Source organism: Caballeronia sp. AZ10_KS36, from assembly GCF_023631105.1.
In the GTDB taxonomy this organism is placed as follows: domain Bacteria; phylum Pseudomonadota; class Gammaproteobacteria; order Burkholderiales; family Burkholderiaceae; genus Caballeronia.
Window position 1 is genome coordinate 1 of sequence record NZ_JALQDQ010000003.1, and the last position, 115343, is coordinate 115343.

General features: G+C 64.5%; 93 protein-coding genes, 1 tRNA gene and 1 pseudogene (1 of these 95 running past the window's edge). 59 read left to right on the top strand and 36 right to left on the bottom strand.

From position 1 onward, the window contains the following. Nucleotides 1-331: 331 nt before the first annotated feature. Nucleotides 332-991 carry a VTT domain-containing protein gene (locus tag NCR35_RS03600; protein ID WP_206467606.1) on the top strand — a complete coding sequence of 220 codons (660 nt, stop codon included), beginning with the start codon at nt 332-334 and terminating at the stop codon, nt 989-991. A gap of 76 nt (nt 992-1067) precedes the next feature. Here NCR35_RS03600 and NCR35_RS03605 read toward each other — a convergent pair whose 3' ends face one another. Then, a complete protein-coding gene (locus tag NCR35_RS03605; protein WP_250533230.1) occupies nt 1068-1319 on the bottom strand; it encodes a GlsB/YeaQ/YmgE family stress response membrane protein in 252 nt (83 codons plus the stop codon). Nucleotides 1320-1862: 543 nt separating this feature from the next. On the opposite strand from NCR35_RS03605, the gene NCR35_RS03610 reads away from it, so the two are divergent. Genes NCR35_RS03610 through NCR35_RS03620 form a run of 3 tightly spaced genes read left to right on the top strand, consistent with a single transcriptional unit; the run spans nt 1863 to nt 3721 of the window. Next, nucleotides 1863-2732 (top strand): peptidoglycan DD-metalloendopeptidase family protein, encoded by an 870-nt coding sequence (locus NCR35_RS03610; RefSeq protein ID WP_250533127.1) that lies wholly within the window; start codon nt 1863-1865, stop codon nt 2730-2732. Nucleotides 2733-2746: 14 nt separating this feature from the next. After that, a complete protein-coding gene (gene bamE, locus NCR35_RS03615; protein WP_175939542.1) occupies nt 2747-3298 on the top strand; it encodes an outer membrane protein assembly factor BamE domain-containing protein in 552 nt (183 codons plus the stop codon). Between the two features lie 36 nt (nt 3299-3334). Then, entirely contained in the window at nt 3335-3721 is a 387-nt protein-coding gene (locus NCR35_RS03620) for a hypothetical protein (RefSeq protein ID WP_250533128.1), read from the top strand. Between the two features lie 364 nt (nt 3722-4085). On the opposite strand, the gene NCR35_RS03625 is transcribed toward NCR35_RS03620, so the two are convergent. The 4 genes from NCR35_RS03625 to NCR35_RS03640 form a co-directional block, all read right to left on the bottom strand. Continuing rightward, nucleotides 4086-4162 (bottom strand) — tRNA-Met (locus NCR35_RS03625). A gap of 96 nt (nt 4163-4258) precedes the next feature. After that, entirely contained in the window at nt 4259-5917 is a 1659-nt protein-coding gene (locus NCR35_RS03630; protein WP_250533129.1) for an MFS transporter, read from the bottom strand. Nucleotides 5918-6144: 227 nt separating this feature from the next. After that, on the bottom strand, nt 6145-7728 hold the full coding sequence (locus NCR35_RS03635; protein ID WP_250533130.1) for a sensor histidine kinase: 1584 nt from the start codon (nt 7726-7728) through the stop codon (nt 6145-6147). Nucleotides 7729-7740: 12 nt separating this feature from the next. Then, nucleotides 7741-8451 (bottom strand): response regulator transcription factor, encoded by a 711-nt coding sequence (locus tag NCR35_RS03640; protein ID WP_206467612.1) that lies wholly within the window; start codon nt 8449-8451, stop codon nt 7741-7743. A 263-nt stretch (nt 8452-8714) separates the two neighbouring features. On the opposite strand from NCR35_RS03640, the gene recA reads away from it, so the two are divergent. From recA to NCR35_RS03680, 8 genes are all read left to right on the top strand, one after another. Further along, nucleotides 8715-9785 carry a recombinase RecA gene (gene recA / locus NCR35_RS03645; RefSeq protein WP_175939548.1) on the top strand — a complete coding sequence of 357 codons (1071 nt, stop codon included), beginning with the start codon at nt 8715-8717 and terminating at the stop codon, nt 9783-9785. Between the two features lie 19 nt (nt 9786-9804). Next, entirely contained in the window at nt 9805-10989 is a 1185-nt protein-coding gene (gene recX, locus NCR35_RS03650; RefSeq protein WP_250533131.1) for a recombination regulator RecX, read from the top strand. A 121-nt stretch (nt 10990-11110) separates the two neighbouring features. After that, the gene (locus NCR35_RS03655; protein WP_250533132.1) at nt 11111-11737 is read left to right on the top strand and encodes a DUF2889 domain-containing protein; all 627 of its coding nucleotides are present in this window, start codon (nt 11111-11113) and stop codon (nt 11735-11737) included. Nucleotides 11738-11869: 132 nt separating this feature from the next. After that, nucleotides 11870-13036: an ADP-forming succinate--CoA ligase subunit beta gene (sucC, locus tag NCR35_RS03660; protein WP_244847966.1), complete on the top strand. Its 1167-nt coding sequence runs from the start codon at nt 11870-11872 to the stop codon at nt 13034-13036. Between the two features lie 99 nt (nt 13037-13135). After that, a complete protein-coding gene (gene sucD, locus NCR35_RS03665; RefSeq protein ID WP_159835338.1) occupies nt 13136-14017 on the top strand; it encodes a succinate--CoA ligase subunit alpha in 882 nt (293 codons plus the stop codon). A gap of 123 nt (nt 14018-14140) precedes the next feature. Further along, a complete protein-coding gene (locus NCR35_RS03670; protein WP_250533133.1) occupies nt 14141-14839 on the top strand; it encodes a TerC family protein in 699 nt (232 codons plus the stop codon). A gap of 121 nt (nt 14840-14960) precedes the next feature. Then, complete coding sequence (locus NCR35_RS03675) at nt 14961-15554, top strand: pilin (protein ID WP_284502859.1); 594 nt, start codon at nt 14961-14963, stop codon at nt 15552-15554. Between the two features lie 137 nt (nt 15555-15691). Then, nucleotides 15692-17524 (top strand): PglL family O-oligosaccharyltransferase, encoded by a 1833-nt coding sequence (locus NCR35_RS03680; RefSeq protein WP_250533134.1) that lies wholly within the window; start codon nt 15692-15694, stop codon nt 17522-17524. Nucleotides 17525-17543: 19 nt separating this feature from the next. Here NCR35_RS03680 and moaC read toward each other — a convergent pair whose 3' ends face one another. Then, on the bottom strand, nt 17544-18035 hold the full coding sequence (gene moaC / locus NCR35_RS03685; protein ID WP_244847969.1) for a cyclic pyranopterin monophosphate synthase MoaC: 492 nt from the start codon (nt 18033-18035) through the stop codon (nt 17544-17546). Nucleotides 18036-18062: 27 nt separating this feature from the next. After that, nucleotides 18063-18824, bottom strand: a complete 762-nt coding sequence (locus NCR35_RS03690; RefSeq protein ID WP_250533135.1) for a hypothetical protein — start codon at nt 18822-18824, stop codon at nt 18063-18065. 169 nt (nt 18825-18993) lie between these two features. Between NCR35_RS03690 and NCR35_RS03695 the strand changes: the two genes are divergently transcribed. Continuing rightward, a complete protein-coding gene (locus tag NCR35_RS03695) occupies nt 18994-21108 on the top strand; it encodes a M48 family metalloprotease (RefSeq protein ID WP_502801642.1) in 2115 nt (704 codons plus the stop codon). A gap of 4 nt (nt 21109-21112) precedes the next feature. Here the strand turns inward: NCR35_RS03695 and NCR35_RS03700 are convergent, their stop codons facing one another. The 6 genes from NCR35_RS03700 to NCR35_RS03725 form a co-directional block, all read right to left on the bottom strand. Continuing rightward, nucleotides 21113-21694 carry a DUF2946 family protein gene (locus NCR35_RS03700; RefSeq protein WP_250533137.1) on the bottom strand — a complete coding sequence of 194 codons (582 nt, stop codon included), beginning with the start codon at nt 21692-21694 and terminating at the stop codon, nt 21113-21115. 3 nt (nt 21695-21697) lie between these two features. Beyond that, on the bottom strand, nt 21698-22789 hold the full coding sequence (locus NCR35_RS03705) for a hydrolase (protein WP_250533138.1): 1092 nt from the start codon (nt 22787-22789) through the stop codon (nt 21698-21700). Between the two features lie 49 nt (nt 22790-22838). Then, nucleotides 22839-23282, bottom strand: a complete 444-nt coding sequence (locus NCR35_RS03710; protein WP_175939561.1) for a nuclear transport factor 2 family protein — start codon at nt 23280-23282, stop codon at nt 22839-22841. 183 nt (nt 23283-23465) lie between these two features. Then, entirely contained in the window at nt 23466-24539 is a 1074-nt protein-coding gene (gene waaF / locus NCR35_RS03715) for a lipopolysaccharide heptosyltransferase II (RefSeq protein WP_244847973.1), read from the bottom strand. Between the two features lie 179 nt (nt 24540-24718). Beyond that, the gene (locus NCR35_RS03720; protein ID WP_244847974.1) at nt 24719-24913 is read right to left on the bottom strand and encodes a zinc-finger domain-containing protein; all 195 of its coding nucleotides are present in this window, start codon (nt 24911-24913) and stop codon (nt 24719-24721) included. Nucleotides 24914-24980: 67 nt separating this feature from the next. After that, the gene (locus tag NCR35_RS03725; protein ID WP_250533139.1) at nt 24981-25901 is read right to left on the bottom strand and encodes a branched-chain amino acid transaminase; all 921 of its coding nucleotides are present in this window, start codon (nt 25899-25901) and stop codon (nt 24981-24983) included. 337 nt (nt 25902-26238) lie between these two features. Between NCR35_RS03725 and NCR35_RS03730 the strand changes: the two genes are divergently transcribed. From NCR35_RS03730 to NCR35_RS03780, 11 genes are all read left to right on the top strand, one after another. Beyond that, nucleotides 26239-27033 (top strand): AzlC family ABC transporter permease, encoded by a 795-nt coding sequence (locus NCR35_RS03730; RefSeq protein WP_250533140.1) that lies wholly within the window; start codon nt 26239-26241, stop codon nt 27031-27033. Further along, the gene (locus NCR35_RS03735) at nt 27030-27353 is read left to right on the top strand and encodes an AzlD domain-containing protein (protein WP_244847977.1); all 324 of its coding nucleotides are present in this window, start codon (nt 27030-27032) and stop codon (nt 27351-27353) included. The genes NCR35_RS03730 and NCR35_RS03735 overlap by 4 nt, the downstream gene beginning before the upstream one ends. Nucleotides 27354-27734: 381 nt before the next feature. Continuing rightward, entirely contained in the window at nt 27735-28925 is a 1191-nt protein-coding gene (locus NCR35_RS03740; RefSeq protein ID WP_250533141.1) for a phosphoglycerate kinase, read from the top strand. Nucleotides 28926-29270: 345 nt separating this feature from the next. After that, complete coding sequence (pyk, locus tag NCR35_RS03745; protein ID WP_244848861.1) at nt 29271-30707, top strand: pyruvate kinase; 1437 nt, start codon at nt 29271-29273, stop codon at nt 30705-30707. 150 nt (nt 30708-30857) lie between these two features. After that, complete coding sequence (gene fba / locus NCR35_RS03750; RefSeq protein ID WP_250533142.1) at nt 30858-31922, top strand: class II fructose-bisphosphate aldolase; 1065 nt, start codon at nt 30858-30860, stop codon at nt 31920-31922. A 147-nt stretch (nt 31923-32069) separates the two neighbouring features. Beyond that, nucleotides 32070-32960, top strand: coding sequence for a phosphoribosylaminoimidazolesuccinocarboxamide synthase (locus NCR35_RS03755; protein ID WP_250533143.1), 891 nt, complete (start codon nt 32070-32072; stop codon nt 32958-32960). 61 nt (nt 32961-33021) lie between these two features. Further along, nucleotides 33022-33543 carry a 5-(carboxyamino)imidazole ribonucleotide mutase gene (gene purE, locus NCR35_RS03760; protein WP_244847981.1) on the top strand — a complete coding sequence of 174 codons (522 nt, stop codon included), beginning with the start codon at nt 33022-33024 and terminating at the stop codon, nt 33541-33543. Between the two features lie 76 nt (nt 33544-33619). Beyond that, nucleotides 33620-34816 carry a 5-(carboxyamino)imidazole ribonucleotide synthase gene (locus NCR35_RS03765; RefSeq protein ID WP_250533144.1) on the top strand — a complete coding sequence of 399 codons (1197 nt, stop codon included), beginning with the start codon at nt 33620-33622 and terminating at the stop codon, nt 34814-34816. A 20-nt stretch (nt 34817-34836) separates the two neighbouring features. Then, complete coding sequence (locus tag NCR35_RS03770; RefSeq protein ID WP_250533145.1) at nt 34837-35868, top strand: L-threonylcarbamoyladenylate synthase; 1032 nt, start codon at nt 34837-34839, stop codon at nt 35866-35868. 327 nt (nt 35869-36195) lie between these two features. Then, complete coding sequence (locus NCR35_RS03775; protein WP_250533146.1) at nt 36196-37005, top strand: hypothetical protein; 810 nt, start codon at nt 36196-36198, stop codon at nt 37003-37005. Between the two features lie 115 nt (nt 37006-37120). After that, entirely contained in the window at nt 37121-38842 is a 1722-nt protein-coding gene (locus tag NCR35_RS03780) for a YadA family autotransporter adhesin (RefSeq protein ID WP_250533147.1), read from the top strand. A gap of 228 nt (nt 38843-39070) precedes the next feature. On the opposite strand, the gene NCR35_RS03785 is transcribed toward NCR35_RS03780, so the two are convergent. Together NCR35_RS03785 and dacB are read right to left on the bottom strand one after the other, a co-directional pair. Next, nucleotides 39071-40177: an SGNH/GDSL hydrolase family protein gene (locus NCR35_RS03785; RefSeq protein WP_250533148.1), complete on the bottom strand. Its 1107-nt coding sequence runs from the start codon at nt 40175-40177 to the stop codon at nt 39071-39073. 307 nt (nt 40178-40484) lie between these two features. Next, on the bottom strand, nt 40485-42089 hold the full coding sequence (gene dacB, locus NCR35_RS03790; protein WP_250533149.1) for a D-alanyl-D-alanine carboxypeptidase/D-alanyl-D-alanine endopeptidase: 1605 nt from the start codon (nt 42087-42089) through the stop codon (nt 40485-40487). Between the two features lie 202 nt (nt 42090-42291). On the opposite strand from dacB, the gene NCR35_RS03795 reads away from it, so the two are divergent. From NCR35_RS03795 to NCR35_RS03830, 8 genes are all read left to right on the top strand, one after another. Next, entirely contained in the window at nt 42292-42954 is a 663-nt protein-coding gene (locus NCR35_RS03795; protein WP_040051669.1) for a response regulator, read from the top strand. Further along, nucleotides 42954-44255: an ATP-binding protein gene (locus tag NCR35_RS03800; RefSeq protein WP_250533150.1), complete on the top strand. Its 1302-nt coding sequence runs from the start codon at nt 42954-42956 to the stop codon at nt 44253-44255. The genes NCR35_RS03795 and NCR35_RS03800 overlap by 1 nt, the downstream gene beginning before the upstream one ends. A 357-nt stretch (nt 44256-44612) precedes the next feature. Further along, nucleotides 44613-46850, top strand: a complete 2238-nt coding sequence (locus NCR35_RS03805) for a YadA family autotransporter adhesin (RefSeq protein WP_250533151.1) — start codon at nt 44613-44615, stop codon at nt 46848-46850. Nucleotides 46851-47027: 177 nt separating this feature from the next. After that, nucleotides 47028-48530, top strand: a complete 1503-nt coding sequence (locus tag NCR35_RS03810; RefSeq protein WP_250533152.1) for a DegQ family serine endoprotease — start codon at nt 47028-47030, stop codon at nt 48528-48530. A gap of 129 nt (nt 48531-48659) precedes the next feature. Next, nucleotides 48660-49160 (top strand): carboxypeptidase regulatory-like domain-containing protein, encoded by a 501-nt coding sequence (locus NCR35_RS03815; RefSeq protein ID WP_250533153.1) that lies wholly within the window; start codon nt 48660-48662, stop codon nt 49158-49160. Nucleotides 49161-49309: 149 nt separating this feature from the next. Then, the gene (locus tag NCR35_RS03820; RefSeq protein ID WP_244847991.1) at nt 49310-49684 is read left to right on the top strand and encodes a DUF427 domain-containing protein; all 375 of its coding nucleotides are present in this window, start codon (nt 49310-49312) and stop codon (nt 49682-49684) included. 75 nt (nt 49685-49759) lie between these two features. Next, on the top strand, nt 49760-50557 hold the full coding sequence (locus NCR35_RS03825) for an SRPBCC family protein (protein ID WP_250533154.1): 798 nt from the start codon (nt 49760-49762) through the stop codon (nt 50555-50557). A gap of 58 nt (nt 50558-50615) precedes the next feature. Further along, the gene (locus tag NCR35_RS03830; RefSeq protein ID WP_250533155.1) at nt 50616-51230 is read left to right on the top strand and encodes a cysteine hydrolase family protein; all 615 of its coding nucleotides are present in this window, start codon (nt 50616-50618) and stop codon (nt 51228-51230) included. A 9-nt stretch (nt 51231-51239) separates the two neighbouring features. Here NCR35_RS03830 and NCR35_RS03835 read toward each other — a convergent pair whose 3' ends face one another. Further along, the gene (locus NCR35_RS03835) at nt 51240-51884 is read right to left on the bottom strand and encodes a TetR family transcriptional regulator (protein WP_244847994.1); all 645 of its coding nucleotides are present in this window, start codon (nt 51882-51884) and stop codon (nt 51240-51242) included. A gap of 392 nt (nt 51885-52276) precedes the next feature. On the opposite strand from NCR35_RS03835, the gene NCR35_RS03840 reads away from it, so the two are divergent. The 6 genes from NCR35_RS03840 (at nt 52277) to NCR35_RS03865 (ending at nt 64770) form a co-directional block, all read left to right on the top strand. After that, a complete protein-coding gene (locus tag NCR35_RS03840; RefSeq protein ID WP_244847995.1) occupies nt 52277-53509 on the top strand; it encodes an efflux RND transporter periplasmic adaptor subunit in 1233 nt (410 codons plus the stop codon). 17 nt (nt 53510-53526) lie between these two features. After that, a complete protein-coding gene (locus NCR35_RS03845; protein WP_250533156.1) occupies nt 53527-56727 on the top strand; it encodes an efflux RND transporter permease subunit in 3201 nt (1066 codons plus the stop codon). A gap of 1 nt (nt 56728) precedes the next feature. Continuing rightward, entirely contained in the window at nt 56729-58264 is a 1536-nt protein-coding gene (locus NCR35_RS03850) for an efflux transporter outer membrane subunit (protein ID WP_250533157.1), read from the top strand. A 339-nt stretch (nt 58265-58603) separates the two neighbouring features. Further along, nucleotides 58604-60160 (top strand): type I restriction-modification system subunit M, encoded by a 1557-nt coding sequence (locus tag NCR35_RS03855; protein WP_250533158.1) that lies wholly within the window; start codon nt 58604-58606, stop codon nt 60158-60160. A 14-nt stretch (nt 60161-60174) separates the two neighbouring features. After that, complete coding sequence (locus NCR35_RS03860; protein ID WP_250533159.1) at nt 60175-61497, top strand: restriction endonuclease subunit S; 1323 nt, start codon at nt 60175-60177, stop codon at nt 61495-61497. Nucleotides 61498-61671: 174 nt separating this feature from the next. Beyond that, nucleotides 61672-64770, top strand: a complete 3099-nt coding sequence (locus NCR35_RS03865) for an HsdR family type I site-specific deoxyribonuclease (RefSeq protein ID WP_250533160.1) — start codon at nt 61672-61674, stop codon at nt 64768-64770. A gap of 225 nt (nt 64771-64995) precedes the next feature. Here NCR35_RS03865 and NCR35_RS03870 read toward each other — a convergent pair whose 3' ends face one another. Further along, entirely contained in the window at nt 64996-67677 is a 2682-nt protein-coding gene (locus NCR35_RS03870; RefSeq protein WP_250533161.1) for an excinuclease ABC subunit UvrA, read from the bottom strand. A 170-nt stretch (nt 67678-67847) separates the two neighbouring features. Here NCR35_RS03870 and NCR35_RS03875 point away from each other — a divergent pair, with 170 nt between their 5' ends. After that, a complete protein-coding gene (locus NCR35_RS03875) occupies nt 67848-68993 on the top strand; it encodes an ion channel (protein WP_250533162.1) in 1146 nt (381 codons plus the stop codon). A 197-nt stretch (nt 68994-69190) separates the two neighbouring features. Here the strand turns inward: NCR35_RS03875 and NCR35_RS03880 are convergent, their stop codons facing one another. Next, nucleotides 69191-70582: a nucleobase:cation symporter-2 family protein gene (locus NCR35_RS03880; RefSeq protein WP_250533163.1), complete on the bottom strand. Its 1392-nt coding sequence runs from the start codon at nt 70580-70582 to the stop codon at nt 69191-69193. 354 nt (nt 70583-70936) lie between these two features. On the opposite strand from NCR35_RS03880, the gene NCR35_RS03885 reads away from it, so the two are divergent. From NCR35_RS03885 to fghA, 4 genes are all read left to right on the top strand, one after another. After that, nucleotides 70937-72358 carry a xylulokinase gene (locus NCR35_RS03885; protein WP_250533164.1) on the top strand — a complete coding sequence of 474 codons (1422 nt, stop codon included), beginning with the start codon at nt 70937-70939 and terminating at the stop codon, nt 72356-72358. A 95-nt stretch (nt 72359-72453) separates the two neighbouring features. Beyond that, nucleotides 72454-73668 carry an AGE family epimerase/isomerase gene (locus NCR35_RS03890; RefSeq protein ID WP_250533165.1) on the top strand — a complete coding sequence of 405 codons (1215 nt, stop codon included), beginning with the start codon at nt 72454-72456 and terminating at the stop codon, nt 73666-73668. 34 nt (nt 73669-73702) lie between these two features. Then, the gene (locus NCR35_RS03895; RefSeq protein WP_175939595.1) at nt 73703-74809 is read left to right on the top strand and encodes an S-(hydroxymethyl)glutathione dehydrogenase/class III alcohol dehydrogenase; all 1107 of its coding nucleotides are present in this window, start codon (nt 73703-73705) and stop codon (nt 74807-74809) included. Nucleotides 74810-74823: 14 nt separating this feature from the next. Further along, a complete protein-coding gene (fghA, locus tag NCR35_RS03900; RefSeq protein WP_250533166.1) occupies nt 74824-75672 on the top strand; it encodes an S-formylglutathione hydrolase in 849 nt (282 codons plus the stop codon). Between the two features lie 27 nt (nt 75673-75699). On the opposite strand, the gene NCR35_RS03905 is transcribed toward fghA, so the two are convergent. From NCR35_RS03905 to NCR35_RS03930, 6 genes are all read right to left on the bottom strand, one after another. After that, on the bottom strand, nt 75700-76488 hold the full coding sequence (locus NCR35_RS03905) for a metal ABC transporter permease (RefSeq protein WP_175939597.1): 789 nt from the start codon (nt 76486-76488) through the stop codon (nt 75700-75702). Next, nucleotides 76481-77389: a metal ABC transporter ATP-binding protein gene (locus NCR35_RS03910; RefSeq protein WP_250533167.1), complete on the bottom strand. Its 909-nt coding sequence runs from the start codon at nt 77387-77389 to the stop codon at nt 76481-76483. The genes NCR35_RS03905 and NCR35_RS03910 overlap by 8 nt, the downstream gene beginning before the upstream one ends. Continuing rightward, complete coding sequence (locus tag NCR35_RS03915) at nt 77377-78270, bottom strand: metal ABC transporter solute-binding protein (protein ID WP_250533168.1); 894 nt, start codon at nt 78268-78270, stop codon at nt 77377-77379. Before NCR35_RS03915 ends, NCR35_RS03910 begins: the two co-directional genes overlap by 13 nt. Continuing rightward, nucleotides 78267-78752, bottom strand: coding sequence for a Fur family transcriptional regulator (locus tag NCR35_RS03920; RefSeq protein WP_250533169.1), 486 nt, complete (start codon nt 78750-78752; stop codon nt 78267-78269). Before NCR35_RS03920 ends, NCR35_RS03915 begins: the two co-directional genes overlap by 4 nt. Nucleotides 78753-78890: 138 nt before the next feature. Next, complete coding sequence (locus NCR35_RS03925) at nt 78891-79163, bottom strand: hypothetical protein (RefSeq protein ID WP_250533170.1); 273 nt, start codon at nt 79161-79163, stop codon at nt 78891-78893. Between the two features lie 179 nt (nt 79164-79342). Then, nucleotides 79343-80185 (bottom strand): hypothetical protein, encoded by an 843-nt coding sequence (locus NCR35_RS03930; protein ID WP_250533171.1) that lies wholly within the window; start codon nt 80183-80185, stop codon nt 79343-79345. Between the two features lie 363 nt (nt 80186-80548). Here NCR35_RS03930 and NCR35_RS03935 point away from each other — a divergent pair, with 363 nt between their 5' ends. The 7 genes from NCR35_RS03935 to NCR35_RS03965 all read left to right on the top strand — a co-directional run bounded on the left by NCR35_RS03935 (nt 80549) and on the right by NCR35_RS03965 (nt 87615). Further along, nucleotides 80549-81322 carry an L-iditol 2-dehydrogenase gene (locus tag NCR35_RS03935; RefSeq protein ID WP_250533172.1) on the top strand — a complete coding sequence of 258 codons (774 nt, stop codon included), beginning with the start codon at nt 80549-80551 and terminating at the stop codon, nt 81320-81322. Nucleotides 81323-81521: 199 nt separating this feature from the next. Further along, entirely contained in the window at nt 81522-82889 is a 1368-nt protein-coding gene (locus NCR35_RS03940; protein WP_250533173.1) for an ABC transporter substrate-binding protein, read from the top strand. A gap of 75 nt (nt 82890-82964) precedes the next feature. Then, nucleotides 82965-83900, top strand: a complete 936-nt coding sequence (locus NCR35_RS03945; protein WP_250533174.1) for a carbohydrate ABC transporter permease — start codon at nt 82965-82967, stop codon at nt 83898-83900. After that, nucleotides 83897-84748, top strand: a complete 852-nt coding sequence (locus NCR35_RS03950; protein WP_250533175.1) for a carbohydrate ABC transporter permease — start codon at nt 83897-83899, stop codon at nt 84746-84748. Before NCR35_RS03945 ends, NCR35_RS03950 begins: the two co-directional genes overlap by 4 nt. A gap of 40 nt (nt 84749-84788) precedes the next feature. Continuing rightward, complete coding sequence (locus tag NCR35_RS03955) at nt 84789-85457, top strand: HAD family hydrolase (protein ID WP_250533234.1); 669 nt, start codon at nt 84789-84791, stop codon at nt 85455-85457. A 61-nt stretch (nt 85458-85518) separates the two neighbouring features. Next, nucleotides 85519-86679 (top strand): ABC transporter ATP-binding protein, encoded by a 1161-nt coding sequence (locus NCR35_RS03960; RefSeq protein ID WP_244848013.1) that lies wholly within the window; start codon nt 85519-85521, stop codon nt 86677-86679. Between the two features lie 72 nt (nt 86680-86751). After that, nucleotides 86752-87615 carry an MOSC domain-containing protein gene (locus NCR35_RS03965; RefSeq protein WP_250533176.1) on the top strand — a complete coding sequence of 288 codons (864 nt, stop codon included), beginning with the start codon at nt 86752-86754 and terminating at the stop codon, nt 87613-87615. Between the two features lie 4 nt (nt 87616-87619). Here the strand turns inward: NCR35_RS03965 and NCR35_RS03970 are convergent, their stop codons facing one another. The 3 genes from NCR35_RS03970 to dalD form a co-directional block, all read right to left on the bottom strand. After that, nucleotides 87620-88567: a sugar-binding transcriptional regulator gene (locus NCR35_RS03970; protein WP_250533177.1), complete on the bottom strand. Its 948-nt coding sequence runs from the start codon at nt 88565-88567 to the stop codon at nt 87620-87622. A 71-nt stretch (nt 88568-88638) separates the two neighbouring features. After that, complete coding sequence (xylB, locus tag NCR35_RS03975; protein ID WP_250533178.1) at nt 88639-90120, bottom strand: xylulokinase; 1482 nt, start codon at nt 90118-90120, stop codon at nt 88639-88641. Between the two features lie 116 nt (nt 90121-90236). Beyond that, nucleotides 90237-91637 (bottom strand): D-arabinitol 4-dehydrogenase, encoded by a 1401-nt coding sequence (gene dalD / locus NCR35_RS03980; protein ID WP_250533179.1) that lies wholly within the window; start codon nt 91635-91637, stop codon nt 90237-90239. Nucleotides 91638-91975: 338 nt separating this feature from the next. Between dalD and NCR35_RS03985 the strand changes: the two genes are divergently transcribed. Further along, entirely contained in the window at nt 91976-93520 is a 1545-nt protein-coding gene (locus NCR35_RS03985; RefSeq protein WP_250533180.1) for an FGGY-family carbohydrate kinase, read from the top strand. Nucleotides 93521-93535: 15 nt separating this feature from the next. Here the strand turns inward: NCR35_RS03985 and NCR35_RS03990 are convergent, their stop codons facing one another. Beyond that, nucleotides 93536-94363 carry an EAL domain-containing protein gene (locus NCR35_RS03990; protein ID WP_250533181.1) on the bottom strand — a complete coding sequence of 276 codons (828 nt, stop codon included), beginning with the start codon at nt 94361-94363 and terminating at the stop codon, nt 93536-93538. A gap of 191 nt (nt 94364-94554) precedes the next feature. Here NCR35_RS03990 and hmgA point away from each other — a divergent pair, with 191 nt between their 5' ends. The 4 genes and pseudogenes from hmgA to NCR35_RS04010 all read left to right on the top strand — a co-directional run bounded on the left by hmgA (nt 94555) and on the right by NCR35_RS04010 (nt 100401). Further along, entirely contained in the window at nt 94555-95883 is a 1329-nt protein-coding gene (gene hmgA / locus NCR35_RS03995; protein ID WP_250533182.1) for a homogentisate 1,2-dioxygenase, read from the top strand. Beyond that, nucleotides 95880-97172 (top strand): fumarylacetoacetase, encoded by a 1293-nt coding sequence (fahA, locus tag NCR35_RS04000; RefSeq protein ID WP_250533183.1) that lies wholly within the window; start codon nt 95880-95882, stop codon nt 97170-97172. Before hmgA ends, fahA begins: the two co-directional genes overlap by 4 nt. A 10-nt stretch (nt 97173-97182) precedes the next feature. After that, nucleotides 97183-98519 (top strand): annotated as a pseudogene (locus NCR35_RS04005) (MFS transporter). Nucleotides 98520-98787: 268 nt separating this feature from the next. After that, nucleotides 98788-100401, top strand: coding sequence for a hypothetical protein (locus NCR35_RS04010; protein WP_250533184.1), 1614 nt, complete (start codon nt 98788-98790; stop codon nt 100399-100401). A gap of 15 nt (nt 100402-100416) precedes the next feature. On the opposite strand, the gene NCR35_RS04015 is transcribed toward NCR35_RS04010, so the two are convergent. After that, nucleotides 100417-101571, bottom strand: a complete 1155-nt coding sequence (locus NCR35_RS04015) for an MFS transporter (RefSeq protein ID WP_250533185.1) — start codon at nt 101569-101571, stop codon at nt 100417-100419. A gap of 19 nt (nt 101572-101590) precedes the next feature. After that, nucleotides 101591-102763: an MFS transporter gene (locus tag NCR35_RS04020; RefSeq protein WP_250533186.1), complete on the bottom strand. Its 1173-nt coding sequence runs from the start codon at nt 102761-102763 to the stop codon at nt 101591-101593. Nucleotides 102764-103029: 266 nt separating this feature from the next. On the opposite strand from NCR35_RS04020, the gene NCR35_RS04025 reads away from it, so the two are divergent. Next, nucleotides 103030-103470, top strand: coding sequence for a hypothetical protein (locus NCR35_RS04025; protein WP_250533187.1), 441 nt, complete (start codon nt 103030-103032; stop codon nt 103468-103470). On the opposite strand, the gene pdeM is transcribed toward NCR35_RS04025, so the two are convergent. From pdeM to NCR35_RS04045, 4 genes are all read right to left on the bottom strand, one after another. Continuing rightward, nucleotides 103464-104132, bottom strand: coding sequence for a ligase-associated DNA damage response endonuclease PdeM (gene pdeM, locus NCR35_RS04030; RefSeq protein WP_250533190.1), 669 nt, complete (start codon nt 104130-104132; stop codon nt 103464-103466). The genes NCR35_RS04025 and pdeM overlap by 7 nt on opposite strands. Before the next feature lie 8 nt (nt 104133-104140). Further along, nucleotides 104141-106849, bottom strand: coding sequence for a ligase-associated DNA damage response DEXH box helicase (locus NCR35_RS04035; protein WP_250533192.1), 2709 nt, complete (start codon nt 106847-106849; stop codon nt 104141-104143). 565 nt (nt 106850-107414) lie between these two features. Next, a complete protein-coding gene (locus tag NCR35_RS04040) occupies nt 107415-109082 on the bottom strand; it encodes an ATP-dependent DNA ligase (protein WP_250533193.1) in 1668 nt (555 codons plus the stop codon). Continuing rightward, nucleotides 109079-110128, bottom strand: coding sequence for a ligase-associated DNA damage response exonuclease (locus NCR35_RS04045; RefSeq protein ID WP_250533195.1), 1050 nt, complete (start codon nt 110126-110128; stop codon nt 109079-109081). Before NCR35_RS04045 ends, NCR35_RS04040 begins: the two co-directional genes overlap by 4 nt. A 217-nt stretch (nt 110129-110345) precedes the next feature. On the opposite strand from NCR35_RS04045, the gene NCR35_RS04050 reads away from it, so the two are divergent. After that, entirely contained in the window at nt 110346-110843 is a 498-nt protein-coding gene (locus tag NCR35_RS04050) for a plasmid fertility inhibition factor family protein (protein ID WP_244848030.1), read from the top strand. Nucleotides 110844-110858: 15 nt separating this feature from the next. Here NCR35_RS04050 and NCR35_RS04055 read toward each other — a convergent pair whose 3' ends face one another. Together NCR35_RS04055 and NCR35_RS04060 are read right to left on the bottom strand one after the other, a co-directional pair. Continuing rightward, nucleotides 110859-111890, bottom strand: a complete 1032-nt coding sequence (locus tag NCR35_RS04055) for a 2-hydroxyacid dehydrogenase (RefSeq protein ID WP_250533200.1) — start codon at nt 111888-111890, stop codon at nt 110859-110861. A 69-nt stretch (nt 111891-111959) separates the two neighbouring features. Beyond that, nucleotides 111960-112967 (bottom strand): LysR family transcriptional regulator, encoded by a 1008-nt coding sequence (locus tag NCR35_RS04060; RefSeq protein WP_250533201.1) that lies wholly within the window; start codon nt 112965-112967, stop codon nt 111960-111962. Between the two features lie 502 nt (nt 112968-113469). Here NCR35_RS04060 and aspT (NCR35_RS04065) point away from each other — a divergent pair. Together aspT (NCR35_RS04065) and aspT (NCR35_RS04070) are read left to right on the top strand one after the other, a co-directional pair. Further along, on the top strand, nt 113470-115152 hold the full coding sequence (aspT, locus tag NCR35_RS04065; protein WP_250533215.1) for an aspartate-alanine antiporter: 1683 nt from the start codon (nt 113470-113472) through the stop codon (nt 115150-115152). Between the two features lie 22 nt (nt 115153-115174). Next, a protein-coding gene (gene aspT / locus NCR35_RS04070; RefSeq protein WP_250533216.1) for an aspartate-alanine antiporter crosses the window boundary here: on the top strand, nt 115175-115343 show its 5' end (the start). 1520 nt of this gene lie beyond the right edge of the window; the window shows 169 of its 1689 coding nt (coding positions 1-169); its start codon is at nt 115175-115177; the stop codon falls past the right edge of the window.

Below are 115343 nucleotides of genomic sequence, written 5' to 3' on the forward strand. Positions count from 1 at the left end.
CCCCCCCCCCCGCCGCCCCCCCCCCCCCCCCCCCCCCCCGCCCCCCCGCGCGGGCGCAGGGCGGGGGGGGGGGGGGGGGCGCGGGCGCCCCGCCCCCCCCCCCCCCCCCCCCCCCCACGGCGGCGGTGGAAGCGCCGGCGGAGAGTTCGTTGAGATCGGCCATGCCGAAATTATAGCCATTCGCATCGGCCGCTCGCGGGGGCGCATCGTTCCGACAATGCGTCGCAAGATGGCGGTTCGATGCGTGCTTTTTAACCGACGCGCCGGGTCACTTCGGTATCATGGCGCGACCCTTCGCTTGTTGCCGGCTCACTTCTTCGAGGAAAGTTTTTTGGACACGCTGCTGCATTTCCTGGGACTCATCCTGCACATCGACAAATCGCTCGGTGACTTTATCCATACGTACGGCGCATGGGTGTACGCCGTGCTGTTCCTCATCGTGTTCTGCGAAACGGGGCTGGTCGTCTTTCCGTTCCTCCCGGGCGATTCGCTGCTTTTTATCGGCGGCGCGTTCGCGGCCACGCACGAGATGGATCTGGGCGCGCTCATCGCGCTGCTGCTGATTGCGGCTGTCGCGGGCAACACGGTCAATTACTGGATCGGACGCGCCATCGGCCCGAAGGTGTTCGATACGAACATACCGGTGCTCGAACGCTTTCTGGATCGCAAGGCGCTGCAGAAGACGCATAACTTCTACGACCGCCACGGCGGCAAGACGATCGTGATCGCGCGTTTCGTACCTGTGGTGCGCACCTTCGCGCCGTTCGTGGCGGGGGCGTCCGCGATGAACGCGACGCGCTTTCAGCTTTTCAACATTCTGGGCGCGGCCATCTGGGTGCTGCTTCTCGTGCTGCTCGGCTACTTTTTCGGAAACATTCCGTTCATCCGGCAGTATTTGAACGTGATCGTGCTGGTCGGCATTGGCGCCGCCATCGTGCCGATTGCGTTGGGCGCGCTGTGGAAGATGAGCCGTCGCGGCTCGAAGGTGTGAGCACAGCGTGAGGGGTTCGGCCGGGCCGGCGCTTCGCGTGGTGCGAAGCAACCCGGCCCGACATGCCGATGCGCCCTTACGCGCGCCGGAACAGGCGGATGATGAAAAGCAGCACCACCGCGCCGATCACCGCCGTCAGCAGCGAACCGAGCAAGCCGCCGCCGAGCGAAATGCCGATTGCGCCGAAGAGCCATTTGCCGAGCACGCCGCCCACGATGCCGACGAGAATGTCCACGAACACGCCGAAGCCCGTGCCGTTCATGATGAGGCCGGCGAGCCAGCCGGCGATGCCGCCGATGATGAGGCTGACGATGATTCCATGATGCAGAATTTGCATGCGCTAGTACTCCGGAGAGATGAGGAAAATGCAGGACTGCAGGAGGCTCCCGCTTTCGAGCGCAGTCAATGTAGCCCAAAGCGCGGTGCCAAAAGCGCGCAATGTGTCAAGGATTGTGGATTGTCCGTTCGGCTTGGGGCGTGCGAAGCGGCGGCGTGCCGCGAAGTCAACGCGCGGGCGGGCAGAATCGTGAAAAATTTAGAATCCCGAAGGATCAGGCGAAGTTTCGCCTAAAGTGTCTCGTCGACTGACCTGAGGAACTGGATTCTGTAATGTTTTATGCTGTCGCAATTTCGTCCAAACCGAAGGCGAAATGCACTGGCGGGCGCGGATCGCGGCTTGCGGTCATATCGGTTTGCGCGCTGGCGCTTTCGCTGCTGCCGGGCTGCGGCATCGTCGGATGTGTCGGTACTTCGGTGTATGGCGTCGGCTTGACCGTGTGTTAGCGCGGCGGCCGGCGGCGGGATATTCAAGAGCGTTGCACTAGATCAAGACAAGAGCATGGGAAAGTTGGAGTCGATGCACACAGTTGTCATGGGACCGCGCACTCGCGCGGTCATCGCGAGTTTCGGGCTCGCCGCATCCGTCGCGGCGGGTCTTGCCGGATGCACGTCGACGCCGCGCACGCCTGCGCCCATCGTCGACAATTCGATGTCCCCGCCGCCGCCTGTCGTCGTGAGCGCGCCGGTCAGCACGGCGCCGGTTCCGGTGGCGCCGGCTGCGTCGGCATCCGCGCCGGTCGAGGCGGGTTTCTATCGCGTGAAGCCGGGTGACACGCTCTACGGCATCTCGCGTCAGTACAAGCAGAAGCCCGCCGATCTCGCTGCGTGGAACAACCTGCCGGAGAGCAAGCAGGTCAACGTCGGGCAGGTGTTGCGCGTCGTGCCGCCGGGGGCGTCGATGTCGACGGCGGGTGCGGCGTCGTCTGCGTCTTCGAAGAGCCTGCCGCCGCTACTGCCGACGCCGGGGAAGCAGACGGCTGAGAAATCGAGCGAGAAGCCTGCTGAGAAACCCGCCGCGACGGCGTCGGCGGGCAAGGGCACCTTCGTCTGGCCGGTGAAGGGCGAGATCGTGCGCGGCTTCGGGGCGAGCGGCAGCAAGGGGATCGACATTGCCGGCAAGGTCGGCGAGCCCGTGAAGGCGGCGGCGCCAGGCAAGGTCGTGTATGCGGGAAGCGGCTTGCGGTCGTACGGGCGCATGATCATCGTCCGGCATAGCAACGACTATCTGACCGCTTACGCGTACAACGACAAGCTCCTCGTGCGCGAAGGCGATACGGTCAAACAGGGCGCGACGATCGCCGATATGGGAACGGGTCCGAGCGGGTCGCCGGTGCTGCATTTCGAAATCAGAAAGGCGGGCGCCGCCGTCGATCCCGTGCCGCTGCTCGGCGCGGGCAGTTGAGTCGAAGGAGCCGTATGAAGAGAATCATGTGCGCGGCGCTCGTCGCGGCGTCGTTGCTCGCGGGCTGCGATCAGCAACAGAGCGGGGAAGCGATGAACAAACTCAGTTCGTTCTTCAACTCGGTGAAGCCGGACGTGCTGCTGCTGAAAGACCTCAAGCCCGGCGTCACGAACGAAGCGCAGATTCGCAAGCAGATGGGCGAGCCGGAAACCGAGCGGACCTATACGGACGGCTCGAAGCGCCTCGAATATCCGCGCGGCCCGGCGGGCACGAACACCTACATGGTGGATCTCGATCCGGATGGCCTGCTCGTCTCGGTCACGCAGGTGCTGACTGCCGAGAACATCGCGAAGGTGCGGCCGGGCATGACGCAGGACGAAGTGCGGCGGCTCCTAGGCAAGCCGACGACGGTCGCCGAGTACCGGCTGAAGCAAGAGCGCGTGTGGAGCTGGCATTGGCTGGAAGACGGCGTGAATCGCGACGCCATGTTCAATGCGCATTTCGGGCCGGACGGCACGGTGGTCACGACATCGCGTTCGGAGGCGGAGGGCGGCGGACGGCATTGACGACGTGGCGTCGGCAGGGGCGAAGGCGTTGAGGCGATGAGCGAAAAATATATCGGCAAGAGACAGCGCGCATTGATGGACGAAGCGTTGCGATACCGCGAGCGCGCATCCGCGGAAGCGAACGACGACGCGTTCGTCCGCTGGGAATGCACGCGCGGGCATCACTGGGACGACGCGCTGGATGCGTCACAGAACGTGCGCTGCATGAACTGCGCGACGCAGCGGCGCGAGGCCGAAATGGCTCGGGCGCGGGCCATCGCGGAAGCTCGCGGCGGTGCGCTCGTGCCGTCGCGTCAGACGGGTGCCGCGTCGTCGCTGACCTGGCAATGCGCGTTCGGGCACGTCTGGCAAGCGGATGCCGATGCGGCCCAGCGTCGCTGGTGCGACGAGTGCGCGCGCTCGATCTTCGCCCGTTATCGGTGAACGGCCGGCTCCCCAAAAAGAAAAAGCCGGCGATTGCCGGCTTTTAACTTCGTTGTCGGGGCGATGGCTGTTTATGTTCTTCGCCTGCTACTCGCCGGGACGTTGGCAAAGACCTGCGCCAGAAATCGCGCCCATTCTTTACCCACGGCTCGGTCGAGTGCCGCCCGTCTTCTTGGTCTCTCGTTGCGCTGAAACATCCCCCGTGCGCAAACAGAGTATCGCGCCGGGCGAATTGTATGAATGTACGGTGACTAACATTTCGTGCCAGATCAGGGTGGCGATCGAGAGAGGACGGGCAAGGCGAACGACTCGCAGACGACAAAAAAGCCGCTGTCCTTGCGGAACAGCGGCTTTTTCTTGCAACTGGTGGCGAATCAGGGACTCGAACCCCGGACCTGCGGATTATGATTCCGTCGCTCTAACCGACTGAGCTAATTCGCCGAAAGAAGCCGAGATTATGGCGGCGGTTGAAACGCCTGTCAAGCCCTGCCGCGCGTTTTTCCTGAAACGGCGGCAGGGCCGACTAAACTTTCGCCATCAATCCTCGTGATACACGTTCGACTTGCGCGTGTCCTTCACGAACAACATGCCGATCACGAACGTCGCGAGCGCAATCACCACCGGGTACCACAGCCCCGAGTAGATGTCGCCGCGCGCCGCCACGATCGCGAAGGCCGTCGCGGGCAGAAAGCCGCCGAACCAGCCATTGCCGATGTGATACGGCAGCGACATCGACGTATAGCGAATCCGCGCCGGGAACATCTCGACGAGCATCGCCGCGATCGGGCCATACACCATCGTCACGAAGATCACGAGGATGGTCAGAATCACGATCGCCATCGGCCAGTTGATGAGTGCCGGATCGGCCTTCGCCGGATAGCCCGCGCTCTTCAGCGTGCCGGCGAGCGTCTTGTCGAACGCCGCGCCTTGCGCCTTCGCATCGGCGGCCTTGCCGTCATACGTATTCACCACCGTCTCGCCGACCTTGATCTGCGCCAGCGTGCCGGCGGGCGCGGCCACGTTCTGATAGTTCAGGCCGGCCTTCGACAGCGCGCTCTTCGCAATGTCGCACGACGACGTGAACTTCGACGTGCCCACCGGATTGAACTGGAACGAGCACTCGTCCGGATTGGCGATCACGGTGATCGGCGACTTCTGCGTCGCGGCTTCGAGCGTCGGGTTCGTGTAGTGCGCGAGCGCCTTGAAGAGCGGGAAGAAGGTCAGCGCCGCGATCAGGCAGCCCGCCATGATGATCGGCTTGCGCCCGATGCGATCCGACAGCGAACCGAAGAACACGAAGAACGGCGTGCCGATGAGAAGCGCGATCGCCACCATGATGTTCGCGCTCGTGCCGTCCACCTTCAGCGTCTGCGTGAGGAAGAAGAGCGAGTAGAACTGGCCCGTGTACCACACGACCGCCTGGCCCGCCGTCAGACCGAAGAGCGCGAGCAGCACGATCTTCAGGTTCTTCCACTCGCCGAACGCTTCCGTGAGGGGCGCCTTCGAAGTCTTGCCCTCGGACTTGATGCGCTCGAACACCGGCGATTCGTGCAGTTTCATGCGAATCCAGACCGAGACGGCGAGCAGCAGGATCGACACGAGGAAGGGCACGCGCCACGCCCAAGCGCCGAACTGCTCTTCGCCGGTCGCCGTGCGCACGGCCAGAATCACCACCAGCGAGATGAAGAGGCCGAGCGTCGCGGTCGTCTGAATCCACGCGGTCCACGCGCCGCGCTTGTTCGCGGGCGCGTGCTCGGCCACGTACGTCGCGGCGCCGCCATATTCGCCGCCGAGCGCGAGCCCTTGCAAGAGGCGCATCGCGATGAAGATGATCGGCGCGGCGATGCCAATGGTCGCGTAGCCCGGCAAAAAGCCGATCAGGAACGTCGAGAGACCCATGATGACGATCGTCACCAGGAACGTGTACTTGCGGCCGACCATGTCGCCGAGCCGCCCGAACACGATCGCGCCGAACGGACGCACCGCGAAGCCCGCCGCGAAGCCGAGCAAGGTGAAGATGAAGCCGGCCGTCGGGTTGACGCCCGAGAAGAACGTCTTGCTGATGTAGATCGCGAGCGAGCCCGCGAGATAAAAGTCGTACCACTCGAACACCGTGCCGAGCGACGAGGCGAAGATGACCTTCCGCTCCTCGTTCGTCATCGGCGCGTGCGAAATGCGCCCTTCGACCGTTGCCATGAATCGTCTCCTTAGGTTTTCCGTCTATCCCGATTCCATCGGGCCGCAAGCGCGGCGCCGGTGCAAGGATTATTGGAACGAAAACTTACGGCGTTCTGACTCGGTCTATTCGGGGCCTCCGTGTGAACAGACTAATGATCTTCTTGTAAATCGCCGGCAACGCGCCGGGATCGACAAACAAATTGCTCGTATCGCGCCGAGTTGCGCGCGAGCTTCCGAGTGCTCGCTCAGGGTTTGTCCCGGGCAGGATAAACCCGCTGCAAGCTGACGCGTACCAGCGTCCCGGCAAGCCTCGGCGCTTCCTGATAGACGTGGTCCTCGATGGCGAGCGTGCCGCCGTGGATCGTCGCGATCTCCTTGACGATGGCGAGTCCGAGGCCGCTTCCATCGCCTTCGCGGCCGAGAATGCGATAGAACCGCTCCACCACGCGCTCGCGCTCGGCCGGCGGAATGCCGAGGCCGGTGTCTTCCACTTCGAGATGCACGAGATCGAGATTCGTCTCGTCGGCCCGCACGCGCACCGTGATGCGCCCGCCGGTCGGCGTGTAGCGGATCGCGTTGTCGATCAGATTGGAGAGCATCTCGCGCAACATCACCGCGTTGCCTTCCACTTCGACCGGATACGGCGGCTCCTCGTACCCGATGTCCATGCGCTTGGCGAGCGCGGCCTGCACCCAGTCGCGCACGGCGAGGCGCGCGAGGTCCGTCAACTCGACGTGCGAGAAGATCTGCCCGTTCGCGCGATTCTCGGCGCGGGCCAGTGCGAGCAGTTGCGTGACGAGCCGCGCGGCGTGTTCCGAACTCGTCGCGATCTGTTCGAGCGAACGCTGCACTTCGTTCGACACGTCCTGCCGCAGCGCCAGTTCTGCCTGCATGCGCAGGCCGGCGAGCGGCGTTTTCATCTGATGCGCAGCATCGGCGATGAAGCGCTTCTGGAACTCCATGTTCTGTTCGAGCCGCGTGAGCAGATCGTTGAACGACGCGACGAGCGGCGCGATTTCCGGCGGCGCGCGGCCCGCTTCGAGCGGCGAGAGATCGTCGGGGCGGCGAGCGCGGATATTCGATTGCAGCGCATGCAGCGGCGCGAGTCCGCGCGACAGCCCGAACCAGACGAGCACGATGGCGAGCGGCAAGATCACGAACTGCGGCAGAATCACGCCCTTGATGATGTCGTTGGCGAGCTGGCTTCGCTTGTCGAGCGTCTCGGCCACTTGCACGAGCACCGGCTGCGCATTCGGGGCGTCGAGTGCGGGAAGGTCCACGGTCGTATAGGCGACGCGAATATCGTTGCCGCGCAGCACGTCGTCCCGAAACTCCACGATGCCCGGCTGCGGCCGGTCGTCTTCGTGCGGCAAGGGCATGTCGCGGTCGCCGCCGACCAGTTCGCCACGCGTGCCCAGCACCTGAAAGAACACACTGTCGACGTTGTCCGCGCGCAGGAAATCGCGCGTCGCGTCGGGCAGCCGGAGTTCCGCGACGCCGTTGACCGGCTGAATCTGACGCGCGATGACATAGGCATCCGCTTCGAGCGCGCGGTCGAACGGCCCGTTCGCAATCGACTTCGCGACCAGATAGGTCACCGCGATGCTCATCGGCCAGAGCAGCAGAAGCGGCGCGAGCATCCAGTCGAGAATTTCGCCGAAGAGGGAACGCGGATGCGTCGCGCTGTCCGGCTCCAGCTCGTCCGGCGGGGCGAAGGGATTGGCGTAGCGCGCGTCGCGCAGCGCGTCGGAGTCGGCGGTGGCTGCGTTAGATGTAGAAGGCGTGCGCGGCGGCTCGTCTGCGCGTTCGCTGGAAACGGGCGAGGCCATGCGTGGCCCGGCTTAGTGATGGCTCGGCGGCATCGGCGCGCTTGCCGACGCGCCGTTCGACGCTTTTTCGAGCGTGTAGCCGAGCCCGCGCACGGTGATGATGCGCGCGCCGCTCGGCTCGATCTTCTTGCGCAGCCGGTGGACGTAGACCTCGATCGCGTTGTTGCTGACTTCTTCGCCCCATTCGCACAGGTGATTGACGAGCTGTTCCTTCGACACCAGCCGCCCGGTCCGCTGCAGCAGCACTTCGAGCACGCCCAACTCGCGCGCCGACAAGTCGATCACCTGATCGCCGATATGCGCGATGCGTCCCACCTGATCGAACGACAGCGAACCGTGCTTGACGACCGTCGGCCCGCCGCCCGCGCCGCGCCGCGTGAGCGCGCGCACGCGCGCCTCCAGTTCGTTGAGCGCGAAGGGCTTCGCCATATAGTCGTCCGCGCCGAGATCGAGGCCCTTCACGCGCTCATCGACGCTGTCGGCGGCGGTCAGGATCAGCACGGGCATCTGCGAATTGCGCGCGCGCAGCCGGCGCAGCACTTCGAGACCGGGCATGAGCGGCAGCCCGAGATCGAGGATCAAGAGGTCGAACGGTTGAAGCGTCAGCGCGGTGTCCGCCTCGACGCCATGCTTCACATGGTCGACGGCGTATCCCGATTGGCGGAGTGATCGGACGAGGCCGTCCGCGAGTATGCTGTCGTCTTCGGCAATGAGGATTCGCATCGTCTGTGCGCCTGATGCGCGGTTGCGCATTGCCGGCACCGCATTTCGCCCGGCGCGGCGGTCTCCAGGGTGGTGTGCGGTTTTTGCGCGGTTCGGGCGACGTGGAAAAAAGCCACGCCGCCGCAATCGGGCTTGCAAAAACTACTGTTTTTTTATACAGTGTCTGCATCTGTGCGAAAAGCGGGGTGAAAGTATGCGGAATCCGCATCAAGAGCCCGTACGCACAAGCCTCAGACGCCGTTCATCATAGCAAAGGACGATTCATGGAAGAAAGCAAGAAAGGCCCGGCTGGCATGACTGCGGAAAAGAGCAAGGCCCTCGCTGCCGCGCTCTCGCAGATCGAAAAGCAATTCGGCAAAGGGTCGATCATGCGGCTCGGCGCGGGCGAGGCGGTCGAAGACATTCAGGTCGTGTCCACCGGCTCGCTCGGACTGGATATCGCGCTCGGCGTGGGCGGCCTGCCGCGCGGCCGCGTCGTCGAGATCTACGGTCCGGAATCGTCGGGTAAGACCACGCTCACCCTGCAGGTGATCGCCGAAATGCAGAAGATCGGCGGCACGGCGGCATTCATCGACGCGGAACACGCGCTCGACGTGCAATACGCGCAAAAGCTCGGCGTGAACGTGCAGGAACTGCTGATCTCTCAGCCGGACACGGGCGAGCAGGCGCTGGAAATCGCGGACGCACTGGTGCGCTCGGGTTCCATCGACATGATCGTGATCGACTCCGTCGCGGCGCTCGTGCCGAAGGCGGAAATCGAAGGCGAAATGGGCGACTCGCTGCCGGGTCTGCAAGCTCGCCTGATGTCGCAGGCGCTGCGCAAGCTCACCGGCACCATCAAGCGCACGAACTGCCTCGTTATCTTCATCAACCAGATCCGCATGAAGATCGGCGTGATGTTCGGCAACCCGGAAACCACCACGGGCGGCAACGCGCTGAAGTTCTATTCGTCGGTGCGTCTGGACATTCGCCGTATCGGGTCCATCAAGAAGAACGACGAAGTGATCGGCAACGAAACGCGCGTCAAGGTGGTGAAGAACAAGGTGTCGCCGCCGTTCCGCGAAGCTATCTTCGACATTCTGTACGGCGAAGGCATTTCGCGTCAGGGCGAAATCATCGACCTCGGGGTGCAGGCCAAGCTCGTCGACAAGGCGGGCGCGTGGTACAGCTATAACGGCGATCGCATCGGTCAGGGCAAGGACAACGCGCGGGAATTCCTGCGCGAGAACCCGGACATCGCGCGCGAGATCGAGAACAAGATCCGCGAATCGCTGGGTGTGGCGGCGCTGGCAGATGGCGTCGCCGCGGGCGCAGCAGTAGCGGACGACGAATAAGCGTCGCGCCGCACGGTCGATGTTCAAGCGCCGGTTCGGATCGAAGGCTGGCAGCGCCGAATTTCGGCGGGGCCGTGCGAGCCGGTCTGACGGCGCCGGCGCCGGTGAGTCGGGCGACGATGCTGCGTGCGAGTCGTCTGCGCGCAGCGTCGGTGAGTCCGCCGATCATGCCGATGGCACCGACCAGTACGAGCGCAGTAGCGACCGGCGCGCGGCATCGAGCAAATCGCGCTGGTCGACCCGGAGTACGACGTCACGCGCTGGCGCGAAGCCATTCGCGTCGGCGCGTGGTGTTTCTGAAGCGGCCGAAGAACGGCCGAACGAACACGAGCGTTCAGCAGCACCGGAAGCACTCGGGCCAGCCGACTCGCCTCGCTCAGCCGGAAAATCGCTAAAGACCGCCCGCGCTAAACGCGAACGCGGTTCAGGTGAGCCCCCACGCGCCGCACATCCGGCATTGCCGGCGCAAGACTCCGACCGCGCCGCGCGTCTCGCGCAGGCACGTTCGCTTCTCGCTCAGGCTACGACGCAACCGGTCCAAAAATTCGACGCGCCGCCCAAGCCGTCGAATGAAGCGCGCTTACCGGACGACAGCGCCGATCCTTTCTCGAATCCCTTCGAAGACGCCGATCCGTTCGAGCCATTCGAGCAGTGCGCGCCCGAACCACCATCCGACCCGACCTACAGCCGCTCGACCGAACGACCGCGCAAGGCACCGGACGCGAACAACCCAAGACGGCCTCAACGCTCACTGAAAGGCCGCGCATTGGCCTACCTCTCGCGCCGCGAATACAGCCGCGCGGAGCTGTCGCGCAAACTGCGTCCGTACGTGCAAGAAGCCGACTCGCTCGAAAACACGCTCGACAGCCTGGAACGCGACGGCTGGCTGTCCAACGAGCGTTTTGTGGAGAGCGTCGTTCATCGGCGGGCGCCGCGCATGGGCGGCAGCCGGATCATCAACGAACTGAAGCGGCACGCGGTGGGCGAGTCGTTGATCGGCGAAACGGCGGACAAGCTCGCGCAAACCGAAACCGCCCGCGCCCAGGCCGTGTGGGAGAAGAAATACGGCGTCGTGCCCGAGACACCCGCCGAGGGTGCAAAACAAGCCCGCTTTCTTGCAGCGCGCGGTTTTTCGGCCAGCACCATCGGAAAAATACTGAAGGGCGGCGACGAAGACTGGATCGACGAGCCAAGCGACGAGTGACGTACCTCGCGCCCCTCGCGACGCGCCGTGCGCCGGCATCCGCCAATCATCAGGCGCATGCACGGCCCCAAATACTCGCTATGCTAAAATTCAACGGTTTCCCCGTTCCGGCTTTGGTCCCATGCCTCTTTCTCCGCCCGTTTCCCGACAGTTGCGCCATCGTCGCGCGATTCGGCTGGAAGCGTTCGAGCGGGACGACGGCCTGTGGGACATCGAAGCCTGTCTAACCGATGACAAGCCCCGCGACTTTCCGCTCGCGGCGGGCGTCCGGCCGCAAGGCCTGCCGATCCATGAACTCTGGCTGCGCATCACCATCGACCGCAAGCTCACCATCGTCGACGCCGAGGCGTCCTCCGAGTGGGCGCCTTATGCGGCGTTGTGCGCCGAGTCGAATTCGGCGTATCGGGCGCTCATCGGACTCAATCTGCTCAAGAATTTCCGTCGCGAAGCCGGCGCGCGCCTGCGCGGAACGGCAGGTTGCACGCATCTCACCGAGCTGTGCGCCGTGTTGCCGACCGCGGCCATCCAGGCGTTCTCCGGCGAAGTCTGGTCCATCGAGAGCGGCAGTCCATTCGCGCAAGGCGGACCGGAGTCGACGTCCGTCCAGCCGCCGTTCCAGCTCGGCCGCTGCCACGCGCTGCGCTTCGACGGCCCCGCCGTGCGCGAATACTATCCGCGCTGGTTCGGCCATGAGCCATCGCGGGCGGAAGATCGTCGCGAGGCGGAACGCGAAAGGCCGGACACCTGACACGCTCGCAGACACGCTCTCGTGCGCGACGCGGAACGCCCCCGGCAACCGGACAAGAATCAAACAATCAGCGGTTCAAGCAATTCGAAATCGAAGAAGTTCACTCCAACTCTCAGACTGAAGGAATCACGCATGAAGATTCACGAGTACCAGGGTAAGGAAATCCTGCGGAAATTCGGCGTCGCGGTCCCGCGCGGCAAACCCGTGTTCTCGGTGGATGATGCGGTCAAGGCCGCGGAAGAGCTGGGCGGCCCGGTCTGGGTCGTCAAGGCGCAGATTCACGCGGGCGGCCGTGGCAAGGGCGGCGGCGTGAAGGTCGCGAAGTCGATCGAGCAGGTTCGCGAGTACGCGAATCAGATCCTCGGCATGCAGCTCGTCACGCACCAGACCGGTCCGGAAGGCCAGAAGGTCAACCGCCTCCTGATCGAAGAAGGCGCGGACATCAAGAAGGAACTGTACGTCGGCCTCGTGCTGGACCGCGTTTCGCAGAAGATCGTCGTGATGGCGTCGAGCGAAGGCGGCATGGACATCGAGGAAGTCGCGGAAAAGACGCCCGAACTGCTGCACAAGTTCGCCGTCGAGCCGTCGACCGGCCTGCAAGACAAGGACGCGGACGACCTCGCGCGCAAGATCGGCATTCCGGACGCATCGATCCCGCAAGCACGCGCGATCCTGCAGGGCCTGTACAAGGCGTTCTACGAAACCGACGCATCGCTCGCCGAAATCAACCCGCTGATCGTGACCGGCGACGGCAAGGTGATCGCGCTCGACGCCAAGTTCAACTTCGATTCGAACGCGCTCTTCCGTCACCCGGAAATCGTCGCGTATCGCGATCTGGACGAAGAAGATCCGGCTGAAGTCGAAGCGTCGAAGTTCGACCTCGCGTATATCTCGCTCGACGGCAACATCGGCTGTCTCGTGAACGGCGCGGGTCTCGCGATGGCGACGATGGACACCATCAAGCTGTTCGGCGGCGAACCGGCGAACTTCCTCGACGTCGGCGGCGGCGCGACGACCGAAAAGGTCACGGAAGCCTTCAAGCTGATGCTGAAGAACCCGAACCTGAAGGCCATTCTCGTCAACATCTTCGGCGGCATCATGCGCTGCGACGTGATCGCGGAAGGCGTGATCGCGGCATCGAAGGCCGTGGACCTGAAGGTGCCGCTCGTCGTGCGCATGAAGGGCACCAACGAAGACCTCGGCAAGAAAATGCTGGCGGAGTCGGGACTGCCGATCATTTCGGCCGACAGCATGGAAGAAGCCGCGCAGAAGGTCGTCGCGGCTGCCGAAGGCAAGTAAGCGCGCTTCGCTTACCGAGCCTAAGAGAGCGTTCCACCAGATACGAATGGCGGCGCAAGGCAACTGCTTTGGCGACGCCAAACGAACAGAGGTCACTACATGTCGATTCTGATCAACAAAGACACGAAGGTCATCACGCAGGGCATCACCGGCAAGACCGGCCAGTTCCACACGCGCGCGTGCCGCGAATACGCGAACGGCCGTGAAGCGTACGTTGCGGGCGTGAACCCGAAGAAGGCCGGCGAAGACTTCGAAGGCATTCCCATCTACGCGTCCGTCAAGGAAGCAAAGGCCGAAACCGGCGCGACCGTTTCGGTCATCTACGTGCCGCCCGCGGGCGCAGCCGCCGCGATCTGGGAAGCCGTCGAGGCCGATCTCGATCTCGCCATCTGCATCACGGAAGGCATTCCGGTTCGCGACATGCTCGAAATCAAGGACCGCATGCGCCGCGAAAATCGCAAGACGCTGCTGCTCGGACCGAACTGCCCCGGCACCATCACGCCGGACGAACTGAAGATCGGCATCATGCCGGGCCACATTCACCGCAAGGGCCGCATCGGCGTGGTGTCGCGTTCGGGCACGCTGACGTACGAAGCGGTCGGCCAACTGACGGCGCTCGGCCTCGGCCAGTCGTCGGCGGTCGGCATCGGCGGCGATCCGATCAACGGTCTCAAGCACATCGACGTGATGAAGATGTTCAACGACGATCCGGAAACGGACGCCGTCATCATGATCGGCGAGATCGGCGGTCCGGACGAAGCGAACGCCGCTTACTGGATCAAGGACAACATGAAGAAGCCGGTCGTCGGCTTCATCGCGGGCGTGACGGCGCCTCCGGGCAAGCGCATGGGCCACGCTGGCGCGCTGATCTCGGGCGGCGCGGACACGGCGGACGCCAAGCTCGAAATCATGGACGCGTGCGGCATCAAGGTCACGAAGAACCCGTCCGAGATGGGCCGCCTGCTGAAGTCGGTGATCTAAGGCAGTCGGGCGCGTAACGCGAGGGTTTGGTACTCTTACTGAATCCTTTCGTTAAGGCGAATAAAAAGCGAGGGAGCGTTGGCTTCCTCGCTTTTTTGTTTCCGGTCACAGCTCGTTCTGCCCATGCTCGAATTTTTCTCGACGCTCCATTGGGGCGCGGTTCTGCAAATCATCGTCATCGACATTCTGCTCGGGGGCGACAACGCCGTCGTGATCGCGCTCGCGTGCCGCGATCTTCCCGCCACGCAGCGCACGCGCGGCATCGTGCTCGGCACACTCGGCGCTATAGTTTTGCGCGTCGTGCTGATCGCGTTCGCGGTCTTTCTGCTCGATATCCCGTTCCTCAAATTCCTTGGGGGCTTGCTGCTTCTGTGGATCGGCATGAAGCTCCTGCAACCCGGCCACGACGAGCCCGACATCGGTTCGTCGGACAAGCTCTGGGCGGCCGTCAAGACGATCATCGTCGCCGACGCGGTGATGAGTCTCGACAACGTAATCGCGATTGCGGGTGCGGCCGAGACCGCGGACCCGCAGCACCGCTTCGTGCTCGTCATTTTTGGGCTCGTCGTGAGCATTCCGCTGATCGTGTGGGGGAGCACGCTGGTGCTGAAGCTGCTCGACCGCTTCCCGATCGTCGTGCTGCTCGGCGCGGGCTTGCTTGGATGGATCGCGGGCGGACTCATCATCGACGATCCGTTCATCGACCGCTGGCCCGCGCTCAACACCGAAGCGGCGGGGTATGCCGCGCGCCTCGCGGGCGCAGCGCTCGTGATCGCGGCGGGCTGGCTGATGAAGCGCCGCGCGCTCGCGAGCACAGGCTGACTCCCCACGTACGCGGGCGTTAGCCGAATGGCCGACTGTCGCGGCCGTCGCGCTCTCCCTACCATCGAAGCGTTCGGTTCGCATGTCGCGGCCGACGCTTCGTGTCTTTCAGGGAGTGGCAATGACGAGCATGGCTTTGGATGTAAAGGCGTCGCGCGAGGGCGACGGCTTCGGTGCATGGCTGAAAGGCGCGCAGGCCGGCGCGCGCGGTTTTACGCTGATCGAGTTGATGATCGTGCTGGCGATCGTCGGCGTGGTCGCGGCTTACGCGATTCCCGCGTATCAGGACTATCTGTCGCGTAGCCGCGTGGGCGAGGGCATGTCGCTCGCGGCATCGGCGCGGCTCGCGGTGGCCGAGAACGCCGCGAGCGGCGCGGATCTGGCGAGCGCGTATGCGTCGCCGCCGGGCACGCGCAACATCGAGTCCATCCACGTCGACAGCGACAGCGGGCAGATCACGATCGCCTATACGACGCGCGTCGCGCCGGCCGGATCGAATACGCTCGTGCTCGTGCCTTCCGCGCCCGATAACGCCGAGACGCCGACGGCCCGCGTCGCGCTGACGCGCGGCTCGGTGCAGGCGGGCACGATCACGTGGGAATGCTTCGCGGCAGGCAAAGCGGCTTCGTCGCTGCCTGCGCCGGGCGCGGGACCTGCGCCCACGCAAGCCGCGACCCTGCCGGCCAATCTTGCGCCGCCCGAGTGCCGCGCCTGAGCGAATCGCACGCGGTGAAGAAGAAGGCATGAGCGCCGCGCGGGAACCGGTGGATTTCGTAGCATTTGCAGGTGCGCGGCGCACAGCGGACGCAAAGTTTTGTATAGTGCGCCGGTTCCCGACGTTCCCAGCCCCTCATGCCTTCCCAATTCGCGCGCTACCTTTGCTTTGCCGTTCTGTGTCTTGCGTTGACGATTCCGTTCGGCGTCGTCAACCACACGTATCCGATCCCGACGTTCTACGCCGAATACAGCGCGTTGGCCTTGTATCTCGCGCTCGGAGCCACAGTCGCCATACTCGTGCGCGTTTCGGAGCCGCGCGTGCCGTTCGCGTCGCCGGTGGTGGCGCTGATGCCGCTCGCGTTCGGCATCGTGCTGGTGGCGCAGACGGTGCTGCTGCCGGTCGCGCAGCCTTCGATGAACTGGCTCGGCGGCGCCTATCTGCTCGCATCGTTCGTGGCCGTGCATACGGGGTTCGGGCTGGTGCGCGCGGGGTTGTCGGAGAAGGCGTTGCGCATCGGCGCTGCCGCGTTGCTGGCGGGCGGCCTCTTCGCGGTGTTCTGCCAAACCGTGCAGTTGTTCCACATGGAAGCCCGGTTCGCGCCGTTCGTCGTGGCTTACAACGTCGCGACGGAACGGCGGCTCTTTGGCAACATGGCGCAGGCGAACCATCTCGCGACCGTCATCGCGTTCGGCCTGGCAGGGGCGATGTATCTTGTGCAGACGCGCCGCATGCCGGTGGTGATCTGGCTCGTGGTGTCGGCGGTGCTTTCGTTCGGGCTTGCGCTCACCGTGTCGCGCGGACCGTGGCTGCAAACGGCGGTGATCGTCGTCGCCGGATTCTGGATGGCCTTCATTCGCCGACGCCCCGGCGCGGCCGACGACCTCGACGGCCCGATCGGAAGCAAAGAGCGCGATGGACGCGAGGCGCGTGACGTCCGCGCTTGGGTCGTGCCGTTCGTGCTTGCCGTGCTGTTCGTGGCGGTCAATGCCGTGGTGCGCTGGGTGAACGTGCGCTATCAACTAGACCTCGCGCAGTCGGCGGCGGAGCGCATGCAGGACGCCAATCAGATCGCGCCGCGTCTCGCGTTGTGGAAGTACGGCTGGACGATGTTCAAGACGCATCCGCTGCTCGGCGTCGGCTGGGGCGAGTTTCCGCGTTACCAGTTCGACATGGTGCGCGAGCTCGGCGGCGTCGAGATTGCGAACAACGCGCACGATATCTTCATCGACCTGTTGGCGAAGACCGGGCTGCTCGGTGTGGCGGTGCTGGTGGCGGGCATCGTCTTGTGGCTGATTCGCGTGCTGCGGGCGCCGCACACGCCAGCGCGCGTGTTTGCGCTCTCGCTGCTGGGCGTGCTGATGATGCACGCGCTCGTCGAATATCCGCAGCAGTACATGTTCTTTCTGATGCCCGCGATGCTCGTGATCGGTCTTCTGGAGACGCGGCCGTTGCGGCTCGTGGCGCGGCCGGTGTCGTATGGCGTCTATGTCTTTCTCGTCGCGGCGGGTCTGATCGCGCTCTATCCGACGATGCGCGACTACAACCGCGCCGAGGTGCTGTACTACGGCTCGCGGCCCGCGGAGCAGTATCGCGACGATCCGTCGTTCCTGTTCGGCGCGTGGGGCGAGTATGGCGCGGCGACGCTGCTGCCGATGAACGCGCAGGACATCGAAGCGAAGCTGGCGGCGCATCGGCAGGCCATCGCGTTGCTGCCCGGCGAGACGGTGTTGCGCCGTTACGCGGTGTTGCAGGCGCTCGCGGGTCAGCGTAGTGAGGCAATGGATACGATGGCGCGTCTGCAAATCTTCGCGACGCAACTCCATGACTGGCCGACGCAGCTCGCGTCGGTGTATCGGACCGTCGATGAAATCGGTGCACCGTTGGCGGGTTTCAAGGCGGATCTGGTCAAGCGGTATGGGTCGCCGGAGGGCACCGATTCCCCCACGGACGACGACGCCGACGAATAAGCGCCGGCTCGGGCGCGGTTCAGGCGGATGGCTGCGAGTCCGCCACCCAGTCGCCCGACTTCCCGCCATGCTTTTCCATCACGCGCACGTTCGTGATGGTCATGCCGCGATCCACGGCCTTGCACATGTCGTAGATGGTCAGCAGGCCGACTTGCACGGCGGTGAGCGCCTCCATCTCGACGCCCGTGCGCCCCACGGTCTCGACGCGCACTTCGCAATGCACGCCGGGCAGCGCGTCATCGACGGAAAACTCGACGGCCACGCGCGTCAGGGCAAGCGGATGACACAGCGGGATCAGATCGGCGGTGCGCTTCGCGCCCTGGATGGCGGCGATGCGCGCGACGCCGAGCACATCGCCCTTTTTCGCGCGTCCTTCGCGGATCAGCGCGAGCGTGTCGTCGCGCATGACGATGGAGCCGCGCGCCACCGCGATGCGCCGCGTCTCGTTCTTGCCGCCGACATCAACCATGTGCGCCTCGCCGGCGGCATCGAAATGTGTGAGTCCGGACATAGCGTCTCCTTGCAGTGGGCGCTTATCTTACCAGCGGGGTCCGCGGCGAAATCGGCGCGAAGCCGTGTCCATACGTACCGCCGCCCGCGCAACACTTGATACGATAAGCGCGTTTCCGTCCTCACGCTGACCGCCGGCGACGCTCCGGCTTCGCGCCATGCTCTTGAATCGTCCGAGCCGCGGGCTCGTGTTCGCCTTGTGCCTCAGTCTCGCCATGCCGCCGTTCGCTGCGGCGCAGGCCGGCGCGAGCGCGGGTCGTGGGGGGAATGAGGCGAGCGCGGCGAAGGCGATGAACGGGACGAATCTCGCGACCGGGACGACCGGGACGAACGCGACGAGCGCGGCCAACGGTGGAAAAGCCGCGAACGCAATCAACGCGGCCAACGGGACAGCCGCGACAACATCGACGACCTCGGTCAAGGCGGCAAGCTTTGCCACCAGTGGAGCAGCGACAACCGCGACGAGCGCGACAACCACGACCAACGCGATCGGGATGAACGCGACGAGCGCGGCCAACGGTGGAAAAGCGGCGAACGCAATCAACGCGGCCAACGGGACAGCCGCGACGACATCGACGACCTCGGTCAAGGCGGCAAGCTTTGCCACCAGTAGAGCAGCGACAACCGCGACGAGCGCGACAACCACGACCAACGCGACCACCACGACCAACGCGATCAATACAGCCACTGCGACCAAGGCGACAACCGCGACCAACGCGACGAACACGACGAACACGACGAACGCAACGGCCCGAGCAAGCGTGGCGAACGCAGTGACCACGGCAGCCACGGCAAATGGAACAAATGGGGAAAGCCGCGCGAACGCAACAAACGCAACCTACCCAACAAACGCGACGAACCGGCCGAATGCCGGGAATGCAACCAACGCGGCGAACGCAACCTCGCAGCCCCCCACAACCTCCACCGCCAGCACACCACCCAACACCGTCGCTGACGGCATCTTCGGCGTCTACGGCGGAGCCGAAAGCCGCTTCGCCAATCGGCCGGGCGCGATGGCGGGCCTGCGCGCGCCGCTGTCGTCCGTGCAACTGCCGGATCTGGGCGACGGCTCCGGCGGCACGCTCTCGCCTCAGGCGGAGCGCAAGCTCGGCGAGCGGATGATGCGCGAAGTCCGCGCCGATCCCGACTACCTCGATGACTGGCTGATCCGCGATTACCTCGACTCCATCGCATCGAAGCTCTCCGCCGCCGCCGCGACGCAGTACCTCGGCGGCTATCGTCCGGACTTCGAACTCTTCGCCGTGCGCGATGCGCAGATCAACGCGTTCTCGATGCCGGGCGGCTTCGTCGGCGTCAACACGGGGCTGATCTCGGCGACGCAGACGGAATCGGAACTCGCGTCCGTCGTCGGACACGAGATGGGGCACGTGCTCCAGCGCCACATCGCGCGCATGATCGGCGCGCAGGAAAAGAGCGGGTACGCCGCGCTCGCGGCCATGCTCGCCGGGCTGCTGGCGGGCGTCATGACGCACAGCGGCGATCTCGGCATGGGCATCGCGATGGGCGGACAGGCCTTCGCTGTCGATAACCAGCTGCGCTTCTCACGCGCCGCCGAGCACGAGGCGGACCGCGTCGGCTTTCAGATGCTCGCGGCCGCCGGCTACGATCCTTACGCGATGACCGCGTTCTTCGAGCGGCTCGACCGCGCGTCGATGGCCGATAACGGCGTGCCGGCTTACGCGCGCACGCATCCGCTGACGACCGAGCGGATCGCCGACATGGAGGACCGCGCGCGACGCGTGCCGTACCGGCAGCCGCGGCAGTCGCCGGAATACGCGTTCGTGCGTGCGCGCTCGCGCGTGCTTCAGGTGAACTATGCGAGCGACTATCGCGAGGTCGCGAGCCGTCTCAAGTCCGAAATCGACGACCAGACCGCGCTCAATCCCGCCGCGAACTGGTACGGCATCGCGCTCGCGCGTTCGCTGATGGGCGATTACGACGCCGCCAACGATGCGCTCGCCAACGCGCGGCGGCTCTTCGAAGGCGAGGAGGCGAGCGCGGCGGCGGCTTCCGTGCAGGCGCGGCGCGAACTGGCGCAGACGGTCGAGGGCGGCCCAGCTAAGAGCCCGCGGGCTTCCGGAGCCAGTGCAGCGTCGGGCGCGCGCAGCGAAAGCAAGCCCCACGCACAGGGGCAAAAGCGTGCGTCGAGCACGCAAAGCGAAAGCCTTGCCGCATCGTCGCGATTTGGCGCTTCGGCTCCGGCGGCGGGCATTGGCACCGGAATCGAAGCTTCGCGTGCGCCTGCGGGTGGCGACGAAGTGCCACCTTCCCAAGCGGCCAACGTTCGCGACGCGTCCGTTTCGGCGGCCAACGCTCGGGGCGGAATGCAAGCTGCGCGTGCTCCTGTTCGCGGCGAGGACGTGCCACCTTCTCAAGCGGTCAACCTTCGCGACGCGTTCACAACCAACGCCGCCCCGCACTCGACGCCACAAACGCCCGCGCCCGCGGCCCCCTCCGCCCCGGCCGTCTCGATGTCTTCGCTTCTGAGCAGCAGCGCATACGGTGCGCTGAACGCGCCCAACGCCGAGAGCGCCGCGCCTGCCGCGGCAAGCGGCCCCATCGCGCTCCCGCCCGTGCGCGTGACCGCCCACGAAGCCGCCCGCAGCACCGCGAGCCTCGACGTGCTCGCCGCCGACATCGCGCGTCGAGCGGGCCGTTACGACGACGCCGTGCGCCTCGCCGACATCGCTCAGACGCGCTGGCCGAACTCGCACGCGGCGATCGACGCGCATCTGCAAGCGCTGATGGCCGCGCATCGCTACGAGGAAGCGCAGACGCTCGCGCGCCGCGAAACGCGCGCAGAACCGGCGCGCGGGGACTGGTGGCTGTATTTGGCGCAGGCGAGCGCGGGCTTGAACGATCCGCTGCGCCAGCATCAGGCGATGGCCGAGAAACTGGCGCTCGACGGCGCGTGGCCGTCCGCCATTCGCCAGTTGAAGGAAGCACGCGATGTCAAAACCGCGAGCTTCTACGATCTCTCGACGATTTCCGCGCGGCTGCGCGATTTCGAGGCACGCTACAAGGAAGAGCGCGACGAAGAGAAAAGGAGCTGACGCTTCAGGCTTTGGATGCCGCGCGCGCAGCCGGACTGGCGACGAAACCGAAGCGCGACTCGACGTCGGCGCGTGCGATAGGCTGTAACGGCAGATCGGCTCCGTCGCGCCAATGGAAGACGCCGCCGCGCGACGCGTCATCGAACGTCGCGTGGCTCGAAAACAGATCGAGATCGTGATCGTGCAGGGCGGCAACGCGCGGCGGCGTAGCAGCGTCGGAAAAGAGCAGGGCGCCTTCGTCGTCGAGAAACGCGTGTGCCGGCTCGAACGGTGCGCCGGTGTGGTCAGTCAGCCGCAATGCGCCGTCCATCGCGGAAAGACGCACGATCCACGGCGTATAGGCCAGTTCCACATACACGCGCTGCGGCCCGTTTTGAAAAAACCACTGGCCGTCCGGGTCGCGCTCGTAATTGCGGTTGATGAAGCCGATCAGCGCTTCGTGGCGAATGGCATCGCCGAGCGCGCCCGCGGCCTGCGCCGCCTCGTCGCGCATGCGCCACTGACCGCGCCGGTCCAGCAACAGCCAGCCCGTGCAATGCGGAACGTTCGGCCACTTGGCCAGCGCCTGCTTGACGATCTCATCCATGATTCATTCGCCCGGAAGAAAATGTTCGAGGTAGCCGAACACGCGCGACGACAGCCAGTCGATGCGTCCCGGAAACGGCCCCGTCATGAAGCCGACATGGCCGCCGTGGTTCGGCTGATCGAGCGTGACGGACGCCGACACTTCGGCCTGCGAAGGCAGCGCGCGCTCGGGCAGGAACGGATCGTTGCGGGCGTTCAAGACGAGCGCCGGCACTTCGATGCGGTTCAGATGCGCGCGGATGGTCGCCGTCGTCCAGTAATGATCGGCATCGCGAAAACCGTGCAGCGGCGCGGTCACGACGTTGTCGAATTCATAGAGCGTGCGCGCGGCGAGCACGGCGTGGCGGTCATATAGACCCGGAAACTGGTCGAGCTTCGCGAGCGCCTTCTTCTTGAGCGACTTCAGGAAGCTGCGCGTGTAGACCATGCCGAAGCCTTGCGAGATCGCCTGACCGCCCGCGTGGACATCGAGCGGCGCCGAAATGGCGGCGGCCGCGCTGATAATCGAAGCGTCCGCGCCGCGCTCGCATAGCCAATGCAAAAGCACATTGCCGCCGAGCGACACGCCCGCCGCGACGATCGGGCCCGCATGCCTTTCGCGCAGACGCCGCAAGATCCAGTCGACTTCCGCGCTATCGGCGAGGTGATAAAAGCGCGGCAGCCGGTTCATCGGCCCGCTGCAACTGCGAAAGTGCGGCACCACGCCGTGCCAGCCGCGCGCATGGGCGGCGGCCATCATCGTGCGGGCGTAGTGGGAGTCGGAGTTGCCTTCGAGGCCATGAAACAGCACGAAAAGCGGCGCGGTCGATGCCGGGCGCGTTGCGTCATCGTGCGCGAGCCAGTCCACGTCGATGAAATCGCCGTCCGGCGTATCCCAGCGTTCGCGCCGATAACGCACCGCCGGCTTGCGCCCGAAGAGCGCGGGCACGATGGTTTGCGCGTGACTTGTCGGCAGCCAGCGCGGCGCGCTGTAGAGCCATTGCGAGACGGGTTCGGCGAGCACGCTGCCCGCGGCCTGCGCGGTTTCCTTCAGCGCGACGGCGGGCGCCTTGTCCACGAACGACGAATCGTGTTTCAACAACGGATCGCGCTTCATGGCCTTCTCCCCGGCGAACGTCTTTTCTATGCTTCGTGACTGCGGTATTTCAGTGCAACGGTCCCTGCCCGTGACGCAGCTTCGCGGCGAACTGGCCGGCCGCTTCCATCGGCATTTCGCTCGCGTGAATGTGCGCAATGCGCCATTCGCCGCGTTCGTGGACCATCACGTAAGTCGAGAAAATCATGCGCGGCGCGGCGGTCCCGGCCGGCTGATGCGCCTCCGCGATTGCATACACGACCGTGCCGAGGCTGTCGTACACGCGAATATCGAGCGGCTCGATGCTGACGGCCTGCGCGCCGAACTGCTTGCCGAGGCCCGCGCGAATGCTTTCGAGGCCATGCAGATGCGTGCCGTCCGCGCAGATGCAGGTGGCGAACTCCTCGTCGATCCAAAGCGACATCACAGCGTCGATGCTGTTGTCCGCGACAGCCTGATAGTAAGCGTTGAGAGTGTCGGCGGCGGCTTCGAATAGGCGGGCGAAACGTGGCATGGGCTCGTGGGTCTCTGGCATTCGCGCGCAACGCCGTGTCACGATGGCGTGCCGCATCGGTCATGGTTCAAAGCATGCCTCCGTTCGGAGACACTCGCGTGTCCGCGCCCGCACACGAAAGTGCCGATGCCGCCGCAAAGCCGCCGCGGCAGGGCAGGCGTGACGCAGGGCAGGCGCGACGCCTTAGCGATGCGCGAGCAACATGCCGCGCAGATCGGCGAAAACCTGTTCGGCAGAGAGTTCGCGCAGGCAGTTCAGATGGCCGAGCGGACACTCGCGGGAAAAGCACGGACTGCACTCAAGATGAAGCCATTGTACCTTTGCGACGTCGGACAAGGGCGGCGTGTGGCGCGGATCGGTGGAGCCGTACACCGCGACGAGCGGACGTTTGAGCGCCGCCGCCACGTGCATCAGGCCGGAGTCGTTGGTGACGACCGCGCTCGCCCGGGCGATCAGCGCGCACGCTTCGCCGAGCGATGTCTGGCCGCACAGGTTGCGCACGTTCGGCGCGCGCTCCGCGATGGCCTGCGCGGCCGCCGAATCTTTCTTCGATCCGAGCGCGACGATGCGGGCATACGGAAACGACTGCGCGACGAACTGCGCGAGCGACGCGAAGTGCTCGGGCGGCCAGCGCTTGGCCGGGCCGTACTCCGCGCCGGGGCAGAACACGACGAGCGGCGCGCGCGTATCCAGATTGAAGCGCGCCGACACGCGCGCCGCTTCGTTCGGATCGGCTTCGAGGCGCGGCACGGGCAAAAGCGGCGCGTCGCTTGCCGCTGCGTCGTGAGCCTGCGCGTAGCGGTCGATGAACGGCAGCTTCGCGCCCGGCGCATAGGCGAGGGCGGCATACTGCGCGGTCATCGGCGGGCGCTCGGTCTTCGGCGGATTCGGATGGCGCACGTTCAAGAGCCCGTAACGCGCCTCGCCCTTGTAGCCGATGCGCAGCCGGATGCCCGCCATCCACGGAATCAGCGCGGACTTGGCGGAATTGGGCAGCACGTACGCGGCGTCGTAGCCGACATCGCGCAGGTCGCTCGCGAGCTGCCAGCGGCGCAGCAGTTGCAGCTTGCCGTGCGCGAGATCCGTCGCGTAGACGTCGCGGATTTCCGGCATGCGTTCGAGCACGGGCGCGACCCAGGTCGGCGCGACGGCATCGATTGCGATGCGCGGATGATGCTTTCGCAAAAGCGTGAACAGCGGCTGCGCCATCAACGCGTCACCGATCCAGTTCGGTGCTATAACCAGCGCACGGCGCATCAGTCGTTTTCCGATCTCAAAATAGTGGCGGCTCGCCGCATTGGGCGGCGGGACGTCGGTCGTGTGGTGTCATGGCGCGGCGGCCATGCGGCGAAAAGAAGCGAGAGCGAACGAAAGCGCGCGCTCGGGAGAACCCGGAACGCGCGCATCGACGACGCTCGGAGAGTGCTTCGGCGAGCTTAGTGGCCTTTGACGACTTCGCCGTCCTTCAGCTTGTAGCGCGTGCCGCAATACGGGCAGCGCGCTTCGCCGTGCGTCACGTCGAGGAACACGCGGGGATGCGCGCTCCAGCGTTGCATCTTCGGATTTGGGCAGAACGCGGGGATATCTTTCGCCGACAATTCCACCAGCGGCATTTCCTTCAGGTCGCTCATTGCTATCTCTTTCAATGTCGTTCGTTGCTGTCGTCTGTGGCGCGAGGGCAGCGCGGCCCTCGCGGCGTCAGACTTTCGCGAGCCAGCTCGCGTACTTTTCGTTCTTGCCGCCGACCACGTCGAAGAACGCGCTTTGCAGCTTCTCCGTGATCGGGCCGCGCTTGCCCTCGCCGATGGTGCGATTGTCGAGTTCGCGGATGGGCGTGACTTCGGCGGCCGTGCCGGTGAAGAACGCTTCGTCGCACGTATAGACTTCGTCGCGCGTGATGCGTTTCTCGATGACCGGGATGCCGAAGTCGCGCGCCAGCGTGATGACCGTGTCGCGCGTGATGCCGTCGAGGCACGACGACAAGTCCGGCGTGTACAGCTTGCCGTTGTTCACGAGGAAGAAGTTTTCGCCGGAGCCTTCGGACACGTAGCCGTCCACGTCGAGCAGCAGGGCTTCGTCGTAGCCGTCGGTGACGGCTTCCTGATTCGCGAGAATCGAGTTCACGTACCAGCCGGACGCCTTCGCGCGCACCATCGACACGTTGACGTGATGGCGCGTGAACGACGACGTCTTCACTCGGATGCCCTTCGCGAGCCCGTCTTCGCCGAGATACGCGCCCCACGGCCACGCGGCGATGGCCACGTGAATGGTGTTGCCCTTGGCCGAGACGCCGAGCTTTTCTGAGCCGACCCAGATGATCGGGCGGATATAGCACGATTCGAGCTTGTTCTCGCGCACGACTTGGAGTTGCGCGGCTTCGAGCGTCGCGTGATCGAACGGGACTTCCATCTGGAAGATTTTCGCCGAGTTCAGAAGGCGCTTGGTGTGCTCCTTCAGGCGGAAAATGGCCGTTCCCTGGGCCGTCTTGTACGCGCGCACGCCCTCGAATACGCCCATGCCGTAGTGCAGCGTGTGCGTCAGAACGTGGATGTTGGCGTCTCGCCAGTCGATGAGCTTGCCATCCATCCAGATCTTGCCGTCGCGGTCGGCCATTGACATACGGTTCTCCTAGCTGTCTCGTTCAGAAATTCGATGAATCCGGGTGAATCTTGGGGTGAATCTCCGGGTGAATCTTCCTATTCCGCGCGTTGCCGACACCGCCGGCTGCAAGAGCGGTCAAAGTTCGTCATTTTAGCGTCTTTTCGCGATCAAACCGGATGGGAAGCGCCTTTCACGCCGCTATACTTTGCCTTTCGCCGCGAACCGGCAAAGTCGCCCGAAAGCGTCGTGCCGACCCGGCAAGCGGCAAGCTGCGCCGAGTCGTCCGTTTTTCGCGGTGCCGGCGCGCGGCGTTTCCACATATCGTCATCGCGGCAACCCGGCCGCGCACCCTTGCATGCTCCACCGGCTATCCGACACGAATCGCCGCGCATTTCTCGACGGTGCCCGCGCTTTCTCTCCCGCCTTCATGGCGACGTTCTCGTGGGGGCTCGTCACCGGCGTCGCCATGACGAAATCGGTGCTCACGGTGCCGCAGGCGCTCGGCATGTCGCTCGCGGTGTACGCCGGGTCGTCGCAACTCGCCGTGCTGCCGCTCTTGGCCGCCAGGCTGCCGCTCTGGACCGTGCTCCTCACCGCCGCGATGGTGAATCTGCGCTTCGTCATCTTCAGCGCGGGGCTCGCGCCGCACTTCTCCTATCTGCCGATGTGGCGGCGCCTCGCGATCGGCTACTGCAACGGCGACATCATCTATCTGATGTTCTCCGCGCGGAATTTCCCCGTCGGCCGGCAGCCCGGCAAGGAAGCGTTCTTCTGGGGACTCGCGCTCACGTGCTGGCTCGCGTGGCAGGCGTCGTCGGTGGCGGGGATTCTGCTCGCGAGCCTCATCCCCGACAACTGGGGGCTGGAACTGGCGGGAACGCTGGCGCTGATTCCGCTGATCGTCTCCGCGATCGCCACGCGCTCGACGCTCGCCGCGGTCGTCGTCGCGAGCGTCGTCGCGCTGCTCGCGTTCCATCTGCCGTATCGCTTCGGCTTGCCGCTCGCGGTGCTCGCCGCGCTGCTGGCCGGCACGCTCGCCGATCTGATCGCGGAACGGGCGCGCCCGGCGGCTCTGCGTTCAAGCGACGCCGAAGCGCCCGCCGCGCCGGATGCAGCGGCCGAGCCCGACCCCGCGAGGCCCGCGCGATGACCACGCTCCAGATCTGGCTCGCGATTCTCGGCATGGGCGTGGTGACCGCGGCGACGCGCGCGTTCTTCCTGATCGGCGGCGAGCGCACCGTGCTGCCGCCGCGCGTGCAACGCGTGCTGCGCTACGCGCCGGCCGCCGCGCTGGCGGGCGTCGTCGTGCCCGACGTGCTCGAAACGTCCGCCGGCTTCTCTATCGCGTTCTCGAATCATGCGGTGTGGGCGTCGCTCGCCGGCCTCGCATATTACGTGTGGCGGCGCGGCATGATGGGCACCATCGCGGTCGGCATGATCGTTTTCACGCTGCTGCGCCTCGCCGCGTGAGGCGCGCTGCGCGCCAAATACGCATCATCAACAATCACCGGCTAAAAGCGGGCGGGGTGATCGGTTAAAATGTCGGTCTTTCCTGTCGCATGGAGCGAGGTCGAAAGTGAGTCCGGCAGTCACCGCAACGGTTCCGAAGCTCGCCGCCTCCGGCTTGTCCGCTGCGTCCGTGTCTGCGCGCTTGGCGCGTATCTTTGTCCGCGTCTCACTTCACTCGACCCTCGGCACGTTCGCGCGACAGACGCTGTCCGCTCGTTTCGCTTGCGCGTCGTTCAGTTCCCAGTTTCGGTTTTCAGGCCTCGCGCCAAACTCTCAACGAACCGGCCGGCGCTCGTCCGGCCATCTTCGCCCGAACCGCTTTTCTGACTAACGTTGACTCCCATGACGAAAGTACTGCGTTTCACCGATCTGATCGCCGAAGGCAAAGTCTCCGGCAAGCGCGTGTTCATCCGCGCGGACCTCAACGTGCCGCAGGACGATGCCGGCAACATCACCGAGGACACGCGCGTGCGCGCCTCGGTCCCGGCGATCAAGGCGGCGCTCGATGCCGGCGCGGCCGTGATGGTCACGTCGCATCTGGGCCGCCCGACCGAAGGCCAGTTCAAGCCGGAAGACTCGCTCGCGCCAGTCGCGGCGCGTCTCGCGGAACTGCTCGGCCGCGACGTGCCGCTCGTCGCCGACTGGGTGGATGGCGTCGACGTGCAGCCGGGTAATGTCGTGCTGCTTGAAAACTGCCGCTGCAACAAGGGCGAGAAGAAGAACGACGACGGCCTCGCGCAGAAGCTCGCGAAGCTCTGCGACATTTATGTGAACGACGCCTTCGGCACCGCGCACCGCGCCGAAGCGACCACGCACGGCATCGCCAAGTACGCGCCCGTCGCGTGCGCCGGTCCGCTGCTCGCCGCCGAACTCGACGCGCTCGGCAAGGCGCTCGGCAACCCGAAGCGCCCGCTCGTGGCCATCGTCGCCGGTTCGAAAGTGTCGACCAAGCTCACCATTCTGAAGTCGCTCGCCGAGAAGGTCGATCAGCTGATCGTCGGCGGCGGCATCGCGAACACGTTCATGCTGGCGTCGGGGCTCAAGATCGGCAAGTCGCTCGCCGAAGCCGATCTCGTCGGCGAGGCGAAGGAGATCATCGGAGAGGCGCGTGCGCGCGGCGCATCGGTGCCCATTCCGAGCGATGTCGTGACCGCGAAGGAATTCGCCGCGACCGCGAAGGCCGAAACGAAGCCCGTCGCCGATATCGCCGACGACGACATGATTCTCGATATCGGCCCGGATACCGCCAACGCGCTCGCCGCGCAGCTCGCGACGGCGGGCACCATCGTATGGAACGGCCCGGTCGGCGTGTTCGAATTCGACCAGTTCGGCAACGGCACGAAGACGCTGGCGCAGGCCATCGCGAATTCGTCGGCGTTCTCGATCGCGGGCGGCGGCGACACGCTCGCGGCCATCGCGAAGTACGGCATCCACGACAAGGTCAGCTACATCTCGACCGGCGGCGGCGCGTTCCTCGAGTTCCTCGAAGGCAAGACGCTGCCGGCGGTGGAAGTGCTCGAGTCGCGGGCGTAACGCCGGGTGACGGCCCGAGACAATCCGGCGAAAGCAGCAAGGAAGGGCGCGCACGCAGCCGGCGGCGCGCAAGCGGATGTCATCGACAACGGCAGTCAACCCGATGCCGCCGCCGTTGCGGCTGTCGTCATCGCGGAGGCGGCTCTGAGTCAAGAGCCGCATGTGGAAGAACAGACGGCTGCTGTCGTCACCATCGGCGGCATGCCCGTTCATGCCGCGCAGCCCATCGATAAAGCGACGCCGGCACGAACCGGCGCGCGCGCGCAGCCAGTGAGCAACACGTCACTGCAAGCGCAACGTGCTCGCAGCCTGGTTACGGCCGTTCCCAAAGAGACGAGGAAAGACATGCATCGCGCCACCAAGATTGTCGCCACCATCGGTCCGGCGTCGAGTAATCCGGACATCCTGCTGCAGATGATGCAGGCCGGGCTCGACGTCGTTCGCTTCAACTTCTCGCACGGCACCGCCGACGATCATCGCCAGCGCGCCGAGTGGGTGCGCGAGGCGGCGCGGCAGGTCGGCCGCGAAGTCGCGATCATGGCGGACCTGCAAGGCCCGAAGATTCGCGTCGGCAAGTTCGAGAACGGCAAGACCATGCTGGTCGCGGGCAACACGTTCATCCTCGATGCGAACTGCGAGATGGGCAACAACGATCGCGTCGGCCTCGACTACAAGGACTTGCCGCGCGATCTGCGCGCAGGCGACGTGCTTCTGCTCAACGACGGCCTGATCGTGCTCGACGTGACGCGCGTGATCGGCGAGGAGATTCACACGACCGTGAAGGTCGGCGGCGAGCTGTCGAACAACAAGGGCATCAACCGGCAGGGCGGCGGGCTGACCGCGCCCGCGCTGACCGAAAAGGACATGGAGGACATCAAGACGGCGATGTCGCTCGGCGCGGATTTCGTCGCGGTGTCGTTCCCGAAGAACGCGACGGACATGGAAATGGCGCGGCAACTGGCGAACATCGCCGGCGCGCCGTACGGCATCAAGCCGAAGATGATCGCGAAGATCGAGCGCGCCGAGGCCATTCCGGCGCTGCAAGGCATTCTGGATGCGTCCGACGGCATCATGGTCGCGCGCGGCGATCTGGCGGTGGAAGTGGGCAACGCGGCAGTGCCCGCGCTGCAAAAGCGCATGATCCGCATGGCGCGCGAGTCGAACAAGCTCGTGATCACGGCCACGCAGATGATGGAATCGATGATTCACGCGCCCGTGCCGACCCGCGCCGAAGTCTCCGACGTGGCGAACGCCGTGCTCGACGGCACCGACGCCGTCATGCTTTCCGCCGAAACGGCGGCGGGCAAGTATCCGGTGACGACCATCGAAACGATGGCGGCCGTGTGCATCGAAGCGGAGAAGTCCGAGGAATCGCAACTGGACCGCGATTTTCTGGACCGCACGTTCACGCGCATCGACCAGTCGATCGCGATGGGCGCCTTGTTCACCGCATTCCATCTGGGCGCGAAGGCCGTTGTCGCGCTCACCGAATCCGGCTCGACGGCGCTGTGGATGTCGCGTCACTGGACGCATGTGCCGATCTTCGCGCTGACGCCGCGCGTGGGCAGCGAGCGGACGATGGCGCTGTATCGCAACGTCACGCCGCTGCATCTCGACACCAACATGGATCGCGATACGGCGCTCAATCAGGCGCTCGAAGTGGTCGTGTCCAAAGGCTATGCGGCGCGCGGCGACATGGTCGTGCTCACCGTCGGCGAGCCGATGGGACAGGCGGGCGGCACGAACACGCTGAAGATCGTGCGCGTCGGCGACCATTTCTGATCGACGCGTTCGACGTATGGCAAGGCGTTCGCGGTTCGGTCCGCGAACGCCGAATAGCGCGCCAAGGCCGGAAGCTGCCGACAAGCTCGAAAGAAGCGAAGAGCAGAACCGTGCGCGCGAGGATTTCGTTACACGTCCTGGAGTTTCTCAATGCCTCTCGTATCAATGCGTCAACTGCTGGATCACGCAGCCGAACACGGCTACGGTCTCCCGGCATTCAACGTGAACAATCTGGAACAGGTGCAGGCCATCATGTCGGCGGCGAACGAAGTCAACGCGCCCGTCATCATGCAGGCGTCGGCCGGCGCGCGGAAGTACGCGGGCGAAGCGTTTCTGCGGCATCTGATCGAAGCGGCCGTGGAGTCGTACCCGCACATTCCGGTCGTGATGCATCAGGATCACGGACAGTCGCCGGCGGTGTGCATGGCGGCGATCCGCTCCGGTTTCACGAGCGTGATGATGGATGGCTCGCTCGAAGCCGACGGCAAGACCGTCGCGTCGTATGAGTACAACGTCGATGTGTCGCGCAAGGTCGTCGAGTTCTCGCATTCCATCGGCGTCACGGTCGAAGCCGAACTCGGCGTGCTGGGTTCGCTGGAAACCATGAAGGGCGACAAGGAAGACGGCCACGGCGCGGAAGGCACGATGACGCGCGAGCAGTTGCTCACCGACGTCGAGCAGGCCGCCGATTTCGTAAAGCTCACGCAGTGCGATGCGCTCGCCATTGCCATCGGCACGTCGCACGGCGCGTACAAGTTCTCGAAGAAGCCGACCGGCGATGTCCTCGCGATCGACCGCATCAAGGCAATTCACCAGCGCATTCCGAACACGCATCTGGTGATGCACGGTTCGTCGTCGGTGCCGCAGGAGTTGCTGGCCGAAATCCGCGAATTCGGCGGCGACATGAAGGAAACGTACGGCGTGCCGGTCGAGGAGATTCAGGAAGGCATCAAGCACGGTGTGCGCAAGGTGAATATCGACACGGACCTGCGTCTCGCGATTACCGGCGCGATTCGCCGTTATCTGTTCGAAAATCCGTCGAAGTTCGATCCGCGCGACTATCTGAAGCCCGCGCGCGAGGCAGCGAAAGAAATCTGCCGTCAGCGGTACATGCAGTTCGGCTGCGAGGGCATGGCGGGCAAGATCAAGCCCGTCACGCTCGACAAGATGGCCGAGAAGTACAAATCCGGCGAACTCGCGCAGATTGTCCGGTGAGCGGCGCAGGTCTGAATTAAGCCCGCTTCATTTGTAAAGTAAAATCAACGGGTTACGGCGACGGGACCCGTTCGCTTTTTTCCATCGCCGCCGCGCCAGGCTCGCGGCGGCGATTCACTTTTTTCGGCACCTTTTCGGTACATGACGATGTCCACGCTCTACGAATCCACGATCAAATCGCTGCCGCTGCTCGGCCGTGGCAAGGTCCGCGACAACTACGCCGTCGGCAACGACAAGCTGCTGATCGTGACCACCGACCGCCTTTCCGCCTTCGACGTCGTGATGGGCGAGCCGATTCCGAACAAGGGCCGCGTGCTCAATCAGATGGCCGATTTCTGGTTCGAAAAGCTCGGCCATATCGTGCCGAACCACAACACGGGCATCGATCCCGCCTCGGTGGTCGCGCCGGACGAAGTCGAGCAGGTGAAGGGCCGCGCGGTCGTCGTGAAGCGCCTGGAACCGATTCTGGTCGAAGCGGTGGTGCGCGGCTATCTCGCGGGCAGCGGCTGGAAGGATTATCAGGCGACGGGCGCCGTATGCGGCGTGCAACTGCCGCCGGGCCTGCAAAACGCCGAGAAGCTGCCAGAGCCGATCTTCACGCCGGCGGCGAAGGCCGAGATGGGCCACCACGACGAAAACATCACCTACGACGAGATGGAGCGCCGCATCGGCACGGAGCTGTCGGCGACCATCAAGCGCATCTCCATTCAGCTGTACAAGGAAGCGGCCGAATACGCGGCCACGCGCGGCATCATCATCGCGGATACGAAGTTCGAATTCGGCCTCGACAACAAGGGCGAACTGTTTCTGATGGACGAAGTGCTCACCGCCGATTCCTCGCGCTTCTGGCCGGCGGACGGCTACACGGTGGGCACGAATCCGCCGTCGTTCGACAAGCAGTTCGTGCGCGACTGGCTCGAAACGCAGCCGTGGAAGAAGGAGCCGCCCGCGCCGAAGCTGCCGGAAGACGTGATCGCGAAGACGTCGGAGAAGTATCAGGAAGCGCTGCAACGCATCACGGGCAAGACGCTGTCGTAATGTCGGCACGCGCGCCGTGGCACCGACACCGGCACGGCGCGCTCGGATCGAGGGAAAAGCAATGAGCGAAGTACAGACCGGAGCGCATGCGCACGACGCGCCGCTCGTCGGCGTGTTGATGGGCTCCAGTTCCGACTGGGACGTGATGAAGAACGCGGTCGCGATGCTGCAGGAGTTCGGCGTGCCATACGAGGCGAGGGTCGTCTCCGCGCACCGCATGCCGGACGAGATGTTCGCGTACGCGGAAAACGCGCGGCAACGCGGCCTGCGCGCGATCATCGCGGGCGCGGGCGGCGCGGCGCATTTGCCGGGCATGCTCGCTGCGAAGACGACGGTGCCCGTGCTCGGCGTACCGGTGGCGAGCAAGTATCTGAAGGGCGTCGATTCGCTGCATTCGATCGTGCAGATGCCCAAAGGCGTGCCCGTTGCGACGTTTGCAATCGGCGAGGCGGGCGCGGCGAATGCGGCGCTCTTCGCGGTATCCATTTTGAGCGTGACGGATGCCCGCTATGCCGAGGCGCTCGCCGCGTTTCGCGTGAAGCAGAATCAGGCCGCGCACGACATGACGCTGCCGCCGCTCTGAGCGTTCCGTTGACCGAGCCGCGCGCGGCGCGCGGCGTCGGCGAAACTCCCCATACAGGTTATCGGCCAGCCCCACGATGAACCCACACAACTCCCCGAATTCCCCCATTCTGCCGGGCGCGTGGCTCGGCATGGTCGGCGGCGGCCAGCTCGGCCGCATGTTCTGCTTCGCGGCGCAATCCATGGGCTATCGCGTGGCCGTGCTCGATCCGGACGAAACGAGTCCGGCAGGCGCGGTCGCGGATCGCCATATCCGCGCCGCCTACGACGACGAAACCGCGCTCACCGAGCTCGGCCGGCTGTGCGCGGCGGTATCGACCGAATTCGAGAACGTGCCGTCCACGAGCCTCGATTTCCTGGCGTCGCTCACGTTCGTGAGTCCGGCGGCGAGTTGCGTCGCGATTGCGCAGGATCGCGTCGCCGAGAAGCGTTTCATCGCGGGAGCCGGCGTGCCGGTCGCGCCGCACGTGGTGATCGAATCGCCGGAAGCACTCGCCGCGCTCACCGACGATGAAATCGCCGCCGTGCTGCCGGGCATTCTCAAGACGGCGCGCCTCGGTTACGACGGCAAAGGCCAGGTCAGCGTGCGCAACGTGGAAGAAGTGCGCACGGCGTACGGCTCGTTGTCGGGCGTGCCGTGCGTGCTGGAAAAGCGCATGCCGCTGAAATACGAAGTGTCGGTGCTGATCGCGCGCAGCGGCGACGGCAAGTCCGCCGTGTTTCCGCTTGCGCAGAACACGCACGTGAACGGGATTCTCGCGAAGACCGTGGTGCCCGCGCCGGACGCGTCGGACGCGCTCGTCGCGCAGGCGCAGGACGCGGCGCTCACCATCGCCGCGAAGCTCGGCTACGTGGGCGTGCTGTGCGTCGAATTCTTCGTGCTGGAAGACGGCTCGCTGATCGCGAACGAAATGGCGCCGCGTCCGCACAATTCCGGCCACTACACGGTCGATGCCTGCGCCACGAGCCAGTTCGAGCAGCAGGTCCGCGCGATGACCGGCATGCCGCTCGGCGACACGCGCCAGCATTCGCCGGCCGCCATGCTGAATCTGCTCGGCGATATCTGGTTCGAAGGGGGCCAGGCCGACAAGCCGCGCCCGCCCGCCTGGCCCGAAGTCGTCGCCATGCCGGCGGCGCGGCTGCATCTCTACGGCAAGGAGGAAGCGCGTCCCGGCCGCAAGATGGGGCACATCAACTTCACGGCGGCGACGCTTGAGGAAGCGCGCACGGCGGCGCGCGACTGCGCGCGCATGCTGCATATCGCGCTCGACTGAACTTTCAGGCAGTAGCTGCAATGACCATCATTTTCCCGAGCGCCGCGCAGATCGACGAAGCCGCGGCCCTGCTCGACGCGGGCGAACTCGTCGCGTTTCCGACCGAAACGGTGTACGGCCTCGGCGCCGATGCCGAGAACCCGGCGGCGATCGCGCGAATCTATGCCGCGAAGGGCCGGCCGGCGAATCATCCGGTGATCGTGCATCTCGCGCCAGAGGCCGATCCCGGCTACTGGGTGCGCGAGTTGCCGCACGATGCGCAGAAGCTCATCGACGCGTTCTGGCCCGGTCCGCTGACCCTGATCCTGAAGCGCGCCGCGCATATTCCGGCGGCCGTGAGCGGCGGGCAGGACTCGGTCGGGATTCGCTGTCCTTCGCATCCGGTGGCGCAGCAGCTTTTGTCGGCGTTTCATGCGCGGCGTCAGGGGACTGGCAGGCAAGCGGGCGTGGCGGGTCCTTCGGCGAACCGCTTCGGGCACGTGAGCCCGACTACCGCGCAACACGTGCGCGACGAGTTCGGCAGCGCGGTGCATGTGCTCGATGGCGGCGCGGCGGATGTCGGCATCGAATCGACGATTCTGGATTTGTCGCGCGGCTTTCCGGCGTTGTTGCGGCCGGGGCATGTGAGCCCGCAGGCCATTGCCGACGTGATCGGCACCGCGCCGCGTCTGCCCGATGGCGGCGATGCGACCGCGCCGCGCGCGTCGGGCACGCTGAAGGCGCATTACGCGCCGCGCACGCCGTTGGCGCTATTGCCGTTCGCGGCTATCGCGCCGTTGCTCGCGGTGTTCGATCGGTCGGCTGGCGGGAAGATTGCGTTGGTGGCGCGGCCGTCGAGCGCGGGCGAGTGGGCGCATGCGCCGCATGTGCATTTTGTCGCCGCGCCGGAAGATCCACAGAGCTATGCGCGCGAGCTTTATGGCCTGCTGCGGGCGCTGGACCGCGCGAATGTCGAGCGCATCTTGATCGAAAAGCTGCCCGAAACGGTGGAATGGATCGCGGTGAATGACCGCTTGGGAAGAGCGGCTGCGGCGTTCGAGGAGCAGGAATAATCTAGCCGATATGAATCTCCAATAATATCGGCCGGCGATTTCTTCGTCGCTTGGATTCGGATTTTTCGTATGGTCGGTTGCCCTGACGCACAGTATTCAGTCGCCCGAATCATCTAGACCGATTCTCCAATAAACGCAATGATGCGTAAAATGCCGCGTCTGGGTTAATCAATTCCAGGCGTCTCGCGTTAGAATTCCGCACTCCTAACAAAAATGAAAATTTGGGCTTATTGCCTACTGCCGCAACAACTGCGGCGCTTGAGGCCTTTCGCCGACGTTACTCGCTTCCCCGTTGAACATTATTTCCATTCGAATCAAGGATTCTCGATGAACCCTGCCGACTCGTTTCTGGACTCTCCCGACTTCATCAAAATGAGCGCCGAAGTCGTAGAAGCGCGACGTATGTATAACGGGCGTCGACTTTGGCGAGAGACGAACGGAGTCGTTCAACACGGCCTTCTGAAAGGATATTTCCTCGGGGAACGGGCCACGTGGCGCTACGAAGATACGGCAACGAAACTGGTCGGCCTCTACGAACTCGAAGTCTGCGAACTTATTCGCCGCATCCATCGCGGGCGCGGCACGTTCATCGATCTCGGCGCGGCCGACGGATTCTACGCAATAGGATTAGTTTGCACGGGCGTTTTCGAACGCTCGATATGCTACGAGATCGACGAAGCCAGCCGCGACAACTTGAGAAGTCTCGCAATTGAACGGGGCGTCGAACACCGGGTGACCATTTTGGGCGCAGCGACTCCGACTTTTGCGGAAGAACTCGCTGCTCAAGGCGTCGATTTCAATGACTCGGTCGTGCTTTGCGATATCGAAGGACATGAATTCGATACGCTCACGCGGGATTGCCTGCGCACGCTGAGGCATGCGCACGTCATCGTCGAAATTCATGACTTCATGATTGTCGGTCCAGACCGGGAGCAATGGCTGCCGAATCTGATCACCCGCGCGAGCGAATATTTTAATGTCACCGAGATAAAAGCCGGCGCCCGCGACTTATCGCAGATTCCTTTGACAGCCGACCACTGGACCGATTCCGACCGTTGGCTTTTGTGCTCCGAAGGCCGAGCGAAGCCGATGACCTGGCTTCACTTCGAGCCGAAGCCAGATTCCGGAACGATATAACCGCATCATCTTTTTACACGAATTTTCACGCTGCAATCGGACACCCTGGCCGGAAGCCGACATGCAGTGAAAAGAGGCGGGTTCAACGCGCTATCTATTATAAGGAATCCTTGACATGAATGAATCGAATTTCCGACTCAAACCGATTATCGCCGCTGTCGTCGCTAGTCTCGCGGGCCTCGCGATGAACTCAGCGTCCGGGCAAGCCATCGTCATCGGTACCGGAACGACGTCGGCTGGCACGGGTATTCTGATCGGAAACAACGGCGCGCATAGCAACATCGAAGAAAGCGTGGTCGTCGGCGATGGCGCAGTCGTGAACGGCGGAAACCAGTCACTCGATCAAGCCTCCGTGGCGATTGGTTCAGGCGCGCAGGCGCAACAGAACGGCGTGGTGATCGGCCGTAACGCGATTGCGACCAACAACCAGGCCACCGCGATTGGCGATAACGCCAATGCGGGCTATCGCGCCGTGGCTTTCGGCATCGATTCGTCCGCGGCGGACGCTGCCGTGGCGGCCGGTGCAGGCAGCATCGCATCGAACGCCGCCGTTGCAATAGGGCGCAACGCAAACGGAAGCGGAAGCAGTGCTGTAGCGATTGGCAGCAATGCGGTGGGGCAAGGCGCGACGTCGGTGGCGCTCGGCAACGGTACGACATCGGCGGGTCAAAACTCGGTGGCCATCGGCAACTATGCGTATGCGAGCGGCGATAACTCCGTGGTGCTCGGCGCGAGCAGTTACGACGGCGGCCAAAGCAATGTCGTGAGTGTGGGCAGCGTCGGTTCCGAACGACGCATCATCAACGTGTCGGCCGGCACGCAAGGCACGGACGCAGTCAACCTGAATCAGCTTCGGGTCGTGGCCAACGGCACGGCGTCGGCGCTAGGCGGCGGCGCTTTCGCGCTGCCCGATGGAAGCATTGTCGTACCGTCGTACGTCGTCAACGGCGTGACGTATCACGATGTCGGTAGCGCGCTGGGCGGCGTGGACAGCTCGCTCACGAACATGAACACGACCATCGCGAACATCGTGAACAATTCGAACCCCACGAACGGCGCAACCGATCCGGGCGCGGTGCGATACGACGCGAAAGGCGGCTCGTCGCCGGATTTCGACAACGTGACCCTCGGCGGTGCGAACGGCACGGCGATTCACAACCTCGCCGCCGGATCGTCCGACATGGATGCCGTGAATGTCAGCCAGCTCAACTCCGCGATGTCCGCCATCAACAATAGAATCGCGAACATATCGGTGGGAGGCGGCTCGAATCCGCTTTTCGCGGCTGACGGCAATGCATCGACCGAAGCGGCCGTCGCAAGCGGTGCGCAATCGACCGCAATGGGCGCCAACGCGAGGGCAACCGCCGACGGCGCGGTCGCAATCGGCGCGAACTCGCTTGCCGATCGCGCGAATACGGTGTCCGTCGGCTCGGCGCGCAATGAGCGGCAGATCGTCAACGTCGCTGCCGGGACGCAGGGCACCGATGCCGTCAACGTCAATCAACTGAACGGCGCGGTGCAGCAAGCGAACGGCTATACGGACAGAGCGGTGTCGAGTGCGAACGCGTACACGGACAGGGCGGTTTCGGCTGGCGTGCAACAGTCGAAGAACTACACCGACAAAGCCGTGGCCGCGGTCCTCGCCATGCCGAGCATTCCCATGCTCCAGGCCGGCGATAAATGGGTCGGCACCAGCATGGGCGCTTACGGCAGCCGTATTGGAATCGGCGTGGCGGCGGCGTATCAGGCGTCTGCGAATCTGAACGTTGGGATGGCCGTTTCCACGACCGATAGCGGGTCGGCTGGCATCAAAGCGCAAGTCGGATACCGCTGGTAATCGGCATGCACTGCGCGCGGCGCATGTTTCGTGCAAATAGTTAGTACCACTGACGGACGGCAACGAATCTGGCGCGCCGCGCGGTCGTGCTCGCCGGGCGAAACCGCGCCGTTGAAAAACTGAGCGGGCGAGCACTAAGCGCGCACGTCGAAGTTCTGAGCGCATCAGAAACAAAGCCGCCCGGGCCGAAACCCGGGCGGCTCCGAGAGCGCGCATCAACGCGCGAAGTTACTTCCCGAGTCCCGATTTCGCGATCGTCTGCTCGGCGGTCTGCGCGTAGAGCGCGTGCAGATGCGTCGTCGGATGCACGGTATCGGCGTACATGTAGGTCTGGTCCGCGCCGGCGACGGTCTGGGTCTGCGGCGAGCAGAACAGCGACGTGGCAAACGCCTGCGGATTCGGCTCGCCGAACTTCTGCGCGGCCGCCGCCATCGCCTGAAGGTTGCAGGCCGTGCCGGTATTCGACACCGCGAACCCGTACTGCTGATAGTTCGCCGTGATATTGGCGAGCGCCGGGACGATATCGAGATAGATCACCTTCGACATGAGTCCAGCTCGCGTCAGCGCGCCCGCGAGCACCTGATTGAAGCCGAGCGATGCCTGCGTGAGCAGCGCGCGCGTCGACGCATTGCTCGTCACGCCCTGCGGCGTCGCGCCGATATCCGGCACGTTCGACACCAGCACATGCGTGGCGCCGCTTCCCACGATCTTGCCGATCACGCCCGCGAGGTCGACGGCCGCCTGTCCGATCGCCGCCTGCGCCTGCGCGGCGGTGATCTGCCCGGCCTGCACCGCGGTCAGGTTATAGAGAATGTCGTTCGCGCCGCCGTTGACGATCACGAGCTGATTCGCATTGAAGCTGCCATGCGACGACAGATAGTTGGTCACCTGCTGCACGACCGGCACCGTCAGCGCGCCCGCGTAGTTGGCCGGGTCGGTGCTCTGATGACCGACGCCGATCGGATTCGTCACGCGCGATCCGCCTTGCGCGTAGCCCAAGCCTGTGAGCGTGGTCGGCGGCGTGCCGAAGCCGCCGCTCATCGCGGGCGTGAGCGTGTCGCCATAGTACTTCGCGACGTCCTGCACCCAGATTTCGCCGGGGTTCGTCGTGAAGCGTCCGCCGCCGAAGTTCGCGGCCGCAACCGGCGAATAGGTGCCGACATCGGAGAGGCTGTCGCCGAAGGACACGACTTGCAGCTTGATGCCGCCCGCGGGCGTCGAATTGTTGTCGTCGCCGCCGCCGCCGCACGCTGCGATAAAGGCGAATGCCGCGCTCGCGGCCGCGATGCGCGTGGTGCGCACGACGGCAGCGCGCATCGAGAGTTGCTTCTTCATGGACCTCGTCTCCGTTTTCGGTGTTTTGTAGTTGTTTCTCGCGGCGCTCGCGGCCGCCTTACTGCTGTGTCATTGCTGTGTCACTGCTGCGTCCATTGTGCCGCAAAGCAGGCGCATGTCGAGCGATGCAGCCAGCGACTGGACCTGCCGCGCGACCGGCGACGCGCGCCGTTCCGACAGCGTACACGGCGCACGAGCCTTAACGGGCGCGACTTCGTAGAAGAAATCTTCGGCTCTCGCGCACGGTCGTTCGCAAGAATCGCGGGTTTTGCAGGATTGCCGTTCGGGCAACGCCGTGCATGCGCCCTTAGTCTTCGATGCCCGGCTTGCGCGCGCCTTCGTAGACCCATTCGAGCAGCGCATCGTGGGCGGCGCGCGCCGCTTCGGCGCGCGGATCGTTGATGAAGCTCACGACCACATAGCTTTCGCCGTTGGCCGCGCCGACGTAGCCCGCGATGGCGCGCACGTCGCGCAGGGTGCCGGTCTTGATGTGCGCGTTGCCGCCCGCGCCCGCGTTCGTGAGGCGGTTGCGCATGGTGCCGTCCACGCCCGCAATGGGCAGCGATTCGACGAAGACCTGCGCGACCGGGCTGGCGTTCGCGGCCTCTAGCACATGGGCGAGCGAGCTCGCGGAAATGGCTTCGTCGCGCGAGAGCCCGGAGCCGTTGTCGAGCGAGAGACCGTCCATCGGCAGCGCGTTGCGGCGCAGGAAGGTCTGGATGACCTGCGCGGACTTCGCGGTCGTCGCGGGCGGCTTCGACTGCACCGCGCCGATGGTCAGGAACAGATTGCGCGCCATCACGTTGTTGCTGAACTTGTTGATGTCGCGGACGATGTCCGACAGCACCGGGCTGCGATGCGTGCCGACGAGCCGCGCACTCGAAGGCGTCGGGCCTTCGCGCGTGGCGCCCTGGAACGTGCCGCCCGCCTGCTTCCACAGCGCGAGAAAGCCGCCGGCGAAGAACGTCGAGTGATCGAGCGCGGCGACGTTGATGGTGCGCGAGCCGCAGCGCAGCGGATAGTCGCCGATGAACGACGCCTGCACGAAGCCGCCCTGCGTCTGCGCGACGCTCGGCGATGCCGCGGGCAGCGTGCCCGCGCACGCGCCGCGCGTGACGCGCAGTTCGTTGTCGATCTGAAGCTGCGCGAGCTGCGGCAGCACGTCGATGGACACTTGCCCGTCCGGATTCGGCGTCAGCGTGAACGAGAGTGACTTGAACGCATACAGCAGCGGATCGGGGCCGACGTTATACGGCGCGGCTTCGTCGCTGTCGAAGGCGGGCAGATCGCGCGTGGAGGCGTCGAAGTAACGCTTGTCGAGCACGAGCGCGCCGTCGATGCCGGTGATGCCGTTCTTGCGAATCTGCTCGACGAGATCGATCAATTCTTCCGGCACGAGCTTCGGGTCGCCAGTGCCCTGAATGTAGAGGTTGCCGTGCAAGACGCCTTGCGCGTCCACGTCGCCGTCGGCGTAGGCGGTCGTCTTCCAGCGGTAGTCCGGCCCGAGCAGCGAAAGGCCCGCGTAGGTGGTGACGAGCTTCATCGTCGAGGCAGGGAGCATCGGTCTCTCCGCGTTGATCGCGACGAGCGGCTCCGGCGCGCCGATTCGCTGCACGACGACGCTCATCGACGAAAGCGGCACGTGCGCGCGGGCGAGGGCGCTCATCACGGAGGCGGGCAGGGGACCCGCCGGCGCGACGCGTGCGACCTTCTCCGCCTTGGCGGCTTTCTTCGCGCCGGGGCCGCCGCGCGCCGCGCGCTCGGGCGCGTGCCTCTGCGAGTCGGACCGCGTGCCGCCGCGGGCGTGCGCGTCCGGTGCGTGGGACAGTCCGGCGCAGGCGAGCGCCGCCGCTAAAGCGAGCGTCGACAGACGCGCGGAAAGTGAACGGGGAATCGGGGAGAAGAGCGGCATACGGACGTGCGTTCTTGGTGTGAGTTCTGAGACTGCCCCGCGCGGCTGGGCCGGGCCGTGCGGGCGAAGCGGCTATTGTAGACAAGCCGGCTTGCGGAAATCGTAAGCGGCGGGCCGAGCGGGCTTGCGGTTAAGTCCGGCTTAAGCCTGCGGCCGAGCGGCGCGGCTAAAATGAGCCGCACACACATCTTCCCGAATCACCATGCGAATCCTGCTAGTCGAAGATGACCGGATGATCGCCGAGGGCGTGCGCAAGGCGCTGCGCGCCGACGGCTTCGCGGTCGATTGGGTGCAGGACGGCGAGGCCGCGCTCACGGCTGTCAGCGGCGAGGCCTACGACCTGATGCTGCTCGACCTCGGCCTGCCCAAGCGCGACGGCCTCGACGTGCTGAAGACGCTGCGCGCCCGCGCGAACGCGCTGCCGGTGCTGATCGTCACGGCGCGCGATGCCATCGCGGATCGCGTGAAAGGCCTCGACGCCGGCGCGGACGATTATCTCGTCAAGCCCTTCGATCTCGACGAACTCGGCGCCCGCATGCGCGCGCTGATCCGCCGCCACGCGGGCCGGGGCGAATCGCTGGTGCGGCATGGCAATCTGACGCTCGATCCTGTCGGTCATCAGGTGACGCTCGCGGGCGCGCCCGTCGCGCTCTCGGCGCGCGAGTTCGCGCTCCTTGAAGCGTTGATGGCGCGGCCCGGCGCGGTGCTCTCCAAGAGCCAGCTCGAAGAAAAGATCTACGGCTGGGGCGAGGAAATCGGCAGCAATACGGTCGAGGTGTATATCCATTCGCTGCGCAAGAAGCTCGGCGCCGATCTCATCCGCAACGTGCGCGGCCTCGGCTACATGGTCGCGAAGGACGCCTGATGCGGTCGATTCGCCGCCAGCTTCTCGTCTGGCTGCTCGCGCTCGTGCTCGTGGGCGTGGGCTTCGCCGGATGGCTCATCTACCGGCAGGCGCTCGCCGAAGCCAACGAACTCTTCGATTACCAGCTTCAGCAGATCGCGGCGGCGCTGCCTTCCGAGCCGTTCTCGTCGGTGCTCAGTTCGCGCAGCGAGACGGACGAAGGCGTGGTCATCCAGATCTGGAACCGCAACGGCGTGCTGATGTACTACTCGCATCCGCGCGTGCCGCTCGCCCCGCATGCCGAGCTGGGCTTCTCCACCGAGACGACGCCGCGCGGCGAGTGGCGCGTCTACAGCGCGATCGTCGGCGACAACGTGGTGCAGCTCGCGCAGCCGCTGTCGATCAGAAACCGTGTCGCGGCGGGCGTCGCGTGGCGCACGCTATGGCCGCTCGTGCTGCTGTTGCCGCTGCTCGGGCTCGCGATCTGGATCATCGTCGGGCGGGGGCTCGCGCCGCTGCAGCGCGTGACGCGCGCGCTCGACTCGCGGCATCCGGAGGCGCTCGATCCGCTGTCGGACCAGCGCCTGCCGCAGGAAGTGCGGCCCCTCGTGCGCGCGCTCAATGCGCTGCTCGCGCGGCTTTCCACGGCGCTCGACACGCAGAAAGCCTTCGTCGCGGATGCCGCCCACGAACTGCGCACGCCGCTCGCCGCCGTCAAGATTCAGGCGCAACTGGTGGCGCGCGCGCAGGACGACGCCGCCCGCCGCGAGGCGCTCACCGATCTCAACGAAGGCATCGGGCGCGCGACGCGGCTTGCCGAGCAACTGCTCGCGCTGGCGCGGTCGGAGCCGGATACGCAGGTGGCGCGAGCGCCCGTCGATCTTTGCGCGCTGCTAAGCGAGTGCGTGCGCGGCTATGTGCTCGTGGCGCAGGCCCGAGGTGTAGACCTCGGAATCGAGACGAGCGAACCCGCGACCGTCAAAGGCGACGCAGACGCGCTACGCGTCATGTTCAACAATCTCATCGATAACGCGACCAAGTACACGCCGGTCGGCGGACGCGTGGATGTCTCAATAAAAGTACAAGAAGGACATCCGGTCGTGGAAATCGCCGACACGGGACCGGGCATTCCGGCAGACGAGCGCGAGCGGGTCTTCGACCGCTTCTATCGCGTCGGGCAGAACGCCGCCCGCGAGCGCACCGACGTCGCGGGCAGCGGCCTCGGGCTCGCCATCGTTCGGCGCATTGCGGACCGCCACGGATTTTCCATTTCTCTCGGTGAATCGCCGGCTGGCGGTTTGCTCGTCCGGATTCTTTGCTGACGCCTGCCGCGCGTCTGGCGCGCTGCATTGCCATCCGTCCGCTTTTTCGAAGTCTTTCTATATCTTTTCGGAAGTGTCTGCTTTGAAGCATGGGTGCGTCTGCATACCATGCCTGCATCCATAGATTGTTGATTTCGGCGAAGAAGCGTTCGAAAACTTCCCCATCAACGACGGCTTTTTACAGTCGAAACACCTTTCGTTGTTTCTTGTTTCAGCCTCCTTCGTTTGCATTACGAATCTGTGGTCTTTTCCTAACCCATTGAGACTCCGCCGGTGTTGGCTTTTCCGGCATGCATGTTTATGACGAAAATCATTGAAGCAATTTGCAACGATAAACCGAAATCGCACCGCGGAATCGTGATTGGCGCAAGCGCCGTTGCCGCCGTGCTGGCGTATGCCGGCCCTGCCTCTGCAAGCGTCATGTGTCTGAGCGACGCAAACGGAACGTATAACTATGGTTCGACCGCAGGCACGAATGCCCCCGGCTGCACGAGCTGGGTGACGGGCCTGAGCGGATCGTACGCACTGTTGGACAACGGCAGCCCGACCGGTCACTCCGCAATGGCGCTGACTTCGGGCAAGGCGACGTTCTATCTGAACAGCAGCGGCTCGATGACGAGCAACGTGATGACCGCGACGGCGTCTGGCTCCAACGTGTTGCTGAGCGGACTCGCGGCTGGTCAGGTGTCCAGCACCAGCCTGGACGCCATCAACGGTTCGCAATTGTTCGGGCTTGCGAGCTCGACTGCTTCGACGCTGGGCGGCGGCGCGTCGGTCAACGCAGATGGCTCGATTTCCGCTCCGAGCTATGCGTTGACTAACGCCAACTCGATTGATGGCACTACCGGCGCTGCAAACAACGTCGGATCGGCGTTCCAGACCGTTGACACTGCACTCGGCAAGCTGAACACGGCTGTCCAGCAGAACACGTCCGACATCAGCAACATCACCACTCAGATCAACAACGGCACGATCGGTCTTGTGCAGCAAGACCCGACGACGCGCAACATCACAGTCGCGAAGGACACGGACGGGACGACCGTGGACATGACGGGCACCGCAGGCACGCGCACGGTGACGGGCGTGACGGCGGGGCAGCTGAACGCGACCAGCACCGACGCGGTCAACGGCTCGCAGCTTTACGCCACGAATCAGGCGGTTGCGCAGAACACGTCCGACATCAACAACATGTCGACGCAGATCAACAACGGCACGCTCGGTCTGGTGCAGCAAGACCCGACGACGCGCAACATCACCGTCGCGAAGAACACGGACGGCACGATCGTGGACATGACGGGCACCGCAGGCACGCGCACGGTGACGGGCGTGACGGCGGGTCAGCTGAACGCGACCAGCACCGACGCGGTCAACGGCTCGCAACTGTATGCCACGAATCAGGCCGTCGCGCAGAACACGTCCGATATCGCAAAGAACACGTCCGATATCAACAACATCGTCAACCAGTTCAACAACGGCTCGATCGGTCTGGTGCAGCAAGACCCGACGACGCGCGTCATCACCGTCGCGAAGAACACCGACGGCACCGTCGTCGACATGACGGGCACTGCAGGCACGCGCACGGTGACCGGCGTGACGGCCGCTCAGCTGAACGCGACGAGCACCGATGCCGTCAACGGCTCGCAGCTTTACGCGACCAATCAGAACGTGGCGCAAAACACGGCCGATATCGCCAACCTGAATACGACCGTTACGCAGCACTCCGCGAACATCGCTCAGAACACGGCCGATATCGCGAAGAACACCGCGGACATCGCGAACCTGAACACCAATGTCGCGCAGAACACCGCCGATATCGCGAAGAACACGACGGACATCAGCAACATCAATCAGCAGATTTCGAGCGGCAACGTCGGTCTGGTGAAGCAGGACGCGACCACGCGCAACATCACGGTCGCCAAGGACAACGACGGAACGGTCGTCGACATGACGGGCACGCAAGGCGCCCGCACCGTCACGGGCGTCGCCGCCGGCACGCTCTCCGCCAACAGCCTCGACGCGGTCAACGGTTCGCAGCTTTACGCCACGAACCAGAACGTCGCGAGCCTGACACAGCAGATCAACAATGTCGCGGCTGCCAGTTCGGCGTTCGCATCGCAGAGCACCGACACGCCGGCCGTCGCATCGGGCGCGAATTCGACTGCGATGGGCAACGGTTCGAAGGCGACGGGCAACAACTCGGTCGCAATCGGCAGCGGTTCCGTCGCCGACGAAGACAACACGGTGTCCATCGGTTCTGCCGGTAACGAACGTCGCCTGACGAACGTCGCACCGGGCGTCAACGGCACGGACGCGGCCAACATGAACCAGTTGAACGCGGTCCAGAACAGCGTCAACGCCACGGCGCGCCAGGCGTTCTCGGGCGTGGCCGCCGCCATGGCCATGCCGAACCTCACGCCGAGCCAGCCGGGCAAGACGGTGGTCGCGGCAGGCGTCGGCAATTACAAGGGCTACACGGCAATGGGCTTCGGTGCGACGTATCGTTCGCGCGACAGCCGGTGGCTCGTGAACGCCGCGGCGTCGATCACGCAGCGCGGCGATGCCGGCGTGCGCGGTCAGGTCGGCTACGAGTTCTAAGCTCGACGCAAGCTGATTCAGTAAGACAGGGCGGCGAGCCGAAAGGCTCGCCGCCTTTTTTATCGCATGTTCGCGCAGTTTCCATCGTTTAAGAGACGTTTAAGCCACGCCCCGTAATCTTCGTTCATCCCATTGCGCGAACTTCTCAAGCGCATTGCAATCCGTCAGGAGCACACGATGAAAGCGAAGATTCTCACCCGCAGCGCCGTCGCAGCCGCCGTCGCCGTTGCCTTGTCGGCAGGCTATGTCGCCGGTCACAACAACATCCCCGCGCCGCAGGTCATTGCCCCCGCGCAAGCCGCGATGATGCCGGCGGAAGCCGCCGCCAAAACGGGCGTGCCCGACTTCTCCGGGCTCGTCGAAACGTACGGCCCGGCCGTGGTCAACATCAGCGCGAAGCATCTCGTCAAGCAGACGTCCGCGCGCCGCAGCCAGAACCAGTTGCCGATGGACCCGGACGACCCGTTCTACCAGTTCTTCAAGCGATTCGGCGGCATGCCGGGCTTCGGCGGCGGCGATAACGGCCCCGGCGCGGACCGTCCGAGCGAAGGGCTCGGATCGGGCTTCATCGTGAGCAGCGATGGCTACATTCTGACGAACGCGCACGTCGTCGATAACGCGAACGTCGTCACCGTCAAGCTCACGGACAAGCGCGAGTATCGCGCGAAGGTGATTGGCTCGGACAAGCAGTCCGACGTCGCCGTGCTGAAGATCGACGCTAAGAACCTGCCGACGGTCAAGATCGGCGATCCGAACGGCAGCAAGGTCGGGCAGTGGGTCGTGGCGATCGGCTCGCCCTACGGCTTCGATAACACCGTGACCTCCGGCATCATCAGCGCGAAGTCGCGGTCGCTGCCGAACGAGAACTACACGCCGTTCATTCAGACCGACGTGCCCGTGAACCCGGGTAACTCGGGCGGGCCGCTCTTCAACCTGCAAGGCGAAGTCATCGGCATCAATTCGATGATCTACTCGCAGACGGGCGGCTTCCAGGGCCTTTCGTTCGCGATCCCGATCAACGAAGCCATCAAGGTCAAGGACGCGCTCATCAAGACCGGTCACGTGGACCGCGGCCGCCTGGGCGTCACCGTGCAGGCGATGAACCAGACGCTCGCGAATTCCTTCGGCATGAAGTCGCCGCAGGGCGCGCTCGTGAGCTCGGTCGAGCCGGGCGGACCCGCCGCGAAGGCCGGCCTGCAACCGGGCGATGTGATCACCGCACTGAACGGCGTGCCGGTGACGGATTCGACCTCGCTGCCGTCGCAAGTGGCCGGCTTGTCGCCGGGCAGCTCGGCGAAGGTGCAAGTGTGGCGCGACAAGGGCTCGAAGGAACTGACCGTGACCGTCGGCGCGCTCAAGGACGCGAAGACCGCCAGCGCGGACGCGAACGGCGATCAGGGCGGCGCGTCGCAGGATGCGCGGCTCGGCGTCGCGGTGCGCCCGCTCACGCCGGACGAAAAGCAGCAGGCTTCGCTTTCGCGCGGACTCGTCGTGCAGCAGGCGAGCGGCGCGGCGGCGAGCGCGGGCATCCAGCCGGGCGACGTGATCCTCGCGGTCAACGGCCAGCCGGTCACGAGCGCACAGCAGCTCAAGTCGATGGTCGCGCACGCCGGCGACAGCATCGCGCTTCTGATCCAGCGCGACGACGCGCAGATCTTCGTTCCGGTCGACCTCGGCTGATCCAGCGACGCGCGATGCGGGCACGGGCCATGCTCGAAGGCTCGCCGGGGCCCCATCGCGTGTCACCGCGCATCGGGCGTGACGCCGCTGCGCCGTGGCGCGGCGGCATCGGATAAAGGAGCCAAGAAGATGAAGAGCAAAACGGGCAAACTGGCCGCGACGCTGGTGGCGGCCGCATTGAGCGCCGGGCTGGCTGGCGGCGCGTGGGCGCAGCAATCTGCCGATTCGGCCAATGCAGCGAGCGCCGGCACGAGCGATACGGGCAGCGCCGGCAACGAGAACGGCGGCGGCCTGCCGCAAATCCAGCAACAAGGCGATGTCTCGTACACCTCGGGCGGCGTGGGGCTCGACGAATCGCGCGCATTGTTGCGCGAGCAGGCGCACTGGCCGCTCTCGTTGCGGTTCACGGGACCGACCGCCGATTACCTGTCGGGCGTCAACGTGCGCATCGTCGGCGGGAAGGGCGGCGAAGTGCTGAACACCGAATCGATGGGGCCGTACATGCTCGTCAAGCTGCCGCCGGGCAGCTATACCGTGTACGCCAAGTACAAGGATCAGGAAAAGAAGCAGGCCGTCAACGTGTCCGGGCCGGGCAAGGCCAAGGCGGCGTTTCATTGGAGCATTCAATGACGCGGTAGTCCGCGCATCGCACGCCGCCTCTGTCTCGCGGTGAAAACTTGTCTCATAATGAAGCCACGAGTCGCTCCCGGCTCGTGGCTTTTTTGTGAGCGAGGCGCTAGCGCCCGCGATTCTGTCGACCGCAGCGCGGAGGACGCACGATGAGCACGGACCTGAACCACGGCCAAGAGGCGCGCCGCATCGAGATCAAGCCGAACTCGCGGCGCTGTCGCGTGATTCATCAGGGCGTCACGTTCGCGGACACGCATGCGTCGATGACGCTCATCGAAATCGGGCACGAGCCCGTCCATTATTTCCCGCGCGCCGATGTCAACATGGCGCGGCTCCAGCGCTCCGCGCACACCACGCACTGCCCGTTCAAGGGCGAGGCCACGCACTACCATCTGCTGACGGAAGACGGTCCGGTGGAAAACGCCGCGTGGAGCTATGAAAGCCCGTTCGACGCCGCCGCGCAGATCAAAGGCTATCTGGCGTTCTATCCGTCGCGCGTGGACCGCATCGACGAGACGGCTTAGCGGCCCGGCCAACAGACGCATTCTTGCCGGCGTGCGATAAAGCACGCAGACGCGTTTCTTGTTCCGGAGGCTCGGATGGAAGTCACCGAAGCGTTGCGCGTGCCGCTCGAGCCGGCACATGTCGAGGACGCGCTCGGCGATCTCGCGTTGTTGCGCGCGAGTCTCGACAATTGCGAATCGTTCACGCGCACGCCGGCCGGCGAGTACGCGCTCACGCTCTTCGTGCCGTTAGGCGCGCTGCGCGCCCGATATGACGTGCGCGCGCATCCGGCCGGGCGCACGCGGCAGTGCGACCCCGAGCAGCACGACGACCGCGCCTACGCCCGCACGCTCAGTTTCAAGGCGCGCGGCGAGGGCGTCGGTTCGTTGCGCGGACAGATCGCCGTGGCGCTCAATCCGGGCGACGGCGGCGAGTCGACGTGGATCGAATACACCGTCTGGGCGACGGTCTCCGGGCCGCTCGCGGGCTTGCCCGCGCGCCAGATCGAAAACGCGCTGCGCGAAGGCGCCGACGATTTCTTCGCGGAATTCTGCGAAGTCGTGCGCGCAAAGCACGGCCTGCCGTCGATGCGCGCGGCGGGCGACCGCGCGCGCCGTCACGTGTTCCTGCGCCCCGGCGGCATGTCGGCGGCGTTTTCGCGCCGCGCGGGGGCGACCGCGCGGGCAGTCCACGGCGCGCCGGGCGATGCCGCGCCGAGCGGCGTGCTGCGGCATCGGCTGGGCGCGCATCCGTTCGCGCATCGCGAGCGGCATCACCATCACAATCACGAGCACGACCCGCATCCGTTCGGGCTGCCGGGCTGGGCGTGGGCCGCGATGCTCGTGTTCGTCGCGCTGCTGGCGTTCTTCGCGGAGCGCGGAAGTCTGCAATAACGGACGATCGGCGCTAGAGTGCTGCGTTTCTCCCCGACGTTTTCGGAAGGAATCCACCATGCCGCGCCGCGCCCTGATCGTCATCGACGTGCAGAACGAGTATGTCACCGGCAATCTGCCGATCGAATATCCCGATGTGAACGTGTCGCTCGCCAATATCTCGCGCGCGATGAACGCCGCCGACGCCCACGGCGTGCCGATCGTCGTCGTGCAGAACTTCGCGCCCGCGACCGCGCCGATCTTCGCGCGCGGCTCGAACATGGCGGAACTGCACGAATCGGTCGCGACGCGCCCGCGCGCTCACTATGTCGAAAAGGCGCTGCCGAGCGCGTTCGCCGGCACCGATCTCGCGGACTGGCTCAGCGCGCACGACATCGACACCATCGTGATTGCCGGCTACATGACCCACAATTGCGACGATTCCACGGTGCGGCACGCGGTGCACGCCGGCTTATCGGTCGAATTCCTGACCGATGCCACCGGCGCCGTGCCGTACGAGAACCGCGCGGGGCGGGCGAGCGCGGAGGAAATCCATCGCGTGTTCACGGTCGTCATGCAGTCGCGCTTTGCCGCCGTGCTGACGACGGACGAATGGATCGCGGCGCTCGCAAGCGGCGAGGCGCCGCCGCGCGACAACATCTACGCGTCGAACCAGCGGGCGCGTGGCCGCTGAGCGCCGCGCTCAGACGCTGGCGGTGGTGAGCAGCGCGGGACTGGCGCGCAGCGCGTCGAAACAGGCGTCGATGAGCGCTTCGGCGTCCTTCGACGGATCGACGCGTTCGGGCATCATCAGCGAATCGTGCAGGATGCCCGTGAAGAGCGCGTGCAGAAGCGTCGTGGCGCGGCGCACGTCGAGCGCGGCGGGCAGTTGCGCCTTGTCGATGGCATTGCGCAGCGCCCGCGCGATGCGTTCCATGCCGTCGCGCATGTTGTTCTGCTGGCGCTCGCGCACGGGTCCCATTTCCTCGACGAACTCGCACTTGAGAAACAGGATGTCGAACACGCGCCGGCGTTTTTCGTCCTCGGTGATGTTGCGCATGCACCAGATGAAAATTTCGCGGATGCGCGCGAGCGGGTCGGGCTCCTTGCCGTCGAGCGTGGCAGCGACGAGTTCGTCGAGCGGCAGCAGGCTGCGCTCGAACATCGCGTTGAAAAGATCGCCTTTGTTGGTGAAATGCCAGTAGATGGCGCCGCGCGTCACGCCTGCCGCCTGCGCGATGTCCGCGAGCGACGTGCGAGACACGCCTTTTTCATAAAAAACGCGCTCGGCGGCGTCGAGAATGCGGTTGCGCGTCTCCTGCGCTTCTTCCTTGGTTCGTCTGACCATATCCTGGGATTGCGGCTTACCGCGAGCAGATCGGAATCGCGATGCGGGGTGTGAATGCGGTGAACGAAAGGCTGTCCCGTTTTTGTCGCAGTGCAGCGGCGGAACGTCTCGTTACAGCCGTAATCTTCGCGGAATCTTATTTTTACATCCATTCGTGAATGTATTTATAATACCAGCCCACACGACGTCAAGACTCGAACATTTTTGTCGGCTGGTCATTTTCGTCACCATCGTTGTTCAGATTCGCGTGTGGCGCCGCCGTCGTTCGGACGCGCGCCAGATGCTCGCTCATGTGCGCATCGCCGTTTTAGAGAGAAGTGCGTCTCATCACTGAGCCGCCGATCCGGCGATGCGCGTGTTTTTTTCGCTAAGTCACAAACAGAGGTCGCTCCATGCGCTTCGAAAGGGTTCCGTTTCACCTCGTCAGTGCCGCAACGGCTGCCATCCTGCTGGCGGCGTGCGGACAAAAACAATCGGCGCCGCCGCCGCAGACGCCCGAAGTCGGCATCGTGACGATTGAGCCGAGCGCCGTGCCGGTCAGAACCGAACTGCCCGGCCGCACGAGCGCGTATCTCGTCGCGCAGGTGCGGGCGCGCGTGGACGGCGTCGTGCTGCGCCGCGAGTTCACGGAAGGCAGCATCGTCAAGGCGGGCCAGCGGCTCTATAAGATCGATCCGGCGCCCTACATCGCGCAGTTGAACAACGCCAAGGCGTCGCTCGCGAAGGCGCAGGCGAACCTCGCATCGACGACCGCGCAGGCGAACCGCTACAAGGTGCTGGTCTCGGCGAACGCGGTGAGCAAGCAGGACTACGACAACGCCGTCGCCGCGCAAGGCCAGGCCGCCGCCGACGTCGCCGCCGGCAAGGCCGCGGTCGATACCGCAGCGATCAACCTCGGCTACACGGATGTCGTCGCGCCCGTGACGGGGCAAGTCGGTATCTCGCAGGTCACGCCGGGCGCGTACGTGCAGGCGAGCCAGGCGACGCTGATGGCGACCGTCCAGCAGCTCGATCCGATGTACGTCGATCTGACGCAATCGAGCCTCGACGGCCTCAAGCTGCGCCGCCAGATCCAGCAAGGCCGTCTCACGACGAGCGGCCCGAACGCGGCCAAAGTCTCGCTCGTGCTGGAAGACGGCCGCGTCTATTCGGAGAAAGGCAAGCTGCAATTCACCGACGTGACCGTCGATCCGAGCACCGGTTCGGTTACGGTCCGCGCGATCTTCGAGAACAAGGACCGTGTGCTGTTGCCCGGCATGTTCGTGCGCGCGCGCATCGAGGAAGGCGTGAATCCGAACGCCATCGTCGTGCCGCAGATCGGCATCACGCACGACCAGAAGGGCACGCCGACCGCGCTCGTCGTCGGCGCGGACAACAAGGTGGCGCTGCGCCAGCTCGTGACGTCCGGCACTTACGGTCAGAACTGGGTGGTCGATAGCGGTCTTGCCGCCGGCGACCGCGTGATCGTGCAGGGCGTCGACAAGGTGCGTCCGGGCATGGAAGTGAAGACCGTGCCCGCGCAACTGCCCGCAGCGCCCGCAGCCGGAGCGTCGCAGGCGAGCGATGCGCAAGCCGCGCAGCCCGCCTCGTCCGCGCAGCCCGCGTCTGCTGCGTCGGGCGCGTAAAACCAGGAGCCCGCCTCATGGCAAAGTTCTTTATCGATCGCCCGATTTTCGCGTGGGTGATCGCCATTGTTTTGATGCTCGCGGGTATCGCGTCCATCTTCACGCTGCCGGTCGCGCAGTATCCGACCATCGCGCCGCCGGCGGTTCAGATCAGCGCGACGTATCCCGGCGCATCGGCGAAGACGGTCGAAAACACCGTCACGCAGGTGATCGAGCAGCAGATGAGCGGTCTCGACCACTTGCTGTATCTGTCCTCCACGTCCGATGACTCCGGCACCGCGACCATCACGCTGACGTTCGCGCCCGGCACGAACCCGGACATCGCGCAGGTTCAGGTGCAGAACAAGCTGCAGCTCGCCACGCCGCTTCTGCCGCAGATCGTGCAGCAATTGGGCACCAAGGTCACGAAGTCGAGCAACAGCTTCCTGCTCGTGCTGGCGTTCGTCTCGCAGGACGGCAGCATGAGCAAGTACGACCTCGCGAACTACGTGGCGTCGCACATTCAGGATCCGGTCAGCCGTCTGGACGGCGTGGGCACGGTGACGCTCTTCGGCTCGCAGTACGCCATGCGCATCTGGCTGAACGCGAACAAGCTGAACAACTTCGGTCTCACGCCGGTGGACGTGCAGGCGGCGCTCACCGCGCAGAACGTGCAGGTCGCGGGCGGCTCGCTCGGCGGCACGCCGTCGGTGCCGGGTCAGTTGCTGCAGGCGACCATCACGGAAGCCACGCTCCTGACCACGCCGGAACAGTTCGGCAACGTGCTCTTGAAGGTGAACCAGGACGGCTCGCAGGTGCGTCTGAAGGACGTTGCTCGCATCGAGCTCGGCGGCGAAAACTACAACTTCGACACCAAGTACAGCGGCCAGCCGGCGGCGGGCTTTGGTATTCAGCTCGCGACGGGCGCGAACGCGCTCGCCACCGCGAAGGCCGTGCGCCAGAAGATCGACGAGCTCTCGAAGTACTTCCCGAACGGCCTCGTTGTGAAGTATCCGTACGACACCACGCCGTTCGTGCGGTTGTCGATCGAGGACGTGGTCAAGACGCTGATCGAAGGCATCGTGCTGGTGTTCCTCGTGATGTATCTGTTCCTGCAGAACTTGCGGGCCACGCTCATTCCGACCATCGCGGTGCCGGTCGTGCTGCTCGGCACGTTCGCGATCATGGGGGCGGTGGGCTTCTCCATCAATACGCTATCGATGTTCGGTCTCGTGCTCGCGATCGGCTTGCTGGTGGACGATGCGATCGTGGTCGTGGAGAACGTCGAGCGCGTGATGGCGGAGGAGGGCTTATCGCCACGCGAAGCGACCCGCAAGGCGATGGGCCAGATCACCGGCGCGCTGGTGGGCGTGGCGCTCGTGCTGTCGGCGGTGTTCGTGCCGGTGGCGTTGTCGGGCGGCTCGGTGGGCGCGATCTATCGACAGTTCTCGCTGACGATCGTCTCCGCGATGGTGCTGTCCGTGCTGACCGCGCTGATTCTCACGCCGGCGCTGTGCGCGACCATCCTGAAGCCGATCCCGCAAGGGCATCACGAAGCGAAGAAGGGCTTCTTCGGCTGGTTCAACCGCACGTTCGACAAGAGCCGCGAGAAGTACCATTCGGGCGTCTATCACGTGATCCGGCGCTCCGGGCGCTGGCTCGTCATCTATCTGGTGGTGATCGTCGCCGTCGGCTTCCTGTTCGTGAAGCTGCCGAAGTCGTTTCTGCCCGACGAAGACCAGGGCACGATGTTCGTGCTCGTGCAGACGCCGGCCGGTTCGACGCAGGAAACCACGGCGCGCGCGCTGAAGGACGTCTCCGACTATCTGCTGAATCAGGAAGCGTCCATCGTCGAATCGACCTTCACGGTCAACGGCTTCAGCTTCGCGGGCCGCGGTCAGAACGCGGGTCTCGTGTTCGTGCGCATGAAGGACTACGCGCAGCGCCAGAAGGGCGACCAGAAGGTGCAGGCGCTGGTGGGCCGGCTCTTTGGCCGCTTCTCGGGCTACAAGAACGCGGTAGTGTTCCCGGTCAATCCGCCGTCGATTCCTGAACTCGGCACGGCCGCGGGCTTCGACTTCGAGTTGCAGGACCGCGCAGGCGTGGGCCACGACGCGCTGATGGCCGCGCGCAACCAGCTGCTCGGCATGGCCGCGAAGGACCCGACGCTCGCGCAGGTGCGTCCGAACGGCCTGAACGATACGCCGCAGTTCAAGGTGAACATCGACCGTGAGAAAGCGCTCGCGCTCGGCGTGACGGCCGCGTCCATCGACCAGACGTTCTCGATCGCGTGGGCTTCGCAGTACGTGAACAACTTCCTCGATACGGACAGCCGGATCAAGAAGGTGTACCTGCAAGCCGACGCGCCGTTCCGCATGACGCCGGAGAACATGAACGACTGGTACGTGCGCAACGGATCGGGCGGGATGGTGCCGTTCTCCGCGTTCGCCAGCGGCGACTGGACGTACGGTTCGCCGAAGCTCGAACGCTACAACGGCATCTCGTCGGTCGAAATCCAGGGCGCGGCCGGCCCCGGCAAGTCCACGGGTCAGGCGATGCAGGCGATGGAAGCCATCGCGGCGAAGCTCCCGGCGGGCATCGGCTACGAATGGACGGGACTCTCGTATCAGGAAATCCAGTCGGGTTCGCAGGCGCCGATTCTGTACGGCATCTCGATTCTCGTCGTGTTCCTGTGTCTCGCGGCGCTGTATGAGAGCTGGTCGATTCCGTTCTCGGTCATCATGGTCGTGCCGCTCGGCGTGATCGGCGCGCTGCTTGCCGTCACGTTGCGCGGTCTGGAGAACGACGTGTTCTTCCAGGTGGGTCTCTTGACCACGGTCGGCTTGTCGGCGAAGAACGCGATTCTGATCGTGGAATTCGCCCGCGAACTGCAGATGTCGGAGAAGATGGGCCCGATCGAAGCGGCGATGGAAGCGGCGCGGCTGCGCTTGCGCCCGATTCTGATGACGTCGCTCGCGTTCATTCTCGGCGTGATGCCGCTCGCGATCAGCAATGGCGCGGGTTCCGCGAGCCAGCACGCGATCGGTACCGGCGTGATCGGCGGCATGTTGACCGCGACCTTCCTCGCGATCTTCATGGTTCCGATGTTCTTCGTCGTGATCCGCGCGCAGTTCAGCGGCGAGAAGGAAAATCCGGAGACGGCGCTCGAGCACTACGAGCAGCATCATCCCGATGAGCACCGTCCGCGCGATGGCGGCGGCTCCAACGAAGGACATTGAAATGCGTAGACTTTCCTTGATTGCAGCGGCCGTCGCGGTGCTGGCGGGCTGCTCGCTGGCCCCGAAGTACGAGCGTCCCGCGCCGCCGGTCTCGTCGACGTTCCCGACCGGCGGCGTGTACTCGACGCAGCCGGGCGCGGCGGATGCCGGCGCGCGCAGCGCGAACGGCGTCGCGGGCGCGGAGATCGGCTGGCGCGATTTCTTCGTGGATGCGCGGTTGCAGCGGCTCATCGACATCGCGCTGAGGAACAACCGCGATCTGCGCGCCTCGGTGCTCAACATTCAGGCGGCGCAGGCGCAGTACCGCATCGTGCGCTCGGAGTTGTTCCCGTCGATCACGGCGCAGGCGGACCAGTCGAAGCAGCGCACGCCGCGCAATCTGTCGTTCTTCGACCGGACCATTTCGAACACGTATTCCGTAGGCCTGAACGCGTCGTGGGAACTCGACTTGTTCGGCCGCGTGCAGAGCCTGAAGGATCAGGCGCTCGCGCAGTATTTCTCGACGGCCTACGCGCGCAAGGCGTTCGAGATTTCGCTCGTGTCGCAAGTCGCTTCGCAGTATTTGCAGGTGCTGCAAGCGGATGACCTGCTGCAAGTCACCGAGCAGACGCTCAAGACCGCGCAGGAGTCGTACAACATCGTCAAGCTGCAATTCGACAACGGCACGGCCTCCGAACTGGATCTGTCGCAGTCGCAGACGGTGGTGGAAACGGCGGCGGCGAACCTGCAGGCGCAGCAGCGTGCGCGGGCGCAGGCAGTGAACGCGCTGGCGCTCCTGATCGGCGAGCCGATTCCCGATGATCTGCCGGCCGGCATGCCGCTCAACGAGCAGGACCTGCTGACGGACATTCCCGCTGGCTTGCCGTCGGATCTGCTCACGCGTCGTCCGGACATCATGGAAGCGGAGCAGAACCTGCTCGCGGCGAACGCGAATATCGGCGCGGCGCGGGCGGCGTTCTTCCCGAGCATCTCGCTCACCGGCAGTTTCGGCACGCTCAGCCCGACGCTCGGCGGCTTGTTCAAGCCCGGCTCGGCGGCGTGGAGCTTCGCGCCGACGATCACGCTGCCGATCTTCCAGGGCGGTCAGAATCAGGCGAATCTGGATCTGGCCAACATCCAGAAGAACATCCAGATCGCGGCGTACGAGAAGGCGATTCAGTCCGCTTTCCGCGATGTCGCCGATGGCCTCGCCGCGCGCGGCACCTACGATCAGCAGATCCGGGCGCTCGAACGCGACACGGCGGCGGAGCAGCGCCGGCTGGATTTGTCGACGATGCGGTATCGGCAGGGCGTCGATAGCTATCTGAACGTGCTGACCGCGCAGCAGGACCTGTACTCGGTGCAGCAGACGCTCATCACCGTGCGCACCGAGCGGCTCGCCAACCTCGTCAATCTGTATCAGGCGCTGGGCGGCGGATGGGTCGAGCATACCGGCGATGCGCCGCGCCCGGCCGATGCGCCAGCTATGCCCGCAGCGCCCGCCGATGTCGGCGCGGCGAGTACACCGCAGGCGGCGTCGGCTGCGGTGGCGGGGTGAGTGGTTTAGTCGATTGTTTGGAAGCCCGGCCGATGTGCCGGGCTTTTTTTTGAAGCAACGACTCACCATGCGCGCAGCAACAGTCCTTCGTTTCTCGGCATGAGGGAGTCAGCGATCCGTGTAGACCCCGTGCCGCTATAACATCGCGACGTCGCGTCGCTAGGTGTTGCTTTCTCGTTCAACGACGCCTGTTTGGCTACTACATCTAATGGCGGGGCACGTAGAATTCCGAGCTTGGCATGCAAACGCCGCACAGCCACGCACACTCAACCCGATTTAGGTCATTTCCAACCGCAACGGGATGACCGTGAAAACCCGTATCGGAATAGAACTAACACTATGACCAGCACGCAACAACGCGCAGCCCTGCAACGCCAGATCTGGCAAATCGCCAACGATGTCCGAGGCGCAGTCGATGGCTGGGACTTCAAGCAATACGTGCTCGGCACCTTGTTCTACCGCTTCATTAGCGAAAACTTCGCCAGCTACATTGAAGCCGATGACGACAGCATCCATTACGCCGACTTGTCCGATAGCGTCATCACGCCAGCCATTAAAGATGACGCCATTAAAACCAAGGGCTATTTCATCTACCCGAGCCAACTGTTTGCCAAGATCGCAGCCGGCGCGAACACCAACGAGAGCCTGAATACCGACCTGGCCACCATCTTCGCCGCGATCGAAGCGTCCGCCAACGGTTACCCCTCCGAGCACGATATCAAAGGCCTGTTTGCGGACTTTGACACGACCAACAATCGACTCGGCAATACGGTCAAAGACAAAAACGCCCGTTTGGCCGCTGTGCTCAAGGGTGTCGCGGAACTGGATTTCGGGCATTTCGACGCCAGCCATATCGACCTGTTCGGCGATGCCTACGAATTTCTCATCTCCAACTACGCCGCCAATGCCGGCAAATCCGGCGGCGAGTTCTTCACTCCGCAGCATGTTTCGAAGCTGATTGCCCAGCTCGCCATGCACAAGCAGGCCAGCGTCAACAAGATATATGACCCGGCCTGCGGCTCCGGCTCGCTGCTGCTGCAAGCCAAGAAGCATTTTGATGCGCACATCATCGAAGAAGGCTTTTTCGGGCAAGAGATCAACCACACCACGTACAACCTGGCGCGGATGAACATGTTCTTGCACAACATCAACTACGACAAGTTCAACATCCAGCTCGGGAATACGCTGACCGACCCGCACTTTGGGGATGACAAACCCTTCGATGCGATCGTCTCCAACCCGCCTTATTCGGTGAAGTGGATCGGCGCGGACGATCCCACGCTGATCAATGATGAACGCTTTGCCCCGGCAGGTGTGTTGGCTCCCAAGTCCAAGGCCGATTTCGCGTTCGTGCTGCACGCGTTGAGTTACCTTTCCAGCAAAGGGCGTGCTGCCATTGTTTGCTTCCCGGGCATCTTCTATCGCGGCGGGGCTGAGCAGAAGATCCGCCAGTACTTGGTAGATAACAACTACGTTGAAACCGTGATTTCACTCGCGCCCAATCTGTTTTTTGGCACCACCATCGCGGTGAATATTATGGTGCTTTCCAAGCACAAAACCGATACCAACACGCAGTTCATCGACGCTAGTGGCCTCTATAAAAAAGAGACGAACAACAACGTGCTGCTGGATGCGCATATCGAACAGATCATGAAGGTGTTCGATAGCAAGGACAACGTCGATCACTTTGCACAGTCGGTAGCATTCGAGAAGGTCGCCGCCAACGATTACAACCTGTCGGTCAGTAGCTATGTTGAAGCGAAGGACAACCGAGAAGTGGTGGACATCGCACAGCTTAATGCGGAACTGAAGATTACCGTCGCCAAGATCGACCAGCTTCGGAAGGACATTGATGCCATTGTCGCGGAGATTGAAGGGGAGGAGGCGGGGGTATGAGCAATATGTGCTGCATGGAAAAGCTGCTCGATGGCGTTGATGTAGAGTGGAAGGCGTTGGGAGACATCGGTGAGTTCGTTAGAGGAAGAAGGTTCGTAAGAACGGATGTAGTACCAACGGGCATCCCATGTATACACTACGGGGAGATGTACACCCACTACGGGATCTGGGCGAAGGAATCGAAATCGTTCCTCGATCCGCACCTCGCATCTAAATTGCGGTCCGCCAGCCATGGTGACGTGATAATAGTTGCGGCGGGTGAAACCATTGAGGATATCGGTAACGGCACAGCTTGGTTAGGCAAACGCGATGTCGTGATCCACGATGCTTGCTTCTCATATAGAAGTCGCTTGGACCCAAAATATGTGTCGTATTTCCTGAGGACTTCTCTGTTTAAGGAGCAAATTAAGAAGCGCATTTCCTCCGGTAAAATATCTGCGATAAATGCTAACGGCCTCGGAAAGGCGATGATCCCCGTTCCATGCCCCGATAACATGGAAAGGTCGCTTCGAATTCAAGCCACCATTGTTGGTGTTCTGGACGCATTCACCGAGCTCACCGCCGAGCTCACCGCCGAGCTCACCGCCGAGCTCACCGCCCGCAAGAAACAATATAACTACTATCGCGACCAGTTGTTGAGTTTCGATGATCTGGACGTAGAGTGGAAGCCGCTCGGTGACCTGGGAGAGTTCATCCGCGGGAAACGCTTCACCAAAGCGGACTACGCGGAGGGCGGCGTCGACGTGATCCACTACGGTGAGATATACACTCGGTACGGCGTCTTTACGAGCCGGGCGTTTTCCCAAGTCAGATGCAATATGGCCGGCTCTTTGCGCTATGCAGAGCCAGGAGACGTTGTGATAGCAGGCGTTGGTGAAACGGTTGAAGAAGTCGGTAAGGCAGTGGCTTGGCTTGGGAAAGGGAAGGTGGCCATCCACGACGATAGCTACGCTTTTCGTCATCGAATCAATCCGAAATACGTCTCCTATGTAATGCAGACGACCGCTTTCATTGACGAAAAAGCGAAGCATGTGTCTCGGGGAAAAGTCAATAGACTTTTGATTGATGGAATTGCGAAGGTCAGAGTTCCCATTCCACATCCGAACGACGCTGAAAGATCACTCGCCGAACAAGCTCGCATCGTCGGTATTCTCGACAAATTCGACGCTCTGACGAACTCCATCAGCGAGGGCTTGCCGCGCGAGATAGAACTGCGTCAGAAGCAATACGAGTATTACCGCGATCTCCTGTTCAGCTTCCTGAAGCCCGCAGAGATGGAGGCTTCGCATGGAGAAGACGCTGACGCAGTACACCGGGCAGCTGTAAGTTTTGGATAAGAGATCCAGTTTGCCTATGCCTGCAACGGCACAAAAGGGACGCGCCTGTTGAGCAACTCCGAGCAGTTGTCACACCTGAAGCCGATGGCGCAAAAGATGACCGCAATATAGGTCTTACAACAATCGCTCAAGCACGTCGTCGACCGCCATCGATTTCGACAGGAGAAAAACAAAATGATCGAATACAACACTATCGCCGAGTCGAAGAACTTCATCGTACTAGACAGATACGTCCAGGAATGGAGTGCCGCGGAAAGCTACCAAAGCGAAAGCGATCTGGAGCGGGAGTTCATTCAGGACCTGCGAGACCAGGGCTATGAATACGTGCCCGGCTTGAACTCGCCTCAAGCCCTGCTCGCCAATGTGCGGGTCCAGCTGCAAACGCTGAATAACGTGCAGTTTGCCGAAGGTGAATGGTTGCGCTTCGTGGAAACCTGGTTGGACAAGCCCAGCGACGGCATCGTCGAGAAAACGCGGAAGATCCACGACGATCACGTCCACGACTTCGTGTTTGACGACGGTCGTATCCAGAACATCTATCTTCTGGATAAGAAAAACATCGCCCGCAACAAAGTGCAGGTGATCAAGCAGTTCGAGCAGACCGGTACGCACGCCAATCGCTATGACGTGACGATTCTCGTCAATGGCTTGCCACTGGTGCAAGTGGAGTTGAAAAAGCGCGGCGTTGCCATTCGCGAAGCCTTCAACCAGGTGCATCGTTACAGCAAGGAGAGCTTCAACAGTGAGCGTTCCTTGTTCAAGTACCTGCAGCTGTTCGTGATATCCAACGGCACGGATAGCCGTTACTTCGCCAACACCACGCAGCGCAACAAGAACAGCTTCGACTTCACCATGAATTGGGCGAAGGCGGATAACACGCTCATCAAAGACCTAAAGGACCTCACGGCCACCTTCTTTCAGAAGCACACGCTGCTCAATGTGCTCCTCAACTACTCGGTGTTTGATGTCAGCAACACGCTACTCGTCATGCGCCCTTATCAGATTGCTGCTACGGAACGCATTCTTTGGAAGATCAGAAGTAGCCACCAAGGCAAGAACTGGAGCAGTACCGAAAGTGGTGGCTTCATCTGGCACACCACTGGGTCGGGCAAGACCTTGACCAGTTTCAAGGCGGCGCGTCTTGCCACTGAGCTTGATTTCATCGACAAGGTGTTCTTCGTGGTAGACCGCAAGGATCTGGACTACCAGACGATGAAGGAGTACCAGCGTTTCTCACCGGATAGCGTGAATGGGTCGGACAGCACGGCTGGTCTGAAGCGCAATCTGGACAAGGACGACAACAAGATCGTCGTCACCACCATCCAGAAGCTGAACAACCTGATGAAGAGTGAGACGGACCTGCCTATTTACGGCAAGCAGGTGGTCTTCATTTTTGACGAGTGCCATCGCAGCCAGTTTGGCGAAGCACAGAAGAACTTGAAGAAGAAGTTCAAGAAGTTCTGCCAGTTTGGCTTTACCGGCACGCCGATCTTCCCGCAGAACGCGCTAGGCGCGGATACGACCGCCAGCGTGTTCGGCCGTGAACTGCATTCGTATGTGATCACAGATGCTATTCGCGACGAGAAGGTGCTGAAGTTCAAGGTGGACTACAACGATGTGCGACCGCAGTTCAAGGCCATCGAAAGCGAACAGGACGAGAAAAAGCTGAGCGCGGCCGAGAATAAGCAGGCCCTGCTGCATCCGGACCGTATTCGCGAGATCACGCAATACATCTTGAAGAACTTCCGGCAGAAGACCCACCGGCTTCAACCGGGCAATAAGGGTTTCAATGCCATGTTCGCCGTAAGCAGCGTGGACGCAGCCAAGCTGTACTACGAGTGCTTCAAGGACCTACAGAAGACCAGCGATAAGCCGCTGAAAGTCGCCACCATCTTCTCGTTTGCGGCCAACGAAGAGCAGGACGCCGTAGGCGATATTCAAGACGAGAGCTTCGATGTCTCTGCCATGAACATCAGCGCAAAGGAGTTCTTGAGCGCCGCCATCGCGGACTACAACGCGATGTTCAAAACCAACTTCAGCGTGGACAGCAATGGCTTCCAGAACTATTACCGTGATCTGGCCAAGCAGGTCAAAGCCAAGGAAGTCGACCTGCTGATTGTGGTCGGCATGTTTCTGACAGGCTTCGATGCCCCTACGCTAAACACTTTGTTCGTCGACAAGAACTTGCGCTTCCACGGTCTGATGCAGGCCTACTCGCGCACCAATCGTATTTTTGACGCGACTAAAACGTTCGGCAACATCGTCACTTTCCGGGACCTGGAGCAGGCGACCATCGACGCCATCACGCTTTTTGGTGACAAGAACACCAAGAATGTGGTGCTGGAGAAGAGCTACAAGGAATACATGGAGGGCTTCACCGATGTGGCCACCGGTGAAGCGCGGCGTGGCTTCGTAGACGTGGTCAAGGAGTTGGAATCACGCTTCCCCGACCCCGCTGCCATTGAGAAAGAAGCGGACAAGAAGGCTTTCGCCAAGCTGTTCGGCGAATACTTGCGCGTGGAAAACCTGCTGCAAAACTATGACGAGTTCGCGAGCCTGAAGGCCTATCAAGATCTTGATCTGAATGACGCTGCGGCGGTTGAAGCGTTCAAAGCAAAGCACTATTTGAGCGACGATGATCTAGCTGAAATGCAAGCCATCACGCTCCCCGCCGAGCGAAAGATTCAGGATTACCGTTCCACCTACAACGATGTGCGCGACTGGCTGCGTCGGGAAAAGGATTCTGGCGAGCGCGAGAAATCGACCATTGATTGGGATGACGTGGTCTTCGAGGTGGATCTGCTCAGGTCTCAGGAAATCAATCTGGATTACATCCTGGAGTTGATCTTCGAGCACAACAAGAAGACTAAAAGCAAGTCAGAGCTGGTGGATGAAGTACGCCGGGTGATTCGCGCGAGCCTGGGCAACCGCGCCAAAGAAAGCTTGGTGGTGGACTTCATCAACCAGACCGATCTAGACAAAATTGGCGATAAGGCGAGCGTAATCGACGCCTTCTTCACTTTTGCCCAGTCGGAGCAGCAGCGTGAGGCGCAAGAACTGATCAGCACCGAAAGCCTCCATGCCGAGGCGGCTAGGCGCTACATCGCCAACTCGCTGAAGCGGGAATACGCCAGTGACAATGGTACTGAACTCAATGCCGTTCTGCCTAAGATGAGCCCGCTCAATCCGCAATATCTCACTAAAAAGCAGACCGTGTTCCAAAAGATCGCTGCATTCGTTGAGAAATTCAAAGGTGTCGGAGGGCAAATCTGAGACGCAGTGATACCAGGAGTCGAGCCAACTGGATTCGTTTGCTCCATATCGTGCGAGCGACCGCTTCGACCAATGTCTTGCCAGCGCGGAAGACGACGCAATGGCCGTTTGAGCCGCGTGCGTCAACTGGTGCAGACTTTGGGCGACGACGAATCTAGTTGATCGGCGAGGCGCAGTAAGGTCGCGCCGTCCCTTGCCGCGCTTTAGATGTCAACCCGTCCCGCATCAACCACTCCGGCGCCCCGGTCGGACGACTTCCCGCAGATACTCCGCCGTGCGACTCTCCTCGTGCCGCGCAACCACGCGCGGCTCGCCCGCCACGAGTACCCTCCCGCCATCCTCTCCCGCGCCCGGACCCATGTCGATGACCCAGTCGCTGTCGGCCGCGACTCGCATGTCATGCTCGACAACGACCACCGTATTGCCCGCATCGACGAGCCCTTGCAGTTGCGCCATCAGGCGGTCGACGTCGGCGGGGTGAAGGCCAGTAGTCGGTTCGTCGAGAATATAAAGCGTGTCCGCGCGATGCGCGCGCTGCAATTCGGTCGCGAGCTTGATGCGCTGCGCCTCGCCGCCCGACAGTTCCGTCGCTGGCTGGCCGAGACGCAGATAGCCGAGCCCGATGTCGCGCAACACGGTGAGCGCGCGCATTACCGCAGGCTCGGCGGCGAAGAACGCGCATGCGCTATCCACGCTCATCGCAAGCACGTCCGCGATGTTCTTGCCTTGCCATTCGATCTCCAGCGTCTGCGGGTTGTAGCGCGATCCGTGACACGTGGAGCACGAGGTGAAAACGCTCGGCAGAAAAAGTAGCTCGACGCTCACGAAGCCTTCGCCTTCGCATGTCGGGCAACGCCCTTGCGCCACATTGAACGAGAAGCGGCCCGCGCCATAGCGGCGCTTGCGCGCGGCAGGCGTATCGGCGAAGAGCTTGCGCACGTGATCGAAGAGGCCGGTGTAGGTCGCAAGATTCGAGCGCGGCGTCCGGCCAATCGGCTTCTGGTCGACGCGCACCAGTCGCTTCACGGTCTCCATGCCTGCCGCGATATGTCCGTCCGCAGGCGTCTCCGCGCGCGCGAGCAGCGGGTCCTGTTCTTCATCGCCTTCGTCGTCGAGCAGCCGTCCCAGCCGCGCGGCGACGAGCTCGGGCAGCGCCTGACTCACGAGGCTCGACTTTCCGGAGCCGGATATCCCGGTCACTGTCGTGAAGCAGCCGAGAGGGAACGCGACATCGATGTTATGCAGGTTATTGCGCTTGATGCCCGACAGCCGCAACCAGTCGCGCGCGGCACGCGGCCGGCGCATCGCGGGCGAACCCGCGGCGAACAGATGCCTTCGCGTCTGCGATGCTTCTACCTCGGCCAGTCCTTCAGGTGGCCCGCTATACAGCACTTCGCCGCCCGCTTCGCCGGCTGCGGGGCCGACATCCACGAGCCAGTCCGCGCGCCGCATCATGTGCAGATCATGTTCGATCACGAAGAGCGAATTGCCCGCCGACTTCAGGCGTTGCAAGGCGACGAAGAGCGCCTCGCTGTCGGCCGGATGCAGACCGGCGGAAGGCTCGTCCAGCACATACACGACACCGAAAAGCTGGGACGCAAGCTGAGTGGCAAGCCGCAAGCGCTGCAACTCGCCGGATGAGAGCGTGGGCGTCGCCCGATCGAGCGAAAGATAGCCGAGCCCCAGGTCGGTCAGCGTGACGAGGCGCTCCAGCAGATCAGCGGCGATGCGCTCGGCGGCCGCGCGTTTCTCGTCCGAGAGATTGGGCGTTCGCCGCACGTCCGGAGCCGCCTTGTGCGCCGAACCGCCGGCGGCCACGCGTTTCGCCGTCGCCGCGCGCCGCGCGTCCTCCTCGAGCACGTGGCCGTCGCTATCGGTGTCGGGCCACGCGCCGCGTGCGATCGGTTCGAGCAGTTCAGCTAGGCGGTTAAGCGACAGCCGCGAGAACTCGGCGATATCGAGTCCGGCGAACGTCACCGACAGCGCCTCTTGCTTCAGCCGTTTGCCGTGACATGCGGCGCAATCCTTGCCGACCATGAAGCGCGACACGCGCTTTTTCATCAGCGCGCTTTGCGTATGGGCGAAGGTATGCAGCACGTACCGGCGCGCGCTGGTGAACGTGCCCTGATAGCTCGGCTCCGCGCCACGCTTGAGCGCCGCTTGCGTCTCCTTCGGCGTGAGGCCCGCATAGACCGGTACGGTCGGTTGTTCGTCGGTGAATAGAATCCAGTCGCGATCCTTCTTCGGCAAGTCACGCCACGGCTTGTCGACGTCGTAACCCAGCGTCACGAGAATGTCGCGCAGATTCTGCCCGTGCCACGCGGGCGGCCACGCGGCCACGGCGCGCTCGCGGATGGTCAGGGTATCGTCGGGCACCATCGACGCTTCCGTGACCTCGTAGACGCGTCCCAGGCCGTGACAGACCGGGCACGCGCCCTGTACGGTATTAGGCGAAAAGTCCTCGGCATAAAGCATCGGTTGCCCGGCCGGATAGCTGCCCGTGCGGGAGTAGAGCATGCGCACGAGACTGGAGAGCGTCGTGATGCTTCCCACCGACGAACGCGCATTCGGTGCGCCGCGCTGCTGCTGAAGCGCGACGGCGGGCGGCAGGCCTTCGATCGACCCGACTTGCGGCACGCCGACCTGCTCGATCAGGCGGCGTGCATAAGGCGCGACGGATTCGAAGTAGCGCCGTTGCGCTTCGGCGTACAACGTGCCGAACGCAAGCGACGACTTGCCGGAGCCCGATACGCCCGTGAAGACGACGAGCGCATCGCGGGGAACGTCGACATCGACGTTCTTCAGGTTGTGCTCTCGCGCGCCACGCACGCGCACGAAGCCCGTGAGAGACTCGCTCGTGTCGCCTTTCGATGATCGCGTCTTCGTATGTGTCTTAGTTGCTGGCATCCACTCGTCGGAGAATCCGGGAAGCGCGTGATGGAACGGGTGGGCAGCATGTCGCGTGCCATTATCGAAGCAGAGCGGAGTGACCACTTGAAGACCGACGGCACACCGGTTGCTGCCATTCTTGTCCCGCGACGCTGTCGTAGCGGGGTCTACCTCAGGGTGGTGCGCATATGGGCACGTTCGGCCAAATCGTCGGCGCCGCGATCATGATCTGCACGCTCGCCGATATCTTTCTCACCATCCTGTACGCACGCGTCGGTCGGGGACGAGCCAAGCGTCTCGGCGCCGGACTCATCAGCCTTGCCATCGCTCAAGGAGTCTGGGCGGCGTTTCGCCGCCTGCCCATGAGGGACGGCCCCAAACGGGAGGCGCTGTCATTCGCGGGTCCGCTTATCCTCGTTCTGTTGCTCGTCACGTGGACGCTTTGCCTGACGCTCGGCGATGCACTGCTGCTGTGGCCGGCGCTGGGAGACAGCGTCCGCTCCAGTTCGGGGCCGACACCGACGGACTTCGCGGCAGCGGTCTACGCAGCGGCGACAAGTCTGTCGATCACGGGCTCTAGCGACTTCATTCCGCACACGAACGCGTACAGGATGGTCTACCTTGTCGGCTCGTTTGTCGGCACGGCAGTCGTGACTCTGACGCTGTCGTACTTGCTGCAACTATACGGTGCGCTGCAGCGGCAAAATACATTGGGGCAGCAACTATTTTTCCTCACGCGGGAAACCGGCGACGCAGTCGAGCTTATTCGAGGGCTGGCGGTCGGGCAGCATCCGGAGACGGCCTATTCGATGCTCTCCGACGCTGCCCAGTCGCTGTCATCGGTGCACGAGTCGCTGAGGATTTACCCGATCACCTTCTTCTTCCGCTATCCCGAGCCACACTTCTCACTGGCTGCGATCGCCTTCATGTCGCTCGAAACGGTGTCACTGCTCAGAGCCTGCCTGCGCGACGACGCCTCCGACTTGCTGAAGCATGGCGCTGCCGTCGAAGGGCTCTGGCGAGCCGCGTTGTCGACGCTGGACACACTGGATGGCGCTTACGTGCACTCGGGCGCCCGCATTCGGGGCCGCGGCGCAGAGTCGGACGATGACACCCGTGCAGCATGGGCCGACCACTACGGGCGCGCGGCGCAACGGCTGCGCGGTGCGGGACTGAAGGACCTCATCGATGACGGCGGAGCCGACGAGTACGTTAGCCAGCGCGCCGTCTGGAATGGGCTGGTGATGAGCATCGCGCGGTTTTCGGCGGTGGACCTCGGCGACCTCGGCGCGCCGTCAGAACAGTCGACGCGAGAAAGACGCCTGGTTTCCTGATGTATCACCCGCGTCGTCCAGAGTGATTCGTTCGAGTGGCATCGACCGGTAGGTAATAAGGTATCCGAATCAATTTGCAAGCGGTTACGTTGCCGACTTCGTCGCGCATCGACCCGCGGACCGCGACAACAAAAAAGCGCCGCGGCTCACACCGCGGCGCCAACCCATCACAACCCGCAAGCACTTCCTTCAAGCCATCACTGCGCTTCCGATGCGCGCGCCGCGCCGTCGAAATCATGCCCTGCCTGACGAATCTCACAGCGCGCTTCGCGTTCCTTGCGCACGCCGTTGAACACGATATTGAGCACGACCGCCGACACGGACGCCAGCAGAATGCCGCTGTGAAGAATCGGCTCCAGTGCGTGCGGCAGTTGCGAGAAGAACTTGGGTGCGACCACCGGCACGAGCCCGAGGCCGACGCTCACCGCGACGATGAACAGGTTGTGGTGATTCTTCACGAAGTCCACTTTCGACAGCACCTTGATGCCGTTCGCCGCGACCATGCCGAACATCACGATGCCCGCGCCGCCGAGCACGAACGGCGGCACTGAAGCGACCACCTGCGCCATCTTCGGAAAGAGGCCGAGCACGACGAGAATCACGCCGCCCGTCGCGCAGACGAAGCGGCTCTTCACGCCCGTCACGCCGATCAGCCCGACGTTCTGCGAAAACGACGTATGCGGAAACGAGTTGAAAATGCCGCCGATCAGCGTGCCGAGACCATCCACGCGCAAGCCGCGCACGAGCGCCTTCTGATCGACCGGACGCTCCACGAGATCGCCGACCGCGAGGAACATGCCCGTCGATTCGATGAACGTCACGAACATGACGATGACCATCGTCGCGACGGAGAGCGCATCGAAGTGCGGCATGCCGAAGTGGAACGGCAGCACGATGCCGACCCACGGCGCATGCGCGACGCCGTCCATGTTGACGCGCCCGAGCATCGCGGCGAGCACGAAGCCCGCGACGATGCCGAGCAGCACCGAGATGTTCGCGATGAAGCCGCGCGCGAACTTGTTGATGAGCAGAATGAGCGAGAGCACGACGAGCGACAGCAGCAGATACACGGGATTGCCGTAGTCGGGATTGCCGACGCCGCCCGCCGCCCAGTTGATGCCCACGCCCATCAGCGACAGGCCGATCACCGCGATCACCGTGCCGACCACGACCGGCGGAAAGAAGCGCAGCAGCTTGCCGATCATCGGCGCGAGAAAGATGCCGATGACGCCGGCCGCGATGGTCGCGCCGAACACATCGAGAATGCCGAGCGACGGATTCGTGCCGATGGCGACCATCGGTCCGACCGCAGCGAAGGTGCAGCCCATGATGACCGGCAGGCGGATGCCGAAGATCCACAGCCCGAGCGTCTGAATCAGCGTGGCGACGCCGCATGAAAACAAGTCCGCGCTGATGAGGAACGCGACCTCGTCCTTCGACAGATGCATGGCCGCGCCGAGAATCAGCGGCACCGCGACGGCGCCCGCGTACATCACGAGGACGTGCTGTATGCCGAGCGTGAGCAACTGGCCGGTCGGCAGCCGTTCGTCGCACGGATGAACCTTCGGGTGGCTCGTGCTCGATGCCATATGTGTCTCCTTGATTGCCTTTCCATTTGAACGGCCTCCAAGGTAAGTGCGACAAAAAGCGCGAACAAGACCACGCGGCGCTATACGTCGGGTTCGCGGGGTGATATGCAAGCGGCGCGAAGGGCGGAACGGAACCGCGCGGAGGCCCTTGCTGCAAGGGACTTGACGCATCGCGAGGGATTTTTGTCGGCTCATGCAAGGCCGACTGAAGGGGCGCGTCGTTATGATGTTCATCACGGCGCGCGTATAGTCCGTTTTTCGTTCATCGTGTGCGGCGGCGGGGTTAACCCGCGTGATTCCGCGTTATTCCACGCTTACCGCGTTTTCCCTAACGTCTTTTCGAGCGGCTCATTTATGCGTTTTCTCGGCATCGATCTCGGCACGGGTTCCGTGAAACTGGCTATCGTCGACGAACGCGCGCGCGAAGTCGCAGCGTCGAGCGCGGCTTATGCGGTGACGAGCGCGCAGCCGGGCTGGGCCGAGACATCCGCCGATGCGTGGTATGCCGCTGTCGTCGATGCCGCCTCTCGCCTGCCCGCGCACGAACGCGAAGCCGTGAGTGCGATCGGCTTCTCAGGGCAGATGCACGGCGTGGTGCCGACCGCCGCCGATGGCCGCGCGCTGCGCCCCGCGATGCTCTGGCCGGACACGCGCGCCCGCGCGCTGCTCGACGCGTGGCCGGAGCCGCAGCCGAACCCGGTCGCGCCGGGCATGGCCGGGCCGCTCCTGCGCTGGCTCGCGACGCACGAACCCGCGCTCGCCGCCGACATGCGCTGGGCGTTGCAGCCGAAGGACTGGCTGCGCGCGAGGCTCGGCGGCGCGATCGTGACCGATCCGTCGGACGCGTGCGCGACCGCGCTCGCTGCGCCGTCCGGCGAATGGGACGCGGCGCTCATCGAGAGGCTCGGCTTGTCGCGCGAGTGGTTCGCGCGGCTTGCGGCATCGGATGCGCAGGCGGGCGCGTTGTCTGAGGAAGCTGCTTCGGCGCTTGGCCTGCGCGCCGGCATTCCGATGGCCGTCGGCGCGGGCGATACGCCGTGCGCCGCGCTCGGCAGCGGCCTGATCGCGGATGGCGACGCGCTGCTCACCACGGGCAGCGGCGGCCAGATCGTCGTGATGAGCGACGAAGCGCCGTCGCCGGTGCGCGGACTCCACACGTATCGCGGCGCGGCGAGCACCGGCGCGCGCTGGTATCGCATGGCGGCGATGCAGAACGTGGGCGTCGCGCTGGAGACCGTGCGCGGCTGGCTCGGCTATGCATCGTGGCCCGCCGCATACGAGGACGCGTTCGCATCGGATGCGAGCGCGTCCGTGAGCTTCCTGCCGTACCTGAGCGGCGAGCGTTCTCCGTGGATGAATCCGGCGGCGCGCGGCGGCTGGCTCGGCCTCGGCCTCGACGACACGCGCGGCACGATGATGCGCGCGGCGTTCGAAGGCGTGGCATTCGCATTGCGGGCGGGACTCGACGCCATCCGGACGAGCGGCACGCCGTTGTCGTCGATGCGGCTTGCGGGCGGCGGTTCCATCGACGCGCGCTGGCGTCAACTGCTCGCCGATGCGCTGCATGTCGAACTGCACGCCTGCGATTGCCCGAACGCGGCGGCGCGCGGCGCGGCGATCATCGGCGGCATGGCGGCGGGGCATTGGCGCGCCGACGACTTAGCGTCGCTCACGCCGGCCAGCACGCGCGTTGCGAGTCCGCGAGGCGACGCCGCGCTCGACGAAAGGCACGCGCGTTTCATCGCTCTCTACGAGCGCGTCGAAGACTGGTTCTGACGTCTTGCCCGCCAGCCCTTAAACTGACGTGCGATTCGCGTCACTTCAGGCGAGGGCCGCGCCGTCGGCCCATCACAACATCAACGACATCCGCTATGTCCGCATCCGACACGCCGCAACCCGACTTCCGCTCGCGCCAGTTCCTCCTGGATCACGCGCTGCGCACGATGATCTTCTATCACCCGCACTGCATGGACCCGGCAGGCGGCTTCTATCACTTCTACAAGAACGACGGCACCATCTACGACCGCAAGTCGCGTCATCTCGTGTCGAGCACGCGCTTCATCTTCAACTACGCGATGGCGTACAAGCACTACGGCCTCGACGAATATCGCGGCGGCGTGCGGCACGGCATCGACTATCTGCGCGAGGTTCATCGCAATCCGGAAACGGGCGGCTATGCGTGGACGCTGAATGGCCGCGAAGTCACGGACGCGACCAATCATTGCTACGGCCTCGCGTTCGTGGTGCTCGCGTATGCGAAAGCGGTGGAAGCGGGCTTCGACGAGGCGCGCGCCTATCTCGACGAAACGTGGGACCTGATGGAGACGCATTTCTGGGACGCGCCGCACGGTCTCTACAAAGACGAGGCCAGCGCGGACTGGAAGGTATCGGACTATCGCGGGCAGAACGCGAACATGCATGCATGCGAAGCGTTTCTGGCTGCGTTCGAAGCGACCGGCGAGACCCGCTATCTGGACCGCGCGGCGCTTCTGGCCGACAACATGGTCAACCGTCAGGCCGCGCTTGCGGGCGGTCTCGTCTGGGAGCACTACAAGCCGGACTGGTCGATCGACTGGGACTACAACAAGGGCGACCGCAGCAACATCTTTCGTCCGTGGGGATTTCAGCCGGGGCATCAGACGGAATGGGCCAAGCTGCTGCTGATTCTCGACCGGCATCGGCCGGAAGCGTGGCATGCAGAGCGCGCGAGGGAGCTGTTCGATCGCGCGCTCGAACTGTCATGGGATCACGAGCACGGCGGCATGGTGTACGGCTTCGATCCGGACGGCAAGTTCTACGACGAAGACAAGTACTTCTGGGTGCAGGCGGAATCGCTCGCGGCGGCGGCGCTGCTTGCCGAGCGCGCGGCTCGCGATGCCGATCAGTCGGCCGCCGCGCGCTACTGGAGCGATTACGACCGCTTGTGGGCCTATAGCTGGGCGCATTTCGTCGATCATAAATACGGCGCGTGGTATCGCATATTGACGCGCGACAACCGCCAGTACAGCGACGAAAAAAGCCCCGCCGGCAAGACCGACTATCACACGATGGGCGCATGTTACGAAGTCCTGAACGTCGTGCGCTGAACCAAACATTGCCATTGAAACGAGGAACCGAACGATGAAGACAAAAGCCGCAATCGCATGGAAAGCAGGTCAGCCGCTCACCATCGAGGAAGTCGATCTCGAAGGGCCGCGCGCCGGCGAAGTGCTGATCGAAGTGAAGGCAACGGGCATTTGCCACACCGATTACTACACGCTCTCGGGCGCGGACCCGGAAGGCATTTTCCCGGCGATTCTCGGCCACGAAGGCGCGGGCGTGATCGTGGATGTGGGACCGGGCGTCGGCACCGTGAAGAAGGGCGATCACGTCATTCCGCTCTACACGCCGGAATGCCGCCAGTGCAAGTTCTGCCTCTCGCGCAAAACGAATCTCTGTCAGGCGATCCGCGCGACGCAAGGCAAGGGCCTGATGCCCGATGCCACCTCGCGCTTCTCGCTCGACGGCAAGCCGCTCTTTCACTACATGGGCACGTCGACGTTCTCGAACTACATCGTGGTGCCGGAGATCGCGGTGGCGAAAGTGCGCGAGGACGCGCCGTTCGACAAGATCTGCTACATCGGCTGCGGCGTGACGACGGGCGTCGGCGCGGTCGTGTATTCGGCGAAGGTCGAGGCCGGCGCGAACGTGGTCGTGTTCGGGCTCGGCGGCATCGGCCTGAACGTGATTCAGGGCGCGAAGATGGTGGGCGCGGACAAGATCATCGGCGTCGATATCAATCCGGGCCGCGTCGAGCTGGCGAAGAAGTTCGGCATGACGGACTTCATCAACCCGAACGAAGTGGAGAACGTCGTCGATCGCATCGTGCAGTTGACGGATGGCGGCGCGGACTATTCGTTCGAATGCGTCGGCAACGTGAAGCTGATGCGTCAGGCGCTCGAATGCACGCACAAGGGCTGGGGACAGTCGTTCATCATCGGCGTGGCGGCGGCGGGCGAGGAAATCAGCACGCGGCCGTTCCAGCTCGTCACGGGCCGCGAGTGGAAGGGCTCGGCGTTCGGCGGCGCGCGCGGCCGCACCGACGTGCCGAAGATCGTCGACTGGTACATGGAAGGCAAGATCAATATCGACGATCTCATCACGCATCATCTGAAGCTCGATCAGATCAACGACGGCTTCGACCTGATGAAGAAGGGCGAGTCCATCCGCTCCGTCGTCATCTATTGAGCGCGGAGGACGCCATGCTCGAACTCGTCGAGGAACACCGTTGTTTCGATGGCGTGCAGCGCATCTATCGGCACGAGTCGAGGTCGATCGGCCTGCCTATGCGCTTTTCGGTGTTCTTGCCCGCCGCTGCGTCGGCATCGAAAGTGCCGGCGCTTTTCTATCTCGCCGGTCTCACGTGCACCGAAGAGACGTTTCCGATCAAGGCCGGCGCGCAGCGGTACGCGGCCGAGCATGGCATCGCGCTGATCGCGCCGGACACGTCGCCGCGCGGCGCGGACATTCCCGGCGAGAAAGACGCGTGGGATTTCGGCGTCGGCGCGGGATTCTATGTCGATGCGACGCGCGAGCCGTGGCGCGAGCGGTATCGCATGTATTCGTACGTGACGCAGGATTTACGCGAAGCGGTGTTGGCGGAATTGCCGGTGCGCGAGGACCGGCTCGGCATCTTCGGCCATTCGATGGGTGGGCACGGCGCGCTCGTGCTCGCGCTGCGCAATCCGGATGTGTACCGCAGCGTGTCGGCGTTCGCGCCGATTGCGGCGCCTTCGCAATGTCCGTGGGGCGTGAAGGCGTTCACCGGCTATCTCGGCGACGACCGCGAAGCGTGGAAGCAGTACGACGCGAGCGAGCTCGTGAAGGGCGATGCAGCGTCACGCTTCGAAGGCGGCATTCTGATCGATCAGGGACTGGCCGATCAGTTTCTCGCCGAGCAGTTGCATCCCGATGTGTTCGAGCGCAACGCGCGCGAGGCGGGGCATAGCGTCGCGGTGCGTCGTCACGAAGGGTATGACCACGGGTACTTCTTCATCGCGACGTTCATCGGCGAGCACATCGCGCATCATGCGCGGGTGCTCTGCCGTTGAGCGCGGCGCGGTTGCGGCAGCGGTCGGTCAGCTTCCGCGCCGCGCCAGCAGGCTCGCCGCATAGACCACGGCGGCGAGCATCGTGATCCAGAAGCTCGTCGGCCAGTCGGTGTAGTAGGCGAGCGTGAGGCCCGCCCACGCTTGCCCCAGCGCGAAGAGCGCGGCGAGCAGCAGGCCCGTCGACAGGCGCGTGGTCACGTTCTGCGCCGCCGCTGCCGGCCCGACCATCAGCGCGAACACCAGCAGCACGCCGACGATCTGCGTGCACGCCGCCACCGCGAGCGCGGTGATCGCGAGAAACAGCACGGAGACGAGGCGCAGCGAGACGCCTTTTGCTTCGGCCAGTTCCGGCTGCAACGAAGCGAAGAGCAGTGGCCGCATGATGACGCCCAGCGCAACGAGACTGACCGCCGCGAGTCCGGCAAGGACGACGAGCGTTTCGTGACTCACGCCGAGCACGTTGCCGAACAGCAGCGCGGTGGCCTGCGTCGCGTACGCGGTGAAGAAGTGCAGAAACAGCAGGCCGAAGCCGAGCGACAGCGAAAGAATCACGCCGATGGCCACGTCGCGGCCCGACAGCCGCTCGCCGAGCGCGCCCATGCCGACGCCCGCCGCGAGCGTGAAGCCGACCATGCCCCAGATGGGCGATACGCCGAGCAGCACCGCGCCCGTCGCGCCGGTGAAGCCCACGTGCGACAGCGCGTGCCCCGCGAACGTCTGCCCGCGCATCACCAGAAAATACCCGACGATTCCCGCCAGCACCGCGACGATGCCCGACGCCGCGAAGGCGTTCACCATGAAGTCGTATTCAAACATCGTGCGTGTGCGTTCCCTTCTTGCCGTGGCCGTGCGTATGAGCGTGCTCGTGCTGGTGGTCGTGCTCGTGCTGATGCCCGTTGCCGTTTTCGTGCGCGTGATCGAGCTTGTCGATTTCGACGTCGCCCGACATCACGAAGATGCGGCCGTTCACGCGCATGACGTCGATGGTAGAGCCATAAAGACGCGAAAGCACCGGCTTCGTGATGACTTCATCGACGGTGCCGAGCGCCGCGCGCCCGTTGCCGAGATACAGCACGCGGTCGAGCGAATTGAGCAGCGGATTCAGTTCGTGCGCGGAGAAAAGCACCGTGATGTTGAGTTCGCGCTGCACGCGCCGCACGAGTTCCACGACGCTCGTCTGATGACGCGGATCGAGGCTGATGAGCGGCTCGTCGAGCAGCAAGAGACGCGGGTTGCCGAGCAGACATTGCGCGAGCAGAAGCCGCTGACGCTCGCCGCCCGATAGCTCCGACAGCGGCCGCGCCGCGAGTTGCCGCGCGCCGACGAGATCGAGCACGCGCTCGACGTCGGCGTGCGTGCGCGCGTCGCGACGCGGCAGGCCCCAGCGATGCCCGTCCGCGGCCATCGCGACGAAATCGCGCCCGAGCACGCGGCGATTGGCGAGCCCCGCCCGAATCTGCGGCATGTAGCCGATGGACGGATTGCCGCGCACGACCGCTTCGCCGTTCACGCGAATCGCGCCGGACGCGACCGGCACGAGGCCGAGCAGCGCGCGCATGAGCGTGGTCTTGCCCGCGCCGTTCGGTCCGAGCACGCCGATGAATTCGCCGGTGTGAACGGTGAAGCTCGCATCGTTCAGAATCGCGCGTCCGCCGAGTTCGAGCGTCACGCGATCGACTTCGAGCGCGGCCTTCGACTCGCGGATCATTGCTGCCATCCTTGCAGCGCGCCCGCGAGCGCGTCGAGCTGGGTTTCCATCCATTGCTGATACGTCTTGCCGGCGGGCAGCGTCTCCGTCACGCTGATGCTCGGCACATGCCCGTCTTTCGCGATGCCGAGCAGACGCCGCGTGAGCGCGCCGGTCGCCTGGCTGTTGTAGATCAGGACGTGCACGCGCCGTTCGCGCAAGTCCTTCTCGAACGCGGCGATATCGGCGGGGCTCGGCTCCGTCTCGTTCATCGCGGCGGTCTGGAACCGCTGGTTGCGCATTTCGAAGCCGATGGCATCCGCCGTATAGCCGAACACCGGCTCGGTCGCGGTCACGGGCACGCCGCGATAGCGCGACTTCAACTGCGCGATGCGCGCGTCGATGGGCTTGAGCGACGCCAGAAATGCGGCGAGGCGCGCGTCGTAATCGCTCTTGTGCGCCGGGTCCGCGCTCGCCAGATACGCGCTTACCGCTTTGGCGACGGCGGGCATCGTCGGCGGGTCGTACCAGAGATGCGGATTGTCGCCGGACTTCTTGCCGGTCAACTGCGCCGCGACGATCACTGTGCGCTTGCCGCTGCCCTTGCCGCTGCTCTTGGATGCCGCGAGCAGCTTGTCCATCCACGGGTCGTAGTCCGCGCCGTTATAGACCACGAGCGCCGCGTGCTGAAGCGCGCGCGCGGTCTTCGGGCTGGCTTCGAAGAGATGCGGGTCTTCGTCGGGATTGTTGAGAATGCTCGTGACCTCGACGTGATCGCCGCCGAGCTGGCGCACGACGTCGCCATAGAAGTTCTCCGCTGCGACCACCGGCACGCCGGCGGCATGCGCCGTCACGCTCTGGCCGATGCTGAACACGGCCGCGATGCAACCCAGAATGTGCGCGAGTTTCATCGGGTTCCTCGTGTGTGGGCGTGATCGTTCGCGCGATGCTTGCGCTGGCACTCGCTGCACAGGCCGCTCAGTTCGACAACCTGATGCCGCAGCTGGAAGCCGTGCGCGGGCGGGCTCGCGGACAGCGACGACGCGAGTTCGCGTCCCTGGATTTCGAGCGTCGCGCCGCATTCGTCGCAGATCAGAAACTGGCTTTCGTGCGGGCGGCCGGCGTCGCAGCACGCGACGAACGCGTTCTTCGACTCGATGCGATGCACCAGGCCGTTTTCGACCAGAAAGTCGAGCGCGCGATACACGGTGGTCGGCGGCACGCGCGCGCCGCGCTGCGGTTCGAGCGCGTCGATGAGGTCGTATGCGCCGATGGGCTTGTGCGCCTTCAGCACGAGTTCGTAGACGTGCCGGCGCAGCGGCGTGAGCGCGAGGCCGCGCTCGTCGGCTAACGCCTCGGCGCGGGCGAGCATGGTTTCGATTGATGCGGTCATGTCATCGTGGCCGCGCAAGGCGGCGCTATGAGCGAGTGGCGATGATATAACGTATCACGGTGGTTTGCACGTCGGCTTTGCGTCGTGCTCAAATCGTCCGGCGCGGTGCTGGACGACCGTTCGTCGAGAGAGGAGCGACTAAGGCTGCGAGAGCGCGCCCGAACGGGCGTCGCGCATGATCGCGTCGATGAGCGGGTCGTTCGTCACGCGGATCCGACCGGTCTGCGTGATTCTTCCGCCGGTCTGAGTGATGCCTGTCACGAACTGACAGTCGTCATAGCAGCTCAGTGTTCCGGTCGCCGGTCCGTCTTGATAGCGAACGACTGGCTCGTTGCCTTTGCTCACGCCCACATACCAGACGAGAACGGGCGCTTCGGTATCCGCGCCGTCGACTGAAGCCTTTTCATACACGAACGCATTTCCTTGCCGTCCGACATACGAGTGTTCGGGTTGAAGCTGCGGCGCAACGCCGTTTGCCTTGTCCGAATGAGCCGCAGAGGGCGCAGCGAGCGAATGTGAGACGGCAGCGGGCAAAGTCAACAGGAGGCAAAGGACGGGCAGGGCGATGACGAACCGACGACGGCATGTGCTCATCGTTTGGTGCTTCGCGAATGAGGCGGCGTCGACGCAGACGGCCCGCCAAGACTTTTAGCATCGAGGTCGATATTGCAGGCCTTCAGGAATTCCGCCTTCGTCCGCCATTTCGCCTTTCCATCGGGCAGCCCGAAAACAAGCTCCGTGTCTTCGGGCGTAGCGTATCGGTCCGGCGCTACGAGGAAGCGTGTCTTGCGCCAGGCTAACGCGACCAGTGTCTTCTTTCCGGCGGGCGATACCTTGAACACACGTATCCATGCAGGATGCGTGTCGACCGTGGACGGCTCCGTTGTATCGTCGTCATCTTTCGCCGTAGACGATGTCCAGCCGACAGTGACGATCTCCACCGCCTTGCCGGTTCGGTCCAGCACCTCCTGACGCTGCACTTGCTTGCCAAGTAGCTGGAATCGCACGACCGGCACGTGTGACCCGGCGCGGAAATACTCGGCAATCACCCAGTCTCCCCCCGAAGAAACAATAGGGACATCGCGCCGACGATCGTAGCGGTAAATGTCGGTCAGGCTCGACAGCACGGACTGCGGCACGCGAGCTTCAGGGAACGAATACCGTGCGGGCTTGAAGTCTCCGGTCTCCGATCTAATGGAGTTCGCGGCGTTCATATCGAGCCGCAAGCGCATAGGCGGCAGCGCAATCGACATCAGATGCCCGTCCGCCACGTTGGCGACATAGGGCGGGTGCGAGGACTGAACCGTTTTGACGGGATTTGCGGCATGTGAGGAGCCGAGCGCCCCGTTCGCGATGAGGGGGAAGGCGAGCGCGATTGCGTTTATTGCGATTCTTGAACGAGTCAGCAAGTTTACGAGTTGATTGCCATTCATGTGCGGCTAAACCTGCACGGTCGAAAGTGAGTGCCGGCTTCTCAAGTTCCATGGGTACGTACAGCGCAGCGCATCAGTTTCCGTCGCAGTGATTCCGGGAAGACGAGGGTCAAGAACTTAGAGCCGTGGCCGCAGACGCGTCAATGGACGTTCTGAGATTCAGCGACCCAAACTTCCGAAGTGATGCCCCGCTCATGAGCCAGCGGCGCGAGATTGATTGCGCATTGCAGCATCGAAACCGCGAAACCACGCCTTGACACGCGCCTCCGCAACACCGATCATTCGATCAAACATAGAGCAATTGATCGGCCGTCGAGCGTTCGCTCACTTTCGCGCCGGTCGGGCAGAGAATCGGAGACATCGGTGAGACTGAAAGACAAGGTCGCGGTCATCACAGGCGCCGCGAGCGGAATCGGCGAGGCGGTCGCGCGGCGTTATCTCGACGAAGGCGCGAAGCTCGTCCTGGTCGACGTGAAAGACGCGCAAGGCATGGCGCAGCGTTATGAGAACGCCGCCGGCCGCGTGCTCGCGCTCGAAGCCGACGTCACGCGCCGCGAAGACATCGAACGCATCGTGGCGGGCGCCGTGGAGCGCTTCGGCGGCATCGACATTCTCTTCAACAACGCGGCGCTCTTCGACATGCGCCCGATCCTCGACGAGTCCTGGGACGTCTACGACCGCCTCTTCGCGGTCAACGTCAAGGGCATGTTCTTCCTGATGCAGGCGGTCGCCCGGCGCATGGTCGAGCAGGGACGCGGCGGCAAGATCATCAACATGTCATCGCAGGCCGGGCGGCGCGGCGAGGCGCTCGTGTCGCACTACTGCGCGACCAAGGCGGCCGTCATCAGCTATACGCAGTCGGCGGCGCTCGCGCTCGCGAAGTCGCGCATCAACGTGAACGGCATCGCGCCGGGCGTCGTCGATACCCCGATGTGGGAACAGGTCGATGCGCTCTTCGCCCGTTACGAAAACCGGCCGCTCGGCGAAAAGAAGCGCATGGTCGGCGAGGAAGTGCCGCTCGGGCGCATGGGCGTGCCGGACGACCTGACCGGCGCGGCGCTGTTCCTCGCATCGGCGGATTCGGATTACATCACCGCGCAGACGATCAACGTCGATGGCGGCAACTGGATGAGTTGACCCGGCGCGTGCGCCTTGCAGCATGAGGCGCACCGTCTATAGTGAAACGGCGTCGCGGTGAAGCATACGCGGGCCAGCGAAGAAAACGAGCAACCACGCGGTTCCCAGCGCAGCAGAATCAGGCAGCGGCACAGACGGCACGTGCGCCATGCATGCACGATCCGCTGCACCGTGCAAACGAAAAAGGAGACGAACCAACATGAAACGCACCCAACGCACCCGACGCACCGTCCAGCTCCAGCCGCGCACGCGGCGTTCCATCGCGGCGGTTTCGGCCGCGCTCGCCGCCGCCGCGCTCGCGCCGCTCGCCGCGCACGCCGCGACGACCATCACCATCGCCACGCTCAACAATCCGGACATGATCGAGCTGAAAAAGCTCTCGCCGGCGTTCGAGAAGGCCAATCCCGACATTCAGCTCAAGTGGGTGATTCTCGAAGAGAACGTGCTGCGTCAGCGCGCGACCACCGACATCACGACCAATAGCGGCCAGTTCGACGTGCTGACCATCGGCACGTATGAAGCGCCGCAGTGGGGCAAGCGCGGCTGGCTGTCGCCGATGTCGAATCTGCCTTCGAACTACGATCTCGACGATGTCGTGAAGACGGCCCGCGACGGTCTCTCATACAACGGCCAGCTCTACGCGCTTCCGTTCTACGTCGAAAGCTCGATGACGTATTACCGCAAGGACCTGTTCCAGGCCGCGGGCCTGAAGATGCCGGATCAGCCGACCTACGACCAGATCAAGCAGTTCGCCGACAAGCTCACCGACAAGGCGAAGGGCCAGTACGGCATCTGTCTGCGCGGCAAGGCGGGCTGGGGCGAGAACATGGCGTACGTCTCGACGGTCGTAAACACGTTCGGCGGCCGCTGGTTCGACGAGCAGTGGAAGGCGCAACTCGACACGCCGGAATGGCACAAGGCCGTGTCCTTCTATGCGGACCTGCTGAAGAACGACGGCCCGCCGGGAGCGAGCTCGAACGGCTTCAACGAAAACCTCACGCTGATGTCCTCGGGCAAGTGCGCGATGTGGATCGACGCGACGGTTGCCGCGGGCATGCTCTACAACAAGCAGCAGTCGCAAGTGGCCGACAAGATCGGCTTCGCCGCCGCGCCGACGCAAGTCACGCCGAAGGGTTCGCACTGGCTCTGGTCGTGGTCGCTCGCGATTCCGAAGACGTCGAAGCAGCAGGACGCCGCGAAGAAGTTCGCCGCGTGGGCGACGTCGAAGGAATACATCGAGATGGTCGGCAAGGACGAAGGCTGGGCCTCGGTGCCGCCGGGCACGCGCAAGTCGACCTATGCTCGCCCCGAGTACAAGCAGGCCGCGCCGTTCGGCGACTTCGTGTTGCAGGCGATCGAGTCCGCGAATCCGAACGATTCGACGCTGAAGAAGGTGCCGTATAGCGGCATCCAGTTCGTCGGCATTCCGGAGTTCCAGTCGTTCGGCACGGTGGTCGGGCAGTCCATCGCGGGCGTCGTCGCCGGACAGACGAGCGTCGACAATGCGCTGAAGGCAGCCAACGCCACCGCCGATCGCGCGGTAAAACAGGCCGGCTATCAGAAGTAAGCAGCAGATAAGCAGCAAGCAAGCGGGCCGTTCACACAGATCGGCCCGCCGGCATCATCGAGAGGTGACACGATCATGCGCCAACTGAATCCCCCCATCGCCGATCACTTCGACGTGTCCGCCGCCGAGCGCGACAAGAAACGCGCGAAGTCGGTCCGCTGGCTGATAACGCCGTCGTCCGGGCTGCTGTTCCTGTGGATGGCCATTCCGCTCGCGATGACCATCTGGTACTCGTTCTCGCGCTACAACCTGCTGAATCCCGATGTCAAAGGATTCGCGGGGCTCGACAACTTCGAGTTCCTCGTCACCGATCCCGCGTTCGGGCCGTCCATCGCGCATACGCTGACGCTGATCGCGTCCGTGCTGGCGATCACGGTGATCGGCGGCGTGCTGCTCGCGGTCTTGTTCGACCGCAAGTTCATCGGGCAGGGCATCGCGCGGCTGCTCGTGATCGCGCCATTCTTCGTGATGCCGACGGTCTCCGCGCTGATCTGGAAGAACATGATCCTGCATCCGGTGTACGGCCTCGTCGCCTCGCTGATGCGATCGCTCGGCATGCAGCCTATCGACTGGTTCGCCGAGTATCCGCTCTTTGCGGTTATCGTGATCGTCGCGTGGCAGTGGCTGCCGTTCGCGTTCCTGATTCTTTTCACCGCGATCCAGTCGCTCGATCAGGAGCAGAAGGAAGCCGCGCGCATCGACGGCGCGGGTCCGTTCGCGATGTTCTTCTTCATCACGCTGCCGCACCTGAAGCGCGCGATCGCGGTCGTCGTGATGATGGAAACCATCTTCCTGCTGTCGATTTTCGCGGAGATCTACACGACGACGGGCGGCGGCCCCGGCACCGCGACGACCAACCTGTCGTACCTGATCTATGCGCTCGGCCTGCAACAGTTCGATGTCGGCCTCGCCTCGGCGGGCGGCATTCTCGCGGTGATTCTCGCCAATATCGTCGCGTTCTTCCTCGTGAGAATGCTCGCGAAGAACCTCAAAGGGGAGTACGAGTCATGAGCACGCATCCCGTTACCTCCACGACTTCGGTGCCCGTGCTGGATCATGTGAAGCGCATCGTGCCCGGCGTCCTCGCGTGGCTCGTCTCCATCCTGCTGTTCTTCCCGATCTTCTGGATGACGATCACCGCGTTCAAGACCGAGCAGCAGGCGTATTCGTCCTCGCTCATCTTCTCACCGACGCTCGAGAGCTTCCGCGAAGTCTTCGCGCGCAGCAACTACTTCGGCTTCGCGTGGAATTCGGTGCTGATCTCGCTCGGCGTCACGGTGGTCTGCCTGTTGCTCGCGGTGCCGTGCGCCTACGCGATGGCCTTCTTCCCCACGCGCAAGACGCAGAAGCTGCTCTTGTGGATGCTTTCCACGAAGATGATGCCGTCGGTCGGCGTGCTCGTGCCCATCTACCTCTTGTGGAAGAACTCGGGGCTGCTGGATACGGTGAGCGGTCTCATCATCGTGTACACGCTCATCAATCTGCCGATTGCGGTGTGGATGGCCTACACGTACTTCAACGAAGTGCCGAAGGACATTCTGGAAGCCGGCCGCATCGACGGCGCGACGACATGGCAGGAGATCGTCTATCTGCTCATGCCGATGGCGCTGCCGGGCCTCGCATCGACCGGGCTCCTGCTCGTGATCCTCTCGTGGAACGAGGCGTTCTGGAGCATCAACCTGTCGAGTTCGAATGCCGCGCCGCTCACCGTGTTCATCGCGTCGTATTCGAGTCCGGAAGGGCTCTTCTGGGCGAAGCTCTCGGCGGCCTCGCTGCTCGCGGTCGCGCCGATCCTGATCGTCGGCTGGCTCTCGCAGAAGCAGCTCGTGCGCGGTCTCACCTTCGGCGCAGTCAAGTGAGGGCGGGCTCGTGAACCTGACTCTCCCACACGACCGCCTGATGATCTGCGATTGCGACGGCGTCTTGATCGACAGCGAAGCCGTGGCGGCGCGCATGCTCGTCACCGAATTGCAGGCGCTGTGGCCGGGCGTCGATGTCGAGCCGGTCGTGCTGCCGCTGCTCGGGCTGCGCATCGAAGCCGTGCTCGCGAGCGCCGCCGACAGCGTCAACCGTTCGTTGACGCCCGAGCAGGTCGTCGCGATCCGGCGATCGGTCGAGGCGGCGGCAGTGCAGGCGCCGCCGGTCGCGGGCATCGCCGAGGCGCTGGCGGCCGTGCCGCTCACGAAAGCCTGCGCGAGCAACAGCTTCTCGTCGTACGTGGATACCGCGCTGCAACGCACCGGCCTCGTGCGCTTCTTTGGCGAGCGGCGTTTCTGCGCGGACATGGTCGCCAATCCGAAGCCCGCGCCGGACGTCTATCTGGCGGCGGCGCGCGCGATGAACGTCGAGCCGTCGATGTGCCTCGTCGTCGAAGACAGCGTGACGGGCGTGACGGCTGCGCGCGCGGCGGGCATGCCGGTGCTCGGTTTCATCGGCGGCGGACACGCGAGCGAAGGCCAGGTGGACACGCTCAGGCGCGCGGGCGCGGCCATCGTGTTCGACGACATGGCGCGCCTGCCCGCGCTCGTCGATCGCTGGCTGCAACACGCGTCGTTCGAAACGAATTAGCGCGCACGGCCACCGTGCGCGGCACATGACTCGGCGAAGCAAGGCCGACAGGAGACACATCATGGCTAGCCTGACGTTACGCAATATCAACAAGCGTTATGAAGACACGGAGGTGATGCGCAGCGTCAACCTCGATATCGAAGACGGCGAGTTCGTCGTGTTCGTGGGGCCGTCGGGCTGCGGCAAGTCGACCCTCATGCGCATGATCGCGGGTCTGGAGGACATCAGCGGCGGCGACCTGATGATCGACGGCGCGCGCGTGAACGACCTGCCGCCCGCGAAGCGCGGCATCGCAATGGTGTTCCAGTCGTACGCGCTCTATCCGCACATGACGCTGTACGACAACATGGCCTTCGGCCTGAAGCTCGCGGGCGAGAAGAAGCCCGCCATCGACGCAGCCGTGAAGCAGGCCGCGAAGATTCTGCATATCGACCATCTGCTCGACCGCAAGCCGAAGCAACTGTCGGGCGGGCAGCGCCAGCGCGTGGCGATCGGCCGCGCGATCACGCGCAAGCCGAAAGTCTTTCTCTTCGACGAGCCGCTCTCGAATCTCGACGCCGCGCTGCGCGTGAAAATGCGCCTGGAATTCGCGCGCCTTCACGATGATCTCAAGACGACGATGATCTACGTGACGCACGATCAGGTCGAAGCGATGACGCTCGCGGACAAGATCGTCGTGCTGTCGGCGGGCAACGTCGAGCAGGTCGGCACGCCGAACACGCTGTATCACGCGCCGGCGAACAAGTTCGTCGCGGGTTTCATCGGCTCGCCGAAGATGAACTTTCTGTCCGGCACGGTCGCGCAGGTCCAGAGCAACGGCGTGCTCGTCAAGTACGAAACCGGCGAGACGCAATTGGTCGGCGTGCTGCCGGGCAACGCGAAGCCGGGCGATGCGGTGACCGTCGGCATTCGTCCGGAGCACTTGCAGCCGATGCCCGCCACGAGCGACTACGGCGTGTCCGCGAGCACGATGACCGTCGAGACGCTCGGCGATGCCGCTTATCTCTACGCGGAAACCTCCGTGGCGCCGGATGGCCTCATCTCGCGGATTCCGCCGCTGGAAAAGCACGCGCGCGGCCAGAAGCTGAAGCTCGGCGCGGAGCCTGACCACTGCCATATGTTCGACGCAGCAGGCCAAGCGTTCGCGCGCAACGCGGTGCAGGCGTATCTCGCGGAGCATCCCGAAGTGAAGATGCCGCGCGTGCAAAGCGCGTCGGCCTGACGCGGCGCGTGTTTTGTTCGCGTGCCGGCAGGCGATAATGCGGCTCATCCCGCCACCGCACCGACACGCGCCATGCACGTTCTGAACGAGCTCTACGTTTATCCGATCAAGTCCTGCGCCGGCATCGCGCTGCAACGCGCGATGCTGCTGGAAACCGGTCTCGAATACGACCGCAACTGGATGGTCACCGACGCGTCGGGCGGCATGCTGACGCAGCGCACGCATCCGCGCATGGCGCTGATCCGCACCGGGTTCGATGGCGGCGATCTCGTCGTCGACGCGCCCGGCATGCCGACGCTGCGCACGCCGCTGGACGCTGCTGCACTGTCGAATGCCGAACCGATGCGCGCGACCGTCTGGCGCGACACCGTCGATGCGCTCGACACGGGCGCCCAGACCGCGCAATGGTTCAGCGAACTCCTCGGCATGCCCGCGCGCCTCGCGCGCTTCGCACCGCAGGCGCGGCGCAACGTCGATCAGAAGTGGACCGCGCCGCACGTGACGCACACGCGCTTCGCCGATGGCTTTCCGCTGCTCGTGCTCGGTCAGGCATCGCTCGATGATCTCAACGCACGGCTTGCGCAGAAGGGCGCGCCCGCCATTGCCGCGAACCGTTTCCGGCCGAATCTCGTGATCGGCGGGCTCGATGCCTACGAGGAAGATTTCGTCGAAGACATGCTGATCCGCGCGGACGGCCGCGACGTGCAACTGCGCCTCGTCAAGCTCTGCACGCGCTGCCCGGTGCCGACCATCGACCCACTCACCGGCGCACCGAATCCCGAGTGGCCGCACGAACCGCTCGACACGATGAGCACGTACCGCGCAAGCGCGCAGCACGACGGCAAGCTCACGTTCGGCAAGAACGCGATGGTGGTCGAAGGCGAGGGCGCGATGCTCGAAGCGGGCCAAGCGGTGGACGCGCAGATCGCGTTCTAAAGGTTCACCCGTCGAGCGCGGCTTTCGCGCACAGCTCGTCGGTCACGAGTCCCGACAGCCACTGGCCCTTGAGCGCCGCGATCAACGCTTCGCGCTTGCGCTCGCCGCCCGCGAAGCCGATGGTCGGCCGCTTCGGCGGCGCGTCGAGCTTCAGGCTGGTGACGCGCGCGCCGGTCTTCGACTGCACGCGCTTGCCGTTCACGTCGATCGGCAAGCCGAGCCATTCCGCGACCGCGCCGGCCTTCATCATCTCGTCCACTTCGGCGCGCGTGATGAAGCCGTCCTGATGCAGAGGGCAATTGATGCCCACATTGCCGATGCCGACGAACGCCACGTCGGCTTTCTGCGCGAGTTCATCGACGATACGGTACAGCCGGTGATTGACCCACTGCGCGCGCTCGGCTTCGTTGTCGGCCATGAGCGGCGCGGGCAGCATGAAGTGCTTGCCGCCCGTCTTCTCCGATAGCTGCTGCGCGACGTCGTAGCGATTCGATGATCCGTCCTGCGCGATCGCGCCGACCATCGACACGAAGCGATGCTGCGGGCGGTCGATCTGTCCGATCTGCTCGACGACCGCCTTCAACGTGCGCCCGCTGCCGATGGACACGACGATCGGCTTCTCATCGACCAGATAGCGCTCCATCACCTGCGCGCCCGCGACGGCGAGCTTGCGGTCCACTTGCTCTTTCGAGTCGCCGTCGATGGGCACGACTTCGCACATCGCGAGGCCATAGCGGTCGCACAGTTGCTTCGCGAGCGACAGGCAATCCGCGATGCGGTGATCCACCCGCACGCGGATCAGATTCTTCTCCACCGCGAACGCGACGAGCCGCTGCGCCACGGGACGCGAGATCTGGAGTTTCTCGGCGATCTCGTTCTGCGTGTTGCCGGCGACGTAGTAGAGCCACGCCGCGCGGGTCGCCAGGTCGAGTTTTTCGGTTGATTTAGGCACTGAGGTCTTTTCTTTTCCTTCGCGAATTCGCTGGTTCGTCAGTGCGCGGCGTGGCGGTTGCCGTGCGTCAGCTACGCCAGGCGTGGGCGCGCCGGATCGAACAGCGGCCGCACGTGCTGATACAGCTCGCGGAAGCTCTTCAGCCGCTGACGCAAGGCCTGATGCCGTTCGCCGTTCGGCGTGAACTCCTGCTTCACCGCCGGTTTGGCGAGCACGACCGACGGATCGCCGCCCGCCGCCAGCCAGCCTAAGCGCGCCGCGCCCAGCGCCGCGCCGGTTTCGCCGCCGCCGTGGGTGCGGGTCGGGGTATCGAAGGCATCGGCGAACATTTGGCCCCAGTATGCGCTTCTCGCGCCGCCGCCGAGCATCGACAATGCGCGCGTTTGCGTGCCCGCCGATTGCAGCGCATCCAGCCCGTCCGTGAGCGCGAGCGTCACCCCTTCGAGCACCGAATAGCCGAGCAGCGCGCGGTCGGTGGCGTGCGTCATGCCGAAGAACACGCCTTGCGCGTACGGGTCGTTGTGCGGCGTGCGTTCGCCGCTCAGATACGGCAGGAAGAGCGGGGCGGTCGCGAGCGCGTCGGGAGGCAAGGCCTCGACTTCGGCGAGCAGCGTGGGCTCGTCGGTGGACGTGAGCTTGCAGACCCAGCGCAGGCAGCTCGCCGCCGACAACACCACGCTCATCTGATGCCAGCGGTCCGGAATCGCGTGGCAGAACGCATGCACGGCGGACGCCGGATTCGGCCGGAAGCGGTCGCCGACCACGCACAACACGCCCGAGGTGCCGAGCGACAGGAAGCCGTCGCCCGGTTCCGTCGCGCCGATGCCGACCGCGCTCGCGGCGTTGTCGCCGCCGCCCGCCGCCACGACGACGCCATCGCGCAAGCCAAGTTCGGCCGCAAGCTCAGGCCGCAGCGTGCCCGACGGCTCGCTGCCTTCCGCGAGCGACGGCATCTGCTGACGCGACATGCCGCACGCGGCAAGCAACTCGTCGGACCAGTCGCGGCGCGCGACGTCGAGCCAGAGCGTGCCGGCGGCATCCGAAGGATCGGACACCTTCGTGCCGGTCAGATGCATGCGCAGATAGTCCTTCGGCAACAGCACGCACGCGGTCTGGTTGAAGATGGCGGGTTCGTTGTGCGCGACCCACAGCAGCTTGGGCGCGGTGAAGCCGGGCATCGCGAGATTGCCGGCGATTTCATGCAGGTTCGGCGCGCGCTCGTAGAGTTCGGCGCATTCCTTGTCGCTGCGCATGTCGTTCCAGAGAATCGCGGGACGCAGCACGCGATCGCTCGAATCGAGCAGCACCGCGCCGTGCATCTGACCGGACAGGCCGATGCCGCGAACCTGCGCGAACTCCGACGGAAACTTCTCGCGCAACTGGAACAGCGCGGCGCGCGTGCCTTCCCACCAGTCGAGCGGATTCTGTTCCGACCAGCGCGGCTTCGGACGCGAGACGGTGAACGGCGTGCCCGCCGTGCCGATGACGCTGCCGTCGCTCGCGAGCAGCAGCACTTTCACTTCGGAGGTGCCGAGGTCGATGCCTAAGTACATGAACGAGCCCTTGGTCGTTGCCGGAGCGCATGTCCGGCGAAAACGTGAAATTTACCGCCCGGCGCGACGGCGCGCCATGAGCACAATACCGGAGCTTCAGGTGCTTGCGGATGAACTTATGGACGGTTCGCGAGCCACGCATCGACGCGCGCGATGGCCGCGCGCATCACGCGTTCGAGGCTTTCGCTCTGCGCCATGCTGCCCCAGAGCAGCTTGTCGCCGGTGAATGCCTTGATCGGATCGGCCGCCGTGAAGAAGCCGTGCGCGACGGCCGGGTCCATCACGCCGTCCTGATACGTGTACGGCAGCTTGCCTTCGTGCCAGCGTTCGAGGAAGCGGAAGAAGAGCGCCGGCAGCATGGCCGTGGCGTTCGGATCGATGCCGCGCGCGAAGCATTCCGAGAGCGTCGGCGCGATGAAGCCGGGCAGCTTCGAGAAGCCGTCGGCCGCGACGCGCTGGTTCGTGTCCTTGATATACGGATTGCTGAAGCGGTCGAGCACCACGTCGCGATACTTCGCGAGGTCGATCGGGCTCGGCGTGAGGCACGGGATCACGTCTTCGGTGACATAGGCTTCGGCGAGCGCGCGAATCTCCATGTCGTGCGTGCCTTCGTGAATGTATTGCAGGCCAACGAGCGTGCCCGCCCACGCGATGCAGCTATGGCTCGCGTTGAGAATGCGGATCTTCGCCTCCTCGTACGGATGCACGGACTGCACCATCTCCGCGCCGACCTTCTCCCACGCGGGCCGCCCCGCGCAGAAGTTATCTTCGATGACCCACTGGATGAACTTCTCGCCCATCACGGGCGCGCGATCGTCGAAGCCGGTGGCCGCCTTCACGCGCTCGGCGACATCGGGCGTGGGGCGCGGCGTGATGCGATCGACCATTGCGTTCGGGTACGACGTGTTCGCAATCATCCAGTCGCGCAGCGCCGTTTGCCCGCGCCGTTGCAGAAATTCGAGCATGCCGGCCTTGAAGCGGTCGCCGTTGCTGCGCAGGTTGTCGCAGTTTTGCAGCGAGACCTTGCCGGCGTTGTTCTGCATGCGCGCTTCGAGAATCGCCGCGAGCGCGCCGTAGATGGTCGTTTTCGCGCCGTTGAGGTCGGCGGCGAGGTCGGGATTGGCGGTGTCGAGCTTGTCGTGCTCGTCGAGGTAATAGCCGCCTTCGGTCACGGTGAACGAGACGATCTTGCAGGCGGGCGCGGCGCCGGTCGCGATCAGCTCGCCGAGATCCGCCGACCACGGCACGACCTTCTTGATGGAGCGCACGACTTCGTACTCGCGCTCGCCTTGCGGCGTGACCGTCTCAAGCGTGTACTCGCCGTGTTGCGCGGCGAGCGCGTCGAGCACGGCGTTCATGTCGCCGCGAATGTTGCCGACGGCGAGCGACCATTGCGCATCGCCCGATTCGATCAGCTTGTGCAGATACCACGCCTGATGCGCGCGATGAAACGACCCCGCGCCGATATGCAGGATCACGTTCGCGCTCGCCGTGCCTTCGCTGGATACGCTGCTCATGTCTTGTCTTCCTCTGATTGGCTGATGCGCCCGTTCTGCGCGGACGGTTCGTGAGCATTTGCTCGATAGGTGGTCGAATGATCGTATTCGCCCGGTCGAAAGTCAAGGCGCGCGGCGGGCGCGCCGTCGCTGCGGTGCGGCGTGAATCGCGGCGCCACGCTTTGCACGCGAGCTTCGCGGGGCGCGTTGCAATGCACCATCGAACGCGCCCAGCCGGATTGGGACATACCCGGATAGTCAACGCGGCTCGCATTGACGGAAGGTGCATGCGGCTTCGACGAAATCCACGGCACCAGCAGCGGCAACGGCAAGCACAACCATAAACGCGAGACACGGACATGGACTATGTGATCGGCATCGACATCGGCACGCAGAGCACGAAGGCGCTCGTCGTGGATACGGAAGGCGCGATCGTCGCGCAGCATTCGAGCGCCTATCATCCGGATACGCCCAAGCCGCTCTGGGCCGAGCAATGGCCGTCCGTCTGGTTCGATGCGGTGACCGAGTGCATCGCCGGATGCGTCGAAAAGACGAAGGCGCAGGGCATCGACGCGCGGCAGATCAAGGCGCTGTGCGTGAGCAGCCTCTACGGCGGCTCGGGCATTCCGGTGGATGAGCATATGGAGGCGCTTCATCCGTGCCTGATCTGGATGGATCGCCGCGCCACCGCCGAAGTCGAATGGGTGCGTGAAAACGTGGACGTGCCGCGCCTCGAAGCGATCACCGGCAACGGCGTGGACAGCTACTACGGCTTCACGAAGATGCTGTGGCTGCGCGAGCATCGCCCGGATGTCTGGCACAAGACGCGCTATTTGCTGCCGCCCAACGCCTTCGTGATCCAGCGGCTCACGGGCGAACTCGCCGTCGACCACAGTTCGGCGGGCAATCTCGGCGGCGTGTACGACGTCGCCGCGCGCGCGTGGTCGCATGAAGCACTGGAGATGCTCGGTATCCCCGTTTCGATGATGCCCGAGCGTCTCGTCGAATCGTCGGAAGTGGTCGGCGGGCTTTTGCCGCAATGGGCCGAGAAGCTCGGGCTCGCCGCGAACACGCCGGTCGTCGCGGGCGGCGTCGATGCGGCCGTCGCGACGTTCGCCGCGGGCGTCACGCAGGCAGGCCACCACGTCGCGATGATCGGCACGAGCATGTGCTGGGGCTACGTCAACCAGACGGTCGATGCGCGGCACGGCCTCGTTTCGATGCCGCACGTCTACAACGGCAAGCGCGATCTCTACGTGTTCGGCGGCGCGAGCACGGCGGGCGCGTGTGTCGCGTGGTATCGCGACCAGTTCTGTCAGGCCGAAATCGAAGCCGCCAAAGCGACGCCGCACGGCGACCCGCATCGGCTGCTGGAGGAAGCGGCAGCGAACGTGGCGGCGGGCGCGGACGGCGTCGTGTTCCTGCCGTACCTGATGGGCGAGCGCAGCCCTGTTTGGGACGCGCACGCGAGCGGCACCTTCGTCGGCCTGAATTTCTTTCATACGCGCGCCACCCTGTATCGCGCGGTGCTGGAGGGCGTCGCGTTCGCGCTCAGGCACAACATGGAGGCGGGGCGGCGCGGTGCGCAATCGCTGGATGACCGGCTGATCGTCGTCGGCGGCGCGGCGCATTCGGATCTGTGGATGCAGATCATCGCGGACGTGACCGGCTTTCCGGTGTTGTCGATCGAACAGGAAGTGGAAGCCGCGATGGGCGCGGCGCTGCTCGCGGCGCTCGGCGCGGGGCTGATCTCGCGCGAAACGGCCGAGGGCGGCTGGGTCACGCTCGTCGAGCGCGCGAAGCCCGATGCCGCGCGACAACGCGTGTACGACGCGCGGTTCGGCGTGTACCTCGACCTTTATCCCGCGCTCAAGGACGCAATGCATCGGCTGCGCGACGCCTGACGCCGGCCTGCGCGTTCACGGCTCGCGCATCTGCGTCGGATGCGCGTCGAACACCGGTCCCTGCACGAAGTGGACATCGAACTGTTGAAGCGCGTCGAACTGCGCTTCATCGGACACGTTCGAGAAGATGAGCGGAATCTTCAGCCGGTGCGCATACGCGACGAGATGCTTCACGACCGAATCGCGCAGCGCCGCCCCCGCATCCATCTTGATGAAATCGAGCCTCGCCATCTCCGATACCGCCATGATCTGCCCGGCATTGGGCAGATTGCCCGCCACCTTGAAGCCGTAGCGCTGATAGCTCTTGGTCAGATAGCCGAGAAACGTCTTGTGCGCGACCGCCGCCGCCGGCAATTCGATCACCACGCGCGCCGGATTCATGCCGAACTTGCGCAGCACCGACGAGAAGACCAGCCCGTGGTCGTACTTCACGCTCTTCAACAGCCGCTCGTGCACGCGCAGGAACAGCAAGCCGGGCCGCTGCGGGCCGAAGAAATTGAACGCATGCAGCGCGCGCGATAGACGGTCCAGCGTCACGAGTTCGTTGTCGTCTTCGAGGTACGCGAACGGATCGCGCGGCATGTCGCCTTCGATCAACGTAAGCGCCTGCAAGCCGAGTTCGTCGCCGAAGCGTTGTGCGCTTTCCGCCGACGCGGACAGCGTTTGCGGAAAGCTGTGCGTGCCGACATCGAAGATCGGCTCATACGCGCTCGCGAGCGTCAGTTCGCCATAGCGCGCGATGGCCTGCCGCGCGTGCTCGTCGCCGGCCAGCACGATATGCGCGCCGAGAAACGGATGTTCGGCGGCGCGGGCGACGAGTTCCGGCAGGGACGGGGAGATCATGGATGTGGATTCGGGTGCGGGCCGACCGGACGCTTTTGATTATTTGGATGGTATCAGCGCGCGCGATGGCCGCTTGCACCGAACTGACATATTGATATGCCGGCCGGGCGCATCGAATCAGGGTATACGAGCTATTTCACTAAACGTAATGCGTTTAACATGCCGTAAAACTTTGTCGAGGAGATCCGACGATGCCCCCGTTCGACGCGCACACCGATGCGAGCCGGCACTATCAGTCCGGCTTCGCGAACGACTTCGCCACGGAAGCGCTGCCCGGCGCGTTGCCTATCGGCCGTAACTCGCCGCAGCGCGCGGCATACGGCCTGTACGCCGAGCAGTTGTCCGGCACCGCGTTCACCGCGCCGCGCGCGAACAACCGGCGCTCGTGGCTGTATCGCATCCGCCCGGCGGCGGTTCACAAGCCGTTCACGCGGGTGATGGACAACGGGCGGCTCGTCGCCAATTTCGCCGATGTTCCGCCGACGCCGCCCAACCAATTGCGCTGGGACCCGCTGCCGATGCCCGACGCGCCGACGGATTTCATCGACGGCTGGGTGACGATGGCCGGCAACGGCGCGGCCGAGTCGATGACCGGTTGCGCGATCCATCTGTATGCGGCCAACCGCCCGATGCGCGACCGCTTCTTCTACAACGCCGACGGCGAACTGCTGATCGTGCCGCAGCAAGGACGGCTTTCGATTGCGACGGAGTTCGGCCATATCGATATCTCGCCGTTCGAGATTGCGGTGATTCCGCGCGGCGTGCGCTTTGCCGTGACGCTGCCGGATGGCGAAGCGCGCGGCTACATCTGCGAGAACTTCGGGGCGCTGCTGCAACTGCCGGATCTCGGGCCGATCGGCTCGAACGGCCTTGCGAATCCGCGCGACTTTCTCACGCCGCACGCGGCTTACGAAGACCGCGAGGGCGACTTCGAGCTCGTCGCGAAGCTGAACGGCGTGCTGTGGCGCGCGGACATCGGCCATTCGCCGCTGGATGTGGTCGCGTGGCACGGCAACTACGCGCCGTACAAGTACGATCTGCGGCACTTCAACACCATCGGCTCGATCAGCTTCGATCATCCCGATCCGTCCATCTTTCTCGTGCTGCAATCGCCGAGCGATACGCCGGGCGTCGATTCCATCGACTTCGTGATCTTCCCGCCGCGCTGGCTCGCCGCCGAGGACACGTTCCGGCCGCCGTGGTTTCACCGCAATGTCGCAAGCGAATTCATGGGCCTCGTGCACGGCGTCTACGACGCGAAGGCGGAAGGCTTCGTGCCCGGCGGCGCGAGCCTGCACAACTGCATGTCCGGACACGGACCGGACGCGGATACGTTCGAGAAGGCATCGGCGAGCGATACGTCGAAGCCCGCGAAAGTCGGCGACACGATGGCCTTCATGTTCGAAACGCGCACGCTCATCAAGCCCACGCAATTCGCGCTCGAAACCGCGCAATTGCAGGCGCATTACTACGAATGCTGGCAGGGCCTCACGAAACACTTCAACCCGGAGCAACGATGAACGATGCGCTAAAGGCGACGCTCGCCCCGACGCTCAAAAGCTGGATCGAATCCGCGAACGATGCCAAGAGCGACTTTCCGATTCAGAACCTGCCGTTCGGCGTCTTCAGCGACGCGGTGAACGAGCGGCCCCGCGCGGGCGTGGCGATCGGCGACTGGATCGTGGATCTGGCGGCGCTGGAAGACGGGCGGCTGATCGACGCCAACGGCACATTCAGCGAGCCGCGCCTGAACGCGTTCATCGCGCTGGGACGCGAGTCGTGGCGCGCGGTGCGCGTCGCGCTCTCCGCGTTGCTCGCGCGCGATACGCCGACGCTGCGCGACGATGCCGCGCTGCGCCGCCGCGCGCTCGTGCCGCGCGAGACCGCGACGATGCATCTGCCGGTCGAGATTCCCGGCTATGCGGACTTCTATTCGTCGAAGGAGCACGCGACGAACGTCGGTTCCATGTTCCGCGACCCGAAGAACGCGCTCCTGCCGAACTGGTCCGAGATGCCGATTGCCTATAACGGACGCGCGTCGTCGGTCGTGGTGAGCGGCACGCCGGTGCGCCGGCCCAACGGCCAACTGAAGCTGCCGGATGAGCCGCGCCCGATTTTCGGCGCGTGCCGCAAGCTGGATATCGAGCTGGAGACGGGCTTTATCGTCGGGCAAGGCAATGCGCTCGGCGAGCCGATAGCGTGCGAAGAAGCCGAAGCGCATATCTTCGGCATGGTGCTGCTCAACGATTGGAGCGCGCGCGACATCCAGCAATGGGAATACGTGCCGCTCGGCCCGTTCAACTCGAAGACGTTTGCGACGACCATCTCGCCGTGGATCGTCACGCTCGATGCGCTCGAACCGTTCCGCACCGCGACGCCCGCGCAGGAGCCAGAGCCGCTCGCGTATCTGCGGCATGCGGGCGATCACGCTTTCGATATCGAACTGTCCGTGGACCTGCGGCCCGAAGGCGCGGCCACCGCGACGACCCTTTCTCGCACCAACTTCAGGCTGATGTACTGGTCGATGGCGCAGCAGTTGGCGCACCACACGGTGTCGGGCTGCAACACGCGCGTGGGCGACCTGTTGGGCTCGGGCACGATCAGCGGGCCGACGCCCGACTCGTGCGGCAGCTTGCTCGAAGCGACATGGAATGGCCAGCGGCCCGTGCGACTCGAAGAAGGCGGCGAGCGTGCGTTCCTTCAGGACGGCGACGAGATCACGCTGCGCGGCTGGTGTCAGGGCGATGGTTATCGCGTGGGCTTCGGGGAGTGCGTGGGGCGCGTCCTGCCGGCGCGTTCCTTCGCGTGAGGAATAGAACATGACAAAGACGACAATCGACGTCGAGCGCGCGCTCGGCGATGCGCACCGGCCCACGTTTCATTTCCTGCTGCTCGCGCTGTGCGGGCTGTGCCTCGTGATCGACGGCTTCGACGCGCAGGCGATGGACTACGTCGCGCCGGCCGTCATCGCCGAATGGGGCGTGCCGAAGTCGGCGCTCGGGCCGGTGTTCAGCGCGAGCCTCTTCGGCATGCTGCTCGGCGCACTCGGCTTGTCCGTGCTCGCCGACCGCATCGGGCGCAGGCCGGTGCTGATCGGCGCGACGCTTTTCTTCGGACTCACGATGATCGCGACCGCCTTCACGCACAGCCTGCCGGTGTTGACCGCGCTGCGCTTCGTGACCGGCCTCGGGCTCGGCTGCATCATGCCGAACGCGATGGCGCTGGTCGGCGAATTCTCCAGCACTCAGCACCGCGTCAAGCGCATGATGCTGGTCTCCTGCGGCTTCACGCTCGGCGCGGCGCTCGGCGGCTTTTTGAGCGCGGCGCTGATTCCGTCGCTCGGCTGGCGCTCGGTCTTCTGGGTCGGCGGCGCGGTGCCGATCGTGCTCGCGCTCGCCATGTTCGTCGGGCTGCCCGAATCGCTGCAATTTCTCGTGCTGAAGGGGCATGAAGCGCGGGCGCGCGCGTGGCTGGCGAAGTTCGATCCGTCGCTCCGCATCGACTCGACGACGCGCCTCATCGTCCGGGAAAAAGGCGGCGAGGGCGCGCCGGTGGCCGAGCTTTTCCGCTCGGGCCGTGCGCCTGTCACGCTGATCTTGTGGGCGATCAGCTTCATGAATCTGATCGACCTGTACTTTCTCTCGAACTGGCTGCCGACCGTCATGCGCGATGCGGGGTATTCGCCGGGCATGGCGGTGCTCGTCGGCACGCTGCTGCAGACGGGCGGCGTGCTCGGGACCTTGCTGCTCGGCTGGTTCATCGAGCGCTACGGCTTCGTGCGCGTGCTGCTCGGCTGCTTTCTCGTCGGGGCGGTCTGCGTCGGGATGATCGGCGGCGTCGCGCACGTTCAGACGTGGCTCTTCGTGGCCGTATTCGCGGCGGGCTTTTGCATCGTCGGCGGCCAGCCTGCCGTCAATGCGCTCGCCGGCCATTACTATCCGACGACGCTGCGTTCCACCGGCATCGGCTGGAGTCTGGGGATCGGGCGCGTGGGATCGGTGATCGGGCCGCTCGTCGGCGGGCAGATGATCGCGCTCGGATGGAGCAACGTCGAACTGTTTCACGCGGCGGCGGTGCCGTGTTCTGTTCGGCGCTGCTGGTGGTGGCGCTGGCGGCGGTGCGCCGGGAAAAGCGTGAGGCAGTGACGGTAGCCTAGACCCGCAACGCTATTCCATCAATCGAAAAAGACAGCCGCGCGGTACGCCGATTCGTGCTTGAAAACGCACGGCCGGTAGCCAACAATGAAGCCATCTGCACAGCCGGGCATAGACCCGGCTGCGTCGTATGAATGCCATGCCGTGATTCAACGCCAAACATGCGCAAGCAAGAACGCATGAATATCGAACGCCATCGTTTCGCGTTCGTTAGTAGTACGTAGGTCATACAAAGCAATGCCTTGTCGAATCACACTCATAAGGAAGAAAATGAAAACCGACCGCATGAGAAAGGCGCTCATTATGGCTGCGGCTATCGTCGGCACCGCGCTCATGCCGATAAGCGGCATGGCTGGCAATCCAACACCGAATCCGTATTTATCTGCGCCCAAGGGCGCAATGACACACTTCGATCCCGCGCAAACCGATGCCTTCACGCAAGCGATACCCGCCGGCACGCGAACCGCTTATGGACCGCTCGGCGTCACGCCGCAAGCATCGAATGGATTTCTGAATTTCGTCACGCTCAAATCGACTTCGCCCGATTATGTGTGGGCGGTATCGAGCACCGGCGTGTCTTATCTCAAAGTCGCGAACGACGCCGTGACGCAAATGGGCGCAACGCTGGTTTATCCGGGAGCCGTCGTCGTTGCGCAGAATCTATTGACGGCCGTATTGACGCAGCCTTTTACGACCGTGGAGCAGATTCAGGCCGCGCTTCAGTCGCTCGGGCTTTTGACCGGCGGACAATCCCTCGGTCCGGCTTATAGCCTCGTGGATGCGGATAACGTGCTGTATTCCGGCGCGGTCAGCAGCATCGTCGCGGTGGGCCTGATTTCGCCGGACGTGCCCGCGTTGGGCGTGCGCATCTTGCGCTCGATACCGTCATCCGCATTCGTCCAGTCGGGCGAGTCCGTCACGGGGCTGTCACTGACTTACGACGGCAAACTCGTCGTGCAGGGAACGCGTTCCGTTTCTGTCGTGGATCGCAATTTCAATTCGACGCCGCAAACGCTTCGTTTCGGCAGCGACGAAACCATCTCCAATTCGCTGGCCATCGACGAGAACAACGGTATCTATATCGTGAGCGACAAGAAGATGCACAAGGTCGTCTGGACGGGCAGTGTCTTGTCGAATCAGTCGACTGACGGCGCGTGGGAATCGCCGTATCCGACGGGTGACACTTATCCCACGCTATTCGGTTCGGGCACCGGCTCGACGCCCACGCTCATGGGATTCGGCAGCGATCCGGACAAACTCGTCGTCATTACAGACGGCCTCAAGCGCATGAGTCTCGTTGCATTCTGGCGAGATGCCATTCCATCAGGATTCACCAATCGCATCGCGGGACAGATTCCCGTGACAGCAGGCTTGCCCCCCGATACGCAATATATCCAGTCCGATCAATCCGTCGCAGTGGATGGTTATGGCGCTTTCGTCGTGAATAACGTTGGTCCCGGCGGATTGCGCGACACGATAGGCACCATCATTCCCGATGCGATTGCGCGCGGGCCCATTCTCGATTCGCCGCTGGGCGTCGAGCGATTCGAATGGAATCCGTCGACGCATAGCTGGGCTTCGGTTTGGGCGCGCGGCGATATCTCGTCGAATACGATGATTCCGGGAAAGAGCATCGCGTCGAATACGGTGTTCGTCAGCGGCTATTACCGGACGAACAATAGCGGATGGGAAATCACGGGGCTGGACTGGAATACCGGGCAAACCGTGCATCGCACGATTCTCGGCCCCAGCATTTACGGGAACGGAATGTACGCGCCGATCGAGTTTCTGCCGGACGGCGACCTGTTCTTCAACGGCATTCTCGGCTTTATTCGCGTTCAGTTGCCAAGCGGGTTGATTTATCCAGCGGGTTTGCCGCTGTGATTTGCGAGGCGCGCATCAACTGACGCTAGCGGCCGCTCGCCGTTCCCACGCGGCCGCCGCGACGAACGCGAGCGCCGCGGCGAACAGCACAGCGATCAGCGCGTCCGCGCCCGCGCGCCGCATCAGCATGCCCGCGACGATCGGCCCGCCGAAACTCGCGACGCTCCACGAAGCGCCGACGATCGCCGTCGCCGATACGAGCGCCGCGCCGCGAAAGCGTTCGCCGCACGCGACGATCGAGAGCGTGTAGACGCTGCCCGCCGCCGCGCCGATCACGAAGAGGAGCGGCCAGCAGAGCCACGGATACGCGACGGCCCACGGCAGCGCCGGCAGCAGCGCGACGACCACGACGCCCGCGCCCATGTGCACCTTCGCGCGCCCGATGCGGTCGGCGAGCCAGCCGATCGGGAACTGCATCGTTGTGTCGCCGAGCAGGATGGCGGAGGCGAACAGCACGCCCGTATTCGCGCTCACGCCATGCGAGATCGCGAAGAGCGGCAACAGCGAAAGCGCGAGCGTGTCGAATAGCGCGAAGAAGCCCGTGCCGATCACGAGCGCCGGCATGCGCGGCAGCACGCGCCGCCAGTCGCTGTGTCCGGCGCTTTCCGTGCCGAGGGCGTGCGGCGACACGCGGATCGTCGCCAGCGCGGGCAACGCGAGAAGGAAGATCGCGCCGCAGAGGGCGAAGCGCGTCGACTGCCAGCCGCCCGCCACGCTGACGAGCACCGGCCCGGCCATCTGGAACAGCGTGAAATTCGTCGCGTAGAGCGCGACGACGCGGCCGCGCGTGGAATCGTCCGCGAGCGCGGCGACCCACGCCTCGCCGATGGTGAAGACCAGCATCAGCGCCGCGCCGCACCCAAAACGCAGCGCGGCCCAGAGCCACAGGTCGATGGAAAACTGCATCGCGATGGTCGCGAGCGCCGCGACGACGACCGCGCCCATGATCGTGCCGCGCGCGCCGTATCGCGACGCGATGCGGCTCGCGAACGGCGCGACGACGAGTCCGCCGCCTGCCTGCATCGCCGTCATGATGCCGACGACGTCCGAGCCGTGGCCCGCCTGCGTCAGCGCGAGCGCGGTGAGCGGCAGCGTCGCGCCGAGGCCCAGGCCCACCACCGCGACGCTCGAAATCAGCGCGAAGAAGTCGCGCGAGAGGACGCCTCTCATCGACTGCGCGCAGCGAGACTCAGGCAGCCTGCCCGATGGCGAGACGGCGCGCGCGCTTGTCGAGCGTCGCGGAGAGCAGCGTCAGCCCGAACGCGCCGCACGCCATCGCGACGCCCACCCACGGCAGCGAGGTCAGCGGCGCGCCCGCGCTAATCGCGCAGCCGCCGAGCCACGCGCCCGTCGCGTTGCCGAGATTGAAGGCGCCCTGATTGAGCGTGGAGGCGAGATTCGGGGCATCGCTCGCGCGGTTCACGATCAGGATCTGCAGCGGCGGCACGATGGCGAACGCGAGCACGCCCCATAGGAAGATGGTGATCATCGCCGAGATGGACTCGTGCATCGTCGCGGCGAAGACCGTGAGAATCACCACGATCGACAGCAGGAACGACAGCAGCGAGCGCAGGAGCTTCCAGTCCGCGAGCTTGCCGCCGAGCGTGCTGCCCACCGTCAGCCCGAGGCCGAAGAGCAGCAGCACGTACGTGACCGCGTGCGGCGAAACGCCCGTCACGTCTTCGAGGATCGGCGTGATATACGTGAACACCGAAAAGAGGCTCGCCGAGGCCAGCACGCTGATGCCGAGCACCATCAGCACTTGCGGGTTTTTGAGCACGCTGAATTCGCGCAGGATGCTGGTTTCGCGCATCTCGATGTGCTTCGGCAGGCACACCGCCAGCGCGCCCGCCGCCGCGATGCCGATGAGCGTCACGACCCAGAACGTCGCGCGCCAGCCGGCCGCCTGACCGAGCGCGGTGCCGAGCGGCACGCCGAGCACGTTGGCGAGCGTGAGGCCGGTGAACATCAGCGCGATGGCTTGCGCGCGGCGGTTCGGCGCGACGAGATCGGCGGCGACCACCGAGCCGATGCCGAAGAACGCGCCGTGGCAGAACGCGGTGACGATGCGCGCGCCCATCAGCACCCAGTAGTTGGGCGCGAGCGCGCACAGCAGATTGCCGACGATGAACACGCCGATCAGGCCCATCAGCGCCTTCTTGCGCGGCATCTTCGCGGTGACGATGGCGAGAATCGGCGCGCCGATGGTCACGCCGAGCGCATAGCCCGAGACGAGCATGCCGGCAGCGGGAATCGACACGGCGAGATCGCGCGCGACGTTGGGCAAGAGGCCCATGATGACGAATTCGGTCGTGCCGATGCCGAAAGCGGCAATTGCAAGAGCGAGGAGGGGCAAGGGCATGGCAAAAGGCGGGGAAAATGGCGCGCCGGGCTGAATCAGGCGCAAGGAAGGCTCGAATTCTACCGAAAGGTGATTTTTGGTGCTGGTAGAAACCCTGAGATTCCCCCGCGCCGACAATGCCGGATCATGAGCGGTTCCTTTTATGCGGCGCACGATTCTGCATGATTCGGGTCAGCGGCGCGGCCCACGTTCTGCATTCTTACCCGGCACGCGCGAATCGTTGCGCGGCGCGGGTGTTGGAAAAACACAGCACTGACTGAAGACATATGTCGCCTTTGAAAACCTGCCTGCGCGCGGCCATCGCCTGCGCGGTTCTGCTTGTCACGCACGCGCACGCCCAAAGCGATGCCGCCGGCCCCGTCGCGACGCAAGCGGGCACCGTCTACTTCCTGCGCGACGAATCGGGCTTTGCCGCGATGCTCGGCACGCAGGCCTTCGACCGCTTCGACGCCCGCCGTCTCGCGCATTTCGATGAAGCGGGCAGCAACGGTTCCATCACGCGCGCCTTGATGCAGACGGACACCGGCCCGGTACTCTATGACTTCCGCCGTAATCCGCCGCTGGTTCAGCGCGCGGGCAAGCGCATGACCGTGCAGCGCGTGTTCTGGCAAGGAGACGAAGTCGTGATGCAGACCACGGCGGGCTGGTACAAGCTGGAACGCGGCACGCTCACGAAGCTGCAGGCAACGACCAGAACGTATCACTGACGCACGCCGAACACGCGCTCGCCCGCGACCACGTAGACGGCTTCGTTCGCGCGGCGCACGGCGTCGTTGACTTCGAAGCCGCCGGTGAACGCGCCGAACGCCGGCAGCACGCCCGCGCGCCGGCCGAAGCGAAAGCACGGCAGCCGCACGCTGTCGATGCGCGTCGACAGCCGATACACCGGATGCTCGTGACCGGCGAGCGCGTAGCCGTCGTCCACGCTTTGCGGGTGATGACAGAGCGCCCACGGCCCGAGCCGATACGGCTCCTGCACCAGTTCCACGCCGAAGCGCGCCGGCAGCTCGCCCGCATGCCGGTCGTGATTGCCTTCGACGAGCACGAGCCGCAACGCGCGATGCGTCGTGCGCCAGGCATCGAGCGCGGCGAGGGTTTCGTCGGCGTGAGATTCGCGTGCGTGCAGCAAGTCGCCGAGAAAGACGATCGACTCCGGGCGATGCGTGGCGATGAGCGCATCGAGCCGCGTCAGGTTGTCGGCTGTGGCGCCGGCCGGCACCGGAATGCCGCGCGCGCGGAAGACGGCGTCCTTGCCGAAATGCGCGTCGGCGATGAAGAGGCTCTTTTCGAGCGGATCGAACGCGGCGCGCTCGGCGGAGAGCACGAGCGCGTGGCCGTTCACATCGATGGTCAGGGCTTCGGTCGCCATGCGTGTGCTCAAGCTTGCGCCGCCTTCTCCAACTCCGCCAACATCCGCTCCACACGATCCGCGAGCTTCTCCGTGCTCACCTTCTCCCGCAGCCGCCCGACGATCAGCGGAAACGCGAACGGCGTCGGCTTCTTCGGATGCGTAAGCGCGAGGCGGCTTTCGCTCATCCGCACGAGCGCGCTACGCAGCCGGCTCAGTTCCAGCTCCTGAAGCATGACTTCCTGATCGGCTTGCGTGAGCAGCAGATTGCCGCTGTCGTGCTTGCGAAAGACTTCGTAGAAGAGGCCGCTGGACGCCTGCAACTGCCGCGCGCTTTTCTGCTGCCCCGGATGGCCCTGATAGATCAGCCCCGACACCCGCGCGATCTCGCGAAAGCGCCGCGCCGAAAGCTCCGATGCGTTCAGGCTCGCGAGAATGTCGTGCTCCAGATTGTCGGGCGAGAAGAGCCCTTCCGCGATCAGCGTTTCCCAGTCGAACGGACGCGCCGACAGCAACTCGAAGCCGTAATCGTTCATCGAGATGGAGAACGTGCTCGGCTGATCGCGCGCCACGCGCCAGCCGATCAGCGATCCCAGCCCGATATGCGCCATGCGCCCCGCGAACGGATAGCAGAAGAAGTGATGCCCCTCGCGCGATCGCACCGTCTCCACGACCAGCACGCCCGGTCCGGGCAGCGCGGACCACTTCGCCTGCAAGTCGAGGAGCGGCTTGACGGCCTGCATCTCCGGCTCGTCGTAGATGCCGTCGTTGGCGCGGGCGAGCATCACGAGCGCGGCTTCCGCCAGTTCGGACGACAGCGGCATCTTGCTGCCCGCCCATTGCGGCATGGCGCCGCGCGAGGACGTCGCGCGCTTCACGTAAGCGGTCATGTCGCGCACGCGCACGAGTTCGAGCGCGCGTCCGCCAAAGGTGAAGACGTCGCCGGGCTTCAGGCGCGAGATGAACGATTCCTCCATCGCGCCGATGCGCCCGCCCGTCATGTACGCGACGTTGATCGTGGCATTCGCGACGATGGTGCCGACATTGTTCCGATGCCGCCGCACGAGGTCTTCGCGCGGCACGCGATACACGCCGTCATCGCCTAGAACGACGCGGTGATAATCCGGATACGCCGCCAGCGACGCGCCGCCGCGCTCGACGAATGCAAGCGCCCAATCGAATTCCGCTTGGCTCAGATCGCGATATGCGTACGCGGTGCGCACTTCGTCGAACATCTCGGCCGCCTTGAATCCGCCGCCGATCGCCACCGTGACCAGATGCTGCACGAGCACGTCGAGCGGCTTCAACGGCATGTCGCGCCCCTCGATGCGATGCTCGCCGATGGCCCAGCGCGCCGCCGCCGCTTCGACCAGTTCGAGCGCGTGTGTCGGCACGATGGTCACGCGCGACACGCGGCCCGGCGCGTGGCCGGAACGCCCGGCGCGCTGCATCAGACGCGCGACGCCTTTGGGCGAGCCGATCTGAAACACGCGATCCACCGGCAGAAAATCCACGCCGAGATCGAGACTCGACGTGCAGACGACCGCCTTCAGTTGTCCGTTCTTGAGCCCGAGTTCGACCCAGTCGCGCACTTCCTTGTCGAGCGAGCCGTGATGCAGCGCGATGAGTCCCGCCCAGTCCGGCCGCAGATCTAGCAGCGCGCGATACCAGATCTCGGACTGCGAGCGCGTGTTGGTGAAGACGAGCGAGCTTTGCGCATGTTCGATTTCATCGGCGACCGGCCCGACCTGCCGCACGCCGAGATGGCCGCCCCACGGAAAGCGTTCGATGGTCTCGGGAATCAGCGTATCCACGACGAGCGTCTTCGGCTGCGCGCCCTGCACGACGACGCGCGGCGTTCTGACCGGATGCAGCAGCGCGTCGTGAGCGAGCGCAAGATTGCCGAGCGTCGCGGACAAGCCCCAGATTTGCAGATCGGCCCGCCAGTGCGCGAGGCGCGCGAGCGCCAATTGCGTCTGCGTGCCGCGCTTGTTGCCGAGCAGTTCGTGCCATTCGTCGATCACGACGAGCCGCACGTGCGCGAGTTCTTCGCGGGCGTTCGCGCGGGTGAGCATCAGCGTGAGGCTTTCGGGCGTCGTGACGAGCGCCGAGGGCATGCGGCGGTTCTGCCGCGCGCGTTCCGTCGATGACGTGTCGCCCGTGCGCAACCCGACGGTCCACGGCACCGCGAGCGCGCTGACCGCGGTTTGCAGGGCGCGGGCGGTGTCGGCGGCGAGCGCGCGCATCGGCGTGATCCAGAGCACGGTGAGCGGGGCGGGGAGCGGCGCTTTGTCGATGTCGGCGATGTCGGCGGTTGAGGCTGCGGCCTGCGTAATCGAGCGGCGCTTGCGGTTCGCCTTCGGCTTTGGCGGGCCGGCGAATGCGGTCAATGCGCCGAGCCAGATCGCCCATGTCTTGCCCGCGCCGGTGGTCGCATGCAGCAGCCCGCTCGCGCCGCGTTCGACCTCGCGCCACACTTCGCGCTGAAACGGAAACGGCTGCCAGCCGCGCGCATCGAACCAGCGCGCGATGCGCTCGTCCATCGGCTTGGCGGCTTCTATCGCGTCGTAGACGAACGGCGCGGGCCGGAAGAGCTCGGCGGCGGCGTCGAGCTTGGCTTGCGCGGCCTGCGTGCGCGGCACGCGGCGGGGGCGCGGGGCGCGGCGTTTGGCGCGGGCCGCCGGTTCGGGCGGTTGCTCGTCGCCATATTCGGTTGAGAGTTGATCGTCGCGGTTCATGCGGCCGCCTCGCTTGCGTAGTCGACGCGATCGGAAACGCGACGGTCGCCGGGAACGCGAAAGCAATCGCGAACGCGAGAGCCGTCGCAAACGCGAAGATCGCCGAAAACGCGGGAGCCGTCGGGAACGCGAGAGCAATCGCAAATGTGGGAGCCGCCGCGAACGCAAGAGCTGCCGCAAACGCGAAAACCGCCGGGAATGCGAGAGGCGTCGCCAACGCGAAGACCGCCGCCAACGCGGGAGCCGTCGCGGACGCGAAGCCCCCTACGAACGCCAGCGCAATCGCGAATGCGAGACCCGCCGCGAACGCCAAGCCCGCCACGAACGCAAGAGCCGTCGCGAATGCGAAAACCGCCGGGAACGCCAAGCCCGCCGCGAACGCAAGAGCCGTCGCGAATGCGAAAACCGCCGGGAACGCGAGAGCCACCGCAAATTCGAGAGCCGCCAAGAACGCGAGCGCAATCCCAAACGCCAAACCTACGACAAACGCCAACCCCGCCGCCCAATGCCGTCGCATGCGCCAACCTTCCGCGCTTCCCCGCCTCGTCGCCTGAACAGCGCGCGCTCATGCCATCGCCTCGTTCAGAAAGCCTTTGAGCATGTCGAGCGTGTCCGCATCGTCGATGCTTTTATCCGTCCGCCATCGCAACATGCGCGGAAAACGCACCGCGATGCCCGACTTGTGGCGCGGGCTCGCTTGAATGCCTTCGAAGCCGATCTCGAAGACGAGCGTCGGCGTCAGGCTGCGCACCGGCCCGAACTTTTCGACGGTCGTCTTGCGCACGATGGCATCGACCTGGCGCATCTCCTCGTCGGTCAGACCCGAGTACGCTTTCGCGAACGGCACCAGCGTGCGCACGCCGTCCGCTTCGTCCCAGACCGCGAAGGTGAAGTCCGTGTAGAGGCTCGCGCGCCGGCCGTGGCCCGGCTGCGCGTAGAGGAGCACGGCATCGACGGAATACGGGTCGATCTTCCACTTCCACCACGTCCCGGACGCCTTCGTGCGGCCGACGCCGTACATCGACGCGCGCTCCTTCAACATCAGCCCTTCGACGCCGCGCGCCCGGCTCTCGTCGCGCAATGCGGCAAGCGCGTCCCAGTCCGCAGCTTCGACCACGGGCGACACGCGCAGCAGATCGACCGCGAGCGTCGATGAAAGCGTATGCGCGAGCGCATCGAGCTTCGCGCGGCGCGCGTGCAGCGGTTCGGTGCGCAGGTCGCGTCCGTCGGCTTCGAGCAGATCGTAGGCGAGCAGCGCGGCGGGCGAGTCGGCGAGCACTTTTTTCGTCAGGGACTTGCGCGTGATGCGCGGCTGAAGGCGCGCGAACGGCAGCGGCATGGTCGCGCCCGGCTCCCACGCAAGAATTTCCCCGTCGATCACCGTGCCGTCGGGCAGCGCCGCGCCGAGCGACGCGAGTTCCGGAAAGCGTTCGGTCAGCAGATCCTCGCCGCGCGACCAGATCCACACGCGGCCGCTGCGCTTCACGAGTTGCGCGCGAATGCCGTCCCACTTCCATTCGGCGATCCAGTCGGCGGGCGCGCCGAGCGTCGCCGGATCGGCCTGCAACGGATGCGCGAGAAAGAACGGATACGGCAAGCCGACGTCGCTCTCATGCGGCGTGTCGATGTCGTCGCCCTCGGCCGCCGGCGCGATCAGCCGGAGATAGCGCGCGGCGCTCGGCGCCTGCCGCGAATCGGTCCAGCCGACCATGCGTTGCGCGATGCGCTTGTGATCCACGCCCGCGACCTGCGCGAGCGCGCGTACGACGAGTTGCCGCGCCACGCCGACGCGAAAGCCGCCGCCGATCAGTTTCGTGAGCAGAAACCGCTCGCTCCAGTTGAGTTCGTCCCAGTAGCCGAGCATGCGCTCGCGCAGCTCCACCGGATTCGCGCCGCGCAGCGTCAGCACGCGATCCTCGATCCATTGCGCGAGGCCCAGCTCGGATTCGCGCTGCGGCGGCGGCAGTACGTGCGCGATGGTTTCCGCGAGATCGCCGACCGCCTGATACGACTCCTCGAAGAGCCATTCCGGCAAGCCCGCGCGCTCGCGTGCAAATTCGATCAGAAGACGCGTCGGCACCGACTGGCGCGGCTTGCCGCCCGCGAGAAAGTACGAGGCCCACGCCGCGTCTTCCGGTTCCGCGCCGGAGAAGTACGCGATCAGCGCTTCGAGCTTTTCGTTGGTCGATGTCGTCGCGTCGAGCGCGGCATAGAGCGTCGCGAAGCGTCTCATTGCGACGGCGTCTCCGTCGTGGTTTCGGTGGCCGTGTCGGCTTCGATGGCGTCGTCGCCGTATTCGGTCTTGAACGCGCCCGCGTCGAGCCCTTGCTCGCACAGCCACCGCACCATCGGCTCGATCTGGCCGTGCGTGACGATCACGCGTTCTGCGCCCGTGGCGCCGATGGCCGTTTGCAGGCCGGGCCAGTCCGCGTGATCCGACAGCACGAAGCCGCGATCGACGCCCTTGCGCCGCCGCGTGCCGCGCAGGCGCATCCAGCCGGAGGCGAAGGCATCGCTGTAATCGCCGAAGCGGCGCATCCACGTGCTGCCCTGCGTGGACGGCGGCGCGACGATCAGCGCGCCCTGAAACGCAGCCTTGTCGCGCGCGGCGATTTCGCTGACGAGCCGCGTCTCTGGCAGCGCGACGCCCGATTCGCGGTACGCGCGATTGAGCGGCTCCACCGCGCCGTGACAGAAAATCGGGCCGATGCCCGCGTCGATGCCCGCCAAGAGCCGCTGCGCCTTGCCGAACGAATAGCAGAAGAGCACCGACGCGCGGCCTTCTGCCGCGTTGTGCCGCCACCATGAGTCGATGCCTTCGAACACGGCGCGCGACGGTTCCCATCGGTAGATCGGCAGGCCGAAGGTCGATTCCGTGATGAACGTATCGCAGCGGACAGGCTCGAACGGCGCGCAGGTCGGATCGGGCTCGACCTTGTAATCGCCGGACGCGACCCACACGCGCCCGCCGTGCTCCACGCGCACCTGCGCCGAGCCGAGCACATGGCCCGCCGGATGCAGCGACACCCGCACGCCGTTCACGTCGATGCGTTCGCCGTAAGCCAGCCCTTGCACGTCGATGCCCGGCAGCCGCGAGAGCAGCACGCCGCGGCCCGCTTCGGCCGTGAGATAGCGCGCGTGGCCGAAGCGCGCGTGATCGGCATGGGCGTGCGTGATGACGGCGCGCTCGACGGGCCGCCACGGGTCGATATAGAAGTTGCCCGGCGGACAGTACAGGCCCTCGGGACGCGCGACGATGAGATCGGCGGATGTGTTCACGGGCTTTTCGGTCGTGCTCCTGAGAAGTGTCGTGCAGGCAACAAAGCACGTGACATGCCCGTCACGGCGCTTTCACGAACAGCGACTACGGTGTAAAAGGTTTGTTCAGCATCGTCTTATTTTCGTTCGAGACCGAAGGAGCCGGTTCGAGCCGCGAGGCTCGTTGCAATGCCTTGTCTCACGTGATCTTCCGCTGGTGTTTTGGATGAAGCCGAATATGGACACGATGGTTGCGTCGACTGCCGCAGAGGCGGTCTGGATTGTCAGGCTCAGGAGCCATCCGCAGTATGACTTCGTGCGCCTGAAGCGGGTGTTCGCCGAGCCCGGTTCGCGCCATCAGGTCGTGCTGGTGGATGTGAAGCGGCTCTTGCAATGCGCCGACCGCGACGACACCGACTACGTGCTCAAGGCTGTCGACGACTGGCACGCGGGCAAGGTGCGCGGCATCCGCGAATTTCTCGACCCGGACAACCCGCGCGTGCCCGAAATGCCGTACGTGACCATCAGCGTGCGGCGCGCGGAAGGCTTGCTCGGGCTGATCGGCGTGCATCGGCAGGGCGTCGTCGCGTTTCGCAACGGCCAGCATCGCGCGCGGTACATGGCGCACGCCGGCGCGCTTTGCATGCCGGTGGAAGTACACGAGCGCGAGGCCGATCTGCTGCGCGCGATGTGCGCCGCGCCGGGCGATGCAGTCGCGGAGTACGGCGAGGTTTGATGCTCGAGCGATGTATCAAACAGGCGACGCGTCGACGACATTGCGCGGCGCGCCGTCCGCCCACGCTTTGACGTTGCCGAGCGTCGTCGTCGCGATTTCGATGAGCGCCTCGCGCGTGAAGAACGCCTGATGCGCGGTGATGATGACGTTCGGAAACGTGAGCAGCCGCGCGAGCACGTCGTCCTGCAACAGGTGATCCGAGTGGTCCTCGAAGAAGAGGCCGCCTTCTTCCTCGTACACGTCGAGCCCGAGATGCCCGAGCTGACCGCTCTTTAGCGCGCCGATCAGCGCGTTGCTTTCCACGAGCCCGCCGCGCCCGGTGTTGATGAGCATGGCGCCGCGCTTCATGCTGGCGAGCGCGCGTTCGTCGATCAGGTGATACGTCGACGGCAGAAGCGGGCAGTGCAGCGACACGATGTCCGAGTTCGCGAGCAGTTCGTCGAGCGGCACGTAGCGCGCGCCGCGCGCGAGCAGGTCTTGCGCGGGCGGGCCGGGATCGTAGGCGAGCACTTGCATGCCGAAGCCCGCCATGATGCTGCCGAACACGCGCCCGATGATGCCCGTGCCGATCACCCCGACGGTCTTGCCGTGCAGATCGAAGCCGAGCAGGCCGGTGAGCGAGAAGTCGCCGTCGCGCGTGCGGGCGACCGCGCGATGCAGCCGGCGATTGAGCGTGAGGATCATGCCCACGGCGTGTTCCGCCACCGCATGCGGGGAATACGCGGGCACGCGCGTCACCGTGATGCCGAGACGCTTTGCGGCGTTCAGATCGACATGATTGAAGCCCGCCGAGCGCAACGCGAGCAAGCGCGTGCCGCCCGCGTGCAGCTTTTCGAGCACGGTTTCGTCCACGCTGTCGTTCACGAAAGGGCACACGGCCGTGTAGCCCTGCGCGAGGACGGCCGTCTGCGCATCGAGATGCGCTTCCTGAAAGTCGAGTTCTATGCCGAAGGCCTCGTTGGCCTGGCGGAAGGTGTCGGCGTCGTACGGGCGCGCGCTGAAGAGAATGAGGCAGTGCGGGTTCGGGCGCGTGTTCGTTGTCGTCATGTCGGGCCGGCTGCGTTCAGGTTGAGGGAACGCGCGCCGGCTCGGAATGCCCGGAGCCGGCGTTGCGCGTCAGTGCGTCGTCGGGCTGCCCGAGGTCAGGCCAACGTTTGCGCCGGCGGTCTGATAAGCGGCCGGCGTCTGCCGATAGATCTCGTCCGGCTTGTTATTCGCGGCGTTCACTTCCTTCGTGAGCCTTTCGAGCGCGTAGTCGATGAAAAACCGCGTCTTGGCGGGCAGATACTGCCGCCCCGGATAGACGATCGACAGCTTCATTTCGGGGTCGTCGACCGAATAGTCCGGCAGAAGGCGCACGAGCGTGCCGTCGGCGAGGTCGCCCGCGACGATGCCTTCCGGCAGGATCGAGAAGCCCATGCCGCGCAGCGTGGCGAGACGGACCATCAACGCGCTGTTGACCGAATAGACCGCCGAGAGCGTCACCTGTTCCGACGAGCCCAGGCGATGCCTGAAGTGCCAAGACGAACTGCGGATTTCATTGGGCAGCGCCACGCACGGCATCCCTTGCAGGTCGGCCGGCGAGGCGGGCATGCCGTGCTCGGCCAGGAATGCGGGCGTGGCAACGGGAATGAGCGCGCTCACGCCGATGGGCCGTTCGACCAGCGCCGTGCTCGACACCATGAACGCCGCGACGATACCGACGTCGTATCCGTCCTCGACAAGATCGACGTGACGCTCCGCAAGTGTCAGGCGCACGTTGACTTTCGGATACAGCTTGCGAAAGCCGTCGATGAGCGGCGTCAAAGTAAGAAGAGAAAGCGCGCTCGATGCAACCACGCGAAGCGTTCCGCTCGGCTCTCCTTCGGTATGCGTCACCGCCGATTCCAGATGATCCAGTTCTTCGAGTAATGCGCGGCATCCTTCCAGGTAACGAGTGCCGGCTTCAGTCAATGACAAATTGCGAGTGGTGCGGTTAATAAGGCGTGTCCTCAGATGCGCTTCAAGCATCGCAATTGCGCGAGTAACGAGCGCATTCGAAACGTCGAGTTGCTGCGCGGCGCGCCGGAAACTCTCTGTGTCGGCGACGCGGACAAAAACGCGCATAGCATGGATTTGGTTCATCTGAATGCCCTCTCTCTCTGTTGTGCCACGGTGACATGGGCTGAAAAATCCCCGGTTGGCGCCCACTTTTCGATGTACCACCTCTGCATAATATTGACAGAATGAAGAAGTTGCAATATCAGAATGAATAATCGGTCAGGGGAAAGAAATAGTTTCCGACCGGGGGCAAATTGGTCGCGATTGTGTCGTATGTCGCTATTCCATACCGATGCTGTGTGTATTTCGGGTGAGAAACACCAGATCGGCCCGACCGTAGGCCAAGCGACCCGCAATATCGGGGAAAACGATATAAGACGGCTGCTTTATACGGGTGCGCTTAATTAGTATGGATAGTGGCCGCTTTTCGTCGCTTCCGTAATTAAAGTTGATCGGAGGCGAAGCGGGCAAAGACTTTATTAATCGACGCATGCGACTTCAACGGCGAGTTTCTTGCCTCAGTCGTTATTTCGATATTCGCGCGGCCAGGCGAGATATTCTCAATGCCGAAAGGACGAACCGACTCATGCTATGGCGCCTGCTCGCGGCACAACCTGAAATCGCGCTATTCGCGAGTCTCGCTATTGGCTTCTTTATCGGCTCGTTCAAGTTCGGTCCCATACAGCTTGGCGGTGTCTGCGGCACGCTGATCGTCGCGCTGATTCTCGGTCAGAGCGGTGCGCGCATATCGCCGGATCTGAAAAACATTGCCTTCGCGCTGTTCATTTTCGCGCTCGGTTTTACGGGCGGTCCGCAGTTTTTCGCGAACATCGGGCGCGGCTGGCGGTACGGCGCGCTTTCGCTTGTCGAGGTCATCGTCGTGGTCGCGCTCGTGCTCGGCATCGCGGCGATGCTCAAGCTCGATCCGGGCACGGCCGCCGGCCTGCTCGCGGGCGGCGCGACGGAATCGGCGGTGATCGGCACGGCGTCCGAGGCGGTCGCGCGGCTCGGCTTGTCCGCGGCCGAGACTGCGCGCCTTCAGGCGAATATCGTCACCGCGTACAGCGTCAGCTATCTCTTCGGGCTCGTGACGATCGTGCTTTTCGCGAGCCAGTTCGCGCCGCTCATTCTGCGCGTGAACCTGCGCGACGAAGCCGAGCGCGTCTGGCGCAAGCTCGGCGGCGACGGCGCGCTCGCCGAAGGGCAGACGCCCGCCATCATGCCGCTCGCCGGGCGCGAGCTGAAGGTGACGGCCGCGGCCGGCAGCAGCATCGGTGAGCTGGAAAAGCGCTTCGGCCACAACATCAGCGTGCAGCGCGTGGTGCGCGACCGCTCCGTCATCAAGGGACAGCCCTCGGTGACGCTGAAGGCGGGCGATCGCATCGTGATCGCGGGGCGGCGCGAGGCGCTCGTCGAAGCCATTCCGTGGATCGGCGAGGAAGTGTTCAACGGCGGCGGCTCCGATTACTTCGTCGAAAAGGTCGACGTGATGCTCACGAACCGCGCGCTGCACGGGCTCACGCTTGCGCAGGCGCGCGCCCGCGCGAATCCGGCGGATGGGCGCGGCGTGTTCGTCGCGGCCGTGACGCGTCTCGACAGCACGGTGCCCGCGCTGCCCGGCACGCAGGTCCAGCGCGGCGACGTGCTGACGCTCGTCGGCAGCAAGGAGGACGTGACGCGCGGCGCGGCGAAGCTCGGCTACATCGTTCGCGCGACGCAGAAGACGGACTTCGTGTTCCTCGGGCTCGGCGTGCTGGTGGGCATCGGCATCGGGCGGCTGTCGGCGCATGTCGGCGGCATCGACCTGTCGCTCGGGACGGGCGGCGGCTGTCTGCTGGCGGGGCTCGTGTTCGGCTGGATCCGCTCGCGCTATCCGGTCATCGGCTCGTTGCCGTCCGCGGCGGCGCAAATCCTGAAAGACTTCGGGCTATGCACCTTCATCGCGGCGGTCGGCCTGTCGGCGGGCGCGGACGCGCTGCGGCTGATCCGCGAATTCGGCATCGCGCTGCCGCTGGCGGGCATCGTCATCACGCTCGTGCCGGCGCTCGCGTCGCTCTTCGTCGGGCGCGTGCTGCTCAGGCTCGACGTGCCGATGCTGCTCGGCGCGATCGCGGGCCAGCAGTGCAGCACGCCGGCGATCAGCGCGCTCGTCGGCGTGACGGGCAACGCGACGCCCGTCATCGGCTACACCATCACCTACGCCATTTCCAACGTGCTGCTGCCGCTGCTCGGGCCGCTCGTCGTCGGACTGGTGAGCAAGCTCGGCTAGATCGACGCACATCGGGGGTTCAATGGACTGGCTCCACGCGATCTTCGCGAAGTCGCCCGAAACGGCGCTGTTTCTGTCGCTCGCGGCGGGTTATCTGATCGGCCAGCTCAACTTCGGCAAGTTTCAGCTGGGCGGCGTCGGCGGCTCGCTCATTGCCGCGGTCGTCGTGAGCCAGGTCGGCGTGCAGATCG

Excerpts from the sequence above, each read along its gene's own strand:
- NCR35_RS03610 (WP_250533127.1), top strand. The coding sequence starts at position 1,863 with ATGGGACCGCGCACTCGCGCGGTCATCGCGAGTTTCGGGCTCGCCGCA.
- bamE (WP_175939542.1), top strand. The coding sequence starts at position 2,747 with ATGAAGAGAATCATGTGCGCGGCGCTCGTCGCGGCGTCGTTGCTCGCG.
- NCR35_RS03620 (WP_250533128.1), top strand. The coding sequence starts at position 3,335 with ATGAGCGAAAAATATATCGGCAAGAGACAGCGCGCATTGATGGACGAA.
- NCR35_RS03630 (WP_250533129.1), bottom strand. The coding sequence starts at position 5,917 with ATGGCAACGGTCGAAGGGCGCATTTCGCACGCGCCGATGACGAACGAG.
- NCR35_RS03635 (WP_250533130.1), bottom strand. The coding sequence starts at position 7,728 with ATGGCCTCGCCCGTTTCCAGCGAACGCGCAGACGAGCCGCCGCGCACG.
- NCR35_RS03640 (WP_206467612.1), bottom strand. The coding sequence starts at position 8,451 with ATGCGAATCCTCATTGCCGAAGACGACAGCATACTCGCGGACGGCCTC.
- recA (WP_175939548.1), top strand. The coding sequence starts at position 8,715 with ATGGAAGAAAGCAAGAAAGGCCCGGCTGGCATGACTGCGGAAAAGAGC.
- recX (WP_250533131.1), top strand. The coding sequence starts at position 9,805 with ATGTTCAAGCGCCGGTTCGGATCGAAGGCTGGCAGCGCCGAATTTCGG.
- NCR35_RS03655 (WP_250533132.1), top strand. The coding sequence starts at position 11,111 with ATGCCTCTTTCTCCGCCCGTTTCCCGACAGTTGCGCCATCGTCGCGCG.
- sucC (WP_244847966.1), top strand. The coding sequence starts at position 11,870 with ATGAAGATTCACGAGTACCAGGGTAAGGAAATCCTGCGGAAATTCGGC.
- sucD (WP_159835338.1), top strand. The coding sequence starts at position 13,136 with ATGTCGATTCTGATCAACAAAGACACGAAGGTCATCACGCAGGGCATC.
- NCR35_RS03670 (WP_250533133.1), top strand. The coding sequence starts at position 14,141 with ATGCTCGAATTTTTCTCGACGCTCCATTGGGGCGCGGTTCTGCAAATC.
- NCR35_RS03675 (WP_284502859.1), top strand. The coding sequence starts at position 14,961 with ATGACGAGCATGGCTTTGGATGTAAAGGCGTCGCGCGAGGGCGACGGC.
- NCR35_RS03680 (WP_250533134.1), top strand. The coding sequence starts at position 15,692 with ATGCCTTCCCAATTCGCGCGCTACCTTTGCTTTGCCGTTCTGTGTCTT.
- moaC (WP_244847969.1), bottom strand. The coding sequence starts at position 18,035 with ATGTCCGGACTCACACATTTCGATGCCGCCGGCGAGGCGCACATGGTT.
- NCR35_RS03700 (WP_250533137.1), bottom strand. The coding sequence starts at position 21,694 with ATGGATGAGATCGTCAAGCAGGCGCTGGCCAAGTGGCCGAACGTTCCG.
- NCR35_RS03705 (WP_250533138.1), bottom strand. The coding sequence starts at position 22,789 with ATGAAGCGCGATCCGTTGTTGAAACACGATTCGTCGTTCGTGGACAAG.
- NCR35_RS03710 (WP_175939561.1), bottom strand. The coding sequence starts at position 23,282 with ATGCCACGTTTCGCCCGCCTATTCGAAGCCGCCGCCGACACTCTCAAC.
- waaF (WP_244847973.1), bottom strand. The coding sequence starts at position 24,539 with ATGCGCCGTGCGCTGGTTATAGCACCGAACTGGATCGGTGACGCGTTG.
- NCR35_RS03720 (WP_244847974.1), bottom strand. The coding sequence starts at position 24,913 with ATGAGCGACCTGAAGGAAATGCCGCTGGTGGAATTGTCGGCGAAAGAT.
- NCR35_RS03725 (WP_250533139.1), bottom strand. The coding sequence starts at position 25,901 with ATGTCAATGGCCGACCGCGACGGCAAGATCTGGATGGATGGCAAGCTC.
- NCR35_RS03730 (WP_250533140.1), top strand. The coding sequence starts at position 26,239 with ATGCTCCACCGGCTATCCGACACGAATCGCCGCGCATTTCTCGACGGT.
- NCR35_RS03735 (WP_244847977.1), top strand. The coding sequence starts at position 27,030 with ATGACCACGCTCCAGATCTGGCTCGCGATTCTCGGCATGGGCGTGGTG.
- NCR35_RS03740 (WP_250533141.1), top strand. The coding sequence starts at position 27,735 with ATGACGAAAGTACTGCGTTTCACCGATCTGATCGCCGAAGGCAAAGTC.
- pyk (WP_244848861.1), top strand. The coding sequence starts at position 29,271 with ATGCATCGCGCCACCAAGATTGTCGCCACCATCGGTCCGGCGTCGAGT.
- fba (WP_250533142.1), top strand. The coding sequence starts at position 30,858 with ATGCCTCTCGTATCAATGCGTCAACTGCTGGATCACGCAGCCGAACAC.
- NCR35_RS03755 (WP_250533143.1), top strand. The coding sequence starts at position 32,070 with ATGTCCACGCTCTACGAATCCACGATCAAATCGCTGCCGCTGCTCGGC.
- purE (WP_244847981.1), top strand. The coding sequence starts at position 33,022 with ATGAGCGAAGTACAGACCGGAGCGCATGCGCACGACGCGCCGCTCGTC.
- NCR35_RS03765 (WP_250533144.1), top strand. The coding sequence starts at position 33,620 with ATGAACCCACACAACTCCCCGAATTCCCCCATTCTGCCGGGCGCGTGG.
- NCR35_RS03770 (WP_250533145.1), top strand. The coding sequence starts at position 34,837 with ATGACCATCATTTTCCCGAGCGCCGCGCAGATCGACGAAGCCGCGGCC.
- NCR35_RS03775 (WP_250533146.1), top strand. The coding sequence starts at position 36,196 with ATGAACCCTGCCGACTCGTTTCTGGACTCTCCCGACTTCATCAAAATG.
- NCR35_RS03780 (WP_250533147.1), top strand. The coding sequence starts at position 37,121 with ATGAATGAATCGAATTTCCGACTCAAACCGATTATCGCCGCTGTCGTC.
- NCR35_RS03785 (WP_250533148.1), bottom strand. The coding sequence starts at position 40,177 with ATGAAGAAGCAACTCTCGATGCGCGCTGCCGTCGTGCGCACCACGCGC.
- dacB (WP_250533149.1), bottom strand. The coding sequence starts at position 42,089 with ATGCCGCTCTTCTCCCCGATTCCCCGTTCACTTTCCGCGCGTCTGTCG.
- NCR35_RS03795 (WP_040051669.1), top strand. The coding sequence starts at position 42,292 with ATGCGAATCCTGCTAGTCGAAGATGACCGGATGATCGCCGAGGGCGTG.
- NCR35_RS03800 (WP_250533150.1), top strand. The coding sequence starts at position 42,954 with ATGCGGTCGATTCGCCGCCAGCTTCTCGTCTGGCTGCTCGCGCTCGTG.
- NCR35_RS03810 (WP_250533152.1), top strand. The coding sequence starts at position 47,028 with ATGAAAGCGAAGATTCTCACCCGCAGCGCCGTCGCAGCCGCCGTCGCC.
- NCR35_RS03815 (WP_250533153.1), top strand. The coding sequence starts at position 48,660 with ATGAAGAGCAAAACGGGCAAACTGGCCGCGACGCTGGTGGCGGCCGCA.
- NCR35_RS03820 (WP_244847991.1), top strand. The coding sequence starts at position 49,310 with ATGAGCACGGACCTGAACCACGGCCAAGAGGCGCGCCGCATCGAGATC.
- NCR35_RS03825 (WP_250533154.1), top strand. The coding sequence starts at position 49,760 with ATGGAAGTCACCGAAGCGTTGCGCGTGCCGCTCGAGCCGGCACATGTC.
- NCR35_RS03830 (WP_250533155.1), top strand. The coding sequence starts at position 50,616 with ATGCCGCGCCGCGCCCTGATCGTCATCGACGTGCAGAACGAGTATGTC.
- NCR35_RS03835 (WP_244847994.1), bottom strand. The coding sequence starts at position 51,884 with ATGGTCAGACGAACCAAGGAAGAAGCGCAGGAGACGCGCAACCGCATT.
- NCR35_RS03840 (WP_244847995.1), top strand. The coding sequence starts at position 52,277 with ATGCGCTTCGAAAGGGTTCCGTTTCACCTCGTCAGTGCCGCAACGGCT.
- NCR35_RS03845 (WP_250533156.1), top strand. The coding sequence starts at position 53,527 with ATGGCAAAGTTCTTTATCGATCGCCCGATTTTCGCGTGGGTGATCGCC.
- NCR35_RS03850 (WP_250533157.1), top strand. The coding sequence starts at position 56,729 with ATGCGTAGACTTTCCTTGATTGCAGCGGCCGTCGCGGTGCTGGCGGGC.
- NCR35_RS03855 (WP_250533158.1), top strand. The coding sequence starts at position 58,604 with ATGACCAGCACGCAACAACGCGCAGCCCTGCAACGCCAGATCTGGCAA.
- NCR35_RS03860 (WP_250533159.1), top strand. The coding sequence starts at position 60,175 with ATGGAAAAGCTGCTCGATGGCGTTGATGTAGAGTGGAAGGCGTTGGGA.
- NCR35_RS03865 (WP_250533160.1), top strand. The coding sequence starts at position 61,672 with ATGATCGAATACAACACTATCGCCGAGTCGAAGAACTTCATCGTACTA.
- NCR35_RS03870 (WP_250533161.1), bottom strand. The coding sequence starts at position 67,677 with ATGCCAGCAACTAAGACACATACGAAGACGCGATCATCGAAAGGCGAC.
- NCR35_RS03875 (WP_250533162.1), top strand. The coding sequence starts at position 67,848 with ATGGGCACGTTCGGCCAAATCGTCGGCGCCGCGATCATGATCTGCACG.
- NCR35_RS03880 (WP_250533163.1), bottom strand. The coding sequence starts at position 70,582 with ATGGCATCGAGCACGAGCCACCCGAAGGTTCATCCGTGCGACGAACGG.
- NCR35_RS03885 (WP_250533164.1), top strand. The coding sequence starts at position 70,937 with ATGCGTTTTCTCGGCATCGATCTCGGCACGGGTTCCGTGAAACTGGCT.
- NCR35_RS03890 (WP_250533165.1), top strand. The coding sequence starts at position 72,454 with ATGTCCGCATCCGACACGCCGCAACCCGACTTCCGCTCGCGCCAGTTC.
- NCR35_RS03895 (WP_175939595.1), top strand. The coding sequence starts at position 73,703 with ATGAAGACAAAAGCCGCAATCGCATGGAAAGCAGGTCAGCCGCTCACC.
- fghA (WP_250533166.1), top strand. The coding sequence starts at position 74,824 with ATGCTCGAACTCGTCGAGGAACACCGTTGTTTCGATGGCGTGCAGCGC.
- NCR35_RS03905 (WP_175939597.1), bottom strand. The coding sequence starts at position 76,488 with ATGTTTGAATACGACTTCATGGTGAACGCCTTCGCGGCGTCGGGCATC.
- NCR35_RS03910 (WP_250533167.1), bottom strand. The coding sequence starts at position 77,389 with ATGGCAGCAATGATCCGCGAGTCGAAGGCCGCGCTCGAAGTCGATCGC.
- NCR35_RS03915 (WP_250533168.1), bottom strand. The coding sequence starts at position 78,270 with ATGAAACTCGCGCACATTCTGGGTTGCATCGCGGCCGTGTTCAGCATC.
- NCR35_RS03920 (WP_250533169.1), bottom strand. The coding sequence starts at position 78,752 with ATGACCGCATCAATCGAAACCATGCTCGCCCGCGCCGAGGCGTTAGCC.
- NCR35_RS03930 (WP_250533171.1), bottom strand. The coding sequence starts at position 80,185 with ATGAATGGCAATCAACTCGTAAACTTGCTGACTCGTTCAAGAATCGCA.
- NCR35_RS03940 (WP_250533173.1), top strand. The coding sequence starts at position 81,522 with ATGAAACGCACCCAACGCACCCGACGCACCGTCCAGCTCCAGCCGCGC.
- NCR35_RS03945 (WP_250533174.1), top strand. The coding sequence starts at position 82,965 with ATGCGCCAACTGAATCCCCCCATCGCCGATCACTTCGACGTGTCCGCC.
- NCR35_RS03950 (WP_250533175.1), top strand. The coding sequence starts at position 83,897 with ATGAGCACGCATCCCGTTACCTCCACGACTTCGGTGCCCGTGCTGGAT.
- NCR35_RS03955 (WP_250533234.1), top strand. The coding sequence starts at position 84,789 with ATGATCTGCGATTGCGACGGCGTCTTGATCGACAGCGAAGCCGTGGCG.
- NCR35_RS03960 (WP_244848013.1), top strand. The coding sequence starts at position 85,519 with ATGGCTAGCCTGACGTTACGCAATATCAACAAGCGTTATGAAGACACG.
- NCR35_RS03965 (WP_250533176.1), top strand. The coding sequence starts at position 86,752 with ATGCACGTTCTGAACGAGCTCTACGTTTATCCGATCAAGTCCTGCGCC.
- xylB (WP_250533178.1), bottom strand. The coding sequence starts at position 90,120 with ATGTACTTAGGCATCGACCTCGGCACCTCCGAAGTGAAAGTGCTGCTG.
- dalD (WP_250533179.1), bottom strand. The coding sequence starts at position 91,637 with ATGAGCAGCGTATCCAGCGAAGGCACGGCGAGCGCGAACGTGATCCTG.
- NCR35_RS03985 (WP_250533180.1), top strand. The coding sequence starts at position 91,976 with ATGGACTATGTGATCGGCATCGACATCGGCACGCAGAGCACGAAGGCG.
- NCR35_RS03990 (WP_250533181.1), bottom strand. The coding sequence starts at position 94,363 with ATGATCTCCCCGTCCCTGCCGGAACTCGTCGCCCGCGCCGCCGAACAT.
- hmgA (WP_250533182.1), top strand. The coding sequence starts at position 94,555 with ATGCCCCCGTTCGACGCGCACACCGATGCGAGCCGGCACTATCAGTCC.
- fahA (WP_250533183.1), top strand. The coding sequence starts at position 95,880 with ATGAACGATGCGCTAAAGGCGACGCTCGCCCCGACGCTCAAAAGCTGG.
- NCR35_RS04010 (WP_250533184.1), top strand. The coding sequence starts at position 98,788 with ATGAAAACCGACCGCATGAGAAAGGCGCTCATTATGGCTGCGGCTATC.
- NCR35_RS04015 (WP_250533185.1), bottom strand. The coding sequence starts at position 101,571 with ATGAGAGGCGTCCTCTCGCGCGACTTCTTCGCGCTGATTTCGAGCGTC.
- NCR35_RS04020 (WP_250533186.1), bottom strand. The coding sequence starts at position 102,763 with ATGCCCTTGCCCCTCCTCGCTCTTGCAATTGCCGCTTTCGGCATCGGC.
- NCR35_RS04025 (WP_250533187.1), top strand. The coding sequence starts at position 103,030 with ATGTCGCCTTTGAAAACCTGCCTGCGCGCGGCCATCGCCTGCGCGGTT.
- pdeM (WP_250533190.1), bottom strand. The coding sequence starts at position 104,132 with ATGGCGACCGAAGCCCTGACCATCGATGTGAACGGCCACGCGCTCGTG.
- NCR35_RS04035 (WP_250533192.1), bottom strand. The coding sequence starts at position 106,849 with ATGAACCGCGACGATCAACTCTCAACCGAATATGGCGACGAGCAACCG.
- NCR35_RS04040 (WP_250533193.1), bottom strand. The coding sequence starts at position 109,082 with ATGAGACGCTTCGCGACGCTCTATGCCGCGCTCGACGCGACGACATCG.
- NCR35_RS04050 (WP_244848030.1), top strand. The coding sequence starts at position 110,346 with ATGGACACGATGGTTGCGTCGACTGCCGCAGAGGCGGTCTGGATTGTC.
- NCR35_RS04055 (WP_250533200.1), bottom strand. The coding sequence starts at position 111,890 with ATGACGACAACGAACACGCGCCCGAACCCGCACTGCCTCATTCTCTTC.
- NCR35_RS04060 (WP_250533201.1), bottom strand. The coding sequence starts at position 112,967 with ATGAACCAAATCCATGCTATGCGCGTTTTTGTCCGCGTCGCCGACACA.
- aspT (WP_250533215.1), top strand. The coding sequence starts at position 113,470 with ATGCTATGGCGCCTGCTCGCGGCACAACCTGAAATCGCGCTATTCGCG.